This is a genomic window from Agrobacterium sp. 20P9.1.2 (assembly GCF_057799395.1).
Map to the genome: position 1 here is coordinate 1 of NZ_JBYOKI010000001.1, position 114294 is coordinate 114294.

Sequence of the window (114294 nt, forward strand, 5' to 3'; positions counted from 1 at the left end):
TCATATCCCAAATCACCGAGATAATCAGAATGAGCCGCCCAAAACGGCAGCGACCGCGTCAACGTTCGGACGCGAAACAGAATGAAGCTCATGTGCGGTCACAGGGCGGCGGTCCGAAATGCTTAGACGCCGTCCAACAACTCAACCTACCGAAGCTTCGCCTTCAAGCTAGCATCCGGAAAACAGGTCGGGACCAACCCATTCCGCGACTGCCAGTCCCCAAGCGACCGACGCGTCTTGAAACCAGCCAGACCATCAGCCCTCCCGACGTCATAACCTTTGCTCACAAGGGCCTGCTGCATCGCCAAAACATCGGACCGCAGCATCGAGCCAACACCACCCCATCTAGCTTGGAAAGAACCTGCATTGTATGCGATGCGATCTGCCAGATTGCCGATGAAGAGGGCGTAAAGGTCCGAGTTGTTGTATTCCTTGATGACGTAGAAATTCGGCGTTACCACGAATTCCGGTCCATGCCGCCCGGCTGGCACCAGCATCATACCGTCTGCACTCATGTCATTGGCGGGAAAAGCTTTTCCGGATATGCGAGTGATGCCCATCTTGGCCCAGTCTGCCACGGGGCGAGCCAGGTCGGGGCCTTCCTGCGCGCAGGATACATTGTCTGGTATGGAAACTTCGAAACCCCAGTCGCGATTGCGCTGCCAGCCGCGTTTCGAAAGATAGTTGGCTATGGATGCCAAAGCGTCGGGCACGGAATTCCATATGTCGCGATGACCGTCACCGTCGAAATCGACGGCATATTTCAGATAACTGGACGGCATGAATTGCGGTTGGCCGAGCGCGCCTGCCCAGGAGCCCATCATTTTCGAAGCCGCAATGTCGCCGCTTTCAACAATCTTCAAGGCATCGATCAGCTCGACGCGGAACATGTCCTTGCGGGTGGATGTGTAGGCTTTGGTTGCCAAGACGTCGATGACCGCATTGGGCAGCTTTGCGCGACCGAAGCCAGACTCGCGGCCCCAGATTGCCACGACGATATTGCCTGGCACGCCGTAAGTAGCTTCGATGCGTTTGAGTGTAGCGGCATGCGTCGCGGCAAGCGAGCGGCCTGTGGCCGCTAGCCCCTGCAAGCGCTGCTCGGAGAAATAGGCGCCGGGTGATGAAAACTCAGCTTGGCTCTGCGCCTGTTCTTTTGGCGGCTTCTGGCCGGGCACGATCAGGTCTGGCAGTTTCCAGTTGATGGACAGGCCGGTCAACGTTGCTTCGAGTGTCCTTTGCGAGATGCCAGCCTTGCGCGCTTCAGGCCAGATTTCCCTTTTCAGCCACGTATTGAACTCTGCATCGTATCTTGCTGCAGCAGCACCTGTTGGGATTGACTGTGCAAGCGTTGCTGTGGCCGACAGCAGAGAGACAGTTGCAGCGAGGAGGAGGCCGATCGTCTTGGAGGGCATTCGGTTTCCTTTTGTAAAAGTATGGGCGTCTTTGTGCTGAAGACGTGCGAAGATAATCAGATGACTGTCCGGGCACGCAAGGCGGCGGTCAGCGTTCCCTCGTCAAGATAATCAAGCTCGCCGCCCACAGGCACGCCATGGGCCAGCCGTGTGATCTTGACGCCGAGATCCTGCAAACGGTCGGTGATGTAATGCGCCGTCGCCTGACCTTCGACGGTAGCATTGACGGCGATGATGAGTTCACGAATGCCACCGGCGCTCACACGGTCTATCAAGCCCTTGATGTTTAGGTCTTCCGGCCCGACGCCATCGAGGGGCGACAGAGTGCCGCCCAGAACGTGGTAGGCCGTGTTCATCGCGCCTGCGCGCTCCAGCGCCCAGAGATCGGATACGTCTTCCACGACGATGATGACGGCTTGATCACGCCGTTCGTCGGAACAGACGGTGCAGGGGTCTATCGTATCGACATTGCCGCAGCAGGAGCAAATCTTGACCTTGTCATAGGCTTCGCCCATGGCGTGGCCGAGCGGCCCGAGAAGCTGCTCTTTCTTTTTGATGAGGTGAAGTGCGGCCCGTCGCGCCGAACGGGGCCCAAGCCCCGGCACTTTTGCCAGAAGCTGGATCAGTTTTTCAATTTCAGGGCCGGTGACTCGTTTTGCCATTCGCTGCTTTTAGCCCATATGAATATAAAACGGAATCGATTGAAGGACTTCCAAGGCATGAAACTTCACGCTGTCTGCGTCGGGCAAGCCGAAAAACTGCCCGGCAAGAGCTATAAAACCGGTATCTTCAAAACGCCGGTGACTGGCCGGGTTTTGATCGATGCCGAAGGCATTGTCGGAGATGCGATCTGCAATCGCAAGCACCATGGCGGTGTGGATCAGGCGATCTATCTCGAAGGGCTGGAGACATTGGCCTGGTGGGGTGGTGCGCTCGGAAAGCCTCTGGCGCCCGGCACCTTCGGTGAGAACCTCGTGATCGAAGGCCTCGATAACAGGGACGTCGATGTCGGAGACCGCTTCACCATCGGGGATGTTATATTGGAAGCGACCTCGGCGCGCATACCCTGCGCCACCTTCACAGCCCGCATGAGCGATCCGACATTTGCTAGGCGCTATACCGCAGCCGCGCGACCGGGCATTTATTGCCGTGTGATCACTGGAGGAAGCGTGGGCGCGGGCGACTTGATTTCTTTTCAGCGGTTCGAAGGTGCCAAAGTCACGATCCCCGAGACGATGGCGACCTTTGGTAAAAGGCTGGATGAAACAACAAGGCAGCGATTTCTCGCTGCCCCGATTCATTACAAGCTGCGGCGCGAGTTGGAACGCGCTTAAAAAGGCAGCTTCATACCGGGCGGGATTGGCAAGCCAGCCGTCAGATCGCGGGTTTTTTCCGCGGTCACGGCTTCCGCACGCTGCTTGGCATCGTTATGGGCGGCCACCAGCAAATCCTCGAGGATTTCGACTTCGTCTTCCTTCAGCAGCGAGGGGTCGATCTTGACGCCGAGCAGCGAGCCCTTGCCACTCATCTTGACGGTCACGAGGCCACCGCCGGAGGTGCCTTCGACTTCAAGTGCAGCAATCTCTTCCTGCATCTTCTCCATCTTGGCCTGCATTTCCTTGACCTTGCCCATCATACCCATGATGTCGCGCATCTCGAAACTCCTGTTTTTCTTAGAATTCTATGTCGTCGCCGGGAAGAATGTCGCCTTCGCTTGATTCTGCGACGGATGGCGGTGGCAGATCATCCACATCCTCCTGCGCAGGCGCACGGATACGAACGTCGGTGATCTTGGCACCGGGAAACTGCGCCATAATTGCAGCGACGTCTGCATCCTGCCGCGCATCGACGAAGCGTGCATCGCGCGCATGTTCTTCCGCTTCAACCAGCGTCGGCTGGCCCTGTTCCTTGCTCAGACTGACGAGCCAATGGATGCCCGTCCATTCCTTAAGCCGCACACCGATTTCATTTGGAAGCGTGGCGGGACTACCATCACGAAGCCTGATCTCAAGCCGACCCGGCTCTATTTTGATCAAATGAACAAAGCTGCGCACCTTTGTTCTGATGACCGGATCGCGATTTTTTGTGCAGAGATCAACAAAATCCTCAAGCGAATTGACCGAGACCTTAGGCTCAGGTCGCTCTTCCTGCTTGGGCGCGGCAACCTGCATATCCTGCGGGCGGCTGTCAGGGACGGCGCGAAGCATAGAGGTCGGCTGCGGGGACTGGCGCTGAGGTGCAGAATAACCGGGCTGCGCCGAAGCCACGGCCTGCGTGGATGAATAGGCACGCGCGCCACCGCCATTTCCGCCACCGGATGGTGCGCCATTCGATGCACCGCCTTCGCCATTGGAAAGCTCCAGCAGGCGACGGGCGGCATCTTCGGGCGCGGGCAGATTGGCAGCGTGAGACAGGCGGATCAGCACCATCTCTGCCGCACCGGCGGGACGCGAAGCATTTTCGGTTTCGGGAATGCCTTTGAGCAGCATCTGCCAGATACGAGACAGGGTAGACACGGCGATGCTGTCGGCAAATTCCGCACCACGCACGCGCTCTACTTCCGAAAGAGACGGGTCTTCCGCAGCATCGGGCACATATTTCATACGTGTGACGAGATGGGTGAAATCGGCAAGGTCGTTCAGTACCACCACCGGGTTGGCTCCGGCTTCATATTGTCCGGTAAATTCGGCCAAAGCCGCAGCGACGTCGCCCTTGGCGACATGGTGGAACAGGTCCACGATGCGGGCACGGTCTGCAAGGCCCAGCATGCCACGAACGGCATCAGCTTCGACATGACCACCACCATGGGCAATGGCCTGATCGAGAAGGGACAGACCATCACGGGCAGAGCCTTCCGCCGCACGGGCAATCATCGCCAGCGCTTGAGGCTCGGCTTCGAAGCCTTCTTTGGCAGCAATCGCGGTAAACAGTCCGACGAGATCGGCAGCGCTGATGCGGCGCAGATCGAAGCGCTGGCAGCGCGATAGAACGGTGATCGGAACCTTGCGAATTTCGGTCGTCGCGAAAATGAACTTCACATGCTCCGGCGGCTCTTCCAGTGTCTTCAAAAGACCGTTGAAAGCCTGCGTCGAGAGCATGTGCACTTCGTCGATGATGTAGACTTTGTAGCGCGCAGAAACCGGGCGGTAACGCACCTGCTCGATGATCTCTCTGATGTCATCGATGCCGGTGTGAGAGGCGGCGTCCATCTCGATCACGTCGACATGGCGGCCTTCCATGATGGCCTGGCAATGTTCGCCGGGAATGCGCAGATCGATGGTCGGCTTATCGATTTCGTCGGTCTTGTAGTTCAGCGCGCGCGCCAGAATGCGGGCGGTGGTGGTTTTGCCCACCCCACGAACGCCGGTCAGCATATAGGCCTGCGCAATGCGACCGGTTTCGAACGCGTTGGTCAGCGTGCGAACCATCGGCTCCTGGCCAACCATCAGATCGGAGAAATCTTTCGGGCGGTACTTGCGCGCCAGCACCCGGTAACCTGTACCCTGCTCTTTGGTCTGGGGCATATTGGTTCGGGTTTCGCTCATCGCCTCGCCAGTGATTGGGTGTGCCCGCTTTCAGGCCGAATGAGCCCGGCGAAACCTGAGCACGTCTTCAAAAAGAAAAGGTGGGAGGCTGGCACGGCGACCCGTGCCTGGCTCGTTAGGGCTGCTTCCTTCCGGACCTGACCCGGTTGGCGAGTGGCTCGTCCACCACCAACCTCCCGAAGGCACATATCGGCAATAATAAAAGCAAATGCAAGCCAAGCCTTCAAAAAACTGCTATCAAGATAAAAACAAATTGGGAGGACGCCTTGGACACATTCCGGCTTGACGAGAGACTGGCCCGCGACAGCGTGCTGATTACCAAGCTGGGGCTATGCCAATTGCGCGTTCAAAATGACCGGCGCTGGCCGTGGCTGGTTCTGGTGCCGCAGCGAAGCGGCATGAGCGAGCTGTTCGACCTGACACCGCTCGATCAGGCGGTGTTGACCTTCGAGACCAATCAGGTGGCTTCCGCGCTGAAAGAGCTGACGGGTGCGACGAAAATAAATGTCGGTGCGCTTGGAAACATCGTGCGCCAGCTCCACGTTCATATCATTGCCCGCAGCGAAGGCGACGAGTGCTGGCCCGGGCCGATCTGGGGGCAGGGCACGCCCGTTCCCTATGCGGACAGTGACAGACACGATTTCATGAAAAAACTGGCCGGCGTACTCTGATGATCTCAAAAAGCATTTTCGATACCAACTCTCCCCATCCTGAACCCAGCACCCTTACCGCCTTTGCGCAAAACAATCTCGACCGTCTGGCTGAAAAGCGCACGGACAATTGTGTGGTTGATGCGCTGAAGCTGGAAGGCACGCATCTGATGGCCTTTGCCGGGCCCAAGCTCGTGCTCAAGCATGACGATCAGGTTCTGGACCCGCTGTTTTCAGCCTATGAACTGGCTGAGCTTGATCCGGATTTCGAGAAAGCCATCCTTCTTGGGCACAAGGAAAATGGCGAGCCGCGCATCGCCGTGCCGGTGAATATCGCCGAAGACAACCTTGCTGGCCATTACAAGCCGGTGGATGCCCGCACGCTGTATCGCGATCAGCTGATCGGCGAGGAGCTGCTGGGCGAAGTCGCGCAAGCTGTGGCCTTGATCAACTGGAACGCCGACAACCGCTTTTGCGGGCGCTGTGGTGGTGCCATGGAATTGCGTATCGGTGGTTACAAGCGAATCTGTGCAGCCTGCGGCCATACGATTTTCCCCCGCACAGATCCTGTCGTCATCATGCTGACCATCGATCTGGAGCGGGAATTGTGCCTGCTGGGGCGCGGCCCGCATTTTGCGCCGGGCATGTATTCGTGCCTCGCCGGTTTCGTGGAACCGGGTGAAACCATCGAGAACGCCGTGCGTCGCGAAACGCATGAGGAAGCCGATATCGATGTCGGCCGGGTGCGGTATCATGCGTCGCAGCCATGGCCGATGCCACACACCCTGATGATCGGCTGCTATGCCGAAGCACTGTCATCCGAGATCACCCGCGATGAGGCGGAGCTTGAAGATTGCCGCTGGTTTACGCGCGAAGAGGTGACGGCACTTCTGGGCGCCAGCGCCAACAATGGTCGCCAGCCGCCACCGCGAGGCGCCATCGCGCACCGGTTGATGCGCGATTGGATCGAATGGGGCAAGACCGAGTGAAGATCGGCTCGCAGGCTCAGATATTGTTGAGCTTGCGGCGCATCGCATGGCCTTGGTAAACGCCGAGAATGCGGACCTTCTCCGAGAAGAAGCGCAGTTCTTCCAGCGCATGGCGCACGGATTCGTCGTCCGGATGCCCTTCGATATCAGCATAGAACTGCGTCGCCACGAACTTGCCGCCCAATTGGTAGCTTTCAAGCTTGGTCATGTTGATGCCATTCGTCGCAAAGCCACCCATGGCCTTGTAGAGGGCCGCTGGAATGTTGCGGACATTGAAGACGAAGGTGGTGACGATCACCTCTTCCGGCGAGGTCCGCTTTGCCCAGGCTTCATCCCGTGACAGTACGACGAAGCGGGTCACGTTGTTGTCGGAATCCTCGACGTTTTCGGCAAGGATATCGAGGCCGTAAAGTTCAGAGGCAAGACGTGGCGCGAGCGCTGCCATGCTGCGGTCGCCGAGTTCTGACACCTGCTTTGCAGCGCCTGCGGTATCGCCCGCTACAACAGGCTTCCAGCCATTGGAGCGAATGATCTTGCGGCACTGGCCCAGCGCATGAATGTGGCTGTGGACCGTTTTGATCTCATCCTTCTGCACACCGGGCAGCACCATCAGCTGGAAGCGGATCGGCATGAAATATTCGCCGATAATGTGCAGGCGTGATTCTGGCAGCAGATGGTGGATATCGGCCACACGACCTGCCAGCGTGTTTTCAATCGGGATCATGGCCAGATCGGCATCACCGTTTTCCAGCGCGTTGAACGCATCCTCAAATGTCGGGCAGGGCAGCGGGTCCATCGTCGGAAACACATCCCGGCAGGCCATGTCGGAATTTGCGCCATAGTCGCCCTGAAAGGCAATGCGATTGCTGCTGCTCATGGTCTTGCCATCAATTCTGTTTGTTTGCGAGGATTTCGCGGGCTCTGTCGAGCTGCGCTTGGGTATCGACACCGAGCGGCACCGAGTTGACGATTTCTGCGTCGATGCGCATGCCTGCTTCCACGGCCCGCAATTGCTCAAGACTTTCGCGACGTTCCAGCGGCGACGGTGTCAGCGAGACGAATTTTTCCAGCGCCGCGCGGCGGTAGGTGTAGAGCCCGATGTGGTAATAAAGCGGACCTTGGCCATAAGGGGCGGTGGCGCGGGTGAAATAAAGCGCCCGCAGTCTCGTATCCGAAATCGGGCTGCCGATGATTTTCACGACGCTCGGGTTCGTCTTTTCTTCTTCCTCGGTTATCTCCACGGTCAGCGTGGCGATATCGGTCGAGGCATTTTCCATCGGGCGCAGCGAGGCGCGAATCGTTTCCGGCTCGATGGTCGGCAGATCGCCCTGCACGTTGATGATGAATTCGGCATTGCCGTAAGGGTCGGCCTTTTGCAGCGCTTCATAGATGCGGTCGGAGCCGGACTGGTGGTCCTGACGCGTCATGGTGACGTCGAAACCGGCATTCTTGACGGCGTCGTAAACCTGATCGTCATCGACGGCAACAACGATGCGTTCGGCCCCGGCTTCGCGGGCGCGCATTGCAACCTGAACAATCATCGGCTTGCCTGCAATATCGGCCAGAGGCTTGCCGGGAAGGCGGGTTGAGGCCATTCGCGCAGGAATAAGCACGACAGCCTTTTCGAAATATCGATTATTCATCCAACACCCTTCAAATCCCGCCTGAAAAGTGGCAATACGTCACGGTGCGGGGAGCATATTCAAGTTGCGCAGGCTGTGCAAAAGCCATAGCTTTCGAGCAATTTCAAGATGTCCGTTTGATGCGAACGGTTGTGAGGGAGCGCAAATCAATGAATTCACAGGTTAACATGGCGGTCGGTGCCCTTTTGGGCACGATTTTCGTCCTGATGTCGGTGTCTATCGCGTCGGAAGGAATTTTCCACGCGCCAGCCCCCGAAAAGGAAGGTTACGCCATTGTTGCGGAGACCACCGGTGCGGATAGTGCAGGCGGTGCAGCGGAAGCTCCGGCCACGCCGATTGCCAAGCTTTTGGCAAGTGCGGATGCAGCCAAGGGCGAAACCGTCTTCAAGAAGTGTATGAGCTGTCACACCGGGGAGAGCGGCGGCCCCAATAAAGTCGGCCCTAACCTCTTCGACGTCGTCAACCGCCCTATCGCCAGCCACGAAGGCTTCAGCTATTCCGCAGGCATGAAGGATTTCTCCAAGGGCGGCAGCGTGAAGTGGGATTACGATCACCTCAGCTACTTCATCGAGGCGCCTAAGAAGCATGTTCCAGGCACGGCCATGGGCTTTGCCGGTATCAAGAAGGAAACGGAACGCGCAGACCTGATCGCTTATCTGCGGTCGCTTTCGGCCAATCCGGCACCCTTGCCAGATCCGAATGCACCGGCTGAGCAGATCAACTGATGAAATTGAAAAGCCCGGCCAAAAGCCGGGCTTTATCCTTTGTCTCAATCTCTGAAGGCGGCGGCATCTGTGCCGCTTTTTTATTGCCCGGAAATTGTTGCTTTAGAATTCCGACCACTTGGCCACAGCAGCACCTTGGCGTCCAGATGCTGCCATTCTTTGAACCGGAGGGGCATCATAGGTCGCCTCCGATATGGCTGGTGCTGCCTGCGATGGCGTGTTGCCGACATTGAACTGGGTCAGCAGTTGGCGCAGGCTCTCCGCCTCACGCGCCAGACCATGGCTGGCTGCGGTGGTTTCCTCCACCATGGCCGCATTCTTCTGCGTCGCCTGATCCATCAGGTTCACGGCATCGTTGATTTCTGCGAGACCCGTGGCCTGTTCTTTCGATGCCTCGACGATTGCGCAGACGTTGATGTCGATCAGGCCGACCTGTGAGGCGATCTGTTTCAAGGCATCACCCGTCTGACCGACAAGATCGACACCATTCGCCACATGCTGGCGCGACGTGTTGATCAGCTGCTTGATTTCCTTGGCCGCACTTGCCGAGCGCTGTGCAAGTTCGCGCACTTCCTGCGCCACGACTGCAAAGCCCTTGCCTGCTTCACCGGCACGCGCCGCTTCCACACCGGCATTCAGCGCCAGAAGGTTTGTCTGGAAGGCGATGTCATCGATGACGCCGATGATATTGGTGATCTCGCCCGAAGACTTGGAAATCTGATCCATGGCACCGATGGCGCGGTGAACGATTTCGCCGGAGACTTCCGCACTTTCCTTGGTGGAACCAACAAGCTTTCCGGCTTCATCGGCGCGGCGGCTGGAGTCCTTTACCGTGGTGGTGATCTGTTCAAGCGCTGCCGCACTTTCTTCCAGCGATGCCGCCTGCTGCTCGGTTCTGCGTGCGAGCTGGTCGGCTGCGACGCGGATTTCGGCAGAGCCGGATGCGATGGTGGATGAGTTCTGTGCCACGGTCTGCATGGTGGCGCGCAGCTTTTCAATCACTTCGTTGAAATCGGCACGCAGCTTTTCCATACTGGGAACGAAAGGCGTATCGAGATGCTGGCGCAGCTCCCCTTCCGCCAGTTGCCGCAGCGCATTGCCCAGTGTCGAAATCGCACTCATGCGCGGTGTCACGTCGGTGGCGAATTTGACGACTTTGACGACCTGTCCCTTATCGTTCAAAATCGGGTTATAGGCGGCCTGTATCCAGACCTCCTTGCCGTTCTTGCCAAAGCGCACGAACTCATCGGAAATGAACTCGCCCGCTGCCAGCCGCTTCCAGAATTCGGCGTAACCGTTGGAGGCGGCATAGGATGGCTCGCAGAACAGGCGGTGATGTCTGCCGGTGATTTCGCTCAGGCTGTAGTTCAGCGTCTTGCAGAAATTGTCATTGGCGGTGAGGATTTCACCCGTCGGCGTGAATTCGATCACGGCCTGCGAACGGGAGAGGGCTGCAAGCGCGCCATTGTCCTCGTCAGCTTTCACCTTCTTTGCGGTAATGTCGGTCGCGACCTTCACAACCTTGTAAGGCTTTCCGCTGCGGCAGATAGGATTGTAGGAGGCCTCGATCCAGATAGCGCTGCCGTCTTTACGAATACGCTTGTATTCGCGGGCATCGAACTTGCCGCTGCCGAGGCTTTTCCAAAACTCCGTATAGGCGGGAGAATTGGTGTAGTCACTATCGCAGAAGATGCGATGGTGCTTTCCCACGATTTCCGACAGTGAGTAACCCAACGCCGCGCAGAAATTCGCGTTGGCGTTGAGAATATTACCCGTCAGATCGAATTCGATCATGGCCTGTGAGGCCGAGAGGGCCTCCAGCAGGTGTTTGTTGTCCGCATTCTTTCCCAGCCAAAGCATAGTGTCTCCAGGTAAGCTGAAAATGCCGCGGCAGTGCGTTGCTCATTGTCGCGCGCGTTTAATGAAGGGGTGTTGATCAGGCATGCGCATTTTTCATTCTATAATTGTATTAGGCATCATTAATATTAATACGGAGTTGACGCGGAATATAAAATTTTGCTCAAGTTCTCACTAAGAATAAATCAGGTTTCACCCTGTAGAAGACGGCAGCTTTTCTTAAAGTTGCATCCGGTTTTAAGCTGCAATTCTTGTCGCTGCGCACAACGAAAAACGCCGCCTGGGGTTTCCAGACGGCGTTGTCGATAGAAAAGGTCTGTCAGATGGCAGGCGCTTAAGCGGCCATGTCTTCCAGATCGGCACCCTTGAACATCTTGGCGAGGTTCAGGAAGCAGATCATGCCATGCTCGTTGGCAATGATGCCTTCAGAGAAGGACTTGTCGAAGGATGCGGATACTTCCGGCACCGGCTGCACCTGGCTCGCCGGGATTGTCAGAATGTCCGATACGCGGTCAACCAGCATGCCGATGACCATGTTGTGGACTTCCGCCACGACGATGGCGCTGCGCTCATTGGCAACCGTGCTCTTCATGCCAAGCTTGTAAGCAAGGTCGATGATCGGAATGACCGAGCCGCGAAGGTTCATCACACCGATGACATCCTTGGGCGCGTGTGGGAGAGGTGTGGACGGAGCCCAGCCGCGAATTTCGCGGATCGTGGTCGTTTTGACGCAGAACTCCTGATCGTGAAGACGAAACGCGATGATTTCGAGAGTGTCGCCACCGAAGTTCGTAGAATTAATCGTAACCATCAGAATTCTTCCCAATCCTTGTTCTGGGCTAGTGCGAGCGCACCGACGCTTGCGTATCCGGACTTTGGCATCCTGCCTGGTGTACGAACAACCGGAACATGTTCTTCCGGCTTCATCCGATGATTCGTAGCAGAAGATTGTTTCTTAAATCTAAACTGCGTTAACAAATTTCGCAGGACATCGGCTTCATGCGCAAGACTGTGGCTGGCAGCCGTGGTTTCTTCCACCATGGCAGCGTTTTGCTGCGTGTTGGTGTCCATAGCTTCCACAGCGTGATTGATTTCTTTCAGCCCGCTGGCCTGCTCGCGGGCGGTCTCGACAATGGCAACGACGTTGGTGTTGATGTCCGCTACCTGCGAAACGATCGTGTCAAGCGCCTTGCCGGTTTCACCCACCAGTTCGACACCCTCCTTAACCTGCTGTGCGGACGTGTTGATCAGCGTTTTGATTTCCTTGGCGGCCTGAGCAGAACGCTGCGCAAGCTCCCGCACCTCCTGTGCCACGACGGCAAAGCCCTTGCCTGCCTCACCCGCACGCGCGGCCTCGACACCGGCATTCAGGGCCAGAAGATTGGTCTGGAATGCGATGTCATCGATCACACTGATGATGTTGCCGATCTCGTTGGAGGATTGCGAGATGCGGCCCATGGCCTCAATCGCCTTGCCGACGACGGCACCCGAATGTTCAGCCCCGGCTTTCGTCTTGGCCACAAGCTCGCCTGACTGTTCGGCTCGTACGGTGTTCTGGGCGACGGTTCTGGTGATTTCATTCAGGGCTGCGGAGGTTTCCTCCACTGCTGCGGCCTGCTGCTCCGTGCGCTTGGCCAGATTATCTGAGGCGTCGCTGACTTCGCGCGAGCCGGTTGCGATACCGCCAGCGCTTTCCGCGACATTGCGCATGGCGCCCTGCAATTTTTCCAGCGAGCTGTTCAGGTCCTGCCGGACCTTTTCCAGCGTCGGTATGAAAGGTTTCTCAATGGTCACGGTAAGGTCGCCATTGGCGAGCGCCGTCAGGCTGTGGGCCAACTCGTCCACGGCACGCACGCGTTCGGTCACGTCGGTCGCGAATTTCACGACTTTGAAGACCCTGCCATCCTGATCCATGATGGGATTGTAGGAGGCCTGAATCCAGACTTCCTTGCCACCCTTGCCGATACGCTTGAATTCAGCCGAAATGAATTCGCCCGCTGCAAGCTTGCGCCAGAACTCAGCATAATCAGGGCTGTTGCGGAACTGATCGTCGCAGAACATGCGGTGATGCTGGCCGCGAATTTCATTCAGGCCGTATCCCAGACAGGTCAGGAAGTTTTCATTGGCAGTGATGATTTCGCCCGAGGTGGTGAATTCGATCACCGCCTGCGCCCGTGAAAGTGCTGCGAGCTTTCCAGAATCTTCGGCAGATTTGGCCTTGTCTTCGGTAATCACCGTCGCAAGCTTGACGATGCTCTTGACCTTACCGCCAAGAATGATCGGATTATAGGACGCCTGTATCCAGACTTCGCGTCCACCATTGGCAATGCGCTTATATTGGCGGGCGTCGGATTTGCCTTCACCAAGATTTTTCCAGAAGGTGCGGTAGTCTGCGCTCTGTGCATAGGCAGGCTCGCAAAACATGCTGTGATGTTTGCCAACGATCTGCTCGGCGCTGTAACCCATGGCGCGGCAGAAGTTTTCGTTGGCTGACAGAATTTTTCCGCTCGTATCGAATTCGATCATCGCCTGGGAGCGTCCCAATGCGGTGAGAACAGCTTTTGCATGCGTTCCAAGAAGAGAGAGCATGTGGATGAAACTCCGTGGCGCTGGGCTTCTTTAGGGAGCCCATACGGCTTTGCTGTTGCGCGCGGACGTGAACAATCGTCGGACTGTTCAAGGCAACAACAATTCATCTACAATATCATGTTTAAAAATATCTGAACCGGCAGTCCGTTTAAATTTGATTAAAGCGTTTTGCGAGAAGTTGAATTATTCTTTTGTAATAACAACCTTCAATACTCTTTTTCGTAGAAAATGCCCGCTGCACCTTCTCCATCGCCACCCGCCTCGCCGCGCAGCTTCACACCCCTGCCGACATCCAGATTGATGATGGCCTTGGCACCGGAGCTGCCGCTCTGTTCAAGCTCCAGATAGGTCCGATCGTTCAGATATTTACCGGCTGACACACGGGCCTGCCCCTCGGAATCCGTCGAAATATCCAGATCATCGATGCCGAGATTACTGCGAAGACTGTCGAACAGCGATGTCGAGCGCCCGCCCGCCAACTGGCCCGCGGCATCCGCCAGCCGGGCGATCTGCAGGGCGGAAAGCTTGGACATGGACTGGCCGAAAATCAGCTGCGCCATGACCTCGTCCTGCGGCAGGGCCGGTGAGGAGGTGAAGGCAAAGGCCGGGTCGTTGGCATTTCCGGTGACCGACACGGTGACGGTCGTAGAGCCTGCCGTCGATTCCGCCGCCATGTTGAGCACAGGCACCAGTCCGCCGCCGAAGGTAATGTCGCCGGTGGTGAAATCGAGACGACGGGTCAGAATTTCCAGTCGCCCACGTTTCATTTCGAAGCCGCCGGAAACCTGCGGGTCGGCAGCGGTGCCGCGCACGGTCAGGCTGCCGGTCAATTCAGCGTCGATACCGCGACCACGCACGAAGATACCACTCGGCGCATTGATTTGGAGGTCAAGCGCAATGGTGGACGAGCTACCGCTGCCGCCCTTGTCGGCATTCAGCTTGCGGTCCTGAGCCCGCACCGCAGGCGGCGCATTCTTGTGCTTCACATCGATCTGCGACAGCGAAGCGGGCAGGCGCTCTGGAATGGTAATCGCGCTTTTTTCCAGCGTAATCGTACCGCCCAGAACCGGCGAATTCAAAACCGGTCCCTTCAATGTCAGCGTGCCGCTGGCATTGGTGGTAAACAGCGTGCCGTCATTGTAGGCGGCGCGGTTGAGCGTGATGGTGAGGTCGGCGGGAAAACCTGCCGCTGGTGCAATGCCGATGGAACCGGTGCCCGAAATCGTTCCGCCACCAGCCAGCCGACCTGTCAGCCGCGAGATCGTCGCCCGGTCACGCTCGAAACCGATCGTCGCACCCAGATTGTTGATGGTCAGGTTCCGGCGCACATCCGTTACGCGCGTGCCGTCGGTGGTGATGCCGCCGGTAATGATGGGCGCGCTGGCCGTGCCGTCGATTTTGACATCGATTGCTGCCGTGCCCTGAACATCGAAGCCCTGTGCGGCTGTCTGCGTCGCCACGGCCCCAAAGGGTAGCGATCCCTTGAACGCCATCGACAGTGGACGATCGCCACTGATGCCCAACGTGCCGCCGCCGGAAAGGGTGAGGCCGCCTTGACCGGTGACATTGGTATCCAGACGCAGCGTACCACCGGCAAAACGTCCATTGGCCTTGATGCCAAGAGCCCCAAGACCGGCGGCGCGGGTCTGGCTCACCGCCGCATCGGACCATGTCAGGTCGTAATCGACGGAGGGATCGGAAGCAGCACCCTTGGCCGCCACCGTGCCGGAAATCGTCCCGGCAGCATCGAGGCCCGGTGAAAAGGCGTTGGCCAGATTGGCGGGCAGGGCACGGATATTGGCATTGAGATCGAGCGTCGAACCGGCAGTGCCATTTACCTCCACACGGCCGTTACCGGTCTGGATGACGAGCCCGGCAATGCGGACGGTACCATTATTGACGGCGATGGTCGTTGGCTGAGCAAGCTTGACCGGAATGCCACGCGGCGTGGCAGAGAGCGTATCCAGCTTGACAGTCATTGGGCCAGAGCCGGTGTCGGCGCTGCCCTTGAAGGTCAGCGGCGCATTGTCATAGCGGGCATTGAGGTCGAAAGTCGTGGATGTACCAGAATGATTGATGTCGAGGTCGAGCCCGGAAATGGCGACTGCACCGGCATTGATGGTTTCAGCCGTGACTTTGCCATTGGCAGCCAGCGCCAGAAGATCATCGATCTTCAGATCGGCGGCGAGCTTGGAAATTCTCGTCGTTCCCTGTGCAATGGTGCCGCCTGTGGCGCGGATGGTGGCAGCTATTTTCCCATCCGCATTGGAAAGAACCACGTCACCCTTCACATCGCCATTGGCTTGCTGTGCGGCGAGCGCTGCAAGCAAAGAGAGATCGGGGAAATCGAAGGACAGGTTTCCAGTCGGCAGGAATTGCGGTGTGAATTGCAGATTGCCGGTCAGGACATTGCGGCCCACTTTCACATTCAGTTCCGGAACAGTCGTTCCGTTCTCGCCCTGAATGAGTTGGCCCGAGGCGTCGATGACCTGACCATCCAGCGTGCCGCTCGCCTGCAAAAGCGCCTGCGGTGCGTTGAGATCGGCCTTGCCGGTTGCCGAGAGTTTCAACGCTTCGAGCGCGCGGCCTGCAAGCGTCGCCTTGGCTGAATTGAGGCTGATCTGAAAATCGGCAGCCGTCAGCGGACCATTGGCTTCCAGCGAAAAGCCCAACTGGCCTTCCGCCTGCGGCGTCAGTTTTTCCAATGCGGGCAGACGACCGCCAAGCTTTGCGACCACATTGCCATTATCCAGCGAAACATCGCCATTGGCTTCGATTGTGCCGGATTTGACCACGAGATTTTCAACGCGCGTTGCTCCGCCAATCGTGCTGTTCACATAGGCATCGATGGCAATCGTCGTATCGAATTTTTCAGCCAGCGCCGGCGGCAGAACGGCTGGCAGCACGAAGAGGCGAAGATTGGTGGCAACCGTGTTTGCCGAGAGATCATAGGTACCGCTGCCGGTGCCACCGATGCTGGCGCTTTCCAGTGTCGCACCTTCGATTGCAATGGTTTGCGGTGAAATGCGCAAAGGCGCGTTCAGCGTCAGCGGCGCCCTGATAGCCCTTTCAAGGTCTGGCGATGTCAAAGCCGATTGGGCAATGCTGACGGAGGTTTTGACCGTACCGGTTTGGCTTGCAAGATTGAGGTCTTCGCTGACCGCGGAAAGCTTGACGTCGTCAAGTTTTCCCTGCGGTGCGGTCAAAGACCGCAGCGAGGCACTCATATTCAGCCGTGCGGCACTGGCATTGCCCCTGAGGGACAGATCAACGCCATTGACCAGCGCGCTGATATCGCCGCCTTCCAAAGGTAAACGAATATCGACCGGGCCATTCGTGCCGATCAGATTGGCCGATAGATCGTTCTGGCCCTGTTGATCGAGCGTACCCGATGCGGTCAGCAGCAGCTTGCCGGTTTCCAGATTGCCGCTTTCAACCGTGATGCGGCCTTCGGGCGCAATGCTGGCAGCAAGATCGAGCTTCGTCTGGCCTTCGAAAATCTGACGTACGAGCGGAGGCAGGAGCATATCGGGCTGGCCGCCGCCGTGAAGTTCGATCCGGCGCGTTCCATCCGCTGCCAGTTGATGGCGACCGGTGAGGTCCAGAACCTGATTACCCGCCACGGCACCGTTCAGCTTGCCGGTCCAGTCGGATAGTGCACCTTCGCCGTTGACGGTCAGGGCAACGGCAGGAGCATTCGGCAAGCGTAACAGCGTTGCCAGCAACCCACCCTGCGGCTCGCTAAGGGATGCGTCGAGTTTCAGGACGTTCTCGTTCGGCACGAAAGCGATGTCCGCCTTCACCTGTGCCTGCGGCTCATCCTTGCGGTTGGCTGAAAGCGACAGTGCAATCGTGCTGTTCGTTGCGGTGCCGCTGCCTTCTGCAGCAAGTTCAAAAGCGCGTCCCGCCAGCTTCTCACCCAACCGGATATCCGGCAGCATGAGATCGTCGATGATGACATTAACAGGCAGCGAAAAGCCGCCGGAGCTTGGCTGCGCAGGTTCCGTCGATGGCAGCGGCGCTCTATCGACATCTACGCTTGCAGCCGCGATGCGCTCGGCATGGAAGGTCCCCTTCAGAAGCGCGGAAGGCTTCCAGTCCACTTCGATACCGCCCAGGCGCGCATAGGGGCCTTCGCGGTCGGACAGGGTGACATTGGCAAGGCGCAGATCGCCCGTCAGAAGGCCGGTCGGTGCAGAGAGTTCAATCGTCTGGTCGGGTGTGGAGATAAGCGACGAGATTTGCCGGGCTGCAAATTGCGATCCGGTCGTCGTAAAGCCGATGAACAGCACAGCCACAATCACCAGCGCCACGGCACCAAGGGCAACGTAGATGATCCATGTCAAAAATCGAATCAATGCGGTCATCAAAGGCAATCTACACTTTGCTGTTTGGGTCTGGACGCTGTTTTATCAGAACGCCTGTCCGATGCCGGCATAAATGCCAAAGCTGCTTCCGCCCTCATATTTCTGGAGCGGCATGGCCACATCAAGACGCAAGGGCCCGAAAGGCGTCGCATAACGAAGACCGATACCGGCCCCGGCGCGAATATCGGAAAAATCCGGGGTGATCTTGGACGATACGATGCCTGCATCGACGAAGGGAACGAGGCCGATGGTTTCCGTGACCTTGAACCGCGCTTCGAGCGAGGTGACGACATAGGAGCGGCCACCGGTCGCCTCGTTGGCGTCGTTGTAAGGCGAGATTTCCTGGTAGCTGTAGCCGCGAACGGAGCCGCCGCCACCGGCGTAGAAACGCCGCGTTGCGGGAACGTCTTCCAGCGCGCTTGCCCCGATCAGCACGCCGCCTGCGATCTTGCCAGCCAGCACGACCTGATCATCGGCACCGAGACCCTTATAAGCGGTGGTCGAACCTTCGAAACTCGAGAAGAACGTACCGTTCAGCGCTTCATAGCTCGGCTTTGCGGAGACAGAGGCGCGGAAACCCTCTGTCGGGTTCAGCTTGTCGTCACGCATGTCGCGCACGAATTCCAGCGGGATCGAAGTGGTCAGATACTGGTTGTTGCCGAAGGCATCGTCCGTATCGGTAAACTCGACCTCAAGCCCGGCAGAGGCCGTATCGTAATCGTTGAACTCATAGGAAAAACCGCCATAGCCAGTGACAGAGCGCGCATCATAGGTGTCGGGATGCTCGGTCTTGGCCTTCAGGCTCGCCGTAAAGGTGGTGGCAGGATTGAAGACGCCCGGCTTTGTGAAGATGATACCGGCGGAATAATCCATGTCCTGAACATTCGAGGCTTCGCCAAGCCGTGAGACAGCGCCTTCGATACGTAGGGATTCTGCTTTTCCAAACAGATTACGGTGACCCCAATAGCCCTGAAGACCGATGCCCTCAGTCGTCGAATATTGCGCACCGACACCGAGATAACGATGCTTGCCCTCCGACACCTCGATGGTGAGCGGAATGCTGCCATTCGGCGCAAGCGTGCTCGCCTCCTTGATGGTGATGCTGGAGAAGACGCCGAGTTTGCGTAGCCGGTCTGAGGCCTTGCGCAGCTTTTCGGGCGAATAGGGCTCGCCGCCATTCAGGCGGGAATAGCGCCGGATGAAATCCTGATCGACGGTGCGCTGGCCTTTGACGGCAACCGCACCCAGCGGCGCAACAGGTCCGCCCTTGGCCGATAGAGTCAGATCCACCGTGTTGTTGGCGTGATTGGCAACCGCTTCGCGCTTGGTCAGTTCCGCAAGCGGTCGCCCCTCGGCCTTCAAATCATCGATCAGCTTGTTGCCAGCGCGGATGATCGCAAGAGAACCGGCATCGCCGCCCGCAACCAGCCCGTATTTTTCGAGGTCGCGTCCGGCCACATCGCCTTCCAGCTTGACGTTTCCAAGCGTGAAGACCGGGCCGGGCATCACGTCGATGATAACGGGAACCGGGTTCGAATGATCAAAGGACGGGTTGGGCGGAATGGAATCGATGTCCTGCCCGGCAACGGTAATCTTGACGGTGCCGCCATAACGGGCGTTTTCATAGAGTGCTGCAATCAGCCGCTCCCGGTCGTCGCGCGCCCGGATGAGTAGGCCGAGATCGCCCGAGGCTGGCTTGTCCGGTTCCGAGGCCAGCAGCGAACTGTTTTCGAGGCTCTGCTTGAGCTTCTTGTCGGCTTCAGGGGCGTTGAGGGTAATCTTGAACTTGACGGGATCGAGAACCTGATCCTCTTCCTTTTCCGACCCGAAAATATTGATACCGAAGATTTTGAGCGCAAAGGCTTGTGTCGCAAATCCCGGATATAGCGATATGGATGCCGCGACCGCCATAGCGGTGCTGGCCTTCCAGAACGCAATACTCTTCTTTGGGTCAGTCCGTCTTGCTGGCATATGCTACTTTATGGTTGAGCATTTATTATCGGCCCCACCGGTTTCCCGTCCGTTAATATGCCAGTTTAATCATAAAAGGGCAGATTGGTACCCGGAAAAGCGTTTTTTAACATCGCAAACGCAAAAGCCCCGGCAAACCGGGGCTTTCTCGTGTACCAAGGTAAAGCTGTTAGCGGCAACGTGCCGTGTAACGCTGACCGTACTGGTCGCGATAGTAGCAATAGCCTGGCTCGGAAGCGTTGCCGATGAGGGCGCCCGTTACGCCACCCAGCGCTGCGCCAACGGCTGCGCCGCGTACGTTGCCGGTGATGGCTGCGCCTGCAATGCCACCTACGACTGCGCCAGTGCCTGCACCCTTTTCAGTCTGTGTGCAGCCTGCCAGCGTCAAACCGATTACGGCGAAAATAATAGCCTTTTTCATGAACTCTCTCCAACGTTACATACGAGCTCTATGGCTCTTGGTAGGCGTCCCATAGGTTATCTGCGGCGACTGCTACCTCCGACCGCAACAGATATCTAACAAGTCGAATGTGTTTATGGAAGCCTCCCCTTGTCAGGCTATGCTCCCGGCCCAAATCGATTGTGCCCTACTGAACGAGGTGAGAAAGGAAAAGTTCCATTTCCTTTCTCTGTTTGATGTGAATCAATTTTGCGCTTTGGCGAATCTCTTATAAGTGTTCCTTGGAATGGTTCAAAACTGGAGACGAATTGACGCAGTTTCAGACAAACCGCGCCAATGGGGTTGACGGCTCAAGGAGGTGGGCCGACAACGACGACAAGAATTCTGGAGCATGGAATGGACTTCGAGGCATACTTCAAGACCGAGCTGGATAGCTTGCATTCGGAAGGTCGTTATCGCGTATTCGCCGATCTTGAGCGACAGCAGGGGAATTTCCCGCGCGCGACCCGTTACACGGAAAATGGCGAGAAGCGGGATGTTACCGTCTGGTGCTCCAACGACTATCTCGGCATGGGACAGAACCCCAAGGTGATCGAGGCCATGAAGGCGGCCATTGACCACTGTGGCGCGGGTGCGGGAGGCACCCGGAATATTTCTGGCACCAACCATCACCATGTCGCGCTGGAGCGCGAGCTTGCCGATCTTCACGGCAAGGAATCGGCGCTGATCTTCACGTCCGGTTATATTTCCAACTGGGCAACGCTCGGCACACTCGGCCAGAAAATTCCCGGCCTGATCATTTTCTCCGATGCGCTGAACCATGCCTCGATGATCGAGGGCATCCGTTACGGTCGCTGCGAGAAGGTCATCTGGAAGCACAATGATCTCGAAGACCTGGAAGCCAAGCTGAAGGCCGCCGATCCGGCAGCGCCAAAGCTGATCGCCTTCGAATCGGTCTATTCGATGGATGGCGATATCGCGCCCATCAAGGAGATTTGCGATCTTGCCGATCGATACGGCGCGATGACCTATCTCGATGAAGTGCACGCCGTTGGCATGTACGGACCACGCGGTGGCGGCATTGCCGAGCGCGAAGGTCTGATGGATCGCCTGACGATCATCGAAGGCACATTGGGCAAAGCCTTCGGCGTCATGGGCGGTTATATCGCTGCTTCCGAAGCCCTGTGCGACTTCATTCGCTCTTTCGCATCCGGCTTCATATTCACGACAGCATTGCCACCGTCGCTGGCGGCAGGTGCCGTTGCCTCCATCCAGCATTTGAAGGCAAGCCCGTTCGAGCGTGTTCGCCATCAGGAGCGCGTGCGCACATTGCGTGCCCTGCTGGACAAGAGCGGCATTCCGCATATCCACAATCCAAGCCACATCGTGCCTGTAATGGTTGGCGATGCGGCCAAGTGTAAATGGATTTCCGACATCCTGCTGGACGACCACGGCGTCTATGTGCAGCCGATCAACTATCCGACCGTCCCCCGCAAGACGGAACGCCTGCGCATCACACCGACCCCGTTGCACAGCGATGCGGATATGGAGCAGTTGGTCAGCGCGCTTCACCAGCTTTGGGCGCGGTGCGCGCTGGCAAGGGCTGTCGCCTGAGCCGCTAAGGAAGAAACATATATCACGCAGTCAAAGCCCGGTTTTCACCGGGCTTTTTGCTGTTACGGATAGTGATTGAAGCGGATCAATTGCCCATCAAGATGTCGAACAAGGTCGTTTGTTTCGGCGCAGCTTGACGCTGCTGCGGCTGGCCACCGCCGATATCGGCAGGCGGAACGGGCCCACCGCCATATTGTTGTTGCGGAAATTGCTGGGCCGGAACATCGGCAGGCGGGTAAGCGGGATTGGATGCCGTCTGATCACGCCCGACGGGTGCTGCCGGATAATTCGGCGGTACCGGCGCTTCTTTTCCGCCCAGGGCATTGGAGATGAGATCGCTGAGCGACTGGGGCAGGGCGGTGGGTGCGTCGGCCGTGGGTTGGCCAATTTCAGGCGTGCCATAGGTGCCGAGACCGAAGAGCGGAGACGGTGTCAGGCCGGAATGGGCCGCAGTCATGAATTCTTTCCACGCCTTGGCAGGCAGGCCGCCGCCGGTGACCTTCTTCATCGACGTGCCATCGTCATTGCCGAACCAAACGCCCGTCGTCAGCGTGCTGGTGTAGCCGACGAACAGAGCATCGCGGAAAGACTGGGTGGTGCCGGATTTGCCCGCTGCCTGCCAGCCCTTCAGCCGTGCGGCCTTGCCCGTGCCCTCATTGATGACGCCGGTCAGCATGCTGTTCATGGTCGCGGCAATCGATTCACTCAGCACGCGGGGCGGATTGTCGTATTTGTTCTCATACAGCACCTTGCCTTCGGCGTCGGTAATGCGCTTGACGATATGAGGCGTCGCCTTGAAGCCGCCATTCATCATCGGCGCATAGGCCGAGGTCAGTTCCAGAAGCGAGACTTCCGAGGTACCAAGCGCAATCGAGGCATTGGCCTGCAAATCCGATTCGATGCCCATGCGATGTGCCACCTGCGTGACCCTGTCGGGTCCAACCTCCATCACCAGCTGTGCGGCAATCGTGTTCAGCGAATTGGCAAGCGCCGTCGCAAGCGTGACTTCGCCGCGATATTTCTGGTCATAATTCTCAGGCGTCCACTTGCCGATCTTGACCGGCGCATCATTGCGGATGGAATTCGGCGTCAGCCCGTTTTCCAGCGCGGCGATATAAACGAAGGGCTTGAAGGCTGAGCCGGGCTGGCGTTTTGCTCTGGACGCGCGGTTGAACTGGCTTTCAGCATAATCCGCCCCGCCGACAACGGCGCGAATGGCACCCGTCCCATCGATGGAAGCCAAGGCTGCCTGCGAAGCGCCGAGCTTTTTACCTTCGCTTTTCAGCACATCGGAAAGCGCCTTTTCGGCTTCTTTTTCCAGATCGAGGTCAATGGTTGTGTCGACCACCAGATCCTGCTTCACATCGCCGATCAGGCCGCGAACCTCGTCCAGCACCATATCGGCGGCGTAATGTTCGGCACCCGACCAGAAGCGTTTCGCCTTTGTCGGCGGCTGCGACATGGCCGTCTTGATTTCATCCTCGGTGATGAAACCGACATCGCGCATGGACTGAAGAACGACCTGCGCGCGCTCTTCGGCAGCCTGCGGATCGCGCGCTGGCGACAGACGTGAAGGAGCTTTCAGTAGACCAGCCAAAAGGGCCGCTTCGCCCAGATTGACGTCCCGAGCAGACTTGTTGAAATAGCGCTGCGATGCCGCTTCCACGCCGTAAGCGTTCGAACCGAAATAGACGCGGTTCAGATACATCGCCAGAATCTGGTCCTTGGTGTATTTCTGCTCCAGCCAGAACGACAGCAGCACTTCCTGGATCTTTCGCTCCAGCGTCCTGTCGGGAGACAGGAACAGATTTTTCGCCAGCTGCTGCGTCAGCGTCGAGCCACCCTGAACGGTGCGGCCACTGACGATATTGGTGACGATGGCGCGGGCGAGGCCCAGCGGATCGATACCGAAATGCGAATAGAAGCGCCGGTCCTCGATGGCCATGACGGCCTGCGGAAGGTAGGGCGACATATCTTCGAGCGACAGCGCCTCGCCACCTGTGGTGCCGCGATTGGCAAGCACCGAACCTTCGACGGCCACGATTTTCAGATTGGGCGGACGCTCGGGGATCGACCATGTGCTGGCGCTCGGCATGCGCGCGGCATAATAGAAGACGATACCAGCAACGCCGATGCCGCCCCAGATGCCCAGCACGATGCACCAGTAAATGCAGGAGCGGATAAAGCCGATGATGCCGCCACCGCTTTCCCTGCGCGACGAACGTTTCGTCGTTGCCTGCTTGCGGCTGCGCTCACGTTTTTGCGGTTTGGGATCGTCGAAACTGGCAGATTTTTTACTGCTACCCTTGGTGCCGGTAATCCGGTCGGTCTCGTCAAGACGCAGGTCATCGCCGGATTCGTGAAAATCCCCGAAAGAAGGTTCTACGCGCTGGCGTGATTTGCCATTACCTGCCATCTTCGGGAAATCGCTCCATGATGTTTTGGCGGCGCTATTCGCTGCTCCTGGTCGTCGTTTCTTCCCGATGAAGCTTAAATGCGGCGATTTAAGGTGGGGTTAAAGAACGTAAACTTCACGTTGCCGTCACTGGCAAACGTCTACCCATTCAGCACCCGTCAACGCGGCCATATGGTCCGGCGCAATGCGCACGGCGGCGTTGGTTGCACCCGCCGCTGGCAGGACCTCGACATAATTTCTCAGCGATATGTCGAGGTAGACAGGCAGAGGGGAGGGCAGGCCGAAGGGGCAGACACCGCCAATGGGATGACCGGTGATGGCAACGACATCTTCCCCACCCAGCATCCGGGGCTTGGTCGCGAATCGATCCCGAAACTTTCGATTGTCGAGCCGCTTGGTACCCGCGGTGACGAGGAGGAGAATCGTATCGCCTGCTTTGAGACAAATCGTCTTGGCAATCTGGTCCGGATCGACATTATGGGCTTCTGCGGCCTGTGCCACAGTGGCGGAGCTTGCCTCGGTAACCAGAACGTCAATCTCTGGAGCGTGGCTGGCGAAATATTTTCGGACAGATTCGATGCTCATGCGCAATCTTTAGGCGTTAATGCAGTTGAGGGCAAGCATAACCACCCTAGTTATGCGTTTTGCGCAATGCTGCGGTGCAATGTCTTGTGTTTTAATCAGGGGAATTTGTTGTATCTTCAAACCATCGAAGCGACGCACTCCTCCTCCCAGCGTCGCCCGATTGGACTGACAACACTCCTCCTCCCAGTTGTCAGTCAGTTTCAAGAACCCGGCGCACCTCCTCCCGCGCCGGGTTTTTGCGTTTTGGGCCTTCCCGAATTCACATCAAGGATCGGAAGTCTTCGGACGTGAAAAGCTCTAAGCCGAGGGTAACGCTGCCGAAACTGAAATAGTGGCGGCGAAATACGGGGCATCGCTTTTCGGCTTCTTCACCAAACAAACTTGACTTATCGGCGTCACCACCTTAGGTGTTTCGCCATCGATATTTGTTTGACGACCAGAGCTTCGGCGTCTTTTAGACGCAAACGACGATCTTTCCTTCAAATTCGAGAACACCCGCGCTGAATTTCAGTGCAAACGTAATTTGCCAACGGAAGGAACATCGTTATGGCGACTGGTACAGTAAAGTGGTTCAACGCAACCAAGGGCTACGGCTTCATTCAGCCTGATGATGGCGCACAGGACGTTTTCGTTCACATCTCCGCAGTTGAGCGCGCTGGCCTGAACGGCCTCAAGGATGGTCAGAAGATCACCTACGAACTCGTTCAGGACCGCCGTTCGGGCAAGATGTCTGCAGACAGCATCGTTGCTGCTTAATTGAAGCTTTGGTCGGCTCTTGAGCCGAGTTGACGCTAGTTGGAAAGGCCGGGTTCGCCCGGCCTTTTTCTTTGCCTGTTTGCTTGTCTATATTTTGACATTCTAAAAAAATATGCGCTCGGCCTTGTAATGGCCACTATCCACCACGATATAAGGTTCATGAGTGTTTCAGCGGTCTCCGACAAAGAGATTTGAAACGACGTGGTTGCGGCTGGTGTGTTAACCAAAGATTAACCAAAGCAGAGCAATCATGTTTCGGAAGACGCGAGCGACAGCAACTTATGTTGGCGCCGTGCTGAGACACCAAACCGTTTTATGCGCCTTGACCACGGATGTACTGGCACTGCTGCTGAAACGGAAGGAAAGGTCGGGCTTGCCCGGCCTTTTTGTTTTTCATGACCTGTTATAGTCATCAAAAGCGCCACTCGCAAAAGCGGGCGGCGCTTTTTTGTTGTTACTTTGCGCTCAGCGCAGAGAGAATTCGCACCCACGAGCGGATGCCCTTGTGGAAGGATTGCAGGTCGTACTTCTCGTTGGGCGAATGAATGCGGTCATCCGTCAGACCGAAGCCGATCATCAGCGAATCCATGCCGAGCATGGTCTGGAAGTCGCCAACGATGGGGATCGATCCGCCCATGCCGATGACGACAGCGGGCTTGGCCCACTCATCGGACAGCGCGCTCTTGGCTTTTGTCAGCGCTGGCGAATCATAAGACAGCTGAATGGCGGGTGATCCGCCGTGCTCATGAAAATCCACCGAGCAGTCAGCCGGAACTTTCGAGCGGACATAGGCGCGAAAGCTTTCTCGGATGGCGGCAGGGTCTTGTTTGCCAACCAGACGGAAAGATACTTTGGCGGACGCCTTGGCCGCAATCACCGTCTTGAAACCTTCGCCGGTGTAACCGCCGACGATGCCGTTGACCTCAGCCGTCGGGCGCGCCCAGGTCAGTTCCAGAACCGAGCGGCCTTTTTCACCCGAAGGGAGGGAAAGACCCACTTCGCCGAGGAATGATTCGGCGGTGCGCCCCAGATTGTCCCAGGATGCCTTGATATTGGCAGGGGTTTCCTCGACGCCATCGTAAAAGCCGGGCAGCGTGATACGGCCCGTCTCGTCATGAAGACCAGCCAGAATGGACGTCAGAATATGGATCGGGTTGGCAGCCGCCCCACCGAACAGGCCCGAATGAAGGTCGCGGTCGGCACCGGTGATGACGATCTCTTCGCCGACGAGACCACGCAGTGCAGCAGCAATCGCGGGTGTTTCGCGGTCCCACATGCTGGTGTCGCAAACCAGTGCATAATCCGCCTTCAGCTCATCGGCATTGGCATCAAGGAAAGGCTTGAGCGATGGCGAACCGGATTCCTCTTCACCTTCGAACAGAATGGTGATGCGCAGCGGCAGCGAACCGTGCGCCTGCTTGTAGGCGCGGCAGGCTTCGACGAAGGTCATCAGCTGACCCTTGTCATCCGATGTACCGCGACCGGTGATGATCTGCCGGCCTTCGCCGATGTCTTTCAACGCCGGATCGAAGGGCTCGTTGTCCCAAAGCGCGATGGGATCGACGGGCTGGACATCGTAATGGCCGTAAAACAGCACATGCGGTGCATCCGGCGTCGCGCCATCGTGATGGGCAACGACCATGGGGTGACCAGCGGTGTCGCGCACCGAGGCCTTGAAGCCGATGCTCGTCAGATCACGGACCAGCCAGTCGGCGGCCTTGCGGCATTCGGCCTTGTAAGCCGGGTCTGTCGAAATGGATTTCAGGCGGACGAGCTCAAAAAGTCTGTCGAGACTGGCGTTGAGATTGTCGTCAACCGCCGAGAGAACGGGGGATATGTCTGTCATTACGCGATCCTGTCATGCAAAGATTGGCGCAGGATAGAGCAAAGGTGGTCCGGTTTCGAGCCGGAAAATCACCTCAGGCCTTTTGGTCGGAGGCTTTGGCGGCCTCGATGGCGCGGCCCATATATTCCAGCAGCAACTGCCGCTCGAATTTCAGCAGCCCGCCAAGCATGGCATCATCGGTTGCCTTGGAAGCGGAAATCGCCTGCAATTCCAGCTCACGGCCACGCTCCGTCAGTTCTATGATCTGCGCGCGCCGGTCTCTGGGGTGCGGTTTGCGCTCGATCAGCCCGTCACGCTCCATGCGCGCCAATGTGTTGGCAAGCGTCGCCTGCTCCACATCGACCCGGTCCAGCAATTGCCGCTGCGTCAAGCCGTCTTCGTGCCAGAGTTCCAGCAATATGGGAAATTGACCCGGCGAAAAACCGAGTGCGGCAGCGCGCTTGTTCAGCGCCTTTGCAAAGGTCTTTGCCAGCTGGGCGGCAAGATAGGTGGCCGAATCGTTTCGCGAAAAACGCATCTCATCCTTGTCCCGGGCGGGCGGCGATACGGTCACCGCAATTGCATATCATGCTATGTAGATATCGAGGCTTTCGCGAAGCATGCGGCGCTGGAAAAAGGGTGGGTTGAGACCATAAAAAACGCCATGGCCGGGAGGGGACGGCCATGGCGTTTATATTGAGGGACAAAGGCCCGGAGAGGGGGGTAGGCCTTTGTCCGGTCTGACGCGGCGGGGGACGAGCCAGCTATCAGACACGGCGTGATCAGTCGCCGTCCTCCAAGAAATGAGGCTGCAAATGCGGCTTTTCAAGGGAAGCCCGGATTACAAATTTGTAACGTTATGGTGAGGTTTGAACCCGGCTTTGCACGTCCCGGAAACAGTGGGTTGGTCCGATCCCCCAAGAACTTTCTATGGACGCCAACACAGGCCCGCGCTATCCATGCTTCCCATGAAAAAAGGCGATCACCTCTTCCTCGTAGACGGCTCCGGTTTCATTTTCCGGGCGTTCCATGCCATTCCAGCGCTCAACCGCAAATCGGATGGATTGCCGGTCAATGCCGTATCCGGTTTCTGCAACATGTTGTGGAAGCTGCTGAAGGATGCGCGCAACACCGATGTCGGCGTGACGCCCACGCATTTCGCTGTGATTTTCGACTATTCTTCGAAAACCTTCCGCAACGAGCTTTACGATCTCTACAAGGCCAACCGTTCGGCGCCGCCGGAAGATCTGGTGCCGCAATTCGGCCTGATCCGCCACGCAACCCGCGCCTTCAATCTGCCCTGCATCGAGACGGAAGGGTTTGAGGCTGATGATATCATTGCTACTTACGCCCGTCAGGCCGAGGCCATCGGCGCGGATGTGACGATCATCTCTTCCGACAAGGATCTGATGCAGCTCGTCACCGCCAATGTGCATATGTACGACGCGATGAAGGACAAGCAGATCGGCGTGCCCGATGTCATCGAAAAATGGGGCGTTGGCCCCGAAAAGATGATCGACCTGCAAGCCATGACCGGCGACTCGACCGACAACATTCCCGGCATTCCCGGCATCGGCCCGAAGACGGCGGCGCAGTTGCTGGGTGAATATGGCGATCTCGATACGCTGCTGGAACGTGCTGGCGAAATCAAGCAGCAGAAGCGCCGCGAAAACATTGTTGCCAATGCGGAACTGGCGCGCCTTTCACGGCAGCTGGTGGCGCTCAGGACAGATGTGCCACTGCAACTGCCGCTGGATGCGCTGACGCTGGAGCCGCAGGATGGCCCCAAGCTCATCGCCTTCCTGAAGGCCATGGAGTTTACCACGCTCACCCGTCGCGTGGCCGAAACCACCGGCGCGGATGCCGCTGCCATCGATGCCGCCAATGTTCCGGTGGAACGCGGCGCGCAGGCGCACGGTCCCGATCTGGATGGGGCACCGGCAGAGCCCGCAGGCGACAAGGCCACATCGCTGGATGAGAGCGCTGTCGAAAACGCCTCGGCCACTGCCTCGGCACTGGAAGGCAGCACGCCAGCCGCGCTTGCCTCCAGCCGCGAAGCCATTTTTTCCGCTGCCAAGATCGATATCACGGCCTATCAAACCATCCGTACGGTTGAAGAGCTGGATCGTTGGATTGCCATGGCGCGGGAAACCGGCGTCGTTGCCTTCGATACGGAAACCACCTCGCTTGATCCGATGCAGGCTGAACTGGTCGGCTTTTCGCTGGCGATTGCCAATAACCGCAAGGATGCGACAGGCGCGGAGATCATCGCCGCCTATGTGCCGATCTCCCACAAGACCGGTTCGGGCGGCGATCTGTTCAGCGATGGCATCAAGCTCGCTCCAGACCAGATTCCGGCACGCGATGCGCTGGATCGATTGAAGGCACTTCTGGAAGACCCGGCCGTTCTCAAGGTCGCGCAGAACCTGAAATACGACTATCTGCTGGTCAAGCGCCTCGGCATCACCATGCAGAGTTTCGATGATACGATGCTGATGTCCTATGTGCTGGAAGCGGGCAAAGGCCTGCACGGCATGGATGCCCTGTCCGAACGCTGGCTCGGCCACACGCCGATTGCTTACAAGGATGTCGCAGGCTCGGGCAAATCGGGCGTCACCTTCGATTTCGTCGATATCGACAAGGCAACCGCCTATGCCGCAGAAGATGCCGATGTCACGTTGCGTTTGTGGATGGTATTGAAACCGCGCCTCGTGGCCGACCGCCTGACCGCCGTCTATGAGCGGCTGGAACGCCCGCTGCTGCCGGTCCTTGCCCGCATGGAAGAGCGCGGCATCACCGTCGACCGGCAAATCCTGTCGCGTCTTTCTGGAGAACTCGCGCAAAAGGCTGCTGCCTTCGAAGAAGAGATTTACGAGCTGGCAGGCGAAAAGTTCAACATTGGCTCGCCCAAGCAACTGGGCGATATTCTGTTCGGCAGAATGGGTCTGCCGGGCGGCTCCAAGACCAAGACCGGGCAATGGTCCACCTCGGCGCAGGTTCTGGAAGATCTGGCCGCCGAAGGTGCCGAACTGCCGCGCAAGATCGTTGACTGGCGTCAGCTGACCAAGCTGAAATCCACCTATACGGATGCGCTTCCCGGCTATATCCATGCCGATACGAAGCGGGTCCACACCTCCTATTCGCTGGCATCCACCACCACCGGTCGCCTGTCCTCGTCAGAGCCCAATCTTCAGAACATTCCGGTGCGCACCGCAGAAGGCCGCAAGATCCGTACAGCCTTTGTGTCCACGCCCGGCAACAAGCTTCTGTCTGCCGACTACAGCCAGATCGAGCTTCGCGTTCTCGCCCATGTCGCGGATATTCCGCAGCTGAGAAACGCCTTTGAAAACGGCATCGACATCCACGCCATGACGGCGTCGGAAATGTTCGGCGTTCCCGTTGAAGGCATGCCATCCGAAGTGCGCCGCCGTGCCAAGGCCATCAACTTCGGCATTATCTATGGCATTTCCTCCTTCGGTCTGGCCAACCAGCTCAGCATCGGGCGCTCGGAAGCGGGAGAGTACATCAAGAAGTATTTCGAGCGCTTTCCCGGCATTCGCGACTATATGGAAAACACCAAGGCCATCGCGCGCGACAAGGGTTATGTCGAAACCATCTTCGGTCGCCGCATCAACTACCCGGAAATCAAGTCGTCCAATCCTTCGGTGCGCGCCTTTAATGAACGCGCCGCCATCAACGCCCCCATTCAGGGCTCTGCGGCCGATATCATCCGCCGCGCCATGATCCGCATCGAACCGGCGCTGGAAGAAGCCAGGCTTGCTGCACGCATGCTGTTGCAGGTGCATGACGAACTGATCTTCGAGGTGGAAGAGGGCGAGATCGACAAGACTTTGCCGGTCGTGGTGTCGATCATGGAAAATGCAGCCATGCCCGCCATCGACATGAAGGTTCCGCTGAAGGTGGATGCGCGTGCCGCCGCCAACTGGGACGAGGCGCACTAAGTCCAACTTGTCATTGAAGTGTCGCGTGCCGGGAGTAGGAGGCTACCTTGCTTACAAGGAGCCTTTGCACCATGCACGCGCCGTTCGTTTCACAGAAGCTCGCCGCCTTTTCCACCGCCAGTAACGATGCGCCGCCGCGTCATCTCGGAACCCGGTATGATTTGAACGGCGAATTTCTGCATGAGCCGGGAAACACGGTCGTCTGTCATCTGGCGGAAGGGTCGCGTACGCAATATGCGATCATCAAGACCCGCAAGCAGCTTCTCGATATGCCGGAAGCCCACAGCCATCTGGCTTTCACGCCCATCTCCAGCCTGCACATGACGGTGTTTCAGGGCATCATCGAGCATCGCCGCACGAGGCCCTATTGGCCAAAGGAGATGCCGGACGACACACCCATCGAAGCGATGACGGATTTCTATCTGGAAAAACTTCAGGCCTTTCCGCAGCTTCCGGCCTTTGCAATGCAGGTTTCCGGCCTCTCACCGCTGGGCCTGACATTGAAAGGTGCAACGGCAGGGGATGACCGGGCGATTGCCGAATGGCGCAATGCCTTTGCCGATATCTTCGGCTATCGCCATCCCGATCACGAAACCTATGAATTCCACATCACCTTCGCCTATATCATGCGCTGGTTCGACCCCGGATGCCTGCCGCGCTGGCAAAGAATGCTGGATGAAAGCCTTGAGCAGTTGCGGTCTGCCGTTCCGGTTCTGGAAATGCGCCCGCCAGCATTCTGTGAATTCAGCGATATGAAGCATTTTGAGGAATTGATCGTTTTCGACCCTGTCTGATAGTCAGTGTCAAAAGCTTTCGCGCAAGACCTGTCTTGGCGATTCGGACATTCTTGAAAAAATCGACGCCGGGGCTGGTCAAAGCCCCGGGAGGCATGTATAAGCGCGCCAAAATTCAGATATAGAAACATGTGACATTCGGCCTGGGTCCTGGCTGGTTCCCGTGTTTCGCCGCTTAAGTGGAGTTACACAAATGGCAGTACCTAAGAGAAAAACAAGCCCGTCCAAGCGCGGCATGCGTCGTTCGGCTGATGGCCTGAAGTCCGCAACCTACGTTGAAGACAAGAACTCCGGCGAACTGCGCCGCCCACACCACATCGACCTGAAGACAGGCATGTACCGTGGTCGTCAGGTTCTGACGCCGAAGGAAAGCGCATAATTTTGCGCCTTCTTTAAGTTACGAAAAGCCGGCCTTTGGGTCGGCTTTTATGTTTTTGGTTTTGCGCACACCAATGGCGCTTGGAAATTCCGACACCTCCCCTTAGACTTGAAGCCGGGAGAGCGGGCTTGGATCAAGCCCCTCATGTGGAGGGTTTCAGGTCGGTGAGGTATCGCTGGATCGGTATCGTGCTTGTGTGCCTTGGTCTCGGCGGTGTCGCCTTGACCCGGGGAAGCGCGCTTATTGCCGAAAGCTACTTCAACGAGGTGGCAGCCCAAGGCGGTACGACGTTGCGGCTGGCGGTCTCTGCGCTCGGCGGGCATTTGAGCCGCTACGAGCCATTGCCCGCGCTGATGGCGGATCATGACGATATCGAGGAGCTTGTTGCGCACCCGCAAGATCAGTCGTTGCGGTTGCGAGCCAATATCTACCTCAAATCCATCAACGATCTGCTGAAATCCTCCGATATCTATATCATGACGCTGGATGGCGAGACGATTGCCGCCAGCAATTATGATGGTCCGGCCAGCTTCGTCGGCCAGAATTTCAGCTACCGCCCCTATTTTCAGGATGCCGCCAAAGGCCAGCAATCGAAATTCTTCGCGCTCGGCACCACGTCGCACAAGCGCGGCTATTATTTCGCCTCTCCCATTCTCTTCAACGGCGAGATCAAGGGCGTCATCGTCTTCAAGGTGGATATCGAAGGTATCGAGGCATCCTTCGGCAATGGCGAGAACCGCATCTTCGTCAATGACCCCGAAGGCATCATCTTCATGACGGGAACGCCCGAATGGCTTTATTCCGCCGTCCAGCCGCTGACGCCCGAACGCATTGCCAAAACCGAGAGCTCACGCCGCTATTCAGATGCCAATCTGAGGCAGCTTGCGGTGACGCACGGCACCTTCGGTGCCCATGATCTGATGACCATCCGCGAGGGCGAGCAGGATCGGGAGTATATTTCCCTCTCGCAGGACATGCCCGACGCCGGATGGACGGTCAATGTGCTGATGGACACCGGCTCCATACGCACACAGGTCAAAACCACGATGATCGCCATCGTCCTGTGCCTTTGCCTTGCAGGGGCGCTGATGGCCGCCATGTTGCAGCGACGCAAGAGATTGCGCGACCGGCTGATCCATCAGGCGGAAGCGCAGGCCGAACTGGAACGGCGCGTGGAAGAACGCACCGCCGATCTCGCCCGCGTCAACCGCGATATCAAGCATGAGATTGCCGAACGCCGCCAGACCGAAAAGCGGCTGCGCAAGACACAGAAGGATTTGATCCAGGCGGGCAAGCTGGCAGCGCTCGGCCAAATGTCGGCAGCTTTGTCTCACGAGTTCAACCAGCCGCTGGCCGCCGCCAAGACCTACGCCGAAAGCGCCTCTCTGCTGATCGAGCGCGGCCGGGTGGGCGAGGCATCGGACAATCTCAAGCGCATCTCGGCGCTGATCGACCGCATGGCCGCCATTGGCAAGCATCTGCGCAACTTCGCACGCAAGCCGAACGAAAAGCTCGGCCCTGTGCCGCTGGATGCGGTGGTCAGCGATACGCTGGAGATCGTCAATGCGCGGCTGAAGGCGGCGGATGCCCGATTGACCGTGGATTTCGGTCCGGTGCCGCTTTACGTCAAAGCTGGGCCGGTGCGGCTCCAGCAGGTCTTGGTCAACATCATTTCCAACGCCGCCGATGCCGTGGAAGGGCTGGAGAATCGCCATATCGATCTCACGGCACGGCAGGAGGGCGAGAAGGTCATCCTCTCGATCCGCGACCACGGTCCCGGCGTGCCGCCCGCCATCATGGAGCGCATATTCGATCCGTTCTTTTCCACCAAAGGCGTGGGCAAGGGCTTGGGTCTCGGACTGTCCATCTCCTACAATATCGTCAAGGATTTCGGCGGACGTCTCAGCGTGACCAATCTGCCCGAGGGTGGTGCGCGCTTCGATATTGAACTGGACGCGGAAGCGCCGATGGAGATTGCTGCCGAATGAATGTCTCGCGTGTTTTGCTGATCGATGACGAAGAGGATTTGCGGCTTTCCACAGGCCAAGCGCTGGAGCTTGCCGGTCTGGATGTCGTCACCGTCGATCACGCCGACCATGTCTTCGAACTGATCGGCTATAGTTTCGATGGCGTCATCGTCAGCGATATCAGAATGCCGGGCATGGACGGCATGACGCTTTTGCAAAAAGTGCGGGAACTGGATGCGGAAATCCCCGTCATTCTTGTCACCGGCCATGGCGATGTGCAGTTGGCGGTCAGCGCCATGCGCAACGGCGCCTATGATTTCATCGAAAAGCCGTTCAGCGTCCAATATCTCGCAGGCATCATCAAACGGGCCATAGATCGCCGCTCGCTGGTTCTGGAAAACCGACGTCTCCGTGCCGTGGCTGGCAAACGCGACGATCTGGAAACCCGCCTGCCGGGCCGCACGCAGGTCATGGTCGATCTGCGCTATCGTATCCGCGCGATTGGCGCGGCAGATGCAGATACGCTCATCATTGGCGATACCGGTGCCGGCAAGGAAGTCGTGGCCCGCGCGCTCCATGATGTCAGCGCCCGTGCAGACAAGCCCTTCGTTGCCATCAATTGCGCAGCCCTGCCGCAGCATCTCATTGAAAGCGAGCTATTCGGCCATGAGGCGGGAGCGTTTCCCGGTGCCTTGCGCCCGCGTTACGGCAAATTCGAACATGCCCGCGGCGGCACGGTGCTGCTGGATGAAATCGGCTCTATGCCGTCGGATATGCAGGGCAAGCTGTTGCGGGTACTGCAGGAGCGTACGATCACCCGCCTTGGCTCCAACGAGACCGTGGAGCTTGATGTGCGCTTCATTGCTACCAGCAAGGCTGATCTTGCCGAAGAGGCGCTGGCGGGCCGCTTCAGGCAGGATTTGCTCTATCGGCTGAATGTCGCCACCGTGCACGTCCCCTCCCTTGCGCAGCGCCGCTCCGATATCCCGCTGCTGTTCCTGCAATTGGTCAGAGAAGCAGCGGCGCGTTACGACCGGGACGATATCGAAGTCCCATCCGGCATTGCCTCCGCCTTGGCGATGCAGGACTGGCCGGGAAATGTGCGGGAGCTGCGAAATGCAGCAGACCGGCTGGTGCTGGGCCTAGACGGCAACGCGTCCGACGGCCAGCTCAATGCCTCCGAACAATCGGCAAGCCTTTCAGCCAAAGTCGCGGAATTCGAAAAATCCGTTCTTGCAAGGGCTATTGCACTGCACAAAGGCAATCTGAAAGCGGTCTATGAGACGCTCGGAATATCGCGCAAGACGCTTTATGAAAAAATGCAAAAACATGCGCTGACGAAGTCCGATCTCGCGGATGAAGATTTAAAAACCCTGCCTTGAAGCTTCAGCAATACTCTCATGGGTGGATTTCCACCCATCGATAGAGTCGAATGTTTCGATTTCCACCCATTGCGGCAAGACGCCAGCTGCTTTTCTTCTTCTCAGCCTCCGGCGGCATTGCTTAGGTCAAAGCACCGATTGCAAATAGCTCACCCCCGACCGGCGCAATAGGAGTGCGACGGTCGATGAGGCCATATTTCATCGGGAGGAAAAGATGAAAATTCTCAAAACCGTCACAGGTGCCGTGGCTGCTGCCGCCGTATCGCTGTTTGCTCTGTCCGCAGCCGCACAGACCTATCCGCAACGCAACATCACCATGGTCGTGCCTTTTGCCGCCGGTGGCCCTACCGATACGGTTGCTCGCCTGGTGGCCGAATCCATGTCGAAAGACTTGGGACAGCAGATCGTCGTGGAAAATGTCGGCGGTGCTGGTGGTACGCTGGGTGCCGGCCGCGTCGCATCGGCTGATCCGGACGGTTACACCGTGCTTCTTCACCACATCGGCATGGCAACCAGCGCCACGCTCTACCGCAAGCTGGCCTATAACACGCTCGAAGCCTTCGATTATGTCGGCCTCGTCACCGAAGTGCCGATGACCATTCTGTCACGCAAGACGCTGGAGACCAATGACCTCAAGGGCCTCATCGAATACGCAAAGGCCAATAAGGATACGGTCACTGTCGCCAATGCCGGCATCGGTGCTGCCTCGCATCTGTGCGGCATGCTGTTCATGAGCGCCATCCAGACCCCGCTCGTCACAGTGCCTTACAAGGGTACAGGCCCGGCCATGACCGATCTCTTGGGCGGTCAAGTCGATATCATGTGTGACCAGACGACCAACACCACCAAGCAGATTCAGGGCAAAACCGTCAAAGCCTATGCGGTGACGACACCCAAGCGTCTCGACGTGCTGCCCGACGTGCCGACAGCGGCAGAGGCTGGTCTTCCAAGCTTCGAAGTCGGTGTCTGGCACGGCATTTATACGCCGAAAGGTACACCCGCCGACATCAACGAACGCCTTTCGAAGTCGCTTCAGGTGGCCCTGAAAGACCCGAATGTCGCAGCCCGCTTTGCCGAGCTCGGCACCACGCCGTCTCCTGAGGCAGATGGCACGCCGGCGGCACTCAAGGCCAAGCTGGAAAGCGAAATTCCGCGTTGGAAAACGGTGATCGAGGCCGCAGGCCAGTACGCCGACTAAGTCTCTTTCAAGCACTCAACCGGTGGCCGTCACAGGCCGCCGGTTTTCACTCGCCAGCGGGGGACCCAACATATGAAATCCATTTCATTCGATGCGACAGAGGCAATCTGTGGCGGCTTTTTCATCGCTCTCGGCCTTTTCTTTGCCTGGCAATCCTACGGGCTGGAACTGGGGACGGCGTTTCGCATGGGGCCGGGCTATTTCCCGCTCGTGCTCTCCATCATCCTTGTGGCGCTCGGCACCTTCATCTTCGTGCGCGCAGGCAATATCCAGGGCGAGCCCCTGGGGCCCATCGCGTGGCGCGGCATCTTTCTCATTCTGCCCGCACCGATCTTCTTCGGCATGACGGTGCGCGGTCTCGGCTTCGTTCCAGCCCTGTTTTGCAGCGCACTCATCGCCTCCTTCGCGTCTCATAAGATGAAGCCGTGGATGGCCGTCGTGCTGTCCGTCGGCATCACCATCTTTTCCGTGGCCGTGTTCGATTACGGTCTGGGACTGCCCTTCCAGCGCTTCGGCCCCTGGCTCAACTTCTGAGGTGCATGATGGAACTGTTTGATAATCTCGCGCTGGGTTTTTCCACCGCCACATCTCTTCACAACCTGTTCTTCTGCCTCATTGGCGTGTTGCTCGGCACCTTGATCGGCGTCTTGCCGGGCATCGGTGCCACGGCAACCATCGCCATGCTGCTGCCGATCACCTTCCAGCTGGAGCCGGTTTCTTCGCTCATCATGCTCGCGGGCATCTATTACGGCGCGCAATATGGCGGCTCGACCACGGCGATCCTCATCAACATGCCGGGCGAATCTTCCTCTGCCGTCACCGCCATCGATGGCTACCAGATGGCGCGCAAGGGCAAAGCAGGCGTCGCACTGGCCATTGCCGCCATCGGCTCCTTCTTCGCTGGTACGGTCTCGACCTTCCTCGTGGCGGTCTTCGCACCGCCTCTAACGGCCATCGCGTTGGAATTCGGTGCCGCCGAATATTTCTCGCTGATGGTTGTCGGCCTCGTCTCGTCCATCGCCCTTGCTCACGGCTCCATCATCAAGGCGCTGGCCATGGTCGTTCTCGGCCTGCTGCTCGGGCTGGTGGGAACGGATATCTATAGCGGCACGCCGCGCTTCACGCTGGGCATCCGTGAATATGCCGATGGACTGAACTTCGTCGCAGTCGCCGTCGGTGTCTTCGGCATTGCCGAAATCTTGAGAAACCTCGAAAACGAAAAGACCCGTTCGGTCTTGATGGCCAAGGTCAGCGGCCTTCTGCCCAGCAAAGACGATTTCAAACAAATGATCGGCCCTGTACTGCGCGGCACGGCCATCGGCTCAGCGCTCGGCATCCTGCCCGGCGGCGGTGCGATCCTTGCAGCCTTCGCGTCCTACACGGTCGAAAAGCGTGTCTCGAAGCACCCGGAAGAATTCGGCCACGGCGCTATTGCCGGTGTGGCTGGTCCTGAGTCGGCCAACAATGCCGGTGCACAGACCTCGTTCATTCCGCTCCTGACGCTTGGCATTCCCGCCAACCCGGTCATGGCGCTGATGATCGGTGCCATGATTATTCAGGGCATCGTTCCTGGCCCGAATGTCGCTGTCGAACAGCCAGCTTTGTTCTGGGGCATCATCGCATCCATGTGGATCGGTAACCTGATGCTGGTTGTCCTCAATTTGCCGCTGATCGGGCTGTGGGTGAAGCTGCTGACGATCCCTTACTATGTGCTGTTCCCCATCATCATGGCGTTCTGCGCCATCGGGGTCTACAGCGTCAACTCCAACGTCTATGATCTCTATGCCGTCGCCTTCTTTGGGCTCATCGGTTATGCGCTGGTCAAACTGCGCTGCGAACCGGCACCCTTGCTGCTCGGTTTCGTGCTGGGGCCGCTGCTGGAAGAGAACCTGCGCCGGGCGATGATCCTGTCGCGTGGCGATCCCTCCACCTTCGTCACCCGCCCCATCAGCGCCACCCTGCTTTTGATTGCGCTGGCAGTTCTCGTCATCGTCTTCCTTCCAAGCGTCAAGAAAAAGCGCGAAGAGGTCTTTCAGGAAGAAGATTGAGATTGGCGAAACAACGAAACTCTCAAAGGCCGGGCATCATGTCCGGCCTTTGTCTTGTTTGTCGGCTATAAAACTGTCAAAGCAGGGCGGAAAACAGGAGGCGATCATGGCAGATACCAGCGAAAACCGGATCATTGCGCTCGAAGAAACCGTAGCGCATCAGGCAAAAGCCATCGAGGAGCTATCAGATCAGCTTGCCGAACAATGGAAGGTCGTTGAGCAGACCCGCGCCAAGCTCGACCGGCTGACGGAGCGATTTCTGAGCCTCGAAGAGCAGGCGCTGGAAGCACCCGCCATCACCAAGCCACCGCATTACTGAGGAAGCCAGAGATGAGCGATACAGCCTCTGCCGCATCCGATGTCATGGCGTTCTGGAACGAAGCCGGGCCAGACAAATGGTTCGACAAGGACGCGCAATTCGACGCTGCCTTCCATGATCGTTTCAGGGATTTGCATTTTGCTGCCGCCCGCCGTGAACTCGATGGCTGGCTTGAGGGTGATGAGAGCAGTCTTGCGTTGCTCTTGCTGCTGGATCAGTTTCCACGCAACTGTTTCCGTGGCACGGCCCACATGTATGCGACAGACCCGCTTGCCCGCCATTACGGGCAGGAGGCAATGCGTCGCGGCCATGACACGACCATCGATGCGGAACTTCGCATCTTCTTCTATCTGCCGCTGATGCATTCCGAAGACCTCGAGGATCAGGAACTGTGCTGCAAGCTCTGCGAACCCTTGGGCGAACGCTATTTTCCGTTTGCGGTCGAACATCGCGACATCGTTAAACGCTTCGGACGTTTCCCGCACCGCAATGACATGCTGCTGCGACAGACTACAGCGGAAGAAAAGGCGTTTCTGGACGAAGGCGGTTTTGCGGGTTAAGCGCTCAATACTTGACTGAAATCAATCCGCTTGCGGCAGAAACACTTATGGTCCAATGATCGATTGCAGCATCACCATGCCGACATTTCTGGAATTCACCGGGGCCATTCTGCTTCTCTTGCTGACGCCCGGGCCAACCAACACGCTCATGGCGCTGGCGGGTTACAGCCGCGGTGTCACGCGCGCTCTGCCGTTGATCCTGTGCGAAATCCTCGGATATCTCGCCATCATCGTTCCGGTCGCCATCGTCGCAGCACCGTTTCTCGCCGCTCATCCGGCGCTGTCGCTCATCGCAAAGATTTGCGCAAGCCTCTGGGTGCTGTTTCTGGCCTATCGTTTGTGGTTTAAAGCCGCAGCACAGGCCAGGCAAAAAGACGTAACGGCGGCGGATATTCTGGTCACGACGATACTCAATCCCAAAGCGCTGATCATTGCCGTTGTTATCATGCCGCACGGGCAGGCCGTCGACCTGCTGCCATGGCTTGGTCTCTTCTCAGGGCTCGTCGTTCTGGCGGCTTCCGGCTGGATCAGCCTTGGCTGTTATTTTGCGCGGGGCGGGGCTGTTTCTCTGAAACCGGAAGCCATGCAGCGCATTGCGGCCACCTGCCTTATCATCTTCGCCGCCGTTCTTGCCACGAGTTCGCTGAGGGCCATGGCATAAAAAAGCCGCGCATTCTCTCGAAAGCACGGCTTTTTGTCGGTAGGCGGATGCTGCCTCAACCGTCGAAGAATTCCTTCATCCGGGCAAAGAAGCCGGTGGATTCTGGATTGTTATCTTTGGACGACAGTTCGTGGAATTCCTGCAGCAATTCGCGCTGACGCTTGGTCAGCTTCTGCGGTGTTTCGATCTGAATCTGGATGTAGAGATCGCCCTGCTGCGCAGACCGCAGAACAGGCATGCCCTTACCCTTCAGACGGAACTGTTTGCCAGCCTGCGTACCTTCGGGAACTGTCACACGCGATTTCGTGCCATCCAATGTCGTCACATCGAATGTGCCGCCAAGCGCTGCCGTCGTCATGGAGATCGGCACAGCGCAATAGAGATCGGCACCGTCACGCTGGAAGAACTCGTGTGGCCGTACGGAGAGGAAGATGTAGAGGTCGCCCGATGGGCCACCGCGCATGCCAGCCTCGCCTTCGCCCTGCAAGCGAATCCGGGTACCGTCTTCGATACCAGCTGGAATATTGACCGAGAGAGAACGCTCTTCCGGTACACGGCCCTGACCGTGGCACTTGGTGCAGGGGTCGGTAATCGTCTGGCCACGACCGTGGCAGGTCGGGCAGGTACGTTCCACCGAGAAGAAACCCTGTGCTGCACGCACGCGGCCCGAACCCTGGCAGGTGCCGCAGGTCTTGGGCTGGGTACCGGGCTTGGCGCCGGAACCGGAACAGACGTCGCAGGTGATGGATGTCGGCACGCGAATCTGCGCTGTTCTGCCGCTGAAAGCTTCCTCCAGCGAAATTTCCATATTATAGCGAAGATCGGCGCCGCGCTCGCGTCCGCCGCTGGAGCGACGTGCACGGCCGCCGCCCATCATCTCGCCAAAAATGTCTTCAAAAATATCGGAGAAACCACCGCTGCCGCCACCACCGAAGCCGCCGCCTGCATTGCCCATGCCACCCTGTTCGAAGGCTGCGTGGCCGAAACGGTCGTAAGCAGCCCGCTTCTGCGGGTCCTTGAGCGTTTCATAGGCTTCGTTGATTTCCTTGAACTTCTTTTCAGATTCGGCATCATCGGGATTCTTGTCCGGGTGATACTTCATCGCGAGTTTGCGGAAGGCGCTTTTCAGCTCTTTTTCGTCGGCAGTTCTGCCAACGCCAAGTGTTTCGTAAAAGTCTGCTTTCGCCATTAATTAACAAGCCCCGGAAATGGATTTCCGGCTGCACTAGGCAGCCGGATTTCAGTCAAGCATCAATTGGAGTTCAGAAAGTCTGGATTATGCAGACTTCTTGTCGTCCTTGATTTCTTCATAGTCCGCATCGACCACGTCGTCCTTGCCACCTTCGGCAGCACCTTCGCCGCCTTCAGCCTGCTGGGCTTCGTAGATGGCCTGACCAAGCTTCATGGAAACTTCCATAAGGGTCTGGGTCTTGGCCTGAATGTCGTCAGCATCCGGCTCGGAGGCCTCAACCGACGTCTTCAGCGCAGCAATGGCATCTTCGATGGCCTTGCGATCCGTTTCGGAAACCTTGTCGCCATATTCCTTCACCGACTTCTCGGTGGAGTGGATGAGGCTTTCGGCCTGGTTCTTGGCTTCCACACCGGCGCGACGCTTCTTGTCGGCTTCGGCATTGGCCTCGGCGTCCTTCACCATCTTTTCGATGTCGGCGTCGGACAGACCACCAGATGCCTGAATGCGGATCTGCTGTTCCTTGCCGGTGCCCTTGTCTTTCGCGGAAACCTGCACGATGCCGTTGGCGTCGATGTCGAAGGTCACTTCAATCTGCGGAACGCCGCGTGGCGATGGTGGCAGGCCGACGAGGTCGAACTGACCGAGCGACTTGTTGTCGGCAGCCATTTCGCGCTCACCCTGCGAAACGCGGATGGTCACGGCAGACTGGTTGTCTTCGGCGGTCGAGAAGGTCTGGCTCTTCTTGGTCGGGATCGTCGTGTTACGGTCGATCAGACGTGTGAAGACGCCACCCAGTGTTTCGATGCCGAGAGACAAAGGCGTTACGTCGAGAAGCAGAACGTCCTTGACGTCGCCCTGCAGAACGCCGGCCTGAATGGCAGCGCCCATGGCAACAACTTCATCCGGGTTCACACCCTTATGCGGCTCCTTGCCGAACAGCTGCTTGACGACTTCCTGAACCTTCGGCATGCGGCTCATACCACCGACGAGAACGACTTCGTCGATCTCGGCAGCCGAAACGCCAGCATCCTTAAGCGCTGCCTTGCATGGTGCAACGGTGCGCTGGACCAGATCGTCTACCAAGCTTTCGAACTTGGAGCGGGTCAGCTTCAGCGTCAGGTGCTTAGGACCGGTCGCATCTGCCGTAATGAAGGGCAGGTTGATTTCGGTCTGCTGCGATGACGAAAGTTCGATCTTTGCCTTTTCGGCAGCTTCCTTCAGGCGCTGAAGTGCAAGCTTGTCGCCCTTCAGGTCAATGCCCTGATCCTTCTTGAACTCACCGGCCAGATATTCGACCAGACGCATGTCGAAGTCTTCACCGCCAAGGAAGGTATCGCCGTTGGTGGACTTAACTTCGAAAACGCCGTCGCCGATTTCCAGAACGGAAATATCGAAGGTACCGCCACCCAAGTCGTACACGGCAATCGTTTTGCCTTCCTTCTTGTCGAGGCCATAAGCCAGGGCTGCTGCCGTCGGCTCGTTGATGATGCGCAGAACTTCAAGACCGGCAATGCGGCCAGCATCCTTGGTGGCCTGGCGCTGTGCGTCGTTGAAGTAGGCAGGAACGGTGATGACGGCCTTTTCGACCTTTTCACCGAGGTAGGATTCGGCAGTTTCCTTCATCTTCTGAAGGATCATCGCGGAAATCTGCGAAGGGGAGTAACCCTTGCCCTGTGCTTCTACCCATGCGTCGCCATTGTCGCCCTTGACGATCTCGAACGGTACGAGGCCCTTGTCCTTTTCGACAGTCGGGTCTTCGTAGCGGCGACCGATCAGGCGCTTAACCGCAAACAGGGTGTTGGTCGGGTTGGTGACGGCCTGACGCTTTGCAGGCTGGCCGACCAGACGCTCACCATCGTCGCTGAACGCGACCATGGAAGGGGTCGTACGTGCACCTTCCGCGTTTTCAATTACCTTTGTGTCCTTGCCGTCCATCACTGCGACGCAGGAATTGGTCGTGCCAAGGTCGATACCGATTACTTTTGCCATTCTCTTCTCTCCTTGAAGCGAGTTGTCGGAACCCCGGGAGGCATTCCACTGACAACTCCTTGACTTGGATGGTCTTCCGGTTTGTGCAGCATTCTTGCTGCTGTCTGGGGGGTATATAAGGAGCGATTTTTCCCGCTGCAAGGCGGATCAATGCGTCGATTGCACCAAAAAATGAAGAAATAAAGCTTGCATAAAACAGATGAGGCACCCTGAGCGCCTTTCGACACGGCAGAAATAAAAACAGCCGGGTTGTGCAGCGCTCCTCAGATTCGCGCGGATCGTCATTTCATTGTCATGCGCTGTCCCTATAGGCGGGGTGCTTTTCTATAAAACATAACTCCTTAGAGGTTATCATGCGCAAACTTATCGCCGCATTCGTCGCGACCACCGTGCTTGCCGGTGCTGCACAGGCCGCAACCGTCTATCCGCTTGATCGTGCAACGATTCTCAGCGGTTCTCCTTTTGACTTCAAAGTCGAGTTCAAGAATGTCGTAAAGCCTGAAGACGTGAAGATCACCGTCAACGGCCAGGATTACAAGACCGTCTTCGGCGCCGACGTCACCTTCACGGCAGAAGAAAAGGGCAAGGAAGACAAGGTTCTCGGTTCTGCCGTAACCCTGCGTGGCCTCAAGATTGCCAAGGCTGGCGATTACAAGGTCGAGGTTTCCGCCGGTTCCGAAACCAAGAGCGTCAACTGGGTTGTTTATGGCACCGGCGAAACGCCAAAGGCCAAGAACATCATTTTCCTCCTAGGTGACGGCCTCTCTGTTGCGCACCGCACCGCTGCCCGCATCATGTCCAAGGGCATGACCGAAGGTAAGGCGAACGGTCGCCTGAACATGGACGAAATGGACCGCATGGCCTTCATCGGCACATCGTCCACCGAAGCCATCGCCACCGATAGCGCCAACACCATGTCGGCCTACATGACTGGCCACAAGGCTCCTGTAAACGCTCTCGGCGTTTATGGCGACCGCACGCCTGCAAGCCTTGATGACCCGAAGGTCGAGACCATCGGCGAGGCCTTGCGCCGCCAGACGAAGAAGTCCATCGGCATCGTAACGACATCCGAATTGCAGGACGCGACGCCTGCGGCCATCGTTTCCCACACCCGCAAGCGTGGCGACAAGGCTGAAATCACCGGCATGATGTTCGACGTCAAGCCTGACGTCGTTCTGGGCGGTGGCTCTGCCTATTTCCTCGGCAAGGACGTTCCCGGTTCCAAGCGTAAGGACGACAAGGACTATATCAAGCTGTTCCAGGATGCAGGCTACACGCTGGCAACCGACAAGAACGAACTTGAAAAGGCTGAAGGTTCCAACACCGGCAAGCTTCTCGGCCTGTTCCACACCGGCAACATGGACACGCTCCTCGACCGCAACTTCCTCAAGAAGGGCACCGTAGACAAGTTCCCGAACCAGCCCGGTCTGGTCGACATGACCAAGGCAGCTCTTGGTGAACTGTCCAAGAACCAGGACGGTTTCTTCCTGATGGTCGAAGCTGCCAACATCGACAAGATGTCTCACCCGCTGGATTGGGACCGCGCCGTGGTCGAAACCATCGAATTCGACAAGGCCATTGGCGTTGCGCGTGAATTCGCTGCCAAGAACCCCGACACGCTGATCGTCGTCACCGGCGATCACGCTCATGGCGTTTCCATCATCGGCACCGTCGATGACGAAAAGCCGGGCGATGAAATGCGCGCCAAGGTCGGCACCTATGCCGAAGCCGGCTTCCCGAACTACGAAGACAAGGACGGCGATGGTTATCCTGACCGGATCGACGTCAGCCGCCGCCTGTTCCTGAATGCCAATAATGGTCCTGACCATTACGAAACATTCCGCCCGAAGATGGATGGTCCTTTCGTTCCGGCAATCCAGAACGAGAAGAAGGAATATATCGCCAACGAAGCCTACAAGAATGTTCCAGGCGCAGTCTTCGTGCAGGGTAATATTCCAAAGGATGGCGATAGCGGCGTTCACGCTGTTGACGATATCGTTCTTCAGTCCACCGGCCCCGGCTCGGAAGGCTTCAAGGGTTACATGGAACAGAGTGACGTTTACCGCGTGCTGGCAGACACCTTCGCGCTCGGCGCAAAGCAGACGCAGTAATCTTTGTAAAAGAAAAACGATCCGGCTTGCACAGGCGAGCCGGATCGTCTTCGTTTGAACAACCGGACCGCTCGCAAAAGGAGATCGTCATGGCGAAACTTACACCCCTGTTGACGCGTCGGCAGTCGCTCAAGCTTGCGACCCTTTCCGCCTTCACGCTTTGCGCACGGGAAACCCTTGCAGCGACATCGCCCCTGACTTTCGATGAAATGTACGGCAAGATCGGCGTGTTGGGTCTGGAGTTTTCCGAGAAGCTGAAACAGTTGACCGGCCAGCAGATCCGTATGAAAGGCTTCATGGCACCGCCATTGAAGGCCGAAGCCTCCTTTTTCGTTCTCACCGAAATTCCCATGGCCCTGTGCCCGTTCTGCTCGTCGGATTCCGACTGGCCGGACAATATCGTCGTCGTCTATCTCTCCGAAAAACAGACCTTCGTGCAGCCCAGCACGACAATCGAGGTCACGGGTGTTCTGGAGCGCGGCTCCTGGACAGACCCGGAAACCGGATTTGTCAGCCTCGTGCGCATCAGAGATGCGGAATACAGAGTTTCCTAAACATGCTGTCCTTGAATATTTCAGGCCTTTCGGTTTCCTATCCCGGGCTCGCCACCCCGGTGCTGTCCGTCGATGACCTCTCGGTTGCGGCTGGCGAGAAGATGTCCATCACCGGTGCCTCCGGTTCCGGCAAAAGTACATTCGTCAACGTCATCACCGGGCTTGAACGTATTCGCCAGGGCAAGGTGTTGTGGCGGGATCAGGATATTGCCGGTTTTGCCGAAACCAAACGAGACCGCTGGCGCGGCGAGAATGTCGGCCTCGTCATGCAGGAGTTTCATCTTTTGCCCGGCCTGTCCGCCATGGAAAACATTCTCCTGCCGGTCCGCCTGTCGCGCTGCATGTCCAGCCAATATGCCTATCGTGCGGCGTTTCTGCTCGAAAAAACCGGTCTTGCTCGGCCGGATCAGAAAATCGACACCATGTCGCGCGGCGAAATGCAGCGTGTGGCGATTGCCCGCGCGCTGCTGAGAAAACCCGGCGTCATCGTTGCCGATGAGCCCACCGCAAGCCTCGACCCTGAGAATGGCGAGGCCATCGGCCGCCTGCTGGTCGATCTGGCGCGGGTGGAGGGTTCCACACTCATCGTCATTACCCATGACAGGCTTTTGGCCGACCGCCTCGACCGCCGTCTCGAACTGGCCAATGGCCGTATCGTGACCGACAGCGCCCGGAATTCTTGATATGATGCGTTTTGTTTTATCCGATCTGAAGCGCCTCTGGGCTGGATCGCTGGTCGTCATTCTGCTGGTTGCCATGGCAACGGCGCTGGGCGTTACCGTGACATTGCAGGAGCGCGCGCTACGGCTGGGCACGGCCCGCGCTGCGGACAAGTTCGATCTCGTCATCGGTGCCGCTGGCAGTGAAACGCAGCTCGTTCTTTCCTCGGTGTTCTTGCAGGCTGCTCCTTTGCCGCTGGTCAGCGGCGCGACGCTGGCAACGCTGGCGAACGATCCGCGTGTCGCATGGGCCGGTCCCGTCGGTTTTGGAGATTCCTTTGCCGGCTATCCAATCGTGGGGACGACGACGGCGCTCATCAACAATACATCCGGCGGCTTTTTGGAAGGTGAGGGTTTTGCCGATGGTGAGGATGCCGTGATCGGCTCTGCTGTCGATCTGCCCATCGGTGCTGAAGTCAAGCCGATGCACGGCACGGCGGAAGAGGGTGGCCATACCCATACCGAGATCGTCTATCACGTTCAGGGGCGCCTGAAGCCCACCGGAACGCCTTGGGACCGTGCCATTCTCGTCCCCATCAGCTCCGTCTGGCACATTCATGGCATGGACGGCGATGGCCATGACCATGAGCATGAGACGGCAGGCGAGACGCATGAGGAAGGCCACGAAGGCCATGACCACGCCCCTGGGGCGCATGAGGAGGGTCATGAACACCATGATCACGCTCATGCAGCAGGCGAAGAAGCCGAAGCGCTGAGCGAAGTCTTCACCTCGGAAACACCCGGCGTTCCCGCCATTCTGGTGAAACCAAAGTCGATTGCCGATGCCTATAAGCTGCGCCAGCAGTACCGGCAGGGCAATACGCTGGCGGTCTTTCCGGGTGAGGTTCTGACGAAGCTCTATGCCACGCTAGGTGATGCCCGCGAGGTTCTGTCTGTCGTCGCCATCGGCGCACAGTTGCTGGTCGCTGCCTCTCTCATTCTCGTCACCCTGACCCATATCGTGCAGAGGCGAAAGCAGATCGGTGCGCTGCGTGCGCTCGGTGCGCCTCGATCGTCCATATCGCTCATCGTCTGGACGGAACTCTTCGCACTGTTTGCCTCGGGCATCGCGCTTGGTTTCGCCGTTGGTTTTGTGGCGGCCAAGATCATCACCGGCATGCTCGTTGCCAAAAGCGGCGTCGTCATGCCGGTAGAATTTGCCAAGGCCGATCTGGCACAGGCCCTTGTGCTGCTGGCCGTGGCTGCGGGTCTCGCCATCCTGCCCGCATGGCTGGCCTACCGCCAGTCGCCGGTCGAAGCGCTACGCGGCTGAGCGGTAGTCCTATTGCTTGGGGTGAACCAGCGCCTTGACGCGCTGGGCGAAGGCATCCAGCTGGAAGGGCTTGGTCATGACATGCATGCCGTGATCGAGATGGCCGTGATTGAGCACGGCATTCTCGGCATAGCCGGTGATGAACAGGACTTCCAGTTCCGGCCTCTTGACCCGCGCCGCATCCGCCAGCTGGCGACCATTCATGCCACCGGGAAGGCCGACATCTGTAATCAGCAGGCTGATGTCGCGGGCTGAATTGAGAATCCGCAGAGCCGAGGCACCATCTTCCGCTTCGATGACGGAATATCCGAGATCCTGAAGCTCCTCGACGGCCAGCATCCGCACCAGCGGTTCGTCATCCACCACCAGAATGGTTTCCTCACCATCGGCGCGCAGAGCGTCCGTGGTGGCTTCCTTTTCCACCTCGGTCGCTTCAACCTCGCCTGCGTGGCGCGGCAGGTAAAGGCAGATCATCGTGCCTTTTCCCAGCTCCGAATAAATCCGTGCCGCACCGCCGGATTGTCCGGCAAAGCCATACACCATGGAAAGACCGAGCCCGGTTCCCTGTCCAATGGGCTTGGTCGTGTAGAAAGGATCGAAGGCGCGTTCGATGACTTCCTGGCTCATGCCTGTTCCCGTGTCGGAAACGCAGAGCGAAACATATTGCCCCGGCTCCAACCCGCGCACCCGCGCCGACCTGTCATCCATCCAACGATTGCAGGTCTCGATCGTCAGGTTTCCACCGGATGGCATTGCGTCGCGGGCGTTGATACAGAGGTTCAGCAGCGCATTTTCCAGCTGCCCCGCATCCACATAGGTCGCCCATAGCCCAGCCGCACCCACGGTCTCGACCTTGATGCCGGGACCGACGCTGCGGGTAATGAGATCCAGCATGCCATCCACCAGCGAATTGATGTTGAGCGGTTTGGGGTCCAGCGTCTGGCGGCGGGAAAAGGCAAGCAATCGCTGGGTCAGCGCCGCCGCACGCTTGGTGGCGCCAACGGCGCCATTGATGTAGCGCTCGAGGTCACCCACACGGCCTTGCGCGAGCCGCGTGTTCATCATTTCCAGACTGCCGCTGATACCAGCCAGAATATTGTTGAAGTCATGCGCCAGCCCGCCGGTCAGCTGACCCACGGCCTCCATCTTCTGGCTGTGGCGCAATGCCTCTTCCGCCACCATCAATTCGGCACTGCGTTCTTCAACCTGTTGTTCGAGCGTCGCATTCAGCTTTGCCAGCGCAAGTTCGGCGCGTCGACGGGCCGTGATGTCCTGAAACATGACCGCGACCTGACGCTTGCTTTCCGGCTCGATGCGAACCGCGGCAAGCTCGAGATAGCGGCCCGTGGCCACAAGCTCCTGCTGAAAACGGATCGGCTCGCCGGTGCGCAGCACTTCGCCATAACGCGCAACCCAAGCGTCGGCCTCCGCAGGCACCATTTCGCGCAGTTTCTGGCCAACGACATTGGGAATACCGGCATGCCGCGCATAGGCGTCATTTGCCTGAATGTGGATATAGTCACTATTGGGACCCTCAGGTCCGTCGAAGAATTCGATGACGCAGAATCCTTCATCGATGGCATCGAACAGGCCCTTGTAGAGCTCTTCGCTTTCGTGGCGCGCGCGCTCGGCCAGCGTTCTCTCGGTGACGTCGGAACCTTCAACGAAGATGGCTTCCACCGTGCCATTCGCGCCAATAATCGGCTGGTAGAGAAAATCGATATACCGCTCGGTGACGGGTGCCTTTGGTGCAGATTGCACGGCATAGAGTGCACCGGACGCCGAATAGGCCTGGCCGGAGCGGTAGACATCATCGAGAATCTTCAAAAAGCCCTGCGCGGCGGCGTCTGGTAATGCATCCGCGACTGTGCGACCGATGAGATCATCGCGACCGACAAGTTTCTTGTAGCTGGGATTTGCCAGTTCGAACCGGTGCTCCGGGCCGCGCAGAAGGGCGATGAATGTCGGTGCCTGTTCAAACAACTGCGTGAGAATGGGGCCGATATTATCCGTTTCGCTATACAATTTTCTTACCCCGCAAAGCCCGACGTCGTGTTCCAGGCCAATTGCCGGATATCGATGAAACCCAATGAATTTAAGTGGTTAACGCCTGCAGGCTCTGTCTTTTAGACTGCGCATGGGGAGGATGCGAAAAAGGCATAAGGCAATGTCGATACATATCATCCATCTGTCCGGGGCCAGAGCAAGGGCGGACGTGGTGGGATGGCGCATACTCTGTCATGAATTTTTCCCGGCTATATGAGACGCAAGAAGGAGTGGGAACTGAAAAAGTTCCCGCGCCGGTAAAAGATTTTCCGTGATCGACCCACCCATTCAGTGCGGGTCGATATGCGCCTTGTGAAAAATATCGTCCTGCGGCGGGATGGCCTGCCGCTCGATCATGCGGTGAACGCGGGGGCGGGTCGTGCCACGGTGCAGCTTTAAAATGCTGTCCCAGCTTTCCGCATCGGCCTGCGTACGGCGGTGGTTGTGGCGCACATATTCCACCCATGTCGGCACATGGTAGATTTCCGTCCAGACGTCAGGGTTTTCCAGATCGCGCATCAGCGTCCAGTTCTGCGCTCCGTCGCGCAGACGAATACGCCGCCTTTCCACCATGATCGCCATGAATTCCGGCAAATCCGAATCATCGATTTCGTAATCGACCAGAATCGCAATCGGGCCGCTGCGAGGCTTGACGTCAAGGCGCAGGTTCGGCTCCACGAAGCGGTTGAGCGGATCGAGATTGAGCGAGGCAAAAGCGGGCATGGTCAGCTTGAAACCGACGACGACACCCAGCAGCATCAAGAGGCACGAACAGAGCAGCGAATAGGACAGGCCGTAATTTTCCGCCAGCGAACCCCAAAGCCAGCTGCCCACAGCAATGCCGCCAAAGGTCAGCGTCTGGTAGAGAGACAGCGCCCGACCCACCACCCAGCGCGGGGTGGAAAGCTGTACGATGGTGTTGAACAGCGACAGCGCCAGAACCCAGCTTGCACCGGATACGGTCAGCACGAGGGCGGTCAGAATGGCGCTGCTGCTGATGGCGGTGACGCCGGCGCTGAAGGCAAAGCCGAGAAACGCGACGCGGACGATCCACTCGCTGCTCATCGTTTCGCGCAGACGCGCACTGATCAGCGCGCCGCCAATGGCGCCAACGCCGAAAGCGCCGAGCATGATGCCATAGGTCAGCGGCCCGCCCTGCACCAGATCGCGCGCAACCAGCGGCATCAGCGCCAGAATGGCACTGGCGGAAAGGCCGAAGAGGAAGCCGCGCACCAGCACCTTGCCGATATTCGGCGACATCGCCACATAACGCATGCCTGCGGAAATCGCGGCGAACAGCTGCTCGCGCGGCAGGGTCGACTGGTTCTTGGGCGGTTGCCATTTCACCAGCGCATAGATCAGTGCGAAATAGCTGAATGTATTGACCAGAAAGGCAGCTGCCGCACCGGCAATGGCCACGATAACACCGCCAATGGCCGGGCCGACGCTGCGGGTGATGTTGAAACCTACGCTGTTCAGCGTCACCGCTGCGGGCAGGTCTTCACGTGGCACCATCTCACCCACAGAGGCCTGCCAGGACGGGTTGTTGAGCGCCGTGCCACAGCCGATCATGAAGGTGAAGAACAACAGCAGCCAGGGGGATAGCCAGCCGAACCACGCAAAGACGGTCAGCAAAATCGAGGCGGCCAGCATCAGCAGCTGCGCCGAGATCATGATGCGGCGGCGGTCGAAACTGTCGGCCAGCGCGCCGGAGACGAGAGAAAACAACATGATCGGCAGGGAGGTCGAGGCCTGCACCAGCGCAATCATGTTTTCGGAAGACGACAGCGCCGTCATCATCCATGCCGCACCCACCGCCTGAATGAGCCCACCGAAGTTCGAGGCGATGCTCGCAAACCAGATTGTGCGGTAGGTTTGATGCTTGAGCGGCGTAAGCGGAGATTTTCTATCGGGCACGGGCAGTCCAATTGATGCAATTGCTGGTGATGCGGCTGACACTATAGACGCCGTTTAAGAGGATGCTACTGTTTCGACGCGTGCCAAGGTAAAATTGTGACCAAAGCCAATTTCGCTGCTTTTGCGCCCCATCCTTGCAATATCGGCCATTAGGGTTTATACGGGCCTTCAAATTCTTGATCGTCTGATGAAGAGTGGGGCCGCAAGGCTCCGCTCTTTTTCGTTAGGCGCCCCAAAAACCGGGACAAAGCGTTCCGGTTACAGACAAAGACCGGAAGGCCAGAATGGCAGACGCCGAACCAAGACTGATAACCGAAACGGGCATAGACCAGCGGATCGCCGAGATCATCGAGCCGGTTCTGACGGGTATGGGCTTCCTGCTGGTCAGGGTTCGGCTGTCCAGTCAGAATGGTTCGACCCTGCAGATCATGGCCGAACGCGAAGACGGAACCATGACCGTTCAGGACTGTGAAGCGCTCTCCATGGCGATTTCACCGGTTCTTGATGTGGAAGATCCTGTCGAAAAGGCGTACCATCTGGAAGTGTCCTCGCCTGGTATCGACCGGCCGATGGTGCGAAAGATGGATTTTGTTCGCTGGCAGGGCCATATCGTCAAGGTCGAGACATCGATCCTGGTCGACAATCGCAAGCGTTTTCGCGGCAAGATCGCCAGCGTAGAAGAAGACGGTTTCAAGCTTGAGCGTGACCAGATTGGTTACGGCGAAGAGCCGGTGGTGACGATCCCGTTCAATACACTTTCCGACGCGAAGCTCATTCTGACGGACGATCTTATTCGCGACGCACTGAAGGCGGACAAGCAGGCCAAGGCCGCTGCTGCCAATCAGAACGAAGAAGCAGACGAAGACTAATTCCAACGTATAAGCCCTGATAACGCGGGCAAAACGACATACGGAGACATAAAAATGGCAGTCAGTGCTAATAGGCTTGAGCTTCTGCAGATCGCCGATGCTGTGGCGCGCGAAAAGGTCATCGACCGCGAAATCGTGCTGGCCGCAATGGCTGATGCTATTCAGAAGGCTGCCCGCTCGCGTTACGGTTCCGAAACCAACATCCGCGCAGACATCAACTCCAAGACCGGTGAAATCCGCTTGCAGCGTCTGCTCGAAGTTGTCGAGAAGGCCGAAGACTACGGCACGCAGATCCCACTGGAACTGGCGCGCGACCGCAACGTCGATGCCAAGATTGGCGACTACATCGCTGATCCGCTGCCGCCGATGGATTTTGGCCGTATCGCTGCCCAGTCCGCCAAGCAGGTTATCGTCCAGAAGGTTCGTGAAGCCGAGCGTGACCGTCAGTATGACGAATTCAAGGACCGCATCGGCGAAATCATCAACGGCACCGTCAAGCGCGTCGAATACGGCAACGTCATCGTCGATCTCGGCCGTGGCGAAGGCATTATCCGTCGCGACGAGATGATCCCACGCGAAAACCTGCGCTACGGTGATCGCGTTCGCGCCTTCGTTTACGACGTGCGCCGCGAGCAGCGCGGTCCGCAGATTTTCCTGTCGCGCACCCATCCGCAGTTCATGGTCAAGCTCTTCACCATGGAAGTGCCTGAAATCTATGACGGCATCATCCAGATCAAGTCCGTTGCCCGTGATCCGGGTTCGCGCGCCAAGATCGCCGTCATTTCCAATGACTCGTCCATCGATCCGGTCGGTGCCTGCGTCGGTATGCGCGGTTCGCGCGTTCAGGCCGTTGTCGGCGAGCTTCAGGGCGAAAAGATCGACATCATTCCGTGGTCCCAGGACCCTGCATCCTTCATCGTCAACGCCTTGCAGCCGGCTGAAGTCGCCAAGGTCGTTCTGGACGAAGAAGCAGAACGCATCGAAGTCGTTGTACCGGATGAGCAGCTGTCGCTGGCCATCGGTCGTCGCGGTCAGAACGTGCGTCTGGCATCGCAGCTGACCGGCTGGGATATCGACATCATGACGGAAGCCGAAGAGTCCGAGCGCCGTCAGAAGGAATTCAACGAACGCACCGGCATCTTCATGGAAGCGCTGGATGTGGACGAGATGGTTGGTCAGGTTCTGGCGTCGGAAGGCTTCGCACAGGTCGAAGAACTGGCCTATGTGGACCTCAGCGAAATTTCGTCCATCGACGGTTTCGATGAAGACACGGCTGTCGAAATCCAGACCCGCGCCAAGGAATATCTCGACCGCGTCGAAGCGGAAATGGATGCCAAGCGCAAGGAACTCGGCGTGTCCGATGAGCTGCGTCAGATCGAAGGCCTGACCTCGCAGATGATGGTCGCCCTGGGTGAAGACGGCGTGAAGAACATCGAAGACCTAGCAGGCTGCGCCGCAGACGATCTCGTCGGCTGGAGCGAACGCAAGGACGGCGAAACCAAGAAATTCGACGGCATCTTCTCCAAGCTCGACGTGTCTCGCGTCGAAGCCGAGAACATGGTCGTTCAGGCCCGCCTTCTGGCTGGCTGGATTACCGCTGAAGATCTTGCTGCAGAGCAGGAAGAAGCAGCGACCGAGGAGGCGGATACCGCCGATCAGGAATGATTTCGCAAGCGCATGAGCCTGATGACCTGCTGGATGACGAGCGGCGGGTCGAAGGTACAGGCAGCGAGCGGACGTGCATTGTAACGCGGCAGATTGGAACACCCGATGAGTTGGTCCGTTTTGTCGCAGGCCCGGACAAAAGCGTTGTTCCGGACCTGAAACGCCAATTGCCAGGGCGCGGATGCTGGGTCACTCCCGAGCGCGCCCTGATCGAAAAGGCCATCGCCAAGAAGCTTTTCGCGCGCGCCTTGAAGACCGATGTGAAGGCCGGACCGGAACTCCTGGAGTTGATGGACCGGCTGCTGGCGCAGCAACTGGCCGGTATGATGAACATGGCCCGCAAAGCCGGGCAGTTCATCAGCGGGGCCACGAAGGTGGATGCGGCTGTTCGTTCTGGCAATACCCTTGCGGTGTTCCATGCAACGGACGCGGCGCCCGATGGCGTCAGAAAGATAAACCAGGCCCGCAAAGCCTGGACCCTCGGTTCAGGAGCCGAGACAGAAATACCGTCCTTTCATCTGTTCAGTGAGCAGGAAATGGACGAACTGATGGGCCAGAATGCTTTTATCCATGCCTGCGCGCTTGCGGGACAGGCGGGTGAGGGTGTAGTGAAGCGCGCAAAGATGCTTGAGCAGTATCGCGGTGGCGAGAAACCTCAAGGCGAAATTGACGCTGCCCGGACGGAAAGACAATGACGCGGTTATCGGACATGACCGTCTGCCGCGTTCGGATACAGCAATTGTAGAGACTAGAGTCTGGTGACGTCATCCGGCTCTCGTCTGAAGGAACGGGAACGGAATGACCGATAACAACGACGACAAGACACTCAACGCATCGCCTAAGAAGACCCTTACCCTCAAGCCGGGTGGAGCGTCTCAGGGGACTGTGCGTCAAGATATGGGTCGAGGTCGCACGAACGCGGTTGTGGTGGAAACACGCAAGCGCCGTCCCTTGCGTCCTGAAGACGAAAAGCATGTTGTAACACCAATTACACCGCAGCCACGCCCGGCGGCACCTGCCGCAGCCGCAGCGCCAGCTGCTCCGCGTCCGCAGCAGCCTCAGCAGCGCGTTCATCAGTCCGGCAACCAGCAGCGTCCGCAGCCATCGCCGCAGCCGCAGCGCCAGCCGGATCGCCCGCGCGGCAACGTCCTGCACGATCTATCTGCCGGTGAAATGGATGCGCGTCGCCGCGCTCTTGCCGAAGCACAGGCCCGCGACATCATCGAAGCCAAGCAGCGCGCCGAAGACGAAGCCCGCCGCAAGGTAGAAGAAGAAGCGCGTCTCGTCGCCGAAAAAGAAGAAGCCGCCCGCCGCGCCAAGGAAGAGGCAGAAGCTGCAAAGCTTGCCGCTTCCCAGCCACAGACGGAAGAGAAGGTGGAACGTCCGGTCGAAAGACCGGCCGCTGCCGCTCAGCCTGCCCGTCAGGACGGACGTCCGCAGTCCACGACGCGCACTGCCGCGCCGACGCCTGCTGCTCCCCTGCCGCTTCCGGCTCGTGGTGCCCCCGGTGCCCGTCGTACGGAAAAAGAAGACGATGATGATCGCGGTCCACGCCGTGGCAACCTGCCGGTTCGCGGCAAGGTCGCGGCACCCGCACCGGCAAAGCCTGCTGCCCGTCTGAAGACGGAAGAAGAGCGTCGCCGTGGCAAGCTGACGGTTACGTCTAATCTGGAAGAAGATGGCAGCCCGCGCGGCCGTTCGCTTTCCGCTATGCGCCGCCGTCAGGAAAAATTCCGCCGTGGCCAGATGCAGGAAACCCGCGAAAAAGTCATGCGCGAAGTCATTCTGCCTGAGACCATCACCATTCAGGAACTGTCGCAGCGTATGTCCGAACGGGCTGTCGATGTGATCAAGTACCTGATGAAGGAAGGTCAGATGATGAAGCCGGGCGACGTCATCGACGCCGATCTGGCCGAACTGATCGCTGGCGAATTCGGCCACACCGTCAAGCGCGTGTCGGAATCCGACGTCGAAGAAGGCATCTTCAACGTGTCGGACAACGATGGCGGCGAACTCGTGTCGCGTCCTCCTGTCGTGACCATCATGGGTCACGTCGACCACGGCAAGACATCGCTGCTCGACGCCATCCGTCAGACTAGCGTTGTTTCGGGCGAAGCCGGTGGCATCACCCAGCATATCGGTGCCTATCAGGTCGAGAAGAACGGTCACAAGATCACCTTCATCGACACCCCCGGCCACGCCGCCTTTACGGCCATGCGTGCTCGCGGTGCACAGGCAACCGACATCGCCATTCTGGTTGTTGCCGCTGACGACAGCGTGATGCCGCAGACGATTGAATCGATCAACCACGCCAAGGCGGCGGGTGTTCCGATCATCGTGGCGATCAACAAGATCGACAAGCATGAGGCCAATCCTGACAAGGTTCGCCAGCAGTTGCTCCAGCACGAAGTCTTCGTGGAATCCATGGGTGGTGAAGTTCTCGACGTCGAAGTTTCGGCCAAGAACAAGCTCAACCTCGACAAGCTTCTCGAAGCCGTTCTGCTGCAGGCCGAAATTCTCGACCTGAAGGCCAATGTCAACCGCACGGCGGAAGGCACGGTCATCGAAGCCCAGCTCGACCGTGGTCGTGGTTCCGTGGCAACCGTTCTGGTTCAGAAGGGTACGCTGCGTCCAGGCCAGATCATCGTGGCTGGCGACCAGTGGGGCCGTGTACGCGCTCTCGTCAACGACAAGGGCGACCACGTCAAGGAAGCCGGTCCGGCCATGCCAGTCGAGATTCTCGGCCTGTCGGGCACACCGTCTGCCGGTGACCGCTTCGCCGTTGTCGAAAACGAAAGCCGTGCTCGCGAGATTTCCGAGTATCGTCAGCGTCTGGCCCGTGACAAGGCCGTTGCTCGCCAGACCGGCCAGCGCGGTTCGCTGGAACAGATGATGACGCAGTTGCAGGCCACTGGCCGCAAGGACTTCCCGCTGCTCATCAAGGGTGACGTGCAGGGCTCTGTCGAAGCGATCATCGCATCGCTGGACAAGCTTGGAACAGATGAAGTTCGCGCGCGCATCATCCACTCTGGCGCAGGTGCGATCACGGAATCGGATATCTCGCTTGCCGAAGCATCGAACGCGGCCATCATCGGCTTCAACGTTCGTGCCAACGCACAGGCACGTACCGCATCCGAACGTGCCGGTATCGAAATTCGCTACTACAACATCATCTACGATCTGGTGGATGACGTGAAGGCAGCGATGTCGGGCCTCCTGTCTCCAGAGCGTCGCGAAACATTCCTCGGCAACGCCGAAATCTTGGAAGTCTTCAACATCACCAAGGTCGGCAAGGTTGCCGGTTGCCGTGTGGTCGAAGGCAAGGTGGAACGTGGTGCGGGTGTTCGTCTGGTGCGCGACAACGTCGTCATCCACGAAGGCAAGCTCAAGACGCTCAAGCGCTTCAAGGACGAAGTCGGCGAAGTGCCTGTCGGTCAGGAGTGCGGTATGGCATTCGAAAACTACGAAGACATCCGCGCTGGCGACACCATCGAGTGCTTCCGCGTAGAGCACATCACCAGAACGCTCTAAGCGTTTCGCCACAACGAGAATAAAACTGTCGGGCGCCGGCTTAACCGGCGCTCGCTCCGTTTGAGGCAAAGACAAAATGGTAAAAGCAACATCATCCGCGCCCTCCCAACGCATGCTGCGCGTTGGCGAACAGGTACGCGCCGCGGTGACCCAAATTCTGCAACGCGGAGAAGTCCGTGACGATCTGATCGAAAAGACGGTGATTTCCATCTCGGAAGTCCGCATGTCGCCTGACCTGAAGATCGCAACCGCCTATGTAACGCCGCTTGGCGTTTCCGATCACACCGACACGATTGCGGCCCTGAACCGCCACGCGAAATATCTGCGCCGGCGTCTGGGTCCGCATTTGCGGCAGATGAAATACGTGCCGGAACTGCGCTTCCGCGACGATACGAGCTTCGACAATTACAAGAAGATCGACGCGCTGCTGCGTTCGCCGGAGGTGCAGCGCGATCTGGGACCTTCAAACGAAAAAGACGACGAACAGAACTGAAGCATGTCCAAACCACGCAAACAGCAGAACCGTAAGCCCAAGGGCCGGCCGATTTCCGGCTGGCTCATTCTCGATAAGCCCTTCGATTTCGGCTCCACGGAAGCCGTGTCGAAGATCAAATGGCTCTTCAACGCCCAGAAGGCCGGTCACGCCGGTACGCTTGATCCGCTGGCCTCCGGCATGCTGCCGATTGCGTTGGGCGATGCCACCAAGACCGTTCCTTACGTGATGGACGGGCGCAAGATTTACGAATTCACCGTCACCTGGGGTGAAGAGCGCACCACCGACGATATGGAAGGCGAGGTTCTCAACACGTCCACTGAGCGCCCAAGCGAGCAGGCCATCCGCGATCTCTTGCCCAATTATACCGGCACGATCATGCAGATCCCGCCGCAGTTTTCGGCCATCAAGATTGCCGGTGAGCGCGCTTACGATATCGCCCGCGGTGGCGAGGCCGTGGAAATTCCCGCTCGCGAAGTGGAAATCCATCGCATCACTCTCATCGCCTGCCCGGATGCCGATACCGCGCATTTCGAAGTGGAATGCGGCAAAGGCACCTATGTCCGTGCGCTTGCCCGCGATATGGGCCGCGATCTCGGCTGCTACGGTTTCATCTCGGAACTTCGCCGCTCCATGGTCGCGCCCTTTGCGGAAGACGCCATGGTGCCACTTGCAAAGCTGGTGGAGTTCGAAGCCATCGAAGATCGCGATGAGCGGCTGGCGGCACTCGATGCCTATCTGATCGATACGTCTGAAGCGCTGTCGTCGCTGCCGCACCTCATAATCAATGACGATCAGGCCCACCGGCTGAAGATGGGCAACCCGATCCTGCTGCGCGGACGCGATGCGCCGACGCAGGAAATGGAAGCCTATGCCACGGCACGCGGCAAGCTGATTGCCATTGGCGAGATCGCCGAGGGTGAATTCCGCCCCAAGCGTGTTTTTGGTTAAGAGCAGGCACGGAAACAGCAATGTTTCCGGTCATCTGTTGCCGGATCGACCAAAGAGGCGGCTCCAATCGCCTCTTTCCTTTATGGACCAATTGGTTTATAGGCAGCGGCAGCTTGGGCAGAGCCCGCGCTATTGAATGGCCAGTGCTGGACGACATCCCGGCGCTTGGCGTCCCGATTTTCCTTAAAATAGAAAGGATCACACGATGTCGATCACTGCAGAGCGCAAAGCCGCCCTCATCAAGGAATACGCAACCGTCGAAGGCGACACCGGTTCGCCGGAAGTTCAGGTTGCCATTCTGACCGAGCGGATCAACAATCTGACCGAACACTTCAAGGGTCACAAGAAGGACAACCACTCCCGTCGTGGCCTTCTGACCATGGTTTCCAGCCGCCGTTCGCTTCTTGATTATCTCAAGAAGAAGGACGAAGGCCGTTACACCAAGCTGATCACCAGCCTCGGCGTGCGTCGCTAAAAAACTTCCGGCGGGGTTCGATAGGATTCTCGCCGGTTTTTCTTTCGGCATTGTGCTGAAACACTGATGTTTGCGCCTGATACGCGCAATTTGGAAGAGACGGGCCGGATGGGCCGGTGCCGTCTGATACAACCGATGACCTGTCATGGGGCAGGATTGCCGGATGCTTTTGCAACGCCTTGGGGCGTTGCCGTGTTTCCAACGGAAACATGTCGCAAAGCGCCCTGCTGTCTTGCCCGTGATACGTTGAAGCCCGTGTGTTTTCCCCTCGTGTGAACCGCGGCTACATTTAAGGACAAGATATGTTCAATCAACACTCCGTGGAAATCGAATGGGCAGGCCGCCCGCTCAAGCTTGAGACCGGCAAGGTTGCCCGTCAGGCAGACGGCGCCGTCATCGCCACCTATGGCGAAACCATGGTTCTCGCGACCGTCGTTTCCGCAAAGTCTCCAAAGCCCGGTCAAGACTTTTTCCCGCTGACCGTCAACTACCAGGAAAAGACCTACGCTGCCGGTAAAATTCCAGGTGGCTATTTCAAGCGCGAAGGTCGTCCTTCTGAAAACGAAACGCTGGTTTCGCGTCTGATCGACCGCCCGATCCGCCCGCTCTTCCCAGAAGGCTACAAGAACGACACGCAGGTCGTTGTTACCGTCATTCAGCACGATCTGGAAAACAACCCCGACGTTCTGTCTATGGTTGCTGCTTCCGCAGCGCTCACACTGTCTGGCGTTCCTTTCATGGGCCCGGTCGGTGGCGCACGCGTCGGCTACATCAACGGCGAATATGTTCTCAACCCGCATCTCGACGAGATGGACGAATCGGTTCTAGACCTCGTCGTTGCTGGTACGCAGGACGCCGTTTTGATGGTTGAGTCCGAAGCCAAGGAACTCAACGAAGAGATCATGCTTGGTGCCGTCATGTTCGGTCACCGCGGTTTCCAGCCGGTCATTGATGCGATCATCAAGCTCGCTGAAGTTGCCGCCAAGGAGCCACGCGAATTCGAACCGGAAGATTTCTCCGCTCTCGAAGCTGAAATGCTCGGCCTTGCCGAAGCTGAACTGCGCGACGCTTACAAGATCACTGAAAAGGCTGCCCGCTACAACGCGGTTGACGCCGTCAAGGCCAAGGTCAAGGCGCACTTCCTGCCGGAAGACGGCGAAGCCAAGTACACGCCTGAAGAAATCGGCGCGACCTTCAAGCACCTTCAGGCAAAGATCGTTCGCTGGAACATTCTGGACACCAAGAGCCGCATCGACGGTCGCGACCTGTCCACCGTTCGTCCGATCATCTCTGAAGTCGGCCTTCTGCCACGCACCCACGGTTCGGCGCTGTTCACACGCGGCGAAACCCAAGCCATCGTTGTTGCCACACTTGGCACCGGCGAAGACGAGCAGTATGTTGATAGCCTGACGGGCATGTACAAGGAACGCTTCCTTCTGCATTACAACTTCCCTCCCTACTCGGTTGGTGAAACAGGCCGCATGGGCTCCCCAGGCCGTCGCGAAATCGGTCACGGCAAGCTGGCATGGCGCGCAATCCGCCCGATGCTGCCAACACCTGAGCAGTTCCCTTACACGCTGCGCGTCGTTTCCGAGATCACCGAGTCCAACGGTTCGTCCTCGATGGCAACCGTCTGCGGCACATCGCTCGCACTGATGGATGCAGGCGTTCCGCTGGCTAAGCCGGTTGCCGGTATCGCCATGGGCCTCATCCTCGAAGGCGAACGCTTTGCAGTTCTGTCGGACATTCTGGGTGATGAAGATCACCTCGGCGACATGGACTTCAAGGTTGCCGGTACGGCAGACGGCATCACCTCGCTGCAGATGGACATCAAGATCGCCGGTATCACCGAAGAGATCATGAAGGTTGCGCTGGAGCAGGCTCAGGGCGGTCGCAAGCACATCCTCGGTGAAATGGCCAATGCCATCACCGAAAGCCGTGGCCAGCTCGGCGAATTCGCACCGCGCATCGAAGTCATGAACATTCCGGTGGACAAGATCCGTGAAGTCATCGGCTCCGGCGGCAAGGTCATCCGCGAAATCGTTGAAAAGACAGGCGCGAAGATCAACATCGAAGATGACGGCACCGTCAAGATCGCCTCGTCCTCGGGCAAGGAAATCGAAGCCGCTCGCAAGTGGATCCACTCCATCGTTGCAGAGCCGGAAGTCGGCCAGATCTACGAAGGCACCGTCGTCAAGACGGCTGACTTCGGCGCATTCGTCAACTTCTTCGGCGCCCGTGACGGCCTCGTTCACATCTCGCAGCTGGCTTCCGAACGCGTTGCCAAGACCTCCGACGTCGTCAAGGAAGGCGACAAGGTTTGGGTAAAGCTGATGGGCTTCGATGAGCGCGGCAAGGTTCGCCTGTCCATGAAGGTTGTCGACCAGACAACCGGCAAGGAAGTCGCTGCCGACAAGAAGAGCGAAGGCGAAGCTGCCGAATAAGGCGGGCTAGCGCTTGACCGTTTCGAGGCGCGGGATTTTTACCCGCGCCTTTTTTCTATTGTTAGGGCGTCTTCGCTTTCCAGAAAGCGCGAAAACGCTCCATTGTTCTAACGCATTGTCCGCACGCAAAGCCGCTTCGAACGTGTGCCGGAAATGCTCTTAAGGATGCTCCGATGAGCCGTGACGCTGTCAAAACCCTGTTTCATCCCTTTGCCGCAGATATGCTGGCTGCGCCCAAAGCAGGCGAGCGTGTTTTGTTTCTGGGTGCGGAAGCAGGCGCGCCGCGTCTGGATGGTTTCGATGCCGAGATCATCGCAGTCCAGAACCTGCGCCCGCTCTACCGCGCGCTGCAGGCACAGGGCTCGCAGGTCACGCCTGACATTTCCGGCGAGGATTATGATGCGGCCTTCATCCTGTGCGGCAAGCATCGCGGCGAAAACGAAAACCGTCTTGCCGAAGCCCTGACCCGCGTCAAGGCTGGCGGTCTGATCGTTGCTGCTGGCTCCAAGGAAGACGGCATCGTCACGCTCCGCAAGACCCTGTCGAAGCTCGGCATCGAAGCCGAATCGACACCGAAATATCACGGCGTCGCCATCTGGTTCGGACGTCCCGAAGATGTCTCGACCACCGTTTCCAAGCTGAAGCAGGACGCCGTCACCATCGACCGCCGCTTTACCGCCATGCCCGGCATGTTTTCGCATGATCGCATCGATGGCGGTTCCGAGCTTCTGGCATCGCGCCTGCCGACGGATTTCGATGGCAATGCTGCGGATTTCGGCGCTGGCTGGGGTTATCTCTCCGTCATGCTCGCTGAGAAGTCTTCGCGCACGGCTCGCATCGACCTGTTCGAGGCAGATTGGAACGCGCTGGAATTTGCCAAGACCAATCTTCTGGAAAACTGCCCGCGCCTGACAACGCGCTTCTTCTGGCAGGATCTGGCTGCAGAGCCGCCGAAGGAAAAATACGACCTCATCATCATGAACCCGCCTTTCCATGCGGGCGGACAGGCAGCCGAACCGGCGCTGGGTCAGGCACTGATCAAGACCGCAGCAACGGCGCTGCGCAGCGGCGGCAAGTTGCTGATGGTCGCCAATCGCGGCCTGCCATACGAAACGATCCTCTCGACAGAGTTCCGCAAGAGCGAGGAAGTCTGCCGCAACTCGCGCTTCAAGGTTCTGAGCGCGCAGAAGTAATCAGAAACGGACGCTGGCCTCGGCTGCTTGGAGCGTTTCCATTTAACAAGGAAACGCTCTAGCTCAGCAGCCAGGCCCAGAGTGATACGCTCAGCACGCCAAACAGGGTGGAAATGCTGATTGTGGAGGCGGCAATGCTGTGGCCAATGCCGAAGCGGTTGGCCAGTAGCCAGGAATTGATCCCTGTTGGAACGCAGGATGTCAGAACCAGTGCTGCCGTCCAAGCAGGGCTCAAGCCCAGCGCATGGGCCATCAACCACACGCAGGCTGGCATCAGGATCAGCTTGAAGGCCGTCATCGTTACGGCAATGCGCAGATTGCCGCGAATGGGATATTTCGTCAGCGCCATGCCCAAAGAAATCAGCGCTGCCGGGCCTGCCATGCTGGCCACCTGTTCGATCACCGTCATCATCACCACCGGCATCGGTAAGCCAATCATATTGAAGCCAAGTCCCAGAACGAGCGCGATCACCAGCGGGTTCTGCGCCAGATTGCGGCCAACCTGTTTCAGGACCGCAAGCGCGCTGCGCTTTTCGCCGCCCGTCACCTTGTGGGTGGCGTTCTCCATCAGAATCGTACCGGCAATCATCATGATCGGTAGATGGACGACGAGAAGAATGGAGATCGCGACGATCCCGTCGCTGCCGACAGAGCGTCCCACCAAGGGCAGGCCGATGAAAATGTTGTTGGCAAAGGCGGATGAAATGCCAGCGATGACGCTGACGCGCAGATCCTGTTTGAAGATATGGCGGGTCATCATCTGCCCCGCCGCCCAGGTAATGGCCACGCCGGTGAAATAGGTCAGCCACAGCTTAAACGGCGATGCGCCATGGAAATCCGCTGCGGCCAGCGTGCGGAAAATCAGCGTCGGCACGGCGATCTTGAAGACGAAGTCGCTCAGCACATCGCCCGCTTCCGCTTTGAAAAGCTTTGCTTTGACGGTCAGCCAGCCAATGAGGATGAGAAGGAAGATCGGCGCGACATTAACGGCGACAGCATACATTGCAGAGAGACTTTCGCGGGCCTGAGACGCTTTCGGTCTAACGCATCTATCGGGACCGAACAACGCCAACCGCGCTCACAAAAGAAAAAAGCGAGGTCACCCCCGCTTTCATCCGCTTGCCCCACCAGTACATCCGTGATGACGCAATGCGCATTCTATACCAACGCTGCATGACAGACACATGACGCGATCTTTTTTTGTGGCATCGAGGTTCTGTTGCAACCAGCACGCGGTTTTAGCTTTTCTTGTCCGCAGAAATCTTTAAGACCGAGTTCCGGATAACGCATCCGTCGATGCGGTTCGGACAAGAGGCTCATGACAAAATTCGACGTATTGACCGTTGGCAATGCCATCGTGGACATCATCTCCCGTTGCGATGATCGCTTTCTCAACGAGAACGCCATCACCAAGGGTGCGATGAACCTGATCGACGCGGAACGCGCCGAACTGCTCTATTCCCTCATGGGCCCGGCTCTGGAAGCCTCCGGCGGCAGCGCTGGCAATACGGCAGCGGGCATTGCCAATTTCGGTGGCCGCGCAGCCTATTTCGGCAAGGTGGCCGAAGATCAGCTCGGCGAGATTTTCCAGCACGATATCCGTGCGCAGGGCGTTCATTTCGAAACCAAGCCGGAAGGCACATTTCCGCCGACGGCACGCTCGATGATTTTCGTCACGGAAGACGGAGAGCGTTCAATGAACACCTATCTCGGTGCCTGCGTCGATCTTGGCCCTGAGGATGTCGAACCGGCGGTGGTTGCAGAATCCAAGGTCACCTATTTCGAAGGTTATCTGTGGGATCCGCCACGTGCCAAGGATGCGATCCGCGATTGCGCCCGCATCGCCCATGAAAACGGTCGCGAAGTCTCGATGACATTGTCGGACAGCTTCTGCGTCGGTCGTTACCGCGATGAGTTTCTGGAGCTGATGCGCTCCGGCACCGTCGATATCGTTTTCGCCAACAAGCAGGAAGCGCTCTCGCTTTACGAAACCGATGACTTCGATCGGGCACTGACGAAGATCGCTGCCGATTGCAAGATCGCGGCTGTCACCATGAGCGAAGAGGGTGCAACCATCGTTCGCGGCGCAGAGCGTGTGAAGGTCGAAGCCTACCCGGTTTTCGACGTGGTGGACACGACGGGTGCTGGCGATCTCTTCGCCTCCGGCTTCCTTTATGGCTACACGCAGGGTCGTTCGCTGGAAGACAGCGGCAAGCTCGGCTGTTTGGCCGCCGCTGCCGTCATCCAGCAGGTCGGCCCGCGTCCTATGTCATCGCTGAAGGCGCTGGCGGAAAAGCACGGTCTTGTTTGAAGGCTTGGCTTATTTAAAGGCTTCGCCGGGATAGGCACCCCAGATTTCCCCTTGAGAAACCCAGCCGGTCACCTGATCGGCCTGGGCCTTGCACCAGTCGCCATTGCACTCACCGATTCTGATCTGAACGCCCGGCTCCAGCTTGGCAACGACAGATGCGCCCGATTGCGCTTCGCGGCGCATGTTGACGTAAACGTCCTTGCCCTTGCCGCGCATCCATGGGGCCGCGACGGCGGTGCGCTCGCCAGACAGCAGCGCCTGGTTGACCCAGCCTTCGGTGCCATCGGCATCGCGAATGCGCCGCCAGTTTTCATATTCCTGAATGATTTCGACAGGCATGCCTGACTTCATATACATCCAGGACACGGCATAATCCGTGCTTGGCCCGATACGCATGTTGACGCGCCGTGATTTGAGGCTGACGAAGCGCGGTAGCGGCAGGCCGCTTGCGCCCTTGGCGGCGCCCTGCGCAAACGCAGGGGCGCTTGCGGCGTCGAGAAAACCCAGCGACAATGCAATGCAGACAATAGAAACAATGCTACGCATGCCGGTTTCCGTTTCCTTGCGGTTTAGCAATTGAGATGACGATCGGGCCCACCATTTCCGAAGTCGAGGACGGCAACATGCGAGATTTGTTTGTCTTCGCCCGTGGGTCTGGTAGAAACGCCCGTGGTGAAGGAAATTATCGCTCTTTTTGGTTAACGACCTCTGAACAAGGTGCCATCGGACAATGACGAATAAGAAGAGACCGACCGTCTATTTGACACGCAAATTGCCGGATTTGGTCGAAACCCGCATGCGAGAGCTGTTCGACGCGGAACTGAACATTGAAGATGCTCCCCGTTCCAAGGCCGAGCTGATTGCGGCCATGCAAAAAGTCGACGTGCTGGTGCCCACCGTCACGGACCGCATCACCGCTGAAATGATCGAGCAGGCAGGCCCGCAACTGAAGCTGATTGCCGGTTTTTCCAACGGCATCGACCATATCGATGTGGATGCCGCCGCCCGCAAGGGCATTACCGTTACCAACACGCCCAATGTGCTGACCGAAGACAGCGCCGATATGACCATGGCACTTGTTCTCGCCGTCCCACGCCGTCTGGTGGAGGGGACACGCGTTCTCGCCAACGGTTCGGATGAATGGCTGGGCTGGTCTCCCACATGGATGCTGGGGCGGCGTCTTTCCGGCAAGCGCATCGGCATCGTCGGCATGGGCCGCATCGGCACGGCGGTCGCACGCCGCGCCAAGGCCTTTGGCCTGTCGATCCATTATCACAACCGTAAACGCGTCAATCCGGCCACCGAAGCAGAGCTGGAGGCGACCTATTGGGACAGCCTCGACCAGATGCTGGCCCGCGTCGATATCGTCTCGGTCAATTGCCCCTCGACACCAGCTACCTATCACCTGATTTCTGCCCGTCACCTGGCGCTGATGCAGCCGACGAGCTACATCGTCAACACGGCTCGCGGCGATATCATCGATGAAGCGGCGCTGATCCGTTGCCTGATCGATGGCAAGATTGCCGGCGCGGGTCTGGATGTTTTCGAAAACGAACCGGTCGTCAATCCCAAGCTCATCAAACTCGCCAAAGAGGGCAAGGTCGTTCTCCTGCCGCACATGAGCTCGGCAACCATCGAAGGCCGGATCGACATGGGTGACAAGGTCATCATCAACATCCGCGCCTTCTACGATGGCCACCGCCCGCCCAACAGGGTCTTGCCGGGTCGCAATTGAGCCAGCTTAATCGAGGTGCTTGGTCATCTCGATGGATGTCGTGCGGCTATAGCCCGGATGGGAGTTTTCAGCAGTCTTGGCAAAACCCCAGGATGAGAAACGCTGGTGATTTCCCACAAGCTCGATTCGTGTTTCGAGCCGAAGCGCTGGCAGCCCAAGGCCATGGGCGGTCTCTTCCGCTATGCGCAACAGTGCCGAACCCACACCCTTGCCCTGCGCCGAAGGCGAAACGGCCAGCTTGCCGACATAGAGGCTTGCCGCTTCCGGCTTGCAGAAAATACATCCCATCAGCGCATGGCCATCCAGCGCGACAAAGGCGATTTCGTCTTTGGCTTTCTGCGCCAGAGTATCCAGGGTCAGCCTGTGCGCGGAAGATGGCGGATCGATGACGCCGTCCATATAGGCAAAGGATGACAGGATCAGTGCCAGCAGTTCCTCGAACCGCTCGAAGCGTGCATCTAGTCTGACGATCTCGATCATGACCGCTCCTGTCTGCGCTTGTAGCGAACCGTGTCGAAACGCGCCGCCAGCGCATCGTATAAGAGCAAGCGTCCAATCAATGGTTCACCAGTCTGGGTGATCAGCTTGATCGCCTCCATTGCCATGATCGTGCCGATGACGCCCGTCAGTGCCCCGATAATGCCGGTTTCTGCACAGGATGGAACGACACCCTCCGGCGGCGGCGCGGGGAAAAGGTCGCGGTAGCCCGGCAGCAGCGCGCCATCCGGCCCGGCCTCGTAGGGTTTCAACACGGTCACGGAACCATCGAACCGGCCCACAGCCCCCGTCACCAGCGGCACCTTTGCCGTTTCCGCCGCATCGGCTGCCGCATAACGCGTGTCGAAATTGTCGGAGCCATCGATGACCAGATCGAAACCCTTGAGGTGGTCATGCGCCCAGACGATGGAAAAGCGTTCTTCGAAATGCAGCGTCCGCACATGTGGGTTCAGCCGCGCAATGGCGCGGCGCGCGCTCTCGGTTTTCTGCTCCCCGATGGTGCCGGTGTCATGGATGACCTGTCGCTGGAGGTTGGATAGCGAAACCACATCGTCATCGATCATGCCAAGCGTGCCAACGCCCGCCGCCGCCAGATAATAGAGCACCGGCGCACCAAGGCCACCCGCGCCAATGACAAGCACCTTGGCTGCCTTCAGGCGCTGCTGGCCCAAACCGCCGATTTCTGGCAGCAGAATATGGCGCTTGTAACGTTCGATTTCCTCGGAACTCAGGGGGTCCAAAGTCGCCTCTCCAGTCATGATCAACGGGATTTAAGCACTATCACCCGACGCTTCCATGGGAAACATTGAAAAACTGCGCCCGGTCACCCAGACCTGCAAACATGGAGGCATCCGTCCCGGTCATGAAGCTCTGGCCTCCCAGCCCGTGAATGAGATCGAACAAAGCGGCGCGTCTGCCCTCATCCAGATGAGCGGCGATTTCATCCAGCAGCAGAACCGGTGCATAGCCCGTCATATTGGCCGTTAACTGCGCATGGGCCAGAACAAGCCCGACAAGCAGCGCCTTCTGCTCCCCCGTCGAGCAGCGGCCCGCATCCATGTCCTTTTCCGCATGGCGCACGAAGAGATCGGCGCGGTGCGGGCCATCCAGTGTGCGCCCGGCGGCAGCATCGCGGTAGCGATTGTCCTTCAAAGTAGCGAGATATTCGTCTTCCAGATCGACCGCCGGACGGTGAAACTCACCATCCATGAACCCCGAGAGCGTCAGCGAAGCGGTCGGGAAATTCGCATCATTGCTGCGGCTGTCGATCAGCGCTTTCAGGAGCCCCAGCATTTCATGACGCGCCACCGCCATGGAAATCCCCAGTTCCGCCATCTGCTTTTCGATACCCTCCAGCCAGATCGGATCGAAGCGGCCATCCGACAGAAGACGATTGCGCCCGCGCATTGCTTTTTCGAAGTCGCTTGCGCGGCGTCCATGGCTGGGGTCCAGCGACAGGACCAGCCGGTCGAGAAACCGGCGGCGGTCGGATGAGGAGCCGGTAAACAGGCCGTCCATGGCCGGTGTCAGCCACAAAACGCGAAGATGGTCAGTCAGCTCATCGACGGATTTGACCGAGGTGCCATTCAGCCGCAGGCGGCGCGACAGCGCTTCGCCTTCACCCTCGACACCGGTGCCGATGGCAACCTCGCCATCCATGCCGTTGACCTCGGCAAAAATGGAAAAGCCAACACTCTCCGCGCCAACGCGCGTCACATCGGAAAGCGTGGCACGTCGCAATCCGCGTCCCGGCGACAGAAATGAGATGGCTTCCAGCAGATTGGTCTTGCCAGATCCATTGTCGCCCGTCAGCACAACATGCCGCGCATCGAGGCGCAGGGCAACCTCCGCATAATTGCGAAACTCGCTCAGTTTCAGCCGGGAAAGGAAAACCTTGGCAGTCATGCCGCATCCAGAATCGTCATGGGATCATGACCTACAACATGCGACCGAAAATCGGAATGGATTTTCAGACAAAGCGGGAGTTGAACAGCGGTTCGGAGCCGCTATTCCCAGATATCGATGCTGATATCGGCTCCAACCGAATTCTGAACAACACGTTTGCCATTCGGCAAATCGTTCTCATAGAGCTTTGCGATAATACCGGCCTCGTCCAGCCCGTATCCAACCCAGCGATCCCGCAGCCGCTGCTCCAGAACCTCCACCGATGGGCCGACGAAGATTGAAAAGTCGAAACTGTCTTTCAGCCGAGACCATGGCTCTTCGTTGAGGAGAAGATAATTGCCTTCCGCCAGAATAAAACGCGTATCAGGCGAAATCGCGCGCGCCGAGGCGATGGCAATCTCCCGCGAACGGTCGAATACTGGCACGAGCACCTCCTGATCCGCCTTGCGGACGGCGGCGACAATGTCGGAGAAGCCGCGCACATCGAAGGTTTCCGGCGCACCCTTGCGGGCCAGCAAACCGCGATGTTGCAGAATGCCGTTGTCCATGTGGAAGCCATCCATGGGCAGGACTTCGGCTTTTTCTCCGCGTCTTGTCAGTTCGTCCCGCAGTGCATCGGCCAGAGTAGACTTGCCGGCCCCAGGGGGACCGGCAATGGCAACGATAAAGCGGGGATTGTCTGACGCACGCGCGACGATGTCGTCAGCCATCGCATCCAGTGTCATGGTCATGCGGCAAGCGTCTCTCTTGGCGGCTCCTTGGCGCCGGTCATGAAGGCCACCGCATCCGACATCGTATATTCCTTCGGATTGATGACGCAGAGGCGTTTCCCAAGCCGGTGGATATGGATACGGTCCGCCACTTCAAACACATGCGGCATGTTGTGCGAAATCAGCACGATGGGCAGACCGCGAGAGCGGACATCGAGAATAAGCTCCAGCACGCGCCGGCTTTCCTTCACACCCAGAGCTGCCGTCGGCTCGTCCAGAATGACGACCTTGGAGCCGAAGGCCGCCGCGCGTGCCACGGCCACGCCTTGACGCTGACCGCCAGACAGGGTTTCAACCGACTGGTTGATGTTCTGAATGGTCATCAGACCCAGTTCGGACAGCTTGTTGCGGGCAAACTTGTCCATGGCGGCATGGTCCAGCTTGCGCAGCACAGAACCCATGAAACCCGGTTTCCGCAGCTCACGCCCCAGAAACATGTTGTCGGTAATCGACAGGGCAGGGGACAGCGCAAGGTTCTGGTAAACCGTCTCGATGCCAGCATCGCGGGCTTCGAGCGGGGTCTTGAACTGCACCGGCTTGCCATCCAGCCTGATCTCGCCTTCGTCCGGGCGGATCGCGCCTGAGAGAGCCTTGATCAGGGAGGACTTGCCCGCGCCGTTATCGCCGATGACGGCAAGGATTTCGCCTGGGTAGAGATCGAAATCCGCATGGTCGAGGGCTGTCACGCGTCCATAGCGCTTGACGAGGCCGTGGGCGGAGAGAATGGGTTGCTTGGTCATATCAACAGTCATCACACGCCTGCCTTTCTGATCCATTGGTCAATTGCAACGGCGGCGATGATGAGCCAGCCGGTCAGCATGACCTTCCATTGCGGGTCGGCACCCAGCATGTTGAGGCCCATGGAAACGACGCCCACGAGCATGGCACCGAACAGCGTTCCCAGAATAGAGCCACGTCCGCCAAACAGCGAGATACCGCCGATAACAGTCGCCGTAATGGCCTGAAGATTATAGTCGGTCACCGCAGCAGAGGGCGAGATGGAGCCGTTACGACCAATCGCAACCCAGGCTGCGAAGGCAGCAATGACACCTGCGACGGTATAGACGCTCAACAGAACCTTGCGGGTCTGAATACCGGAAAGCTTTGCCGCTTCCGGATCGTCACCCACGGCATAGACGTGGCGACCCCAGGCCGTGTGGTTGAGAATATACCAGAGCAGCGCAACCAGCAGCACCATGGCGATGACGCCGAGCGTGAAGATGGCAGTACCGATGCGGAAGTTGGTGGCGAAAATCTGGAGAAGCGGTGCGTTTTGCGAAACATCGGCATCGCGGATCGTCTGGTTCGCCGAATAGATGAAATTCGTCGCCATGACGATGTTCCACGATCCGAGCGTGACGATGAAGGGCGGTAATTTGACGACGGCTACCAGAAAACCGTTGAACAGACCGCACAGCCCGCCAACTATGAAACCGGCCAGAACCGCAATTCCGCTCGGCAATCCGTAGGTCACAGCCACATTGCCCATCACCACGGATGAAATCACCATGACCACGCCAATCGAAAGATCGATACCAGCGGTGAGGATGATCAGCGTCTGCGCAGAGCCCAGAATGCCGACCACGGCGATCTGCTGCAGGATCAGCGTCAGCGTATAGGATGAAAAGAAACGCCCGCCGATGGTCAGACCGAAAATACAGACCGACAGGATCAGCACGATCAGCGGCACCGCCGCCGGGGTCGAGTGCAGGAAATGCTGCGCGCGTTTCAGGGGTGAAATTTTCTGGTGTTCGAACGACGCGACATTCTTGTCGCTGCCGTCAAGCACCTGCTCGAATTCCTGTATACCGCTCATGGTTTCTCCTCCCGCTCGCCAGCCCAAGCCATCCAAGGCGCCCGATCTTTAGCCGGATAATCTGACAGCGAAATCTTCTGGGCGAAACCGGCCGGAACATCGTTCCGACCGGTATGGGTTTATCGAAGGATGGGGATCAGCCCCAGCACTTGGCCAGGCCTTCCTTGACGCTGATCGAAGGCACGCCGGAGACCGGCTTGTCCGTGACGAGCGATACGCCTGTGTCGAAGAAGGACTTGCCTGCAGTCGGCTTTGGCTTTTCGCCGGTATCAGCGAACTTCTTGATCGCTTCGACGCCGAGGGCTGCCATCATCAGCGGGTACTGCTGCGATGTTGCGCCGATCACGCCTTCCTGAACCGATTTCACGCCTGGGCAACCGCCGTCAACGGAGACGATCAGCACGTTCTTTTCCATGCCGACAGCCTTCAGCGCCTGATAGGCACCAACGGCAGCAGGTTCGTTGATCGTGTGAATGACGTTGATGCCCGGATCCTTCTGGAGAAGGTTTTCCATGGCCTTGCGGCCGCCTTCTTCGTTTCCGTTGGTCACGTCATGGCCAACGATACGCGGATCGACTTCATCGCCAATCTTGGTCGGGTCCTTGGGGTCGATGCCGAAGCCGATCATGAAGCCCTGGTCGCGCAGAACGTCGACACTTGGCTGGTCAGGTGTCAGGTCGAGGAAGCCGACCTTGGCGTCCTTGACCTTGTCGCCCATCGTGCCCTTGGCCCATTCGCCGATCAGCTTGCCAGCCAGAAGGTTGTCGGTCGCAAAGGTCGCATCGGCGGAGTCGACAGGGTCGAGCGGTGTATCGAGAGCGATCACGAGAACGCCTGCGTCACGCGCCTTCTTGATGGTTGGAACGATGCCCTTGGTGTCGGATGCGGTGATCAGAATGCCCTTTGCACCATCGGCGATACAGGATTCGATGGCGGCAACCTGGCTTTCGGAATCGCCGTCGATCTTACCGGCATAGGACTTCAGCGTCACGCCGACTTCCTTGGCCTTGGCGGTCGCGCCTTCCTTCATCTTGACGAAGAAGGGGTTGGTATCTGTCTTGGTGATGAGGCAAACCGACGTATCGGCGGCAGATGCCACGGATGCAAAAGAAACGCCAAGCGCAAGCGCGCCGAGAAAGGCGGAAACGGTGCTTTTCATGTAGTCCTCCCAGTGATGAGACAAGTGCTTCTTGTGAAGCGACTGTTGCGGCCCTTCTCCTCCAAGATCGGGTGCCACTGCCGCAGATGGAAACACCAAATGAAGAAAGTGTCAATAAATAAATCCAATTGAATTATTAATTCCTTGTGGCATCTTATGAATTCCGCAATCGCTGGGAAATGTGGTGGGAGGACACCGCTTATCCCGGAATTCGTGCTTGCGGAGCATAGGTCCAGACGGCATAGACGTCGCTGGCCGGGGAGGAAATGCGAATGACACGCTCAGCGGAGCCGATACAGCACGCGGCAGCAAATGCGCCGGATTTGAGTGGCGGCGCCAACCAGGTTCGCGTTCGCGCCTATAACGAGCGCCTCGTTTTGTCGCTGGTGCGACGCCACAGCGGCCTTTCAAAAGCAGAAATCGCCCGCAGAAGCGGCCTTTCGGCCCAGACCGTGTCCGTCATCATGCGCTCGCTGGAAAATGACGGGCTTCTCATCCGTGGTGAGCCCCTGCGCGGAAAGGTCGGCCAGCCCTCGACACCCATGCGGCTCAACCCAGATGCCGTCTTTTCCTTCGGTGTGAAAATCGGCCGCCGCAGCGTCGATCTGGTGCTGATGGATTTCGTCGGTCGCATCCGGCTCAAGCTTCGCAACACCTACCCCTATCCCATGCCCGAATGGATATTGCCCTTCGTCATCGATGGCATTGCAGAGCTGGAAGCGCGACTGACGCCGAGTGAACGGCAAAGGATCGCCGGCATCGGCGTCGCTGCTCCCTTCGAACTCTGGAGCTGGGCGCAGGAAGTTGGCGCGCCGCAAAAGGAAATGGACCGCTGGCGCGGCGTCGATCTGCGGGCCGAAATTGCCGGGCAGGTCAATTATCCGGTCTTCCTCCAGAACGATGCGACCAGTGCCTGTGGTGCAGAACTCGTTTTCGGTGTCGGCCAGAACTCCCCGGATTTCCTCTATGTTTTCATCGGCTCCTTCATCGGCGGCGGCGTGGTGCTGAACTCCGCCCTGTTTTCGGGCCGCACGGGCGCTGCCGGTGCCATAGGCCCGTTGCCGGTTCAGGGCCGGGATGGATCGACTGTGCAATTGCTCAAGATCGCTTCCATTTTTGTGCTCGAAGACATGCTGCGCGAAAGCAATATCGACCCCAAACCGCTCTGGTTCTCACCGGATGACTGGGTGGATTTCGGAGAACCGCTGGAGCGCTGGATACAAAACACCGCCGCCGCACTGGCACAAGCCGTCGTCGCCGCCGCCTCCATCATCGACTTCGCCTCCGTCATTATCGATGGCGGTTTCCCCAGCTGGGTCCGCGCCCGCATCACCGCCGCCACCCGCAAAGCCCTGGACTTGCACGACCTGCAAGGCGTCGTTGTCCCGGAAATCCTCGAAGGTGCCGTCGGCAGCCAGGCCCGCGCCATCGGCGGCGCAAGCCTTCCACTGTTTTCGCGGTATCTGCTGGATCAGAACGTGCTGTTCAAGGAAACGGCGGGATTTGCGGAACAGAACAATGCGCGTGTTTCACAGTGAGAAATAAGATGCTCTGCGCAGACGAGAGAACGTTTGCGCTCAGTCTCATTCAGAAGTTTGGATGGTTATAGGAGAAAGGGATGGCGGACAGGGTGGGATTCGAACCCACGGTACGCTTTCACGCACACACGCGTTCCAGGCGTGCGCCTTAAACCACTCGGCCACCTGTCCGTCTAAACGTCTGCATGTTTGGGAAAACTGCAAATCACTGGAACGGCGCGATATATACCGATGAATTCGCGGGGATCAACCCGGAATCTGACAGTTTTTTTATTTGTGCAATAAATCCTTCGCATTGGTGCGATTGCAAAGCATGCTCGGCCTCTTTATCCAGAGGGGAAGATGCGCGGGTCGAATGCGCGTTTGTGGGGCAGATATCTGCATGGAAATCGGGAGAATGGGTTCGTGAAAGCGGTTTTCCGGTTCATCAGTTTTGTTTTTCTGGCGGGGGCCGTCGGCGTCGGCGTACTGGATTCGATCCGCTCGGTTTCCACCTCCTCGGTCGATCTCTTGAGCGCGCAGGATGCCTGGGTGAAGTTTTTTCCTGCCTCGCTTGCCATGGCAGAAGGGCTTGTGGCGCACTATATTCACCCCGAAGCGTGGCGTTGGGTCGCAAACGGCCTGTCTGCGGTTCCTGCCTTTGCAATTCTTCTTGGCCTTTCCCTCCTGTTCTGGATGGTGGGCTATAAGAAGCGGAAGGTCATGGGCCGCTTTTCCGCCTGAGACGATCTCGTCACGCACATGATGCAGAAACCAGATGGCGACCCTTGAGGGGCGCAAGGAGAATGCAATGTTCGGATTTGATACCCAGTCCAAGAAAACCACCATGCCGACCCCGGAAACCGCCTATCCCGGTCGCGAAGAAGCCGTTGCTGTGCCGGAACATCATTTCGTCAATGGCAACCCGCTGAAAGGCCCCCATCCGGATAATCTGGAAACGGTCTATCTCGGCATGGGTTGCTTTTGGGGTGCGGAGCGCCTGTTCTGGAAGACGCCCGGCGTCTGGGTAACGGCAGTCGGTTATTCCGGCGGCATCACCCGCAACCCGTCCTATCAGGAAACCACCACGGGGCTGACCGGCCATGCTGAGGTGGTGAAGGTGGTCTATGACCCCGCCAAGGTCTCTCTGGCGGCTCTGCTCAAGACATTCTTCGAAGAGCATGATCCGACGCAGGGCATGCGTCAGGGCAATGATGTCGGCACGACCTATCGCTCCGTCATCTACACCACCAGTGACGCGCAACTGGCGGAAGCCAAGGCCGCCCGCGATACGTTCCAAGAGGCTTTGAAGGCTGCCGGACACCGCCCCGAGATCACCACGGAAATCGAGCCGCTGGACATCTTCTATTATGCTGAAGACTATCATCAGCAGTATCTGGCGAAGAATCCCGGTGGTTATTGCGGCCTGCGCGGCACGGGCGTCAGCTGCAATATTGGATAAAATTTGCGAGCCGCCTGCTCATGACATCACAAAGCCCGGCGATATCTCATATTCGCCGGGCTTTGTTTTTGCTCGTTGTTTTAGCAAATTGCCTGCTCAGAATAGTCTAATTTGCCACAAAAACGCGCAGTTAACGGTTTTTCCACCGGGTCAAAAAAACCGGGTGAATTTTTCTTGCAGCCGTGCAAGGATATCCTTACGCACAGTCAGAAAGACTGGCAGTTCCGCAGACATGCTCATAACTGGGCTTGCGGGAGGACCCTTTTAAAAAACCAAACTGCAACAACAGGGCTGCACAATGAAAAAATCCCTTCTGACGCTTTTCGCGCTGGCCGCGATGTCGGCTTCCGCTTTGGCTGCGGATATCAAGCCTGCGCTGGTCTATGGCACGGGCGGCAAATTCGACAAGTCGTTCAACGAAGCTGCCGCCGCAGGCGCCGAGAAGTTCAAGGCCGAGACGGGCACCGAATATCGCGATTTCGAGCCGACCAGCGACACGCAGGGTGAGCAGGCCATTCGCAACTTCGCAAGCCGTGGCTTCAACCCGGTTGTTGCCGTTTCCTTCGCCTGGACCTCGGCCATGGAAAAGGTTGCTGCAGAATTCCCGGACACCAAGTTCGTCATCGTCGATTCCGTTGTTGAACTGCCGAATGTGCGCTCGGTCGTTTACAAGGAAGAAGAAGGTTCCTACCTCGTCGGTCTTCTGGCCGGCATGGCATCCAAGACCGGCAAGGTCGGCTTCATCGGCGGCATGGACATTCCGCTGATCCGCAAGTTCGCCTGCGGTTACGCGCAGGGCGCCAAGGCTGCCAACCCCAAGATCGAAGTCTTCCAGAACATGACCGGCACCACCGGCGCTGCCTGGAACGACCCGGTTCGCGGTGGCGAGCTGACCAAGAACCAGATCGACCAGGGCGCGGACGTGATTTACGCGGCAGCCGGTGCAACGGGTCTCGGCGTTCTTCAGACCGCAGCCGACAACAAGAAATATTCCATTGGCGTGGACAGCAACCAGAACCACCTGCATCCGGGCTCCGTTTTGACCTCCATGGTCAAGCGCGTCGATCTGGCCGTTTACAACGCATTCAAAGACACCAAGGACGACAAGTTCACCGGTGGCGTCACGTCTCTCGGCGTGAAGGAAGATGGCGTTGCCTATGCGCTTGACGACAACAACAAGGCGCTGATCACGCCGGAAATGACGGCTGCTGTCGATAAGGCAAAGGCTGACATTATCGCTGGCACGGTCAAGGTTCACGACTATATGTCGGACAATTCTTGCCCAAAGTGATGTGATTTTTCGGATCAGGGCGCATCGCGAATTCCGCGCTGCGCCCTTTTCATATCCAGCTCCGGAGACGTTTGGGTTGACGATGGAACCTGCAATCGAGCTTGTCGGTATCGATAAAAAATTCGGCACCGTACATGCCAACAAGAATATCAATCTCACCGTTGCCAAGGGGACGATCCACGGCATCATCGGGGAAAACGGAGCGGGAAAATCGACCCTGATGTCGATTCTCTATGGCTTCTACCATGCCGATTCCGGTGAAATCCGTATCGACGGCAAACCCGTCAATATCAAGGACAGCCAGGCCGCCATCGATGCCGGCATCGGCATGGTGCATCAGCACTTCATGCTGGTCGAGAATTTCTCGGTGCTGGAAAACATCATGCTGGGTGCCGAAGGCGGCGCTTTGCTGGCCAAGGGCACGGCGGCGACCAGGAAAGAACTGAAGCGGCTGGAAGATGAATATGGCCTCGAGGTCAATCCCGATGCGATCATCGAGGATTTGCCGGTGGGCCTTCAGCAGCGCGTCGAAATCCTCAAAGCCATGTATCGCGGTGCCGAAATCCTCATCCTTGATGAGCCGACGGGCGTGCTCACACCCGCTGAAGCCGACCACCTCTTCAAAATCTTGGGCGTGCTGCGCGATCAGGGCAAGACCGTCATTCTCATCACCCACAAGCTGCGCGAAATCATGGCCATTACCGATGAAGTCTCGGTCATGCGCCGCGGCGAAATGGTTGCCACCCGCAAGACCTCGGAAACGACGGTCGAGGAGCTGGCCGAACTGATGGTCGGTCGCCGCGTACTTCTGCGCGTGGAAAAGGGTGAATCGAACCCCGGTGAAGTCCTGTTTTCCGTCCGCAATCTCACCGTCAAGGACAGCCGTGGCGTCACCATGGTGGATGATGTCTCCTTCGATGTGCGCGCTGGCGAAATCGTCGGTATTGCCGGTGTGGCCGGTAACGGCCAGTCGGAACTGCTGGAAGCCATTGCCGGCATCCGCAAACCCTATTCCGGCGAAATCCTCATGGGCGGCAAGACGGTCGATAAGGTCGATCCCGCCGTTCTGCGCAAGCTGGGTCTGGCGCATATTCCCGAAGACCGCCACCATATGGGGTTGGTCCTGAAATTCGAGGAATATGAAAACTCCATTCTCGGCTATCACCGCGATGAGCGCTACGGCAAAGGCATGTTCCTCAGCCCCGAAGCCATCCGCAAGGATGCCATCGAGAAGATCGAGAAATACGACATCCGCCCGCCGAATGCCCGGCTGAAGACCGCCAATTTCTCCGGCGGCAACCAGCAGAAGATCGTCGTTGCGCGCGAAATCGAACGCGATCCCAAAATGTTGATCATCGGCCAGCCGACGCGTGGCGTGGATATCGGTGCCATCGAGTTCATCCATCGCCGCATCATCGAGATGCGCGATGCGGGCAAGGCCATTCTGCTGGTTTCGGTAGAACTGGATGAAATCCGCTCTTTGTCGGACCGCATTCTGGTGATGTTTGCGGGCCGGGTCGTCGGAGAAAAAACGGCGGAAGCCGAAGAACAAACGCTGGGCCTGATGATGGCCGGCATCGCCGCATAAGGCAAAGGCTTTAAAGCTCATGAGTACAGCTTCCGTCCCTCTTCCCAACTGGATCAGCTACGGCCTTCTGCCGTTCCTGAACATCGTCACCGCCTTTTTCATCTCTGGCCTCGTCGTCTGGGGCATTGGCGAAAATCCCTTTGCAGCATTGCGGCTTCTGATCGAGGGTTCGCTGGGCCGAGGTGACGCCATCGGCTTCACCCTGTTTTATACCACCAGCTTCATCTTCACCGGCCTGTCGGTGGCGGTCGCCTTCCATGCGGGCCTTTTCAATATCGGCTCGGAAGGTCAGGCCTATATCGGCGGCCTGGGTGCCGCCATGGTGGCACTTGCGCTGGACCGCTACGTGCCCTGGTATGTCACCATGCCGTTTGCCGTCATCGGTGCTGCGGTGTTTGGTGCGGCCTGGGCCTTCATTCCCGGCTGGCTTCAGGCAAAACGCGGCAGCCACGTCGTCATCACCACCATCATGTTCAACTTCATCGCAGCTGCGCTGATGGTCTATCTGCTGGTCAACGTCTTCATCGTCCCCGGCAAGATGGCGCCGGAAACCCGCACCTTCCTGCCCGGCGGCCAATTGCCGAAGCTGGACTGGCTGATGGCGATGTTCGGCCTGAAACTCGGCCCCGCGCCCTTCAACGTCTCCTTCCTCATCGCGCTCGTTGCCGCGTTTCTGGTCTGGGTTCTGATCTGGCGCACGAAGCTCGGCTATGAAATGCGCACGCTCGGCATCAGTCCGTCGGCTGCGGTCTATGCGGGCATTCCCTATTCGCGCACCGTCATCATCGCCATGCTGATCTCTGGCGGCTTAGCGGGTATGATGGCGCTCAACCCTGTCATGGGTGCGTCGGCACGTTTGCAGGTTGAATTCGTTGGCGGTGCAGGTTTCGTCGGCATTGCCGTGTCGCTCATGGGCCGCAGCCATCCGCTCGGCATCGTCTTTGCGGCCCTGCTCTTCGGCATTCTCTATCAGGGCGGCGCCGATCTTTCGTTTGAAATGCCCAACATCACCCGCGAGATGATCGTCGTCATTCAGGGGCTCGTCATCCTGTTTGCAGGCGCGCTCGAATATATGTACCGCCCCGCTGTGGTGCGGATCTATCAGCAATTTGTGAAGAGGTAAGGCCCATGGAAACCTTCGATATGCTGGTCAGCATTCTCGGTTCGACCGTCCGCCTGACCATCCCGCTACTGTTCACGGCCCTTGCAGGCCTATTTTCGGAACGCGCCGGTGTGTTCGACATCGGCCTTGAGGGCAAGATGTTGGCTGCCGCCTTCGCATCCGCTTGCGTGGCCTATCTCACCGCCGATCCTTGGGCGGGTCTTGCCGCCGGTATCGGCGTGTCGATCTTCTTTTCGCTGGTGCATGGTTTCGCTGTCATCACCAACCGCGGCAACCAGATCGTCTCGGGCGTGGCACTCAACTTCGTCGCCGCTGGTCTGACGGTTGTTCTGGGGCAAGCATGGTTCGGGCAGGGCGGTCGCACGCCGCAAATCCCCGGCGAAGGCCGTTTCACGCCGATCATTCTTCCTGGTGTGGATGCCATGCGCGAAATCCCCTTCATCGGCCCGCTCTACGCCAATGTCATCTCCGGCAACAATATCCTGACCTACCTCGCCTTCATCGCCGTGCCGATTTCCTGGTGGGTGCTCTACCGTACCCGCTTTGGCCTTCGCCTGCGCGCCGTGGGTGAAAATCCGGGCGCTGTCGATACGGCAGGCATTTCCGTGACATGGATGCGCTTCCGCGCCGTCATCGTTGCCGGTTTCCTCTGTGGCTTTGCTGGAACCTATCTTGCCGTAGCCCAGTCTGCCGCCTTCATCGCCAACATGTCGGCGGGCAAGGGCTATATCGCGCTCGCGGCCTTGATCTTCGCCAAATGGAAGCCGGTGCCTGTCATGTTTGCCTGCCTTCTGTTCGGTTTTCTGGATGCTGTCGCAAACTTCATGCAGGGCAAGGCCATTCCGGGCATCGGTGAAGTTCCGGTCCAGATCTTCCAGGCGTTGCCCTATATCCTCACCTGCATTCTGCTGGCCGGTTTCATCGGCGTTGCCAAGCCTCCGAAGGCCGGTGGCGTTGCTTACTCGAAGGAGCGTTAAACCATGTCTCATGAGCTTTTCGAAGCCGCCCGCGAGGCCATGGCCTTTGCCCACGCACCCTATTCGAAGTTCCCCGTCGGTGCGGCCATCCGCGCCGAAGACGGCAAGATTTACAAGGGCGCCAATATCGAGAACCTGTCCTTCCCTCAAGGCTGGTGCGCTGAACCCTCCGCCATCAGCGCCATGGTCATGGGCGGGGCAAAGAAGATCACCGAAATCGCCGTTATCGCGGAAAAGCTGGCGCTCTGCCCGCCCTGCGGCGGCTGCCGCCAGAAGATCGCGGAATTCGCGTCCGCCGACACCAAGATTTATCTCTGTGACGAAGCGGGCGTACAGAAGGTCATGACCATGGACGAACTCCTGCCCTTCAGCTTCAAGACAGAGTTGCCTTGATGGATCACGCGATCATCGATGTCCTCGTGGACAGGCTGAACGGGCTGATGCCGCGCACCGCCGTGGTTCTCGGCTCCGGCTTAGGCTCTCTGGTGGACGAGGTGACCGACCCAATCCGCATTCCCTATGCGGATATTCCTGGCTTTCCCGAAAGCGCCGTCTCCGGCCACGCGGGCGAACTGGTCGCTGGCTATCTCGGCGGTCAGCCCATCATCATGCTGGCAGGCCGTGTGCATTATTACGAACAGGGTGACGCGAGCGCCATGCGCCCGGCCATCGAGGCTCTCTCTGGTATCGGCGTGCAATCGCTGATCCTTACCAATTCGGCAGGCTCCGTTCGACAGGACATGCCACCCGGATCGGTCATGCAGATCACCGATCACATCAATTATTCCGGCATGAACCCGCTGATCGGTGAAGACAGCGACCGCCGCTTCGTCGGCATGACCAGCGCTTATGATGCGGATCTGTCGCTTGCCATGCGCAATGCCGCCATTCGCGCCACCGTGCCGCTGTTTTCGGGCGTTTACATGTGGTTCTCCGGCCCAAGCTTCGAAACGCCTGCGGAAATCCACATGGCCCGAACGCTGGGTGCAGATGCCGTCGGCATGTCCACAGTACCGGAAGTCATCCTTGCGCGCTTTTTCGGGATGCGCGTTGCCGCCGCTTCCGTTATTACCAATTACGGTGCCGGCATGACCGGGGCTGAACTGAGCCATGAAGAAACCAAAGACATGGCGCCCATAGGCGGCAAGAGACTGGCCGCAATCTTAACGGAAATGATTTCAGGAGGAAATTGAGCATGGAACTTCAGCGCCCGCGCGAAGCCGCCGCTCTCGCCTTGTCCTTGCTGGACCTCACTAATCTAAAGGAAGATTGCACGCCGGAGCAGATTGCTGCGCTGTGCCAGAAGGCCCATACGCAGTACGGCACGACGGCTGCCATCTGCATCTGGCCGCGTTTCGTGGCGCAGGCCCGTGCCGCCTTCGGCAAGGACCACTCGATCCGCATCGCAACCGTCGTCAATTTCCCCTCGGGCGATCTCGAAGTCGCAACCGTGGTCGGTGAGACAGAACGCGCCATCGCCGATGGTGCCGACGAAATCGATCTGGTCATTCCCTACAAGAAATTCATCGCAGGCGATGAACATGCCGTGGCCGAAATGGTCGCTGCCGTGCGCACGGCCTGTGTAACTCCTGTTCTGCTCAAGGTCATTCTCGAAACCGGGGAATTGAAGGACAAGGCGCTGATCCGCCGCGCTTCTGAAATCGCCATTGCCGAGGGTGCGGATTTCATCAAGACTTCTACCGGCAAGGTCTCGGTCAATGCCACGCTGGAAGCCGCCGACATCATGTTGCAGGCCATCCGCGACAGCAAAAAGAAGGTCGGCTTCAAGCCTGCCGGTGGCATCGGCACGGTGGAAGATGCAACGCTTTATCTGCGTCTGGCAGAAACCATCATGCAGCCCAACTGGGCCATGCCATCCACCTTCCGCTTCGGCGCATCCGGCATTCTGGACGATATTTTGAACGTGCTGGGCGGCGGCGAACCTGCCAAGTCCGCCAGCGGATATTGATCTCCAATGATCCCGCAGGAAATCATCCGTCGCAAACGCGATGGGCAGGTGCTGACGGCGGATGAGATTTCCGCCTTCATCTCCGGCCTGTCCAGCGGTGCGATTTCCGAGGGACAGGCCGCAGCCTTCGCCATGGCCGTCTTCTTTCGCGGCATGAACCGCGGTGAGACTGTGGCGCTGACGCTTGCCATGCGCGACAGCGGCGATGTTCTTTCCTGGGCCGATGTCGGCAAGCCCATTGCCGACAAGCACTCCACCGGCGGCGTGGGCGACAATGTCTCGCTCATGCTTGCCCCCATCGTTGCCGCCTGCGGTCTGGCGGTCCCAATGATTTCGGGCCGCGGCCTTGGCCACACCGGCGGCACGCTCGACAAGCTCGAAGCCGTTACCGGCTACAATGTCATGCCGGATGAGACCCTGTTTCGCCGCACGGTCAAAGATGTCGGCTGCGCCATCATCGGCCAGACGGGCGATCTCGCCCCCGCCGACAAGCGGCTCTATGCTATCAGAGATGTGACCGCGACCGTCGATTCCATCCCACTGATTACAGCCTCCATCCTGTCCAAAAAACTGGCCGCCGGGCTGGAAACACTGGTGCTGGATGTCAAATTCGGCAGTGGCGCTTTCATGCTCAGCGCCGACGAATCGGAACTGCTGGCCCGTGCGCTGGTGGACGTCGCCAACGGCGCAGGCGTTAAAACCTCAGCTCTCATCACCGATATGAACGAACCCTTGGCCGATGCCGCAGGCAACGCGCTGGAAATCGTGCATTGTCTGGATTTTCTGAACGGCAAAAAAACCGGAACCCGCATCGAAACGCTGGTCCTCGCCTTTGCCGCTGAAATGCTCGCGCAATCCGGCGCCGTCTCCAGTCTTTCGGAAGGCGAAGCCATGGCGCGCAAGGCGCTTGCCTCCGGTGCGGCCTTGGAGCGTTTCGGCCAGATGATCTCAGCCCTCGGCGGACCCTCGGATTTCATCGAAAAGCCGGGCCAGTATCTCAAACCCGCACCGCATATTGCGCCTGTTTTGGCAACAGAAGACGGCTTTCTATCCTCCTGCCACACACGAGATATTGGCATGGTCGTTGTCACTCTCGGCGGCGGTCGTCGCCACCCCAGCGATGTCATCGACCACCGCGTGGGCATTTCGGATATTCTGCCCTTGGGAACAAGGGTGGAGAAGGGTCAGCCGATTGCCATGGTGCATGCGGCAACGCAGGAGAGCCTGGCCAAGGCCATTCAGGACGTGTCTGACGCCTATGGCCTTTCGCAGCAAGCACCCGGCGAGCAGCCGATTATCGTTTCGCGCATCGGTGCCTGACCGTTACCGCGTCAGAACAAGCCTGCCGTTTTCCGATTTGAAGGATTTGAGCTGCTTCAGAAAGCTCATGCCGATCAGCACCGTGTCCAGCCCGCCATCTTTCGAAACGGCTGCCTGCACGTTGCGCGCAACGATATTTCCGAGCTCCACCCTCTCCAGCGTAATGACGGCAACGGATTTGACGCCGTTTGCGGTGGACGTCTGATATTTGTAATCGCTGTCCTTCAGCACATAACCCAGCCGTCTGGCAGTGCTCTCATCGAAGGCAACCAGCGAAGCGCCGGTATCGATCATCCCTTCGATCTGCTTGCCATTGATTCTAAGCTTGGCGGCATAGTGGCCACGCCTGTCGGCCGTCAGCGTCACCGTGCCTGCACTTGGCGGCGCGGTCGGCGTGCTGGCTTTGGTTACCGGTAAAGCATCGCTGGTCGCCTCCGTCTCGGACGGAATGGCGAGATAATCCTCAAGGAATTTGGGGGCTGATACGGCCAAAATGATGATACCACCAGCCGCGAACAGAAATCCCCGTGACATCATCTTCGCTTAATATCCCTTGTGCCCCACCTTAAGCCGTATGATGTGGGAAGAAGGCGTGAAAAAGTTGCTAACGGCCCGATGAAAGCGCCCTTTGATGTGCGGCTTTGAGGGCGTCAATGCGGGTTTTGGTTAATCGATATCTCAAATCCGGATCAACCGGTCCCAAATACGAACAGCCAGCTATCACGTCGATCAAGATCGACATAATAAAAATAACAAAATCAATGACTTAAAATTAAATCGCCAAAAACATCAAAAAAACTTTCGAAATTTCATTCACGGCCTCCGAATCAGCCGCACACTGTTTCCACTTTCGCCGAGGAGATGTTTCGCGAGACATCGAGGTGGCGAGGGCTGGTGGGTGGACGCAGACGTGCGGCCAGACATTGGGAATACCATGTCAGGGTAAGACCGGTGGACCTGATTTTCTCGACGCGAAAGACCATTCACGGCTTTCGGGCAGGGCGAGGCGAAACGGTTCAGCGGAGACTGCCTGTCACGCTCAGCCCGGATCATTCACGGTCCGGTCTGGGCAAGACATGGCCTGCAAGAACGAAAGACCAGAGGCCACGCAAATGCGGAAGCCAACGACAACACCATACCAGAGACCCATCCGCATTTGCGTGTGTTCTCCGGGTTAAAGCAAAACATGCCACGGGTGCATCGCACCGCGTGAACGGCGAAGCACGTCTTGAGCGATGTGTGGCCGTTCACGCGATTGCACTTTGAAAGCCAAGGGCTCTAACTCTTTGAATCTACGCATCGTGCTTAGCGAAAATCGATTCCGATTTTCGCGCCGATGCGCTAGTTTCCCCACAAACAGGAATTCGGTCGGCATCATGGCACTTTCGGACAAGCATATTCTTCTCATCATTTCCGGTGGCATCGCGGCCTATAAGAGCCTTGATCTCATCCGCCGGCTGAAAGAGCGCGGCGCGAAGGTGACGCCTGTCATGACGCGCGGGGCGCAGGAATTCGTGACGCCACTTGCCGTTGGCGCACTCTCGGCCACCCATGTTTTCACCGAACTGTTCTCGCGTCAGGACGAACAGGATGTCGGCCATATCAGGCTGGCGCGAGACTGCGATCTCATCCTCGTCGCACCGGCGACTGCCGATCTCATGGCGAAGATGGCAAACGGTCTGGCCGATGATCTGGCCTCCACCGTGTTGCTGGCCACGGATCGCAAGGTGCTCATCGCACCCGCCATGAACCCTAAAATGTGGACGGCCAGGGCAACCCAGCGCAACATTTCGATCCTGAAAGCAGATGGCATCGGTTTCATCGGGCCCATGGCAGGCGAGATGGCGGAAAGAGGCGAGGCAGGCCTTGGCCGCATGGCCGAGCCCTTGCAGATCGTCGATGCCGCCGAAAAGCTTCTGGATCATGGCCCGAAGCCGCTGGCAGGCAAAAAAGCCATCGTCACTTCCGGCCCGACCCATGAGCCTATCGATCCCGTCCGCTACATCGCCAACCGCTCCTCCGGCAAGCAAGGCCATGCCATTGCCGCAGCGCTTGCTGAATTGGGTGCCGAGGTCACACTGGTCTCCGGACCTGTGACAATCGCCGATCCCGCAGGGGTCACGACCATTCATATCGAACGCGCCGAGGAAATGCGCGACGCCGTTCTCTCGCAGCTGCCCGCCGACATCGCGGTCATGGTGGCTGCTGTCGCCGACTGGCGCGCCGCGACCGCTGTGGATCAGAAGATCAAGAAACAACCCGGCGACCAGCCGCCCGCCCTGCAAATGGTGGAAAATCCGGATATTCTGAAGACCGTGGGCCATCAAGCGCAAAGGCCAAAAATCGTTGTCGGCTTTGCTGCTGAAACGCAGGATGTCGAGATCAATGGCCGCGCCAAGCTGGAGCGCAAAGGTGCCGATATCATCGTTGCCAATGACGTTTCCGCCGCGACGGGCATCATGGGTGGAGATCGCAACAGCGTGAAGATCATCTCGAAAACCGGCATCGATGCCTGGCCTGATCTCGATAAGGCCGAAGTCGCAAAACGCCTCGCGGCCCTCATCGCGGAGAAACTGGCATGAGCCTGTTCGACCGCACAAGCTTCGATGCCACCCTGGGCAAATGGCCCGGCGTTTCCTTCGTCGATCAATGGGACTCCCATGTCGCCAAGGTGGGCGAGAAGGTCTTCGCCGTTCTGGGCGAACGAGACGACTGGCGCCTCGTCGTCAAGTGTTCGGAAGAAAGTTTCGAGATTCTCACCTCACTGGAAGGCATCGCCCAGGCACCCTATTTCGCCAAGCGCAAATGGGTGTCGATCTCAGACCATTCACCGCTGGAGGCGGCGGAACTGGATCTTTATGTGCGCCGGTCCTATGAGTTGGTCGCGGCTGGGCTGACGAAGAAGCTGCGGGCGGAATTGGGGATTGTTCTGGACCAGTGAATGCGGATTTATTCGCTTTCGAACGGGATTTTCTGTTCTTCCGAAACGCATTACTTCGCCTGCAATGCGCGAATTGCGGACACAGGAAGATCAAACTAAATTACGCGATCTGCAACGTTCCATAGAGGCTTGAGACTTGCGCTTTACGTTGATAATCGCTGCAATAGCTGGGTTGCTCATCTTCATTTTTTCCGGCCTTGTTGGTGCCGTGGGATGGTCAGTGGCCAGTGAACAATGTCCAAGCGGCAATGACTGCCAAGATGCACATTTCGCTGCGGTTTTCGGCACATCATTGGCAGCCCTTGGGCTCGCTTTGATGGTTCCAGCAATCAGACAAGCCGTTGTAAGCCGACAGAATTAAAGGTCTCCTGAGGCCTCTTTGCGGATCACCACTTTGATCCAAATGCGCGATGCGCACTCTAGGGCCAATCGGGCACATGCTGGCAGGAAGCTCATCGCTGCGCTCGAATATGTCGTGAAGCGCCGCATATTATCTTCAAAGCAAAGCGTATCGCTAACGTAATCATCGCAAACGTCCCGATCCAAAATAGGATAGCGGCGGGAAACCGCCAATCATGAAGGCTTGGCAGGTTAAGCGCGTTGCGTGTCCAATCAGAAATTAAAAGCAGCGAGACAATCCAGAAACCGGTCGTCCAATTTATCAGCTGATCGTACCACAAGGCGGGTCCGCATTCAAAGTTGCCGAACTCGCCATGCACACAGCCTGAGAGGCCAAACTGCCGCAGTGAGAGCCAAATAACAAAAGAAATGACGGAAAGCGCCCACCAAAGGGATGTAGCGACGGCAAGCGCCCTAATCGCAAGACGAAGCGTGAAACGAGCGAAAGCCAACATCAACTTTGAATAGCTTCTCAGTCGTTTAAGCACAACCGTCAACGTCACGCCGATAGCAGACGAAAACGCCGTAATTTCGTTTGCGGAATGCCGTCGAAACCAGCTTCAGCTAACCCTCACCGCAATATAAACCAACACCAGCGCAATCACCCAAAGCGCAATGCGTCCCCAGCGTGTATGCCGCGCCTCGGCTTTGCCGATGGCTTCTGCCGTGCTGGCATCGAAGCGCAGGCCGTGTTCGCTCATATAGACAAGATCAGCATGCAGCTTTTCCGTCTTGGCGGCGATTTCCGGGGCGGCTTCGGCGAGTTTGACGGCTGCTTTGAGCCCGTCCTTCAGGTCGGTCACGATGCGCTTGGGGCCGAGATTGTCGCGGATCCAGCCGCTGACAACAGGGTCTGCCGCTTTCCACATGTTGAAGCGCGGGTTGAGAATGCGTGAAACGCCTTCCACCACCACCATGGTCTTTTGCAGCATCACCAGTTCGGGACGCGTTTCCATGTCGAAGAGTTCGGTCACTTCGAAGAGAAGCGTCAGCAGCTTGCCCATGGAGATGGTTTCGGCAGGCTGGCCATGGATAGGCTCGCCGATGGCGCGGATGGCCTGGGCGAAGCTGGCGATGTCATGGTGGCCGGGAACATAGCCCGCTTCGAAATGCACTTCCGCCACGCGCATGTAATCGCGGGTGATGAAGCCATATAGAATTTCGGCCAGGAACCGCCGTTCCTTTTTGCCGAGCCGCCCGGCAATGCCCATGTCAACGGCAACGATCATGCCCTTGGGGTCTACGAAGAGGTTGCCCGGATGCATGTCGGCATGGAAGAAGCCGTCGCGCAGCGTATGGCGCAGGAAGGACTGGATCAGCGTATCGGCCAGCGCATTGAGATCGTGACCGGCAGCCTTCAGGCCCTCCACATCCGACATCTTGACGCCGTCGATCCATTCCATGGTGACGACATCGCGGCCCGTCCGCTCCCAGTCCACCTCCGGTACGCGAAAGCCGGGATCATTTTGCGTGTTCTCCGCAAGTTCGGACAGGGCAGCCGCTTCCAGCCTCAAATCCATTTCGATCTTAGTCGTCTGCTCCAGCGCACGCGTCACCTCCACCGGGCGTAGACGGCGGGCGGAACGGATGAAGCGCTGCTGAAGATCGGCAATCAGATACATCGCCTCCAGATCGTTCTGGAAGCGCTGGCGCACGCCGGGGCGAATGACCTTCACGGCCACCTTCTTCTGCCCCGAGGGGGTGCGCACGATGGCCGGGTGCACCTGCGCAATGGAGGCGGCTGCAATCGGATCACGGAATTCGAGATAAAGGTCGGAGACAGGACGACCGAGTGACCCCTCGATATTCGCCTTTGCCGCAGCATTCGGGAAGAAGGCCATGCGGTCCTGCAGGCGCGAAAGGTCTTCGGCAAAATCCGCGCCCACCACATCCGGGCGGGTGGCCAGAAACTGGCCCATCTTGACATAGGAAGGGCCGAGACGTTCCACGGCAGTTGCCAGCCGGTCACGACGGTCTGCATGTTTTGCCCGGTTGCGGGCGAAGGGCTTGAGCATCGCTTTGGCAAATTTCGCCGTGGCCGGCAGCTCCTCGGACGGAAGAGCCAGAACCACGCCTTCGCGCACGAGAACCCAGCCGACCCTTGCGAGCCGGAAATATGCGCCAAGCGTACTCATGCGAATGCCTTCTTCCTGCTGCTGCAAGCCTTCATGTGGATCAAAGCTTCCAGCCGGAATGCAGCGCGGCGATGCCGCCGGTATAATTGGTATAGGTCACGCGCGAGAAACCGGCAGTGCGGATCATCGCTGCAAAGTCTTCCTGATTGGGGAATTTGCGGATCGATTCCACCAGATACTGATAGGGTTCGGCATCACCGGTAATCATCTTGCCGAATTGCGGAATGGCATTGAAGGACCAGGCATCATAGACCTTGTCGAGAAGCGGCATTTCCACTTCGGAAAATTCCAGCACCAGCAAACGCCCGCCGCGCTTCAGCACCCGATGCGCTTCCTTGAGCGCCACATCGATACGCGGCACGTTGCGAATGCCGAAGGCGACCGTATAGGCATCGAAACTATTGGCCTCGAAAGGCAGCTCCTCGGCATTGGCTTCCACGAAGGTCAGATTGTCGGAAAGCTTCTTCTTTGCCGCCCGCTCTTCGCCCACCGCCAGCATCGAGCCGTTGATGTCGAGAACGGTGGAATGGGCGAGGCGATTGGAAGCTTCGATGATGCGGAATGCGATGTCGCCGGTGCCGCCAGCCACATCCAGCGTCTTGTATGACGGGTCCTTGCGCGGGTTAAGCGCTGAGATCATGGCGTCTTTCCACAAACGGTGCATGCCCGCAGACATGACATCATTCATGATGTCGTAGCGCTTGGCGACCTTGTGAAAGACCTCATTGACCATGCCCTGCTTCTGGCCTTCGTCAACCTTGTGAAAGCCGTAAGAGGTTTCCATGCCGCCATCTGCGGTGGTGCGGGCTTCGGTCATCGGCGGTCTCCATCTTTAATTGCGGTGCGGACCATAGCGGAAAGGCGATTGCGACGCTATCTGTTGCGACACAACATGCCTGCGACATGTATGCCCGCAGGCATGAGATCACAAGACCGTTGCGGTAAACATGTGGGATAAACTCCATGCCAGAATTGCCCGAAGTTGAAACCGTCCGACGCGGCCTTGCGCCGACCATGGAGGGTGCGCGCGTAGAGAAAGTCGTGCTTGCCCGGCCCGACCTGCGCTTTCCCTTTCCCGATGGGTTTTCGGCCCTGGTGGAAGGCAAGCGCATCGTCTCTCTGGGACGTCGGGCCAAATATCTGCTGATCGAGCTTGAAGACGGGCTCACCATCATCGCGCATCTGGGCATGTCCGGCTCCTTCCGCATCGAGGAACAGTCAGGGCCGTCGGAAACGCCGGGCGAGTTTCATTATGCGCGCTCAAAGGATGGCAAGCATGACCATGTCATCTTCCATCTGCAAAAAGAGACGGGGGCGTCTGCGCAGGTCATCTATAATGACCCGCGCCGTTTCGGCTTCATGCATCTGGTGGAGCGCGCCCATATCGACCTCTACCCTGCCTTTGCCGATCTCGGGCCCGAACCGACCGGCAATGCGCTGAGCGCCGATTATCTGGCAAGCCGCTTTGATGGCAAAAGCCAGCCGCTGAAAAGCACGCTGCTGGACCAGAAGGTCATTGCCGGGCTTGGCAATATCTATGTCTGTGAGGCTATGTGGCGCGCGCATCTGTCTCCTTTAAGAGCGGCAGGGACACTGGTGACAAAAACCGGAAAGCCCAAGGCCCAGCTGGTCGATCTGACCCAGAAAATCCGCGAGGTCATTGCCGATGCGATTGCGGCGGGTGGCTCTTCGCTGCGCGACCATATCCAGACCGACGGCACGCTCGGCTATTTCCAGCATTCCTTTTCGGTTTACGATCGCCAAGGTCATGCTTGCCCCACACCCGGTTGCGGAGGTACGGTCGAGCGGATCGTGCAGGCCGGGCGCTCCACCTTCTATTGCGCCGCCTGTCAAAAATAATGGGAGAGGACCACCCACATGGATTACGAAACGCTGATCGTTGAAAAGCGTGATGATGTCGGCGTCATCACGCTCAACCGACCGCAGGCTCTGAACGCGCTGAACTCCGCCCTCTTGAAGGAACTGCGACATATATTGGCGTCCTTTTCGACGGATGATTCCATCGGCGCCATCGTCATCACCGGTTCGCCAAAGGCCTTTGCCGCCGGTGCGGATATAAAGGAGATGCAGTCGCTGGATTTCGTCGATGCCTACCTCGGTGATTTCCTGGGCGGCTGGGACGATGTGGCGGCTGCCCGCAAGCCGGTCATCGCGGCGGTCTCCGGATTTGCGCTGGGCGGCGGCTGCGAGCTTGCCATGATGTGCGATTTCATCATCGCGTCCGAGAGTGCCAAATTCGGACAGCCGGAAATCACGCTCGGCGTCATTCCCGGCATGGGCGGGTCGCAGCGCCTGACGCGCGCCGTCGGCAAGGCCAAGGCCATGGACCTGGTGCTGACGGGCCGCAAGATGGATGCGGCTGAAGCGGAGCGGGCAGGGCTGGTGTCACGCATCGTGCCGCAGGAGCGGCTGATGGATGAAGCGGTGGAGGCGGCCAGCACCATCGCATCCCTGTCGCGTGCATCCGTGCTGATGGCCAAGGAAAGCGTCAATCGCTCCTTCGAGGTCTCTCTGAGCGAAGGCCTGCGCTTCGAGCGCCGCCTGTTCCAGTCGCTTTTTGCGACGGACGACCAGAAAGAAGGCATGGCGGCTTTCGTGGAGAAGAGAAAACCTGTATTCAAGAATCGCTATTGCAATCCTATGGCGGAATAGACACAAAACCTTCATGTGTTTTGGGTTCCAGCGACGCCAAGGATTCGGAATATCAGCGTTTTTGCTGAAAATGCGCGTTGACGGGCAGCAGCTTTAGGGTTATATGCCCGCCCACGGTTAGGAAAAGCCATCCGGCTTGTTCCAATTACTCCCGCACTCTTTGGAACGCGAGGTCTTTGACGGACCTGATCCTGTGGTTGCGGATTTTGGTTTGAATTCGAAGAGAGGCATACATGGCCAATACAACTTCGGCGAAAAAGGCGACTCGCAAGATCGCTCGCCGTACCGCAGTCAACAAGGCTCGCCGTTCGCGCGTTCGCGGTTTCATTCGCAAGGTCGAAGAGGCCATCGCATCGGGTGATCTGGCAGTCGCAACAGAAGCGCTCAAAGTAGCCCAGCCTGAGATCCAGCGCGCAGCTACCCGCGGCGTTCTGCACGGCAACACGGCGTCCCGCAAGGTGTCCCGTCTGGCCCAGCGCGTGAAGGCACTTTCCGCCTAATCCGGCTAATACAAATTTATTACAAAAAAGCCTGGTCGAAAGACCGGGCTTTTTCTGTTTCTAACGACTTGTTAACATTGTGCTGCATAGCATGACACTTCTGCGTCAGAGCGATGACGAAAAAAGATAATAAAAAACAATGACTTACAAAAGGTCTTTAAAATCTGACCGTCCTCCCCCTGCGGAAGGTTACCGAAGTATAGAGTCAAGAGAATTTTTATTTTTCCGCCAAATCACGCTTTAAAAAAGCCACGAAATTGAATCTCATTGATTCATAAGAGATTCTCCAGACGGCCATTCAATCGATGCAAAACGGCCTGTGTGAGTCAATGGCCGATCTTCCGTTTCGCAGAAAAATCGCCATTGATCTCCACCCCCGATCCTGCCTAAATGCATCTCGACAAGGGGCAAGGATTTCTATCCACAAGCTATCTCGATCCTTGAGTATCGAAGGTACATGCTCCTTGCGGACGAGTTCTGTTTGAGTTCGTTTTTTCAAGTATCGGGGCCGGTTTGGCCGCAATCCAGCAGGTTGCGGAAATGCGAAACCGTGCCTTGATTGGCATATGTTAAAGTTGTGTTGTGGGAGTAGTTGTTGAGTAATCGCAGGCCTCTCCATGATGTAGAGGGAAATGGGATAACCGGCTCGCGGTAATACAAATGGCTTGAGGACATGTCTTTCGAGGGGAGTGTCCGAGAGTAAGAATGAACGAGGGGTATCCCTGATGGACGTTGGTTCGTCAGGCTATGATTGGCAATTTGAAAGGCGGCAATATGCAATTGAATTTGGTGATGGGTGCGGTGGCAAACGGGGACCGCACACCAAAGGCATGTGATGCAGCTGGCACTGATGCGGCAGGGGACAAACAGGATATGAAGCATGACGCGCTGTTCGAGCGTTTTAGCGCGCGGCTGAAAGCACAGGTTGGACCCGAAGTTTACGCAAGCTGGTTCGCTCGGCTCAAACTTCATTCCGTTTCCAAAAGCGTTGTGCGTTTTACCGTTCCAACGACATTTCTGAAGTCCTGGATCAACAACCGTTACATCGACCTCATCACGACGCTCGTTCAGAGCGAAGATGCTGATGTGTTGAAGGTGGAGATCCTGGTGCGTTCGGCCAGCCGTCCGGTACGCCCGGCACCGGTTGAAGAACGCGCACAGCCTGTGGTCGATATGAGCGCGTCCGCACAGCGGGCAAAGCCGTTCATTCCGCCGCAGCCGACGTCAAGCGCGCAGCAGTCTCATACGGCAGCATCCGCGTCCACGACCCGTCATTCGGGCTCCGGTCCGCTGTTTGGCTCGCCGCTCGATACACGTTTCACCTTCGATACCTTTGTCGAAGGCGCATCCAACCGCGTGGCCCTGGCAGCAGCCAAGACCATTGCCGAAGCCGGTGCCGGTGCCGTGCGCTTCAATCCGCTCTTCATCCATGCGGGTGTGGGCCTTGGAAAGACGCACCTTCTGCAGGCAATCGCCAATGCGGCCGTCGATAGTCCGCGCAATCCGCGCGTGGTCTATCTGACGGCGGAATATTTCATGTGGCGTTTCGCAACTGCGATCCGTGACAATGACGCACTGACGCTGAAGGACACGCTGCGCAATATCGACCTTCTGGTCATCGATGACATGCAGTTCCTGCAGGGCAAGATGATCCAGCACGAGTTCTGCCATCTGCTCAACATGCTGCTCGACAGCGCCAAGCAGGTCGTGGTGGCCGCAGACCGCGCGCCATGGGAACTGGAATCGCTCGATCCCCGCGTGCGTTCGCGCCTTCAGGGTGGCATGGCCATTGAAATCGAAGGCCCGGACTATGAGATGCGCTATGAAATGCTGACCCAGCGCATCGCAACGGCCCGTCAGGAAGATCCGAGCTTCGATATTCCCGAAGAAATCGTCTCCCACGTCGCCCGCAGCGTCACCGCCAGCGGCCGCGAACTGGAAGGTGCTTTCAACCAGCTGATCTTCCGCCGCTCCTTCGAGCCGAACCTTTCGGTCGAACGCGTGGACGAGCTTCTGGCCCATCTGGTCGGCACCGGCGAAGCCAAGCGTGTGCGCATCGAAGACATCCAGCGCATCGTCGCACGGCATTACAATGTCTCGCGCCAGGAACTGGTCTCCAACCGCCGCACCCGCGTCATCGTCAAGCCGCGCCAGGTGGCCATGTATCTCGCCAAGATGCTGACCCCACGCTCCTTCCCGGAAATCGGTCGCCGCTTCGGCGGACGCGATCACACCACCGTGCTGCACGCGGTGCGCAAGATCGAAGAACTGATCGGCGGAGACAGCAAGCTGGGCCACGAAGTGGAACTGCTGAAGCGGTTGATCAACGAAAACAATGCTTGAGACATCAAACGGTCAGGGAAACCTGACCGTTTTTGATGGAATCTTTCCGTAATAATCAAAGACCGACCGCCGTTTTAAAAAAGACGGCGGTCGGTCTTTCTACTTGTAATTGCGTATAGCGCATGATTATTTCTCTGACGGAACCGCTTTTGCGCTGCGTCTGAATTCAGCGTCCGATAGGTGGACGCAAAATGTTTTTTAAAATCTGTCACTGTGTTTCGAAAGACAGAAGGGCATGCGATGGACCTGTTTTCCGGCTGGCATTGGATTGTTATTTTAGTCCTGATGTTCTTCCCGTTGATCTTCGTCTTCAGATCACCTCCACCTGGACCGAACAGGTTTGGACCTTCGGCGATGCCGATGACTTTTGGAGAAGCGATTTCCAGCTTTTTTAAAAACTATGTCAATTTCCAAGGCAGAGCGGCACGCTCGGAATATTGGTTCTGCATTCTGTTTATATGTGTCAGTTCTTTCGTCATCGAATTCATAGATACGAGCGGCTTTATCGGGGCGATATGGTCGCTTGTAATCTTGTTGCCGTCGATAACGGTTTCCGCCCGCCGCCTTCATGACATCAACCGTAGCGGCTGGCATCAGCTTTTGTCCTGCTTTGCGCCAGTCGGGTTGATCGTCGCTATCGTCTGGTACTGCACGCCGGGCCGCGACGAGACCTGATCTAGGATGTGATTGCGAAAGCATCACCCGTCACGGGTTTTGCCCGCACCCTGCGCATCGCTACCCACAGATGGGTCACGGGGATCAGCAGCGTACAGCCGCCGATGATGGCAAAAGGCAAATCTTGCCATCCTCCGTCACTGACGACGATCGTGGTCATGACCGTGGTGGTAAAAGCCAATGGGGCCAAACCGCAATAAAGCCCCGTGCGAAAATCGGCACCGTGTTTCGAGAGCTCTTCGGCGCCCTTGAAAAGATACACATGTGAGAGCCTTGCGAGTTTCCAGAGGGCCATGCTGCCGGTAATCGCCAGTGCCGCAATCGCGGTCACTATCAATCCCATCAGAATAATCGCCTCGCCGTCGCCGCTGGCATCGGCCAGATATACCATAAGCCAGACTGGGCTGAAGAGGATCAGCAAGGCCGCATAAGGTGCGCTAACAACAGCCAGCAGTCCGTAGGTAAAATAGAACGGGACGGCGAAGATGAGGATTTCCATGAGGTAGAGGATACGCGCCATCCGCTGTGATGTTTGGCGACCGGTCATGCCACGGCCTCCCGATGCCGCTCCGAAGCCAACGTCTCGTCGCTCAGCCTGCGCCAATTCTTCGAGGCATATCGATGCGCCTGTTTCAAAGCAAACCAGAGAGCGATTTGCTTTACGGGTGCCAGCAAACCGCGCGCGGTGAATTGGCTGCGACGCTCTACGCGGGTGACGTCTGGTCCCAGTGGGATCAGAACGAACTCGTCCTCGAGATTGCCGATCCAGTCCTTGCACCAGACGGTGCTGCCGATCATGCGGTAACGAAGCTTGCGGTTTGGTTGATAATCGAGAATATGCTGATCGATCGTGCCGCGATCTGTCGTGCACTGGCGCGTGTTGCCAACAGCACCATGGCCTTCCAGAACCTTGCAGCTCATCGGTTTGGGTATGCCCAGGCGAAACAGAAGCGGCCTGGATGTGTCCATTTTGGCATGTAGAAAATGCGGCCAGATGTGATGCGGGGCACAATTGAAAATCCACTGCGATTGAATTTGCATAACAAGCGTCCTTTCTTCATTTCTACAATTAGGTAATCAACTAAATATTATTTTGTCAACAGTTAGTTGATTGCCTAAGTGATTAATGATAGAAAGGGGCATGTCCATTCAGTTGATTTTCGAGGCGCTGGCCTCCCCCGTCAGACGCAAAATCCTGGCTTACGTCGCCCATCACGAGATGAATGCAGGCGATATCGCCGCGCGTTTCGAAATGTCGAAACCATCGATTTCGCAGCATTTACAATTGCTTGAACATGCGGGTCTGGTGTCGTCGGAAAAACGCGGCAAGTATGTTTATTACCGACAGGTCTCTGATACTCTTGCCAACAGCTTGACTGGTTTCGTGCAGGATATCTGCCCCATTGGCGCGCCACTGCGGCGTGAAAGTGCGGAGAATGCGCGTAAAGCGAAGGAAAAAGACTTAGGCACTGCGTCCGAGTAAGGACATCCTCAATACGCCAGATCAGCCACCACCGAGTCCAAAATTAGCATGCCCGATGGCGTGCAGCGCAAGCGGGAGTTGCCGATGCGTTCGATGAAGCCATTTTGGAAGAGGAAGTCTTTCTTGTGGGGATCAAGGTCGCGGACACCGGGGCGCTCCAGTTGGAAAGCGAGCCCCATTCCGTATGCAGCGTTTCAACCAGCAGTGCCACATAATGCGGATGTTTGCTCAGCGGCACTATTCTCAATCCTACTTCGATGACTGGATATCGGCGAGGGCTTGTCTCAGTTTGGACGCCAGCGCCACGTAATCATCACCGGACGATTTTGGGGCATCGGGCCAGGAATAGCCCATGCATGCGGGACGATGGCGTTTGTCTGTCGGCTCGGAATCGTATCTGGGCATGATATGGGCGTGCAGGGCAGGTTCTGCATTTCCCCAGATCTCATAGTTTATCCGCGCACATCCGGTCACGTTCAGAAGCGCATCACCCACCACAGCCATATCGTTTAAAAATATGAGACGCTCTTGGGCACCAAGATGGTTGAGGCTTTGGACGACAGGGTCCGCAAGCAAAAGACAATAGCCTGGAAGAGGCTGTACATCGCCGATGACCAGCCAACCTGAAGCCATCCGGGCAATGACGAAGGGGTTCGTGCCCGCCCGTGCCATCGCGACCCGTTCCTCAATCAGATTCATGGCTGCCTTTCTTCAAACACCGGATTTTGAATCGACGCATCATCAACACGCCAGATCAGCGACCACCGAGTCCAAAATCAGCATGCCCGATGGCGTGCAGCGCAGGCGCGAGTTGCCGATGCGCTCTATGAAGCCGTGCTGCAACAGGAACTCTTCCTTTTCGGGGTCGAGGTCGCGGCCCGAAAGGTCGCTCCAGCGGGCGAGGTCGACGCCTTCGCGCAGGCGCAGGCCCATCAGCAGCAGTTCGTCCGACTGTTCTTCGACACCCAGCATTTCCTGATCCAGAATGCCATGGCCGTCGCGTTCGACGGCCTCAAGCCATGTTTCCGGGTGGCGTTCGGTGGCGGTTGCGAGTTTTGCGCCGCCTTTGGTCAGGCGTCCATGCGCGCCGGGGCCGATGCCGGCATAGTCGCCGTAGCGCCAATAGGTGAGGTTATGGCGGCTCTCAGCACCCGGTATGGCGTGGTTGGACACTTCGTAAGCGGGCATGCCGTGACGGGCGGTAATCTCCTGCGTTGCCTCATAGAGCAGCGCGGATTGATCGCCATCGGGCACGATCAGCTTGCCTGCCTTGTGCAGACCGTAAAAGGCGGTGCCTTCCTCGATGGTCAGCTGGTAGAGCGACAGGTGATCGACCGCATAGGAAATGGCTTCGGCAAGCTCTTTTTCCCATTCCTCGACCGTCTGGTTCGGGCGGGCATAGATGAGGTCGAAGGACATGCGCGGGAAGATTTCGCGGGCGAGCCGGATGGCTTTCAGCGCATCGGCCACATCATGCAGGCGGCCCAGAAATTTCAGGTCGCGATCATTGAGTGCCTGCACGCCCATCGACACGCGGTTGACGCCCGCGGCGCGGTAGCCGCGAAAACGTTCCGCTTCGACGCTGGACGGGTTGGCTTCCATGGTGATTTCGATGCCGTCAGGCACATGCCAGAAACGGGCGATGCCATCCAGAATGGCGCCCACGGTCTGCGGGTCCATCAACGATGGCGTGCCGCCGCCCATGAAGATGCTGGTTACGACCTTTGAACCGCTCAGCTGCCGCATCGTGTCCATTTCCTTGAGGAAGGCGGCAACGAAACGATCCTGATCCACCGGCTTGTGGCGGACATGGCTGTTGAAATCGCAATAGGGGCATTTGGCCGCGCAGAAGGGCCAATGCACATAGATGCCGAAACCGGGTTCGCCGGTATCGGGTGCAATCGTTGTATTGGGGGCAGGGGAGAACCTGCTCCCAAGATCGGTCATCATGCGTTGAAACAGGTTTCGACGAATGTCTTGAAGGCGCGGGCGCGGTGGGAGAGAGCCTGCGGATCGCCGGGCTTCCAGCCATGCTTTTCCTCGGCGCTCATTTCACCGAAGGTCGTCTCGTAACCTTCCGGCTGGAAAATCGGATCATAGCCGAAGCCGCTTGCACCACGCGGTGGCCATGCGACCGTGCCTTCGATTTCTCCGCGGAAAAATTCGGTATGACCATCGGGCCAAGCGAGGCACAGCACGCTGACGAAACGGGCAGTACGGGCGGAAGGATCGGTCGCACCGCGCTCCTGCAAAGCGTCTTCGACCTTCTGCATCGCCATGGCAAAATCGCGCGTGCCATCCGCTGTCTCGGCCCAATTGGCCGTGTAAACGCCCGGATTGCCATCCAGTGCGTCGATCACCAAGCCACTATCGTCGGACAATGCGGGCAGGCCGGAGGCTTGCGCCGAGGCAAGCGCCTTGATCGCCGCATTTTCCTCAAAGGTCGTGCCGGTCTCATCGGGTTCTGCGAAATTCAGCTCCGCAGCCGACTTGGCGGAAAAGCCGAAAGGGCCGATGAGATCGGCGATTTCGGCGATCTTGCCCTTGTTGTGGCTGGCAACAACGATGGTGCGTGTATCGAGTTTGCGCATGGTCTTTCCGCTCCGGGTCAGGCAATCGCCTGCTTTTGCAGCTCAACGAGTTCTGCACAGCCGGTCTTGGCAAGGCCGAGCAGCGTCAGGAATTCCTCTTCCGAGAAAGGGGCGCCTTCTGCTGTGCCCTGAATTTCGACAATGCCACCGGAGCCGGTAATGACGAAATTGGCGTCGGTTTCTGCCGAGGAATCCTCGAGGTAATCGAGATCGATCACCGGCTGGCTGGCGAAAATACCGCAGGAGATGGCGGCGATATGGTCTTTCAGGACCTTCTCCACCTTGATCATGTTGCGGCTTTCCATCCACTTCAGGCAATCGTGAAGGGCAATCCATGCGCCGGTGATGGAGGCGGTGCGGGTGCCGCCGTCTGCCTGGATGACATCGCAGTCGATGCTGATCTGGCGCTCGCCCAGCGCCTGCAGATCGACCACGGCGCGCAATGAGCGGCCAATGAGACGCTGGATTTCCTGCGTTCTGCCACCCTGCTTGCCGGATGCGGCTTCGCGGCGCATGCGTTCATGGGTGGAGCGGGGCAGCATGCCATATTCGGCGGTGACCCAGCCCTTGCCACTGTTGCGCAGCCATGGTGGCGTCTTTTCTTCAAGGCTGGCGGTGACGAGAACATGCGTATCGCCAAATTTGACCAGACAGGAACCTTCGGCGTGCTTGGAGAAATTGCGCTCGAAAGAAACTTTGCGCATCTGATCGGTTTTTCTGCCTGAAGGCCGCATATGGTTCGTCTCCGTTTTGATCTCCGCCTTCTAAGGCCGCGACACCGGTTTTGCAAAGGAAAAGCGGGCTGGGGTTTACCCTGCGCGGAATTTCCGTTTTCACTTAACGACGCGAGAGACTATATTCGCTTTGTTACTGACATTATGAAGAGCGAGCGAAATGGGCCTTTCTCCTCCAATCGGAAAAGAACCGGGTGCGTTGCTGGATGATCGCTCGCGCGAAATCTTCCGCCGCATCGTTGAAGGCTATCTGGAAAATGGTGAGCCGCTGGGCTCGCGCAACCTGTCTCGCCTGCTGCCCATGTCACTCTCGCCCGCTTCCGTGCGCAATGTGATGAGCGATCTGGAAGAGCTGGGTCTCATCTATTCGCCGCATATCAGCGCCGGTCGTTTGCCCACCCAGACCGGATTGCGCTTTTTCGTGGATGCCTTCATGCAGGTGGGTGATCTGCCTGCCGAACAGCGCGCCAGCATCGACCGCCAGATCGGCCCCGTTTCGGGCCGGGAGCAGCCGATAGAGGGGTTGCTGACGGAGGCAAGCCGCATGCTGTCCGGCATGTCGCGCGGCGCGGGTCTGGTGCTGACGACCAAGAGCGACGCGGTGCTGAAGCATGTGGAGTTCATTCGTCTCGAGCCGACCAAGGGTCTGGCCATTCTGGTAGGTGACAACAATCAGGTCGAAAACCGCATCATCGATCTGCCCGCTGGTATCACCTCCTCGCAGCTGACGGAGGCCGCAAACTTTATCAACGCCCATCTGTCTGGCCAGACGCTTCCCGAATTGCGCACGCAACTCCTGCAGCAGAAATCCGAGCTTCAGACGGCGCTCAGCACGCTGGCTCAGGATCTGGTGACGCGCGGACTGGCGGTGTGGTCCGGCGATAATGAGGAAGGCAAGCTCGGACGGCTGATCGTGCGCGGGCGCTCCAATCTGCTGGAAGGGCTGGCGGGGGAAGAGGACATCGACCGCGTGCGGTTGCTGTTTGACGATCTGGAGCGCAAGGACAATCTGATAGAGGTTCTCAATCTGGCCGAGACCGGCTCCGGCGTCAGAATTTTCATCGGATCGGAAAACAAATTGTTTTCGCTGTCGGGCTCATCACTTATCGTTGCACCCTACAGGGACGATGAGAACCGCGTGGTGGGCGCCGTGGGCGTGATTGGCCCGACGAGGCTCAATTACTCGCGCATCGTGCCCATGGTCGATTATACCGCCCAGATCATGGCGCGGCTTTCCAGCCAAAGACGCTGATATCGAAAAGACATCATTGAATCCTAGATGGTTTCACTGGCAAGCCTTGATTTTTGCTTGGCAAAGCTCGATATCGGGCGCAACCCCTAACACTAAGCCATTACACATGTGAAGCTGGAGAACGTCATGACCGATGACACAAATAAAGCCGGACCTGACGCAGACGTCGTAGACGAGGCTAACGAAGCGGCAACGGCGGAGAACGCTGTGCCCGAGCAGGCAGAGCCCGATCCGATTGATGTGCTGAAGGCCGAAAATGCCGATCTGCGCGACAAATTCCTGCGCCTTGCCGCCGAAATGGACAATCTGCGTCGTCGCACCGAGCGTGAAGTAAAGGATGCCAAGGCCTATTCCGTCGCCGGTTTCGCCCGCGACATGCTGGCCGTATCCGACAATCTTCGCCGCGCTCTCGAAGCCATTCCCGAGGAACTGAAGACCAATGCCGAAGCGGGCATTACCGGCCTGATCGAAGGCGTCGATATGACCGAGCGCGCCATGCTGTCTGCGCTGGAACGTCACGGCGTGCGCAAGATGGATGCGGAAGGCCAGAAATTCGACCCGAATTTCCATCAGGCCATGTTCGAAATCCCCAACACGGCGGTTCCGAACAACACGGTTGTTCAGGTGGTACAGGCTGGCTTCACCATCGGTGAACGCGTTCTGCGCCCTGCCATGGTCGGCGTTGCCAAGGGTGGTCCGAAGGGCGAAGTGCCGGTTACGGCAGAGCCGGGCACCAGCGGCGTTAATGAGAAAGACGCTTAACTCGCGAGTTTCTCCCTCATTCCTGTGCCTGTCACAGGAATCCAGTCAGCCCAAGTCTTTGGGCTGAATAGAGTCTTTCCGACGCGCAGACGCGCGTCGACTGGATTCCTGTCACAAGGACAGGAATGAGGGGCGGAAATCGGCGTCGCTGCCATCACCGCTTAAACTGCCCATCCAGCCAGTCAAACGCATAATCCTGCTGATCCGCTTCGAACACATGGCCAACCGGCCAGATTTTGCGTTCGAACCGATCTGCCGCATCCCACGCATCCCAGACGTCTTTCATTTTCCCGAAGGCTTCCGTCACGGACGCAAGCGGGAAAAGCGTGTCCTTCTCGCCTGCGAAGATCAGCATGGCGTTGGGTGCTGCAAGGCTGGCGACATCGGGGTAGTCCAGATGCTGCATGAGGCCAGGGTGCGTCATGTGCCAGGCGGAGCCGCCGCGCAGCTGATTGTTGCCGGGCACCATCAGGCCCTTAGCGGTTCCCATCCAGTTGACCGCGACCGTGGCTGTGATGTCATCACTGAGGGCCGCCGCCTGCCATGCCCGGAATGCGCCCATGGAAAAGCCAATGGCCGCAATGCGCCCCTTGTCCACCTCTGGGAGGCTCTTGAGAAATGCCGCAGCGCGGACGTCTTCCAGCGCCATGGAGCCTGCGAGCGAGCTTCCCATATTGGCGAAATTGGCCGCGAGTGCCTGCTGGGCCTCATAGGTCAGCGGGCCGCGATCTGCCCAACCCAGAGCGTCTGTGGCCATAACGATATAACCGCGACGCGCAAGCTCATCACCGGGGAAACGGCCCGAGAAGAACTTTTGGCCCCACCCTTTAGAAGAGATCAGCCTGGCCTCGTCACCCCATGTCTCGATCAGCTTTTCCTTGCCGATATCAAATTTCGATCCATGGTCGTGGTAAAACACCGCTGCTGGGAAAGGGCCTTTGCCCTTGGGCACCAGAAGCAAAGCGAGAACGCGACTGTCCTGCGTCAGGTTGAATGCGATCTTGCGGGCGACATAAGAGCCGCGATCGATCTCATCGATAAGCTGGGGTGAAAAGTCGGTGTGATCAGGGGTCTGAAGCGTCAGTTCCCAGAGCTTGGCCCGCGCGTTCATTTTCCAGGCGGGAAGGTCGGTAACCTGTCGCGACCAGCTCAAGGGAAAGGTCAGGCGCTGTTTGAACACCTCGGCAAAGACTGGCAGAGCGTCGGGGGTAATGCCGTGGGCCTGGTAATCCATCATCGGCGTTGATGCCGTGTCATCCCCGCAGGCTGCCATGATTTTTTGAGACTCCATGATGCTCCCCCATCGCCAGATTTCGATCTCTGGCGGCGGTGGAGATTAACCCATCGAGCTTGAATGCAAAACCGCTCAGGCGGCGGTGGCCTGTTCCTGATTGAGGAAGGTGTAGATGGCCGTATCGGATTCGGTGGCACGCAGTTTTGCCACCAGTTCGGCATCGCGCAGCACACGGGCAATGCGCGACAGCGCCTTCAGGTGATCGGCGCCAGCGCCTTCGGGCGCCAAAAGGAGGAAGACCAGATCGACCGGCTGGTCGTCCAGAGCTTCGAAATCGACAGGATTTTCAAGGCGTGCGAAGACACCGACGATCTTGTCGATGCTGGCCAGTTTTCCGTGTGGAATGGCGATGCCGTGACCGACGCCGGTCGAGCCGAGCCGCTCGCGCTGCAAGATGACGTCGAATACTTCCCGTTCCGGCACTCCGGTGATCTTGGAGGCTTTTGCCGCCAGTTCCTGGAGGAGCTGCTTTTTGGAATTGACCTTGAGGGCGGGAATAATCGCATCTTGTTGCAGCAAATCTGCCAACGCCATTCTCTTTATCCTTCATGCCATCGAGACAAACCGGAAGTGCAACGCAGGACGCTGCACTTCCGATGTCTTGTCAGACTATTCAGTTCTTTATCGTCGCCGCGTCAATCCAACCGATGTTTCCATCGTTGCGGCGGTAAACGATATTCAGTTCCTTACCCGGGCTGCGAAACAGCAGGACCGGCTCGTCTGTCATGTCCAGCGCCATGACCGCGCTTGCAACCGTCATCGTCTTTACCTGCTTGGAGGTTTCAGCGACGATGGTCGGTGCGAAATCTTCAGGCAGTTCGTCGTCTTCATCAGGCATGGCATCCATGACTGTATAGGGAAACTCTTCCAGAATGCCGTTTGCCGAAGAACCGTTGTGGTGATCCTTCAATTTTCTCTTGTATCTGCGAAGCCGCTTTTCGATACGCGCAGCGGCGGCATCGAAGCTCGCTTGCGGATCGTTGGCCTGTCCGGCCGCATGCAGGACAATCCCGGTATCGAGATGAATCTTGCAATCCGCGTCGAAACGCGCACCGGACTTCTCCACAGTTACTTGACCAGAATACCCCCCATCAAAGTATTTGGTAATCGCCAGGCTAATGTTGTCCTCGATCCTCTGACGGAACGATTCGCCGATATCCATATGTTTACCAGATACACGCACACTCATGGAATTTTTCCTTTTTCAGTGATTTGCGTGTAACAGCTTACGTCAAGCGACGCCCTCATCCAAGCGTTTCGAGTCCGTTTCGGTCTCATTCCGGCTTAGTGCCCAAGCGCCTTCTACAATTTACCGTTGATCTGGCCCCTGCCTTCTGTGCGGCGAGCTTCTAGCCTTGGTGGCAGTAAGAGTCAATTAAGATTATTAACGATTTGAAATATATGAAGATTTCGTTACGCCGTGGCTACTTTTGCCATGGCTTTTTTCTCCCGTCGCCGCTGTACGGAGGAAGGGATATTCATGGCTTCACGATATTTTGCGACGGTTCGTCGCGCCAGTTCGACGCCATTTTTTTTCAGAATATCAACGATATCGTCATCTGAGAGAACCGCTTCCGGCGCTTCCTGGGCAATCATGATCTTGATGCGGTGGCGCACGGCCTCCGCCGAATGGCTGTCGCCGCCTTCGACGGCGCCAATGGAGACGCTGAAGAAATATTTCAGCTCGAAAAGGCCGCGTGGCGTCAGCATATATTTGCGCGATGTGACACGGCTGACGGTCGATTCATGCATCTTGATGGCGTCTGCCACCTGCCGCAGATTGAGCGGGCGCAGGTGGTCGACGCCGTGCAGCAGAAACGCGTCCTGCTGGCGCACGATTTCGCTGGCAACCTTCATGATGGTCTTGGCGCGCTGGTCCAGACTGCGGGTCAGCCAGCTGGCGGTCTGCATACATTCGGAGATGAATTCGCCGTCTTCGCCTTCGCGCGTCTTGAGCTTGGAGACCTGTGCAAAATAAGTCTGGTTGACGAGGACGCGGGGCAGGGTTTCCGGGTTGAGTTCGATCAGCCAGCCGCCATCACTCGATGGACGCACGATAATGTCGGGCACAATCGTTTCAGAAACACCGGTTTCAAAACCCGCACCGGGGCGCGGATTGAGGCAGCGGATTTCCGCGAGCATGTCGAGAAGGTCTTCCTCACCGACGCCGCAAAGCCGCTTGAGCGAGGCGAAATCGCGCTTGGCCAGCAGTTCGAGATTGCCGACGAACGCCTTCATGGCGGGATCGAGGCGATCTTTCTGGGCAAGCTGGATGGAGAGGCATTCGCTGAGCGAGCGTGCAAACACACCCGGCGGATCAAGCGTCTGCAAGGCGGACAGAATGGCCTCGACGTCTTTTCTGGATTTGCCCAGCCGCTCCGATACATCGTCAACGGCCTCTGCGGCAAGATACCCGGTCTCATCCAGATGATCGAGCAGCACATCCGCGATCATGCGGTCCTGGGCTGAGGAAACGGTGAAGGGCAGTTGCTGGCCGATGTGTTCGCGAAGGCTCGGCTTTCCGGCAACGAAATCATCGAGATCATAGGCCTCCGATCCCTCCGCGCCCGGCATCGATTTCCATTGGCCGACCAGTTCCGGCGCATCCGCCTTCTGCTGCGGACCATCATCGGGAAAGACGTTTTCGAAGCTGGTATCCAGCTGTTCGTTGAGGCTGCTGGCGCGATCGCCATACCATTCGTCAGGATCGGCGCTGTTTTCGGAAAACGTGTCCGGCGCAAGGGGCGCATCATCGAAACCGTCATCCACGGAGGCAGAAGTGCTGCCCAAATCGCTGTCGTTTGCCACTATTTCAAGCAGCGGGTTCTTTTCGACTTCCTGGGCGATGAATTGCGTCAACTCAATATGCGTCATCTGAAGCAGCTGAATGGACTGCATCAGTTGTGGGGTCATGACCAGAGACTGGCTTTGACGCAATAAAAGACTGGCGGACAAGGCCATGGCGGACGCTAAACTCCCATAAACCCCTTCATCGCTCGTATTTCTAAAATAATTGAGCGGTAAAGTCTGAACTGGCCCAAAAATTGCTTTTTATTCTTGTTTGGTCAAGCTCAACTATGGGGCTGGGCGGAAGAATCTTTGCCGGGACTGCAAGGCGTCAGTCGATTTTTTCAGCTTTGATGTCAGAGGCTGAAATTATTACCCAGATACAGTCTGCGGACATCGGCATTGTTGACGATCTCAGACGCGCGGCCATGGGTCAGCACTTCACCGGCATGGATGATATAGGCGCGATCGATCAGGCCCAATGTTTCGCGAACATTGTGGTCGGTGATCAAAACGCCGATGCCGCGAGCCGTGAGGTGGCGGACAAGGTTCTGGATATCGCCAACGGAAATGGGATCGACGCCCGCAAAGGGCTCGTCCAGCAGCATGAAGGTCGGGTCTGTCGCCAGCGCGCGGGCGATTTCCAGACGGCGACGTTCACCACCTGACAGGGCCACCGCTGGTGACTTGCGCAGCTGTGAAATGTGGAATTCTTCCAGCAGTTCATCGAGCTTGCGCTTGCGCTTCTTGTCGTCGCGCTCGTGCACTTCAAGAACAGCAAGAATGTTCTCCTCGACCGTCAGGCCGCGAAAGATAGACGCTTCCTGCGGAAGGTATCCGACGCCCAGACGCGAACGGCGATACATCGGCATGCCGGTAACGTCATTGCCGTTGATGGCGATCTTGCCGCTATCGACGGGAACGAGGCCGGTAATCATGTAGAAGCAGGTCGTCTTGCCAGCACCGTTCGGTCCCAGCAGGCCAACGGCCTCGCCACGGCGAACGACGAGCGAGACGCCATTGACGACGCGGCGGGTGTTGTAAGTCTTGGTCAGGCCATGGGCGATCAGCGTGCCTTCATAGCGCGCCTTGTCGCCGGAGGCGATGTCCGCTTCCGGAGCGCGCGCGGAACCGGCGCCGAACAGCTTTGGAATTGAGAGCATCTTCACGGGGTGCGGACTACTGCTTTTTCTGCGTTTTGGGATCGAGCATGATGCGAACAGGTCCGCCACAGCTTTCCAGCTTCGCTTCACCCGTCGTCATGAAGACGGTGAGCTTGCAACCGGTGAAGACGTTGGTTTCCTGCGACAGCACGACCTGCTTGCCGGACAGAATGAAGGTCTGCGCCGCCATGTCGAATTCACCCTTGTCGGCTGTTGCCTTCTGGGTGCCTGACGTGAGGTAGACGGAGTTATCGACGAAAATCTTGTCGATATCGGCACCACCACTGGTGATCGAGGAATTGGCGGCAGCGCCATCGCCCTTGCTCTTGTAAAGCACGGTCATCTTGCCCGCCTGCAACGTCGTCGTGCCCTGCACAACCTTCACGTTGCCGGTGAAATAGGCCTTGTGTTCCTGATCGCGTACTTCCAGCTGGTCGCTTTCAATGGCAATCGGCTGATCGTTGGAAAGCTTGAGGCCTTCCATGCTGCTTGTCGTGTTCTGCGCGGCGACGGGGCCAGCAAGACAGGCGAGCGCAATGGCGGCAGCATAGGTGGCGGCGTTGGTGCATCGGGCGGGGCGCGAAATCTGCATCATCTGGGTCGGGCTCTCACTTGCCTGCGTTCTGAATGGTGGATGCAGCTATACGAGCTCGTACCTGCCCCGAGAATGTAATCGTCTTGCCATTATCTGCTATATGCATGCTTTCTGCAACAATCGAACCATCCTTGGTGGTGATGGAGACAGGCGTCGTGCTGTCCATCGTTCCGGCTTTCAGGTCGACATTTGCAGACTGGAACCTAGCTTGTATGCCATTGCTGAGATTGATGTCAAAGGGTGCCGTCATTTGCAACCGGTTTGTGGCGCGGTCAAACAGGCCTTCCTGAGCCACCACCTGTGCGACTATGTCGTTCATGGGCACGGCCGCCAGCACTTTTTCCAGCGTCATCAGGTTGGGGCTGGCAATATCCTGCAAGGCCCGTTCGGCATTCATGGAATAATCGAAACCCTTGTTGTTGCGCCCGGCAAGGGCCGGTTTCTCCATGACGATCTTGCCGTTTTCAACCGTCGCGCTTTGCAGCGAAACCTCGTCCGGCAGCCAGGTGCGGGCCAGAGATACGGCAATGAAGGCAAGCGATATGATGGCCGCGCCGAGCGGAAGAATGATCTTCAGTTTCTTGACGCGTGCGGAATGGCGGAGCGCCATATCATAGGCACCCGTATGTCCACCGGACATCGGGAAACCGGGCGCTGGCTGGCTTAGTCGTTCAAGCATCTCATAGGTCCGGGGCAATATCGTCGCAATCAAAAGGCTTGGGCCGCGACGTTATCCATGGTTGCAGTTGTCTTTCGCACGAGGGCCTTGCCCTGCCAATATGGTTTTTCTCTGAAATAGCACAAGGGGAACGATATTTTTATCAAATCGATGCTTTCCCGTTTGTTTCCTTGCAAGAGGTGGTTACAAGGCTCCATATGGCGGGCTTGAAAACGCTGTTACGGGCTTAATCGAAGGTGAGTCAATGGATCAGATGGCAATCGCAGATCGCAGACAGTTGCGGCGCAAGCTGACATTCTGGCGCATCGCAGCCGTTCTTCTTCTGGTGGCAGGATGTTTTGCGATCTACCGCTTCGCCTTTGCCGAACCGACGAAGAGCGTGCGCCCGCATATTGCCCGCGTCGAAATCAGCGGCCTCATTCAGGACGACACCGAACTTCTGGAGCGCCTGCAAAAGATTGCCGAAAGCGACAGCGCCAAGGGCCTGATCGTTTCCATCTCTTCGCCCGGCGGAACCACCTATGGCGGCGAGCGCATTTTCAAGGCGATCCGTGCCGTTGCCGAAAAGAAGCCCGTCGTGTCCGATGTGCGCACTTTGGCGGCTTCTGCCGGTTACATGATTGCCACCGCAGGCGATACGATCATCGCTGGCGACACCTCTATCACCGGTTCCATCGGCGTCATCTTCCAGTATCCGCAGGTCAAGCCTCTGCTCGACAAGCTCGGCGTCTCCTTACAGGAGATCAAGTCTTCGCCGATGAAGGCTGAGCCATCGCCCTTCCATGAGCCGCCAGAGGAATCCAAGGCCATGATCCGCAACATGGTCATGGACAGCTACAGCTGGTTCGTTGACCTCGTCGCAGATCGCCGCAAGCTGCCGCGTGAAGAGGTGCTGAAGCTGGCCGATGGCTCGATTTTCACCGGTCGTCAGGCCGTTGCCGTGAAGCTCATCGACACGCTGGGCGGCGAAAAAGAAATTCGCAGCTATTTCGAAAGCCGCAACGTTGCCAAGGATCTGCCGATCGTCGAATGGACGGCTCCTCCCAAACGCTCGCCATTTTCACTCTTCAGTCTTGCGGGCATTGCTCAAATGCTCGGATATGACGAATTTCTGCCATTCAACGTGCCTCGCCAGCTGGGTGCCGACAAGTTGTTTCTTGACGGTATGGTTTCGGTTTGGCAGGTTGGTGACCATTAAAAATCCAATTCTTTCAGGGGGCAACCGTGATTAAGTCTGAACTGGTGCAGATTGTCGCTGCGCATAACCCGCATCTTTACCACCGTGACGTGGAAAATATCGTCAACGCCGTGCTCGATGAGATCACGGATGCGTTGGCGGCGGGCAACCGTGTGGAGCTGCGCGGCTTCGGTGCCTTTTCAGTCAAGAATCGCCCCTCGCGTTCCGGACGGAACCCACGCACGGGTGAGTCCGTTTTTGTCGAAGAAAAATGGGTTCCCTTCTTCAAGACCGGCAAAGAGCTGCGTGAGCGTCTCAACCCGGGCATGAGCGACGTCGAAGACGAAGACTAAGTCCGGGCGCAGATCGTTTTGGTGATTTTGCGCTTTGGAGAACGGTTGAGACCGAGCAGTCGGGCTCCTATCTGACGTCCATGCAGGTTTGTCTGAAGGCCCCTGCAGCATCGGCACGAAAATCGAGTACGATTTTCGGAAAGCACGGTGCGTAGATTCAAAGAGTTAGTGCGTCCTAAAGGGCGCATCGCGCTCTAAAGACGGAGTATCGTTGGATGTCTAAGAAGATCGTCAATCTCGTGGTTCTGGTACCGCTCGCCATCATTCTGGTGGTGTTGTGCGTGGCCAACCGGCAGGCGGTGACGCTGGCGCTCAACCCGTTCCGGCCCGATGACAGCGTCTTGTCCTTCTCCGCACCGTTTTTCGTCTTCATTTTCCTCGCCGTCATTTTCGGCGTGTTTCTCGGCTCTCTGGTCACATGGTTCTCGCAGGGTAAATACCGCAAGCGCGCCCGCACCGAAGCCAAGGAAGCCGTTCGCTGGCATGATGAAGCCAACCGGCAGAAGGCAGCAGCCAATGCGGTGGTCATCGCTCCGTCCACGGATGCACGCATCGCCGCCAAGTGAGTTCTCCACGACGTGATGGGTGTTGAAACCGCAGCCCTTTGATAATATTGCGCTGTGATGTTATTCGCTGTCGCATAAGAGTCTGTTTGGAAACTCGGCGCTGGGTCGACCCGTCCGATGTTTTCAAACAGACTCTAGAATGCGGTCAGACTTGGAAAGAACCCCGTTGAAGAAAAAAGACAACCGCCCGGGCGCCAAGTCGCGCGCGGGGCAGGAACCCCGGCAGCGCAATGCCGGTAAACCGGCAAGACAAAAAGACACCGCTCCCCGCAGCCGCGCGCCGGACCATGTCCGCGCTGCCGCTAGCGCGCCTTCCAAATCCGGCAAAGCGGCTGCGAAGGCTGGCGCTCAGGAGAGTGTGAAGGTCAAGATTGCCCCGCAGGAGACGGAGCAGGTTCCGCCCCGCCCTCTCAAGCAGCGAACCGGCGATCTGCCGGGCGAACAGGTTCCGGTTATCCTGGAATCGCTTGGTGCAGGTGATTTCCACCTGATCGACACCGGCAACGGGCTGAAGCTGGAGCAATATGGCAATTACCGCATCGTGCGGCCCGAGGCCCAGGCGCTATGGCGTCCGAGCCTGCCCGAGCGTGTTTGGGAAAACGCCGATTCCATCTTCACCGGCGATACGGATGAAGACGGCATGGGCCGCTGGCGCTTTCCCAAGGAGCCGCTGGGCGAAACATGGCCGCTCTCTCTCCTCGGCGTCAATTTCCTCGGTCGTTTCACCGCCTTTCGCCATGTCGGCGTCTTCCCGGAGCAGATCGTTCATTGGGAATGGCTGAAACATACGGTTGAGACGGCGGGTCGCCCGCTCAAGGTTCTCAATCTTTTCGGTTATACCGGTGTCGCCTCGCTGGTGGCGGCGGCTGCGGGTGCTGAAGTGACCCATGTGGACGCTTCCAAGAAGGCAATTGGCTGGGCGCGGGAAAATCAGGCACTGGCGGGGCTGGAAAACGCACCGATCCGCTGGATTTGCGAAGATGCGATGAAGTTCATCCAGCGCGAAGAACGGCGCGGCAACACCTACGACATTATTCTCACGGATCCGCCGCACTTTGGCCGTGGCACCCATGGCGAGATTTGGCAACTGTTCGACCATCTGCCGCTGATGCTGGATGTCTGCCGCGATATCCTGTCGCCCAAGGCGCTGGGTCTGGTGCTGACCGCCTATTCGATCCGCGCAAGTTTTTATTCCATGCATGAGCTGATGCGCGAAACCATGCGCGGCGCGGGCGGCGAGGTTGCCTCGGGCGAACTCGTTATCCGCGAGGCCGGTCTTGACGGCAAGACGCGGGGCCGTGCGCTTTCCACCTCTCTCTTCAGCCGCTGGGTGCCGAAATGATCGATGACCGCCGTGAAAACAGACCGGGCCGGGTAGGGCAGGTCAAAGAGGTCACCAGCCTTGCCAACCCCATCATCAAGGACATCAAGAACCTGACCCAGAAGAAGGGCCGGGAAGAAACCGGTACCTTCATGGCCGAAGGTCTGAAGCTGGTCATCGATGCGCTGGAACTGGGCTGGACGATCCGCACTTTGGTTTACGCAAAAAATGCCAAGGGCAAGCCGCTGGTCGAGCAGGTGGCAACCAAGACCGTCGCGTCCGGCGGGCTGGTTCTGGAAGTCACCGAAAAAATCCTCTCCTCCATCACCCGTCGCGATAATCCGCAGATGGTGGTCGGTATTTTCGATCAGAAATGGACGCCGCTCAAGGATAT

General features: G+C 58.0%; 103 protein-coding genes, 1 tRNA gene, 1 other RNA gene and 1 pseudogene (1 of these 106 only partly in view). 58 read left to right on the forward strand and 48 right to left on the reverse strand.

All coding sequences use genetic code 11. From position 1 onward, the window contains the following. Nucleotides 1-146 precede the first annotated feature (146 nt). On the reverse strand, nt 147-1412 hold the full coding sequence (locus AC27VJ_RS00005) for a lytic murein transglycosylase (RefSeq protein WP_488682335.1): 1266 nt from the start codon (nt 1410-1412) through the stop codon (nt 147-149). 56 nt (nt 1413-1468) lie between these two features. Next, entirely contained in the window at nt 1469-2074 is a 606-nt protein-coding gene (gene recR / locus AC27VJ_RS00010) for a recombination mediator RecR (protein WP_353578152.1), read from the reverse strand. A 57-nt stretch (nt 2075-2131) separates the two neighbouring features. Between recR and AC27VJ_RS00015 the strand changes: the two genes are divergently transcribed. Continuing rightward, the gene (locus AC27VJ_RS00015) at nt 2132-2746 is read left to right on the forward strand and encodes an MOSC domain-containing protein (protein WP_488682336.1); all 615 of its coding nucleotides are present in this window, start codon (nt 2132-2134) and stop codon (nt 2744-2746) included. Here the strand turns inward: AC27VJ_RS00015 and AC27VJ_RS00020 are convergent. The 3 genes from AC27VJ_RS00020 to ffs form a co-directional block, all read right to left on the reverse strand. Further along, nucleotides 2743-3066 (reverse strand): YbaB/EbfC family nucleoid-associated protein, encoded by a 324-nt coding sequence (locus AC27VJ_RS00020; protein WP_353578154.1) that lies wholly within the window; start codon nt 3064-3066, stop codon nt 2743-2745. The two genes, AC27VJ_RS00015 and AC27VJ_RS00020, sit on opposite strands and share 4 nt — an antisense overlap. Nucleotides 3067-3085: 19 nt before the next feature. Next, nucleotides 3086-4957, reverse strand: coding sequence for a DNA polymerase III subunit gamma/tau (locus tag AC27VJ_RS00025; protein ID WP_488682337.1), 1872 nt, complete (start codon nt 4955-4957; stop codon nt 3086-3088). 80 nt (nt 4958-5037) lie between these two features. Further along, nucleotides 5038-5134, reverse strand: an RNA gene (gene ffs / locus AC27VJ_RS00030) — signal recognition particle sRNA small type. A gap of 65 nt (nt 5135-5199) precedes the next feature. Between ffs and AC27VJ_RS00035 the strand changes: the two genes are divergently transcribed. Further along, the gene (locus AC27VJ_RS00035) at nt 5200-5628 is read left to right on the forward strand and encodes an HIT domain-containing protein (RefSeq protein ID WP_488683142.1); all 429 of its coding nucleotides are present in this window, start codon (nt 5200-5202) and stop codon (nt 5626-5628) included. 2 nt (nt 5629-5630) lie between these two features. Then, nucleotides 5631-6596, forward strand: a complete 966-nt coding sequence (nudC, locus tag AC27VJ_RS00040) for an NAD(+) diphosphatase (protein ID WP_488683143.1) — start codon at nt 5631-5633, stop codon at nt 6594-6596. Nucleotides 6597-6612: 16 nt separating this feature from the next. On the opposite strand, the gene AC27VJ_RS00045 is transcribed toward nudC, so the two are convergent. Next, nucleotides 6613-7473 carry a prephenate dehydratase gene (locus tag AC27VJ_RS00045; protein WP_113087312.1) on the reverse strand — a complete coding sequence of 287 codons (861 nt, stop codon included), beginning with the start codon at nt 7471-7473 and terminating at the stop codon, nt 6613-6615. A 10-nt stretch (nt 7474-7483) separates the two neighbouring features. After that, entirely contained in the window at nt 7484-8239 is a 756-nt protein-coding gene (locus tag AC27VJ_RS00050; protein ID WP_488682338.1) for a 3-deoxy-manno-octulosonate cytidylyltransferase, read from the reverse strand. Between the two features lie 149 nt (nt 8240-8388). Between AC27VJ_RS00050 and AC27VJ_RS00055 the strand changes: the two genes are divergently transcribed. Then, nucleotides 8389-8964: a c-type cytochrome gene (locus tag AC27VJ_RS00055; RefSeq protein ID WP_113087310.1), complete on the forward strand. Its 576-nt coding sequence runs from the start codon at nt 8389-8391 to the stop codon at nt 8962-8964. A gap of 102 nt (nt 8965-9066) precedes the next feature. On the opposite strand, the gene AC27VJ_RS00060 is transcribed toward AC27VJ_RS00055, so the two are convergent. The 6 genes from AC27VJ_RS00060 to AC27VJ_RS00085 all read right to left on the reverse strand — a co-directional run bounded on the left by AC27VJ_RS00060 (nt 9067) and on the right by AC27VJ_RS00085 (nt 20169). After that, the gene (locus AC27VJ_RS00060; RefSeq protein WP_488682339.1) at nt 9067-10824 is read right to left on the reverse strand and encodes a methyl-accepting chemotaxis protein; all 1758 of its coding nucleotides are present in this window, start codon (nt 10822-10824) and stop codon (nt 9067-9069) included. A 331-nt stretch (nt 10825-11155) separates the two neighbouring features. After that, the gene (locus AC27VJ_RS00065) at nt 11156-11632 is read right to left on the reverse strand and encodes a chemotaxis protein CheW (protein WP_113087308.1); all 477 of its coding nucleotides are present in this window, start codon (nt 11630-11632) and stop codon (nt 11156-11158) included. Continuing rightward, nucleotides 11632-13410 (reverse strand): methyl-accepting chemotaxis protein, encoded by a 1779-nt coding sequence (locus AC27VJ_RS00070; RefSeq protein ID WP_488682340.1) that lies wholly within the window; start codon nt 13408-13410, stop codon nt 11632-11634. The genes AC27VJ_RS00065 and AC27VJ_RS00070 overlap by 1 nt, the downstream gene beginning before the upstream one ends. 206 nt (nt 13411-13616) lie before the next feature. Further along, entirely contained in the window at nt 13617-17777 is a 4161-nt protein-coding gene (locus AC27VJ_RS00075; protein WP_488682341.1) for a translocation/assembly module TamB domain-containing protein, read from the reverse strand. Between the two features lie 45 nt (nt 17778-17822). Then, entirely contained in the window at nt 17823-19748 is a 1926-nt protein-coding gene (locus AC27VJ_RS00080; RefSeq protein WP_488682342.1) for an autotransporter assembly complex protein TamA, read from the reverse strand. Between the two features lie 169 nt (nt 19749-19917). Further along, a complete protein-coding gene (locus tag AC27VJ_RS00085; protein ID WP_077102927.1) occupies nt 19918-20169 on the reverse strand; it encodes a YMGG-like glycine zipper-containing protein in 252 nt (83 codons plus the stop codon). 375 nt (nt 20170-20544) lie between these two features. Between AC27VJ_RS00085 and hemA the strand changes: the two genes are divergently transcribed. Then, on the forward strand, nt 20545-21762 hold the full coding sequence (hemA, locus tag AC27VJ_RS00090; RefSeq protein WP_488682343.1) for a 5-aminolevulinate synthase: 1218 nt from the start codon (nt 20545-20547) through the stop codon (nt 21760-21762). An 85-nt stretch (nt 21763-21847) separates the two neighbouring features. On the opposite strand, the gene AC27VJ_RS00095 is transcribed toward hemA, so the two are convergent. After that, complete coding sequence (locus tag AC27VJ_RS00095) at nt 21848-24178, reverse strand: transglycosylase domain-containing protein (RefSeq protein WP_488682344.1); 2331 nt, start codon at nt 24176-24178, stop codon at nt 21848-21850. A gap of 126 nt (nt 24179-24304) precedes the next feature. After that, nucleotides 24305-24763: a YbaK/EbsC family protein gene (locus AC27VJ_RS00100; RefSeq protein WP_488682345.1), complete on the reverse strand. Its 459-nt coding sequence runs from the start codon at nt 24761-24763 to the stop codon at nt 24305-24307. 546 nt (nt 24764-25309) lie between these two features. Between AC27VJ_RS00100 and AC27VJ_RS00105 the strand changes: the two genes are divergently transcribed. Further along, nucleotides 25310-25519, forward strand: a complete 210-nt coding sequence (locus AC27VJ_RS00105) for a cold-shock protein (RefSeq protein WP_045230211.1) — start codon at nt 25310-25312, stop codon at nt 25517-25519. Between the two features lie 454 nt (nt 25520-25973). On the opposite strand, the gene AC27VJ_RS00110 is transcribed toward AC27VJ_RS00105, so the two are convergent. Further along, the gene (locus tag AC27VJ_RS00110) at nt 25974-27365 is read right to left on the reverse strand and encodes a M20/M25/M40 family metallo-hydrolase (RefSeq protein WP_488682346.1); all 1392 of its coding nucleotides are present in this window, start codon (nt 27363-27365) and stop codon (nt 25974-25976) included. A 73-nt stretch (nt 27366-27438) separates the two neighbouring features. Next, on the reverse strand, nt 27439-27882 hold the full coding sequence (locus AC27VJ_RS00115) for a MarR family winged helix-turn-helix transcriptional regulator (RefSeq protein ID WP_488682347.1): 444 nt from the start codon (nt 27880-27882) through the stop codon (nt 27439-27441). A 430-nt stretch (nt 27883-28312) separates the two neighbouring features. On the opposite strand from AC27VJ_RS00115, the gene polA reads away from it, so the two are divergent. The 11 genes from polA to AC27VJ_RS00170 all read left to right on the forward strand — a co-directional run bounded on the left by polA (nt 28313) and on the right by AC27VJ_RS00170 (nt 40614). Then, entirely contained in the window at nt 28313-31306 is a 2994-nt protein-coding gene (gene polA / locus AC27VJ_RS00120; RefSeq protein WP_488682348.1) for a DNA polymerase I, read from the forward strand. Nucleotides 31307-31377: 71 nt separating this feature from the next. Further along, entirely contained in the window at nt 31378-32100 is a 723-nt protein-coding gene (locus tag AC27VJ_RS00125) for a DUF1868 domain-containing protein (RefSeq protein ID WP_488682349.1), read from the forward strand. A 193-nt stretch (nt 32101-32293) separates the two neighbouring features. Next, a complete protein-coding gene (gene rpmF / locus AC27VJ_RS00130; RefSeq protein WP_003507205.1) occupies nt 32294-32479 on the forward strand; it encodes a 50S ribosomal protein L32 in 186 nt (61 codons plus the stop codon). Between the two features lie 164 nt (nt 32480-32643). Next, nucleotides 32644-34467, forward strand: a complete 1824-nt coding sequence (locus AC27VJ_RS00135) for a sensor histidine kinase (RefSeq protein WP_488683145.1) — start codon at nt 32644-32646, stop codon at nt 34465-34467. Beyond that, nucleotides 34464-35828 (forward strand): sigma-54-dependent transcriptional regulator, encoded by a 1365-nt coding sequence (locus AC27VJ_RS00140; RefSeq protein ID WP_488682350.1) that lies wholly within the window; start codon nt 34464-34466, stop codon nt 35826-35828. Before AC27VJ_RS00135 ends, AC27VJ_RS00140 begins: the two co-directional genes overlap by 4 nt. A gap of 214 nt (nt 35829-36042) precedes the next feature. Then, complete coding sequence (locus tag AC27VJ_RS00145; RefSeq protein WP_488682351.1) at nt 36043-37026, forward strand: tripartite tricarboxylate transporter substrate-binding protein; 984 nt, start codon at nt 36043-36045, stop codon at nt 37024-37026. Nucleotides 37027-37098: 72 nt separating this feature from the next. Further along, nucleotides 37099-37560 carry a tripartite tricarboxylate transporter TctB family protein gene (locus tag AC27VJ_RS00150; protein WP_488682352.1) on the forward strand — a complete coding sequence of 154 codons (462 nt, stop codon included), beginning with the start codon at nt 37099-37101 and terminating at the stop codon, nt 37558-37560. Nucleotides 37561-37568: 8 nt separating this feature from the next. After that, complete coding sequence (locus AC27VJ_RS00155; RefSeq protein ID WP_353578170.1) at nt 37569-39074, forward strand: tripartite tricarboxylate transporter permease; 1506 nt, start codon at nt 37569-37571, stop codon at nt 39072-39074. 106 nt (nt 39075-39180) lie between these two features. Further along, the gene (locus AC27VJ_RS00160) at nt 39181-39393 is read left to right on the forward strand and encodes a SlyX family protein (RefSeq protein WP_353578171.1); all 213 of its coding nucleotides are present in this window, start codon (nt 39181-39183) and stop codon (nt 39391-39393) included. Nucleotides 39394-39404: 11 nt separating this feature from the next. Then, nucleotides 39405-39953 carry a DUF924 family protein gene (locus AC27VJ_RS00165; RefSeq protein ID WP_488682353.1) on the forward strand — a complete coding sequence of 183 codons (549 nt, stop codon included), beginning with the start codon at nt 39405-39407 and terminating at the stop codon, nt 39951-39953. Between the two features lie 76 nt (nt 39954-40029). After that, a complete protein-coding gene (locus tag AC27VJ_RS00170) occupies nt 40030-40614 on the forward strand; it encodes a LysE family translocator (protein ID WP_488682354.1) in 585 nt (194 codons plus the stop codon). Between the two features lie 55 nt (nt 40615-40669). Here the strand turns inward: AC27VJ_RS00170 and dnaJ are convergent, their stop codons facing one another. Beyond that, entirely contained in the window at nt 40670-41803 is a 1134-nt protein-coding gene (gene dnaJ, locus AC27VJ_RS00175; protein WP_488682355.1) for a molecular chaperone DnaJ, read from the reverse strand. Between the two features lie 87 nt (nt 41804-41890). Further along, nucleotides 41891-43795, reverse strand: coding sequence for a molecular chaperone DnaK (dnaK, locus tag AC27VJ_RS00180; RefSeq protein WP_062451631.1), 1905 nt, complete (start codon nt 43793-43795; stop codon nt 41891-41893). A gap of 353 nt (nt 43796-44148) precedes the next feature. Between dnaK and AC27VJ_RS00185 the strand changes: the two genes are divergently transcribed. The 4 genes from AC27VJ_RS00185 to AC27VJ_RS00200 all read left to right on the forward strand — a co-directional run bounded on the left by AC27VJ_RS00185 (nt 44149) and on the right by AC27VJ_RS00200 (nt 48452). Next, on the forward strand, nt 44149-45906 hold the full coding sequence (locus AC27VJ_RS00185; protein ID WP_353578174.1) for an alkaline phosphatase: 1758 nt from the start codon (nt 44149-44151) through the stop codon (nt 45904-45906). Nucleotides 45907-45995: 89 nt separating this feature from the next. After that, a complete protein-coding gene (locus tag AC27VJ_RS00190; RefSeq protein WP_488682356.1) occupies nt 45996-46460 on the forward strand; it encodes a hypothetical protein in 465 nt (154 codons plus the stop codon). A 2-nt stretch (nt 46461-46462) separates the two neighbouring features. Beyond that, nucleotides 46463-47143 (forward strand): ABC transporter ATP-binding protein, encoded by a 681-nt coding sequence (locus tag AC27VJ_RS00195; protein WP_488682357.1) that lies wholly within the window; start codon nt 46463-46465, stop codon nt 47141-47143. Nucleotide 47144: 1 nt separating this feature from the next. After that, nucleotides 47145-48452 (forward strand): ABC transporter permease, encoded by a 1308-nt coding sequence (locus tag AC27VJ_RS00200; protein ID WP_353578176.1) that lies wholly within the window; start codon nt 47145-47147, stop codon nt 48450-48452. Nucleotides 48453-48461: 9 nt separating this feature from the next. Here AC27VJ_RS00200 and AC27VJ_RS00205 read toward each other — a convergent pair whose 3' ends face one another. Further along, nucleotides 48462-50477 carry a PAS domain-containing protein gene (locus AC27VJ_RS00205; protein ID WP_488682358.1) on the reverse strand — a complete coding sequence of 672 codons (2016 nt, stop codon included), beginning with the start codon at nt 50475-50477 and terminating at the stop codon, nt 48462-48464. Nucleotides 50478-50786: 309 nt separating this feature from the next. Continuing rightward, a complete protein-coding gene (locus AC27VJ_RS00210) occupies nt 50787-52415 on the reverse strand; it encodes an MFS transporter (RefSeq protein WP_113087331.1) in 1629 nt (542 codons plus the stop codon). A 284-nt stretch (nt 52416-52699) separates the two neighbouring features. On the opposite strand from AC27VJ_RS00210, the gene rimP reads away from it, so the two are divergent. From rimP to AC27VJ_RS00255, 9 genes are all read left to right on the forward strand, one after another. Next, nucleotides 52700-53284: a ribosome maturation factor RimP gene (rimP, locus tag AC27VJ_RS00215; RefSeq protein WP_062451636.1), complete on the forward strand. Its 585-nt coding sequence runs from the start codon at nt 52700-52702 to the stop codon at nt 53282-53284. A 54-nt stretch (nt 53285-53338) separates the two neighbouring features. Continuing rightward, entirely contained in the window at nt 53339-54949 is a 1611-nt protein-coding gene (gene nusA, locus AC27VJ_RS00220) for a transcription termination factor NusA (RefSeq protein WP_353578178.1), read from the forward strand. Then, nucleotides 54946-55644 carry an RNA-binding protein gene (locus AC27VJ_RS00225; protein ID WP_113087286.1) on the forward strand — a complete coding sequence of 233 codons (699 nt, stop codon included), beginning with the start codon at nt 54946-54948 and terminating at the stop codon, nt 55642-55644. The genes nusA and AC27VJ_RS00225 overlap by 4 nt, the downstream gene beginning before the upstream one ends. Nucleotides 55645-55747: 103 nt before the next feature. After that, entirely contained in the window at nt 55748-58480 is a 2733-nt protein-coding gene (gene infB / locus AC27VJ_RS00230) for a translation initiation factor IF-2 (protein WP_488682359.1), read from the forward strand. A gap of 76 nt (nt 58481-58556) precedes the next feature. Beyond that, nucleotides 58557-58973, forward strand: coding sequence for a 30S ribosome-binding factor RbfA (gene rbfA / locus AC27VJ_RS00235; RefSeq protein ID WP_488682360.1), 417 nt, complete (start codon nt 58557-58559; stop codon nt 58971-58973). Between the two features lie 3 nt (nt 58974-58976). Beyond that, nucleotides 58977-59924 carry a tRNA pseudouridine(55) synthase TruB gene (gene truB, locus AC27VJ_RS00240; RefSeq protein WP_488682361.1) on the forward strand — a complete coding sequence of 316 codons (948 nt, stop codon included), beginning with the start codon at nt 58977-58979 and terminating at the stop codon, nt 59922-59924. 205 nt (nt 59925-60129) lie between these two features. After that, nucleotides 60130-60399 carry a 30S ribosomal protein S15 gene (gene rpsO, locus AC27VJ_RS00245; RefSeq protein WP_113087282.1) on the forward strand — a complete coding sequence of 90 codons (270 nt, stop codon included), beginning with the start codon at nt 60130-60132 and terminating at the stop codon, nt 60397-60399. A 302-nt stretch (nt 60400-60701) separates the two neighbouring features. Then, the gene (gene pnp / locus AC27VJ_RS00250) at nt 60702-62843 is read left to right on the forward strand and encodes a polyribonucleotide nucleotidyltransferase (RefSeq protein ID WP_488682362.1); all 2142 of its coding nucleotides are present in this window, start codon (nt 60702-60704) and stop codon (nt 62841-62843) included. Nucleotides 62844-63016: 173 nt separating this feature from the next. Next, complete coding sequence (locus AC27VJ_RS00255) at nt 63017-64036, forward strand: class I SAM-dependent methyltransferase (RefSeq protein WP_488682363.1); 1020 nt, start codon at nt 63017-63019, stop codon at nt 64034-64036. Between the two features lie 58 nt (nt 64037-64094). On the opposite strand, the gene AC27VJ_RS00260 is transcribed toward AC27VJ_RS00255, so the two are convergent. After that, nucleotides 64095-65039 (reverse strand): AEC family transporter, encoded by a 945-nt coding sequence (locus AC27VJ_RS00260; protein ID WP_488682364.1) that lies wholly within the window; start codon nt 65037-65039, stop codon nt 64095-64097. Between the two features lie 315 nt (nt 65040-65354). Here AC27VJ_RS00260 and AC27VJ_RS00265 point away from each other — a divergent pair, with 315 nt between their 5' ends. Further along, a complete protein-coding gene (locus AC27VJ_RS00265) occupies nt 65355-66347 on the forward strand; it encodes an adenosine kinase (RefSeq protein ID WP_488682366.1) in 993 nt (330 codons plus the stop codon). 9 nt (nt 66348-66356) lie between these two features. On the opposite strand, the gene AC27VJ_RS00270 is transcribed toward AC27VJ_RS00265, so the two are convergent. After that, nucleotides 66357-66893, reverse strand: coding sequence for an SH3 domain-containing protein (locus AC27VJ_RS00270; protein WP_113087330.1), 537 nt, complete (start codon nt 66891-66893; stop codon nt 66357-66359). Nucleotides 66894-67077: 184 nt separating this feature from the next. On the opposite strand from AC27VJ_RS00270, the gene AC27VJ_RS00275 reads away from it, so the two are divergent. Continuing rightward, nucleotides 67078-68082 carry a 2-hydroxyacid dehydrogenase gene (locus AC27VJ_RS00275; protein WP_113087277.1) on the forward strand — a complete coding sequence of 335 codons (1005 nt, stop codon included), beginning with the start codon at nt 67078-67080 and terminating at the stop codon, nt 68080-68082. A gap of 6 nt (nt 68083-68088) precedes the next feature. Here the strand turns inward: AC27VJ_RS00275 and AC27VJ_RS00280 are convergent, their stop codons facing one another. The 7 genes from AC27VJ_RS00280 to AC27VJ_RS00310 form a co-directional block, all read right to left on the reverse strand. Continuing rightward, entirely contained in the window at nt 68089-68562 is a 474-nt protein-coding gene (locus AC27VJ_RS00280; RefSeq protein ID WP_488682367.1) for a GNAT family N-acetyltransferase, read from the reverse strand. Beyond that, nucleotides 68559-69320 carry a molybdopterin-synthase adenylyltransferase MoeB gene (locus AC27VJ_RS00285; RefSeq protein WP_488682368.1) on the reverse strand — a complete coding sequence of 254 codons (762 nt, stop codon included), beginning with the start codon at nt 69318-69320 and terminating at the stop codon, nt 68559-68561. The genes AC27VJ_RS00280 and AC27VJ_RS00285 overlap by 4 nt, the downstream gene beginning before the upstream one ends. 40 nt (nt 69321-69360) lie before the next feature. Beyond that, nucleotides 69361-70485, reverse strand: a complete 1125-nt coding sequence (recF, locus tag AC27VJ_RS00290) for a DNA replication/repair protein RecF (protein WP_488682369.1) — start codon at nt 70483-70485, stop codon at nt 69361-69363. Nucleotides 70486-70586: 101 nt separating this feature from the next. Then, entirely contained in the window at nt 70587-71216 is a 630-nt protein-coding gene (locus AC27VJ_RS00295; RefSeq protein WP_488682370.1) for a nucleoside triphosphate hydrolase, read from the reverse strand. Next, entirely contained in the window at nt 71213-71995 is a 783-nt protein-coding gene (locus AC27VJ_RS00300; protein WP_062451711.1) for an ATP-binding cassette domain-containing protein, read from the reverse strand. Before AC27VJ_RS00300 ends, AC27VJ_RS00295 begins: the two co-directional genes overlap by 4 nt. Before the next feature lie 11 nt (nt 71996-72006). Continuing rightward, on the reverse strand, nt 72007-73071 hold the full coding sequence (locus AC27VJ_RS00305; protein WP_488682371.1) for an ABC transporter permease: 1065 nt from the start codon (nt 73069-73071) through the stop codon (nt 72007-72009). Nucleotides 73072-73207: 136 nt separating this feature from the next. Next, on the reverse strand, nt 73208-74230 hold the full coding sequence (locus AC27VJ_RS00310; protein ID WP_113087271.1) for a sugar ABC transporter substrate-binding protein: 1023 nt from the start codon (nt 74228-74230) through the stop codon (nt 73208-73210). A 272-nt stretch (nt 74231-74502) separates the two neighbouring features. Between AC27VJ_RS00310 and AC27VJ_RS00315 the strand changes: the two genes are divergently transcribed. Beyond that, a complete protein-coding gene (locus tag AC27VJ_RS00315) occupies nt 74503-75768 on the forward strand; it encodes an ROK family transcriptional regulator (protein WP_488682372.1) in 1266 nt (421 codons plus the stop codon). An 81-nt stretch (nt 75769-75849) separates the two neighbouring features. On the opposite strand, the gene AC27VJ_RS00320 is transcribed toward AC27VJ_RS00315, so the two are convergent. Then, a tRNA-Ser gene (locus AC27VJ_RS00320) sits at nt 75850-75939 on the reverse strand. Between the two features lie 234 nt (nt 75940-76173). Between AC27VJ_RS00320 and AC27VJ_RS00325 the strand changes: the two genes are divergently transcribed. From AC27VJ_RS00325 to deoA, 10 genes are all read left to right on the forward strand, one after another. After that, on the forward strand, nt 76174-76491 hold the full coding sequence (locus AC27VJ_RS00325; protein WP_488682373.1) for a hypothetical protein: 318 nt from the start codon (nt 76174-76176) through the stop codon (nt 76489-76491). 67 nt (nt 76492-76558) lie between these two features. Continuing rightward, nucleotides 76559-77209: a peptide-methionine (S)-S-oxide reductase MsrA gene (gene msrA / locus AC27VJ_RS00330; RefSeq protein ID WP_488682374.1), complete on the forward strand. Its 651-nt coding sequence runs from the start codon at nt 76559-76561 to the stop codon at nt 77207-77209. A 298-nt stretch (nt 77210-77507) separates the two neighbouring features. Continuing rightward, the gene (locus tag AC27VJ_RS00335) at nt 77508-78500 is read left to right on the forward strand and encodes a BMP family lipoprotein (protein WP_488682375.1); all 993 of its coding nucleotides are present in this window, start codon (nt 77508-77510) and stop codon (nt 78498-78500) included. Between the two features lie 82 nt (nt 78501-78582). Beyond that, nucleotides 78583-80088 (forward strand): ABC transporter ATP-binding protein, encoded by a 1506-nt coding sequence (locus AC27VJ_RS00340; RefSeq protein ID WP_488682376.1) that lies wholly within the window; start codon nt 78583-78585, stop codon nt 80086-80088. Nucleotides 80089-80107: 19 nt separating this feature from the next. After that, entirely contained in the window at nt 80108-81211 is a 1104-nt protein-coding gene (locus AC27VJ_RS00345) for an ABC transporter permease (RefSeq protein ID WP_113087267.1), read from the forward strand. A gap of 5 nt (nt 81212-81216) precedes the next feature. Beyond that, on the forward strand, nt 81217-82188 hold the full coding sequence (locus AC27VJ_RS00350) for an ABC transporter permease (RefSeq protein ID WP_488682377.1): 972 nt from the start codon (nt 81217-81219) through the stop codon (nt 82186-82188). A gap of 3 nt (nt 82189-82191) precedes the next feature. Beyond that, on the forward strand, nt 82192-82581 hold the full coding sequence (locus tag AC27VJ_RS00355) for a cytidine deaminase (protein WP_113087265.1): 390 nt from the start codon (nt 82192-82194) through the stop codon (nt 82579-82581). Next, nucleotides 82581-83381: a purine-nucleoside phosphorylase gene (locus AC27VJ_RS00360; protein ID WP_488682378.1), complete on the forward strand. Its 801-nt coding sequence runs from the start codon at nt 82581-82583 to the stop codon at nt 83379-83381. Before AC27VJ_RS00355 ends, AC27VJ_RS00360 begins: the two co-directional genes overlap by 1 nt. Before the next feature lie 2 nt (nt 83382-83383). Next, nucleotides 83384-84157 carry a deoxyribose-phosphate aldolase gene (deoC, locus tag AC27VJ_RS00365; protein ID WP_488682379.1) on the forward strand — a complete coding sequence of 258 codons (774 nt, stop codon included), beginning with the start codon at nt 83384-83386 and terminating at the stop codon, nt 84155-84157. Nucleotides 84158-84163: 6 nt separating this feature from the next. Beyond that, nucleotides 84164-85477 carry a thymidine phosphorylase gene (gene deoA / locus AC27VJ_RS00370; protein WP_488682380.1) on the forward strand — a complete coding sequence of 438 codons (1314 nt, stop codon included), beginning with the start codon at nt 84164-84166 and terminating at the stop codon, nt 85475-85477. Nucleotides 85478-85480: 3 nt separating this feature from the next. On the opposite strand, the gene AC27VJ_RS00375 is transcribed toward deoA, so the two are convergent. After that, a complete protein-coding gene (locus AC27VJ_RS00375) occupies nt 85481-86014 on the reverse strand; it encodes a retropepsin-like aspartic protease family protein (RefSeq protein ID WP_488682381.1) in 534 nt (177 codons plus the stop codon). Between the two features lie 839 nt (nt 86015-86853). Between AC27VJ_RS00375 and coaBC the strand changes: the two genes are divergently transcribed. Both coaBC and AC27VJ_RS00385 read left to right on the forward strand, forming a co-directional pair. Beyond that, on the forward strand, nt 86854-88059 hold the full coding sequence (gene coaBC / locus AC27VJ_RS00380; protein WP_488682382.1) for a bifunctional phosphopantothenoylcysteine decarboxylase/phosphopantothenate--cysteine ligase CoaBC: 1206 nt from the start codon (nt 86854-86856) through the stop codon (nt 88057-88059). Then, complete coding sequence (locus AC27VJ_RS00385; RefSeq protein ID WP_488682383.1) at nt 88056-88418, forward strand: MmcQ/YjbR family DNA-binding protein; 363 nt, start codon at nt 88056-88058, stop codon at nt 88416-88418. Before coaBC ends, AC27VJ_RS00385 begins: the two co-directional genes overlap by 4 nt. A 959-nt stretch (nt 88419-89377) precedes the next feature. On the opposite strand, the gene ubiB is transcribed toward AC27VJ_RS00385, so the two are convergent. Together ubiB and ubiE are read right to left on the reverse strand one after the other, a co-directional pair. Then, nucleotides 89378-90952, reverse strand: a complete 1575-nt coding sequence (gene ubiB, locus AC27VJ_RS00390) for a 2-polyprenylphenol 6-hydroxylase (protein WP_488682384.1) — start codon at nt 90950-90952, stop codon at nt 89378-89380. Nucleotides 90953-90992: 40 nt separating this feature from the next. Then, entirely contained in the window at nt 90993-91769 is a 777-nt protein-coding gene (gene ubiE / locus AC27VJ_RS00395) for a bifunctional demethylmenaquinone methyltransferase/2-methoxy-6-polyprenyl-1,4-benzoquinol methylase UbiE (RefSeq protein ID WP_488682385.1), read from the reverse strand. A 146-nt stretch (nt 91770-91915) separates the two neighbouring features. Between ubiE and mutM the strand changes: the two genes are divergently transcribed. The 5 genes from mutM (at nt 91916) to AC27VJ_RS00420 (ending at nt 97143) form a co-directional block, all read left to right on the forward strand. Then, a complete protein-coding gene (gene mutM, locus AC27VJ_RS00400; RefSeq protein ID WP_488682386.1) occupies nt 91916-92812 on the forward strand; it encodes a bifunctional DNA-formamidopyrimidine glycosylase/DNA-(apurinic or apyrimidinic site) lyase in 897 nt (298 codons plus the stop codon). Nucleotides 92813-92830: 18 nt separating this feature from the next. After that, nucleotides 92831-93625: an enoyl-CoA hydratase gene (locus tag AC27VJ_RS00405; protein ID WP_488682387.1), complete on the forward strand. Its 795-nt coding sequence runs from the start codon at nt 92831-92833 to the stop codon at nt 93623-93625. Nucleotides 93626-93858: 233 nt separating this feature from the next. Further along, the gene (gene rpsT, locus AC27VJ_RS00410) at nt 93859-94125 is read left to right on the forward strand and encodes a 30S ribosomal protein S20 (protein WP_062451605.1); all 267 of its coding nucleotides are present in this window, start codon (nt 93859-93861) and stop codon (nt 94123-94125) included. An 873-nt stretch (nt 94126-94998) separates the two neighbouring features. Next, nucleotides 94999-96468: a chromosomal replication initiator protein DnaA gene (gene dnaA / locus AC27VJ_RS00415; RefSeq protein ID WP_488683146.1), complete on the forward strand. Its 1470-nt coding sequence runs from the start codon at nt 94999-95001 to the stop codon at nt 96466-96468. 240 nt (nt 96469-96708) lie between these two features. Beyond that, nucleotides 96709-97143, forward strand: a complete 435-nt coding sequence (locus tag AC27VJ_RS00420) for a DUF805 domain-containing protein (RefSeq protein ID WP_488682388.1) — start codon at nt 96709-96711, stop codon at nt 97141-97143. A 1-nt stretch (nt 97144) separates the two neighbouring features. On the opposite strand, the gene AC27VJ_RS00425 is transcribed toward AC27VJ_RS00420, so the two are convergent. After that, nucleotides 97145-97690 carry a hypothetical protein gene (locus tag AC27VJ_RS00425; RefSeq protein ID WP_488682389.1) on the reverse strand — a complete coding sequence of 182 codons (546 nt, stop codon included), beginning with the start codon at nt 97688-97690 and terminating at the stop codon, nt 97145-97147. Then, nucleotides 97687-98184, reverse strand: coding sequence for an SRPBCC family protein (locus AC27VJ_RS00430; RefSeq protein WP_488682390.1), 498 nt, complete (start codon nt 98182-98184; stop codon nt 97687-97689). Before AC27VJ_RS00430 ends, AC27VJ_RS00425 begins: the two co-directional genes overlap by 4 nt. Before the next feature lie 100 nt (nt 98185-98284). Between AC27VJ_RS00430 and AC27VJ_RS00435 the strand changes: the two genes are divergently transcribed. Continuing rightward, complete coding sequence (locus AC27VJ_RS00435) at nt 98285-98626, forward strand: metalloregulator ArsR/SmtB family transcription factor (RefSeq protein WP_488682391.1); 342 nt, start codon at nt 98285-98287, stop codon at nt 98624-98626. Nucleotides 98627-98634: 8 nt separating this feature from the next. Here AC27VJ_RS00435 and AC27VJ_RS00440 read toward each other — a convergent pair. The 5 genes and pseudogenes from AC27VJ_RS00440 to rph all read right to left on the reverse strand — a co-directional run. Continuing rightward, nucleotides 98635-98769, reverse strand: a pseudogene (locus tag AC27VJ_RS00440) (radical SAM family heme chaperone HemW); the annotation flags it as partial. A gap of 106 nt (nt 98770-98875) precedes the next feature. After that, on the reverse strand, nt 98876-99325 hold the full coding sequence (locus tag AC27VJ_RS00445) for an HIT family protein (protein ID WP_488682392.1): 450 nt from the start codon (nt 99323-99325) through the stop codon (nt 98876-98878). Between the two features lie 42 nt (nt 99326-99367). Next, nucleotides 99368-100573: a radical SAM family heme chaperone HemW gene (gene hemW, locus AC27VJ_RS00450; RefSeq protein WP_488683147.1), complete on the reverse strand. Its 1206-nt coding sequence runs from the start codon at nt 100571-100573 to the stop codon at nt 99368-99370. Next, nucleotides 100573-101217 (reverse strand): RdgB/HAM1 family non-canonical purine NTP pyrophosphatase, encoded by a 645-nt coding sequence (gene rdgB, locus AC27VJ_RS00455; RefSeq protein WP_488682393.1) that lies wholly within the window; start codon nt 101215-101217, stop codon nt 100573-100575. Before rdgB ends, hemW begins: the two co-directional genes overlap by 1 nt. A 17-nt stretch (nt 101218-101234) precedes the next feature. Further along, entirely contained in the window at nt 101235-101951 is a 717-nt protein-coding gene (gene rph, locus AC27VJ_RS00460) for a ribonuclease PH (RefSeq protein WP_062451601.1), read from the reverse strand. A 160-nt stretch (nt 101952-102111) separates the two neighbouring features. On the opposite strand from rph, the gene hrcA reads away from it, so the two are divergent. Together hrcA and grpE are read left to right on the forward strand one after the other, a co-directional pair. After that, complete coding sequence (hrcA, locus tag AC27VJ_RS00465; RefSeq protein ID WP_113087252.1) at nt 102112-103203, forward strand: heat-inducible transcriptional repressor HrcA; 1092 nt, start codon at nt 102112-102114, stop codon at nt 103201-103203. Between the two features lie 126 nt (nt 103204-103329). After that, nucleotides 103330-103965 carry a nucleotide exchange factor GrpE gene (grpE, locus tag AC27VJ_RS00470; RefSeq protein WP_113087251.1) on the forward strand — a complete coding sequence of 212 codons (636 nt, stop codon included), beginning with the start codon at nt 103330-103332 and terminating at the stop codon, nt 103963-103965. 154 nt (nt 103966-104119) lie between these two features. On the opposite strand, the gene AC27VJ_RS00475 is transcribed toward grpE, so the two are convergent. The 7 genes from AC27VJ_RS00475 to lptC form a co-directional block, all read right to left on the reverse strand. Then, nucleotides 104120-105256, reverse strand: a complete 1137-nt coding sequence (locus tag AC27VJ_RS00475) for a dienelactone hydrolase family protein (RefSeq protein WP_488682394.1) — start codon at nt 105254-105256, stop codon at nt 104120-104122. A 75-nt stretch (nt 105257-105331) separates the two neighbouring features. After that, nucleotides 105332-105793, reverse strand: coding sequence for a PTS IIA-like nitrogen regulatory protein PtsN (gene ptsN, locus AC27VJ_RS00480; RefSeq protein WP_113087249.1), 462 nt, complete (start codon nt 105791-105793; stop codon nt 105332-105334). A gap of 79 nt (nt 105794-105872) precedes the next feature. After that, nucleotides 105873-106448, reverse strand: a complete 576-nt coding sequence (gene hpf / locus AC27VJ_RS00485; RefSeq protein WP_113087248.1) for a ribosome hibernation-promoting factor, HPF/YfiA family — start codon at nt 106446-106448, stop codon at nt 105873-105875. Nucleotides 106449-106672: 224 nt separating this feature from the next. After that, entirely contained in the window at nt 106673-108220 is a 1548-nt protein-coding gene (gene rpoN, locus AC27VJ_RS00490; protein ID WP_488682395.1) for an RNA polymerase factor sigma-54, read from the reverse strand. Between the two features lie 182 nt (nt 108221-108402). Beyond that, entirely contained in the window at nt 108403-109209 is an 807-nt protein-coding gene (lptB, locus tag AC27VJ_RS00495) for an LPS export ABC transporter ATP-binding protein (protein WP_488683148.1), read from the reverse strand. Between the two features lie 16 nt (nt 109210-109225). After that, the gene (locus tag AC27VJ_RS00500; protein ID WP_488682396.1) at nt 109226-109804 is read right to left on the reverse strand and encodes an LptA/OstA family protein; all 579 of its coding nucleotides are present in this window, start codon (nt 109802-109804) and stop codon (nt 109226-109228) included. Between the two features lie 13 nt (nt 109805-109817). Further along, entirely contained in the window at nt 109818-110483 is a 666-nt protein-coding gene (gene lptC / locus AC27VJ_RS00505) for an LPS export ABC transporter periplasmic protein LptC (RefSeq protein ID WP_488682397.1), read from the reverse strand. A gap of 244 nt (nt 110484-110727) precedes the next feature. Here lptC and sppA point away from each other — a divergent pair, with 244 nt between their 5' ends. The 5 genes from sppA to AC27VJ_RS00530 all read left to right on the forward strand — a co-directional run. Next, the gene (sppA, locus tag AC27VJ_RS00510; RefSeq protein WP_488682398.1) at nt 110728-111681 is read left to right on the forward strand and encodes a signal peptide peptidase SppA; all 954 of its coding nucleotides are present in this window, start codon (nt 110728-110730) and stop codon (nt 111679-111681) included. A 2-nt stretch (nt 111682-111683) separates the two neighbouring features. Then, nucleotides 111684-112013 carry an integration host factor subunit beta gene (locus AC27VJ_RS00515; RefSeq protein ID WP_268753650.1) on the forward strand — a complete coding sequence of 110 codons (330 nt, stop codon included), beginning with the start codon at nt 111684-111686 and terminating at the stop codon, nt 112011-112013. A gap of 215 nt (nt 112014-112228) precedes the next feature. Beyond that, the gene (locus AC27VJ_RS00520; RefSeq protein ID WP_062451592.1) at nt 112229-112579 is read left to right on the forward strand and encodes a lipopolysaccharide assembly protein LapA domain-containing protein; all 351 of its coding nucleotides are present in this window, start codon (nt 112229-112231) and stop codon (nt 112577-112579) included. 166 nt (nt 112580-112745) lie between these two features. Beyond that, nucleotides 112746-113921: a class I SAM-dependent methyltransferase gene (locus AC27VJ_RS00525; RefSeq protein WP_488682399.1), complete on the forward strand. Its 1176-nt coding sequence runs from the start codon at nt 112746-112748 to the stop codon at nt 113919-113921. Further along, nucleotides 113918-114294 carry the 5' portion of a TrmH family RNA methyltransferase gene (locus AC27VJ_RS00530; RefSeq protein WP_113087242.1) on the forward strand. Its footprint extends 484 nt past the window's final position, so 377 of the gene's 861 nt are visible here — the first part of the coding sequence; its start codon is at nt 113918-113920; its stop codon lies beyond the right edge, outside the window. Before AC27VJ_RS00525 ends, AC27VJ_RS00530 begins: the two co-directional genes overlap by 4 nt.

What these genes read in the sequence shown, in the direction of transcription:
- AC27VJ_RS00005 (WP_488682335.1), bottom strand. Translation starts at nt 1,412, where the DNA reads ATGCCCTCCAAGACGATCGGCCTCCTCCTCGCTGCAACTGTCTCTCTG.
- recR (WP_353578152.1), bottom strand. Translation starts at nt 2,074, where the DNA reads ATGGCAAAACGAGTCACCGGCCCTGAAATTGAAAAACTGATCCAGCTT.
- AC27VJ_RS00015 (WP_488682336.1), top strand. Translation starts at nt 2,132, where the DNA reads ATGAAACTTCACGCTGTCTGCGTCGGGCAAGCCGAAAAACTGCCCGGC.
- AC27VJ_RS00020 (WP_353578154.1), bottom strand. Translation starts at nt 3,066, where the DNA reads ATGCGCGACATCATGGGTATGATGGGCAAGGTCAAGGAAATGCAGGCC.
- AC27VJ_RS00025 (WP_488682337.1), bottom strand. Translation starts at nt 4,957, where the DNA reads ATGAGCGAAACCCGAACCAATATGCCCCAGACCAAAGAGCAGGGTACA.
- AC27VJ_RS00045 (WP_113087312.1), bottom strand. Translation starts at nt 7,473, where the DNA reads ATGAGCAGCAGCAATCGCATTGCCTTTCAGGGCGACTATGGCGCAAAT.
- AC27VJ_RS00050 (WP_488682338.1), bottom strand. Translation starts at nt 8,239, where the DNA reads ATGAATAATCGATATTTCGAAAAGGCTGTCGTGCTTATTCCTGCGCGA.
- AC27VJ_RS00055 (WP_113087310.1), top strand. Translation starts at nt 8,389, where the DNA reads ATGAATTCACAGGTTAACATGGCGGTCGGTGCCCTTTTGGGCACGATT.
- AC27VJ_RS00060 (WP_488682339.1), bottom strand. Translation starts at nt 10,824, where the DNA reads ATGCTTTGGCTGGGAAAGAATGCGGACAACAAACACCTGCTGGAGGCC.
- AC27VJ_RS00065 (WP_113087308.1), bottom strand. Translation starts at nt 11,632, where the DNA reads ATGGTTACGATTAATTCTACGAACTTCGGTGGCGACACTCTCGAAATC.
- AC27VJ_RS00070 (WP_488682340.1), bottom strand. Translation starts at nt 13,410, where the DNA reads ATGCTCTCTCTTCTTGGAACGCATGCAAAAGCTGTTCTCACCGCATTG.
- AC27VJ_RS00075 (WP_488682341.1), bottom strand. Translation starts at nt 17,777, where the DNA reads ATGACCGCATTGATTCGATTTTTGACATGGATCATCTACGTTGCCCTT.
- AC27VJ_RS00080 (WP_488682342.1), bottom strand. Translation starts at nt 19,748, where the DNA reads ATGCCAGCAAGACGGACTGACCCAAAGAAGAGTATTGCGTTCTGGAAG.
- AC27VJ_RS00085 (WP_077102927.1), bottom strand. Translation starts at nt 20,169, where the DNA reads ATGAAAAAGGCTATTATTTTCGCCGTAATCGGTTTGACGCTGGCAGGC.
- hemA (WP_488682343.1), top strand. Translation starts at nt 20,545, where the DNA reads ATGGACTTCGAGGCATACTTCAAGACCGAGCTGGATAGCTTGCATTCG.
- AC27VJ_RS00095 (WP_488682344.1), bottom strand. Translation starts at nt 24,178, where the DNA reads ATGGCAGGTAATGGCAAATCACGCCAGCGCGTAGAACCTTCTTTCGGG.
- AC27VJ_RS00100 (WP_488682345.1), bottom strand. Translation starts at nt 24,763, where the DNA reads ATGAGCATCGAATCTGTCCGAAAATATTTCGCCAGCCACGCTCCAGAG.
- AC27VJ_RS00105 (WP_045230211.1), top strand. Translation starts at nt 25,310, where the DNA reads ATGGCGACTGGTACAGTAAAGTGGTTCAACGCAACCAAGGGCTACGGC.
- AC27VJ_RS00110 (WP_488682346.1), bottom strand. Translation starts at nt 27,365, where the DNA reads ATGACAGACATATCCCCCGTTCTCTCGGCGGTTGACGACAATCTCAAC.
- AC27VJ_RS00115 (WP_488682347.1), bottom strand. Translation starts at nt 27,882, where the DNA reads ATGCGTTTTTCGCGAAACGATTCGGCCACCTATCTTGCCGCCCAGCTG.
- polA (WP_488682348.1), top strand. Translation starts at nt 28,313, where the DNA reads ATGAAAAAAGGCGATCACCTCTTCCTCGTAGACGGCTCCGGTTTCATT.
- AC27VJ_RS00125 (WP_488682349.1), top strand. Translation starts at nt 31,378, where the DNA reads ATGCACGCGCCGTTCGTTTCACAGAAGCTCGCCGCCTTTTCCACCGCC.
- rpmF (WP_003507205.1), top strand. Translation starts at nt 32,294, where the DNA reads ATGGCAGTACCTAAGAGAAAAACAAGCCCGTCCAAGCGCGGCATGCGT.
- AC27VJ_RS00140 (WP_488682350.1), top strand. Translation starts at nt 34,464, where the DNA reads ATGAATGTCTCGCGTGTTTTGCTGATCGATGACGAAGAGGATTTGCGG.
- AC27VJ_RS00145 (WP_488682351.1), top strand. Translation starts at nt 36,043, where the DNA reads ATGAAAATTCTCAAAACCGTCACAGGTGCCGTGGCTGCTGCCGCCGTA.
- AC27VJ_RS00150 (WP_488682352.1), top strand. Translation starts at nt 37,099, where the DNA reads ATGAAATCCATTTCATTCGATGCGACAGAGGCAATCTGTGGCGGCTTT.
- AC27VJ_RS00155 (WP_353578170.1), top strand. Translation starts at nt 37,569, where the DNA reads ATGGAACTGTTTGATAATCTCGCGCTGGGTTTTTCCACCGCCACATCT.
- AC27VJ_RS00160 (WP_353578171.1), top strand. Translation starts at nt 39,181, where the DNA reads ATGGCAGATACCAGCGAAAACCGGATCATTGCGCTCGAAGAAACCGTA.
- AC27VJ_RS00165 (WP_488682353.1), top strand. Translation starts at nt 39,405, where the DNA reads ATGAGCGATACAGCCTCTGCCGCATCCGATGTCATGGCGTTCTGGAAC.
- AC27VJ_RS00170 (WP_488682354.1), top strand. Translation starts at nt 40,030, where the DNA reads ATGCCGACATTTCTGGAATTCACCGGGGCCATTCTGCTTCTCTTGCTG.
- dnaJ (WP_488682355.1), bottom strand. Translation starts at nt 41,803, where the DNA reads ATGGCGAAAGCAGACTTTTACGAAACACTTGGCGTTGGCAGAACTGCC.
- dnaK (WP_062451631.1), bottom strand. Translation starts at nt 43,795, where the DNA reads ATGGCAAAAGTAATCGGTATCGACCTTGGCACGACCAATTCCTGCGTC.
- AC27VJ_RS00185 (WP_353578174.1), top strand. Translation starts at nt 44,149, where the DNA reads ATGCGCAAACTTATCGCCGCATTCGTCGCGACCACCGTGCTTGCCGGT.
- AC27VJ_RS00190 (WP_488682356.1), top strand. Translation starts at nt 45,996, where the DNA reads ATGGCGAAACTTACACCCCTGTTGACGCGTCGGCAGTCGCTCAAGCTT.
- AC27VJ_RS00195 (WP_488682357.1), top strand. Translation starts at nt 46,463, where the DNA reads ATGCTGTCCTTGAATATTTCAGGCCTTTCGGTTTCCTATCCCGGGCTC.
- AC27VJ_RS00200 (WP_353578176.1), top strand. Translation starts at nt 47,145, where the DNA reads ATGATGCGTTTTGTTTTATCCGATCTGAAGCGCCTCTGGGCTGGATCG.
- rimP (WP_062451636.1), top strand. Translation starts at nt 52,700, where the DNA reads ATGGCAGACGCCGAACCAAGACTGATAACCGAAACGGGCATAGACCAG.
- nusA (WP_353578178.1), top strand. Translation starts at nt 53,339, where the DNA reads ATGGCAGTCAGTGCTAATAGGCTTGAGCTTCTGCAGATCGCCGATGCT.
- AC27VJ_RS00225 (WP_113087286.1), top strand. Translation starts at nt 54,946, where the DNA reads ATGATTTCGCAAGCGCATGAGCCTGATGACCTGCTGGATGACGAGCGG.
- infB (WP_488682359.1), top strand. Translation starts at nt 55,748, where the DNA reads ATGACCGATAACAACGACGACAAGACACTCAACGCATCGCCTAAGAAG.
- rbfA (WP_488682360.1), top strand. Translation starts at nt 58,557, where the DNA reads ATGGTAAAAGCAACATCATCCGCGCCCTCCCAACGCATGCTGCGCGTT.
- truB (WP_488682361.1), top strand. Translation starts at nt 58,977, where the DNA reads ATGTCCAAACCACGCAAACAGCAGAACCGTAAGCCCAAGGGCCGGCCG.
- rpsO (WP_113087282.1), top strand. Translation starts at nt 60,130, where the DNA reads ATGTCGATCACTGCAGAGCGCAAAGCCGCCCTCATCAAGGAATACGCA.
- pnp (WP_488682362.1), top strand. Translation starts at nt 60,702, where the DNA reads ATGTTCAATCAACACTCCGTGGAAATCGAATGGGCAGGCCGCCCGCTC.
- AC27VJ_RS00255 (WP_488682363.1), top strand. Translation starts at nt 63,017, where the DNA reads ATGAGCCGTGACGCTGTCAAAACCCTGTTTCATCCCTTTGCCGCAGAT.
- AC27VJ_RS00260 (WP_488682364.1), bottom strand. Translation starts at nt 65,039, where the DNA reads ATGTATGCTGTCGCCGTTAATGTCGCGCCGATCTTCCTTCTCATCCTC.
- AC27VJ_RS00265 (WP_488682366.1), top strand. Translation starts at nt 65,355, where the DNA reads ATGACAAAATTCGACGTATTGACCGTTGGCAATGCCATCGTGGACATC.
- AC27VJ_RS00270 (WP_113087330.1), bottom strand. Translation starts at nt 66,893, where the DNA reads ATGCGTAGCATTGTTTCTATTGTCTGCATTGCATTGTCGCTGGGTTTT.
- AC27VJ_RS00275 (WP_113087277.1), top strand. Translation starts at nt 67,078, where the DNA reads ATGACGAATAAGAAGAGACCGACCGTCTATTTGACACGCAAATTGCCG.
- AC27VJ_RS00280 (WP_488682367.1), bottom strand. Translation starts at nt 68,562, where the DNA reads ATGATCGAGATCGTCAGACTAGATGCACGCTTCGAGCGGTTCGAGGAA.
- recF (WP_488682369.1), bottom strand. Translation starts at nt 70,485, where the DNA reads ATGACTGCCAAGGTTTTCCTTTCCCGGCTGAAACTGAGCGAGTTTCGC.
- AC27VJ_RS00295 (WP_488682370.1), bottom strand. Translation starts at nt 71,216, where the DNA reads ATGACCATGACACTGGATGCGATGGCTGACGACATCGTCGCGCGTGCG.
- AC27VJ_RS00300 (WP_062451711.1), bottom strand. Translation starts at nt 71,995, where the DNA reads ATGACCAAGCAACCCATTCTCTCCGCCCACGGCCTCGTCAAGCGCTAT.
- AC27VJ_RS00305 (WP_488682371.1), bottom strand. Translation starts at nt 73,071, where the DNA reads ATGAGCGGTATACAGGAATTCGAGCAGGTGCTTGACGGCAGCGACAAG.
- AC27VJ_RS00310 (WP_113087271.1), bottom strand. Translation starts at nt 74,230, where the DNA reads ATGAAAAGCACCGTTTCCGCCTTTCTCGGCGCGCTTGCGCTTGGCGTT.
- AC27VJ_RS00315 (WP_488682372.1), top strand. Translation starts at nt 74,503, where the DNA reads ATGACACGCTCAGCGGAGCCGATACAGCACGCGGCAGCAAATGCGCCG.
- msrA (WP_488682374.1), top strand. Translation starts at nt 76,559, where the DNA reads ATGTTCGGATTTGATACCCAGTCCAAGAAAACCACCATGCCGACCCCG.
- AC27VJ_RS00335 (WP_488682375.1), top strand. Translation starts at nt 77,508, where the DNA reads ATGAAAAAATCCCTTCTGACGCTTTTCGCGCTGGCCGCGATGTCGGCT.
- AC27VJ_RS00340 (WP_488682376.1), top strand. Translation starts at nt 78,583, where the DNA reads ATGGAACCTGCAATCGAGCTTGTCGGTATCGATAAAAAATTCGGCACC.
- AC27VJ_RS00345 (WP_113087267.1), top strand. Translation starts at nt 80,108, where the DNA reads ATGAGTACAGCTTCCGTCCCTCTTCCCAACTGGATCAGCTACGGCCTT.
- AC27VJ_RS00350 (WP_488682377.1), top strand. Translation starts at nt 81,217, where the DNA reads ATGGAAACCTTCGATATGCTGGTCAGCATTCTCGGTTCGACCGTCCGC.
- AC27VJ_RS00355 (WP_113087265.1), top strand. Translation starts at nt 82,192, where the DNA reads ATGTCTCATGAGCTTTTCGAAGCCGCCCGCGAGGCCATGGCCTTTGCC.
- AC27VJ_RS00360 (WP_488682378.1), top strand. Translation starts at nt 82,581, where the DNA reads ATGGATCACGCGATCATCGATGTCCTCGTGGACAGGCTGAACGGGCTG.
- deoC (WP_488682379.1), top strand. Translation starts at nt 83,384, where the DNA reads ATGGAACTTCAGCGCCCGCGCGAAGCCGCCGCTCTCGCCTTGTCCTTG.
- deoA (WP_488682380.1), top strand. Translation starts at nt 84,164, where the DNA reads ATGATCCCGCAGGAAATCATCCGTCGCAAACGCGATGGGCAGGTGCTG.
- AC27VJ_RS00375 (WP_488682381.1), bottom strand. Translation starts at nt 86,014, where the DNA reads ATGATGTCACGGGGATTTCTGTTCGCGGCTGGTGGTATCATCATTTTG.
- coaBC (WP_488682382.1), top strand. Translation starts at nt 86,854, where the DNA reads ATGGCACTTTCGGACAAGCATATTCTTCTCATCATTTCCGGTGGCATC.
- AC27VJ_RS00385 (WP_488682383.1), top strand. Translation starts at nt 88,056, where the DNA reads ATGAGCCTGTTCGACCGCACAAGCTTCGATGCCACCCTGGGCAAATGG.
- ubiB (WP_488682384.1), bottom strand. Translation starts at nt 90,952, where the DNA reads ATGAGTACGCTTGGCGCATATTTCCGGCTCGCAAGGGTCGGCTGGGTT.
- ubiE (WP_488682385.1), bottom strand. Translation starts at nt 91,769, where the DNA reads ATGACCGAAGCCCGCACCACCGCAGATGGCGGCATGGAAACCTCTTAC.
- mutM (WP_488682386.1), top strand. Translation starts at nt 91,916, where the DNA reads ATGCCAGAATTGCCCGAAGTTGAAACCGTCCGACGCGGCCTTGCGCCG.
- AC27VJ_RS00405 (WP_488682387.1), top strand. Translation starts at nt 92,831, where the DNA reads ATGGATTACGAAACGCTGATCGTTGAAAAGCGTGATGATGTCGGCGTC.
- rpsT (WP_062451605.1), top strand. Translation starts at nt 93,859, where the DNA reads ATGGCCAATACAACTTCGGCGAAAAAGGCGACTCGCAAGATCGCTCGC.
- dnaA (WP_488683146.1), top strand. Translation starts at nt 94,999, where the DNA reads ATGAAGCATGACGCGCTGTTCGAGCGTTTTAGCGCGCGGCTGAAAGCA.
- AC27VJ_RS00420 (WP_488682388.1), top strand. Translation starts at nt 96,709, where the DNA reads ATGGACCTGTTTTCCGGCTGGCATTGGATTGTTATTTTAGTCCTGATG.
- AC27VJ_RS00425 (WP_488682389.1), bottom strand. Translation starts at nt 97,690, where the DNA reads ATGACCGGTCGCCAAACATCACAGCGGATGGCGCGTATCCTCTACCTC.
- AC27VJ_RS00430 (WP_488682390.1), bottom strand. Translation starts at nt 98,184, where the DNA reads ATGCAAATTCAATCGCAGTGGATTTTCAATTGTGCCCCGCATCACATC.
- AC27VJ_RS00435 (WP_488682391.1), top strand. Translation starts at nt 98,285, where the DNA reads ATGTCCATTCAGTTGATTTTCGAGGCGCTGGCCTCCCCCGTCAGACGC.
- AC27VJ_RS00445 (WP_488682392.1), bottom strand. Translation starts at nt 99,325, where the DNA reads ATGAATCTGATTGAGGAACGGGTCGCGATGGCACGGGCGGGCACGAAC.
- hemW (WP_488683147.1), bottom strand. Translation starts at nt 100,573, where the DNA reads ATGACCGATCTTGGGAGCAGGTTCTCCCCTGCCCCCAATACAACGATT.
- rdgB (WP_488682393.1), bottom strand. Translation starts at nt 101,217, where the DNA reads ATGCGCAAACTCGATACACGCACCATCGTTGTTGCCAGCCACAACAAG.
- rph (WP_062451601.1), bottom strand. Translation starts at nt 101,951, where the DNA reads ATGCGGCCTTCAGGCAGAAAAACCGATCAGATGCGCAAAGTTTCTTTC.
- hrcA (WP_113087252.1), top strand. Translation starts at nt 102,112, where the DNA reads ATGGGCCTTTCTCCTCCAATCGGAAAAGAACCGGGTGCGTTGCTGGAT.
- grpE (WP_113087251.1), top strand. Translation starts at nt 103,330, where the DNA reads ATGACCGATGACACAAATAAAGCCGGACCTGACGCAGACGTCGTAGAC.
- AC27VJ_RS00475 (WP_488682394.1), bottom strand. Translation starts at nt 105,256, where the DNA reads ATGGAGTCTCAAAAAATCATGGCAGCCTGCGGGGATGACACGGCATCA.
- ptsN (WP_113087249.1), bottom strand. Translation starts at nt 105,793, where the DNA reads ATGGCGTTGGCAGATTTGCTGCAACAAGATGCGATTATTCCCGCCCTC.
- hpf (WP_113087248.1), bottom strand. Translation starts at nt 106,448, where the DNA reads ATGAGTGTGCGTGTATCTGGTAAACATATGGATATCGGCGAATCGTTC.
- rpoN (WP_488682395.1), bottom strand. Translation starts at nt 108,220, where the DNA reads ATGGCCTTGTCCGCCAGTCTTTTATTGCGTCAAAGCCAGTCTCTGGTC.
- lptB (WP_488683148.1), bottom strand. Translation starts at nt 109,209, where the DNA reads ATGCTCTCAATTCCAAAGCTGTTCGGCGCCGGTTCCGCGCGCGCTCCG.
- AC27VJ_RS00500 (WP_488682396.1), bottom strand. Translation starts at nt 109,804, where the DNA reads ATGATGCAGATTTCGCGCCCCGCCCGATGCACCAACGCCGCCACCTAT.
- lptC (WP_488682397.1), bottom strand. Translation starts at nt 110,483, where the DNA reads ATGCTTGAACGACTAAGCCAGCCAGCGCCCGGTTTCCCGATGTCCGGT.
- sppA (WP_488682398.1), top strand. Translation starts at nt 110,728, where the DNA reads ATGGATCAGATGGCAATCGCAGATCGCAGACAGTTGCGGCGCAAGCTG.
- AC27VJ_RS00520 (WP_062451592.1), top strand. Translation starts at nt 112,229, where the DNA reads ATGTCTAAGAAGATCGTCAATCTCGTGGTTCTGGTACCGCTCGCCATC.